This is a genomic window from Microbacterium schleiferi, from assembly GCF_038150145.1.
Classification (GTDB): Bacteria; Actinomycetota; Actinomycetes; order Actinomycetales; family Microbacteriaceae; genus Microbacterium; species Microbacterium schleiferi_B.
The window spans coordinates 1-115,343 of sequence record NZ_JBBWSA010000001.1 but is presented as its reverse complement, the minus strand read 5'-3'; the positions used below and the strand labels follow the sequence as shown (position 1 = coordinate 115,343).

At 68.1% G+C, this 115,343-nt stretch carries 98 protein-coding genes and 1 tRNA gene (1 of these 99 running past the window's edge); 36 read left to right on the top strand and 63 right to left on the bottom strand.

Going from position 1 to position 115,343, the window contains the following annotated elements; all coding sequences use genetic code 11:
* Positions 1-97, top strand: the final stretch of a protein-coding gene (locus AADH62_RS00495) for an NAD(P)/FAD-dependent oxidoreductase (RefSeq protein ID WP_341577789.1). The gene continues 1,322 nt to the left of window position 1, outside the view; only the last 97 of its 1,419 coding nucleotides appear in the window; its start codon lies off the left edge, out of view; it ends in the stop codon at positions 95-97.
* Here the strand turns inward: AADH62_RS00495 and AADH62_RS00490 are convergent.
* Both AADH62_RS00490 and AADH62_RS00485 read right to left on the bottom strand, forming a co-directional pair.
* Positions 82-1,251 carry a GDSL-type esterase/lipase family protein gene (locus AADH62_RS00490; protein ID WP_341577788.1) on the bottom strand — a complete coding sequence of 390 codons (1,170 nt, stop codon included), beginning with the start codon at positions 1,249-1,251 and terminating at the stop codon, positions 82-84. The two genes, AADH62_RS00495 and AADH62_RS00490, sit on opposite strands and share 16 nt — an antisense overlap.
* On the bottom strand, positions 1,248-2,327 hold the full coding sequence (locus AADH62_RS00485) for a LacI family DNA-binding transcriptional regulator (protein ID WP_341577787.1): 1,080 nt from the start codon (positions 2,325-2,327) through the stop codon (positions 1,248-1,250). The genes AADH62_RS00490 and AADH62_RS00485 overlap by 4 nt, the downstream gene beginning before the upstream one ends.
* 99 nt (positions 2,328-2,426) lie before the next feature.
* Between AADH62_RS00485 and AADH62_RS00480 the strand changes: the two genes are divergently transcribed.
* Positions 2,427-3,617: a serine hydrolase domain-containing protein gene (locus AADH62_RS00480; protein ID WP_341577786.1), complete on the top strand. Its 1,191-nt coding sequence runs from the start codon at positions 2,427-2,429 to the stop codon at positions 3,615-3,617.
* A gap of 12 nt (positions 3,618-3,629) precedes the next feature.
* Here the strand turns inward: AADH62_RS00480 and AADH62_RS00475 are convergent, their stop codons facing one another.
* Both AADH62_RS00475 and AADH62_RS00470 read right to left on the bottom strand, forming a co-directional pair.
* Complete coding sequence (locus tag AADH62_RS00475; RefSeq protein WP_341577785.1) at positions 3,630-6,593, bottom strand: GH92 family glycosyl hydrolase; 2,964 nt, start codon at positions 6,591-6,593, stop codon at positions 3,630-3,632.
* A gap of 139 nt (positions 6,594-6,732) precedes the next feature.
* Entirely contained in the window at positions 6,733-9,231 is a 2,499-nt protein-coding gene (locus AADH62_RS00470; protein WP_341577784.1) for a glycoside hydrolase family 2 protein, read from the bottom strand.
* A gap of 156 nt (positions 9,232-9,387) precedes the next feature.
* On the opposite strand from AADH62_RS00470, the gene AADH62_RS00465 reads away from it, so the two are divergent.
* The 5 genes from AADH62_RS00465 to AADH62_RS00445 all read left to right on the top strand — a co-directional run bounded on the left by AADH62_RS00465 (position 9,388) and on the right by AADH62_RS00445 (position 16,995).
* Positions 9,388-10,752 (top strand): ABC transporter substrate-binding protein, encoded by a 1,365-nt coding sequence (locus tag AADH62_RS00465; protein WP_341577783.1) that lies wholly within the window; start codon positions 9,388-9,390, stop codon positions 10,750-10,752.
* Between the two features lie 76 nt (positions 10,753-10,828).
* A complete protein-coding gene (locus AADH62_RS00460) occupies positions 10,829-11,716 on the top strand; it encodes a sugar ABC transporter permease (RefSeq protein ID WP_341577782.1) in 888 nt (295 codons plus the stop codon).
* On the top strand, positions 11,713-12,591 hold the full coding sequence (locus AADH62_RS00455) for a carbohydrate ABC transporter permease (RefSeq protein WP_341577781.1): 879 nt from the start codon (positions 11,713-11,715) through the stop codon (positions 12,589-12,591). Before AADH62_RS00460 ends, AADH62_RS00455 begins: the two co-directional genes overlap by 4 nt.
* Positions 12,592-12,637: 46 nt before the next feature.
* Positions 12,638-14,692, top strand: coding sequence for a right-handed parallel beta-helix repeat-containing protein (locus AADH62_RS00450; RefSeq protein ID WP_341577780.1), 2,055 nt, complete (start codon positions 12,638-12,640; stop codon positions 14,690-14,692).
* 65 nt (positions 14,693-14,757) lie between these two features.
* Entirely contained in the window at positions 14,758-16,995 is a 2,238-nt protein-coding gene (locus AADH62_RS00445) for a family 78 glycoside hydrolase catalytic domain (protein ID WP_341577779.1), read from the top strand.
* Positions 16,996-17,004: 9 nt separating this feature from the next.
* On the opposite strand, the gene AADH62_RS00440 is transcribed toward AADH62_RS00445, so the two are convergent.
* Positions 17,005-17,400 carry an ester cyclase gene (locus AADH62_RS00440; RefSeq protein ID WP_331790586.1) on the bottom strand — a complete coding sequence of 132 codons (396 nt, stop codon included), beginning with the start codon at positions 17,398-17,400 and terminating at the stop codon, positions 17,005-17,007.
* A gap of 17 nt (positions 17,401-17,417) precedes the next feature.
* Positions 17,418-18,206 (bottom strand): SDR family oxidoreductase, encoded by a 789-nt coding sequence (locus AADH62_RS00435; protein WP_331790587.1) that lies wholly within the window; start codon positions 18,204-18,206, stop codon positions 17,418-17,420.
* 56 nt (positions 18,207-18,262) lie between these two features.
* On the opposite strand from AADH62_RS00435, the gene AADH62_RS00430 reads away from it, so the two are divergent.
* Positions 18,263-18,919 (top strand): TetR/AcrR family transcriptional regulator, encoded by a 657-nt coding sequence (locus AADH62_RS00430; protein ID WP_341577778.1) that lies wholly within the window; start codon positions 18,263-18,265, stop codon positions 18,917-18,919.
* Positions 18,920-19,117: 198 nt separating this feature from the next.
* Here the strand turns inward: AADH62_RS00430 and purH are convergent, their stop codons facing one another.
* From purH to sucC, 8 genes are all read right to left on the bottom strand, one after another.
* Positions 19,118-20,725 carry a bifunctional phosphoribosylaminoimidazolecarboxamide formyltransferase/IMP cyclohydrolase gene (purH, locus tag AADH62_RS00425; RefSeq protein ID WP_331790589.1) on the bottom strand — a complete coding sequence of 536 codons (1,608 nt, stop codon included), beginning with the start codon at positions 20,723-20,725 and terminating at the stop codon, positions 19,118-19,120.
* Between the two features lie 85 nt (positions 20,726-20,810).
* Positions 20,811-21,395, bottom strand: a complete 585-nt coding sequence (purN, locus tag AADH62_RS00420) for a phosphoribosylglycinamide formyltransferase (RefSeq protein ID WP_331790590.1) — start codon at positions 21,393-21,395, stop codon at positions 20,811-20,813.
* A 4-nt stretch (positions 21,396-21,399) separates the two neighbouring features.
* Positions 21,400-22,656, bottom strand: coding sequence for a DUF6350 family protein (locus AADH62_RS00415; protein ID WP_341577776.1), 1,257 nt, complete (start codon positions 22,654-22,656; stop codon positions 21,400-21,402).
* A 43-nt stretch (positions 22,657-22,699) separates the two neighbouring features.
* Positions 22,700-24,289: a polysaccharide deacetylase family protein gene (locus AADH62_RS00410; protein WP_341577775.1), complete on the bottom strand. Its 1,590-nt coding sequence runs from the start codon at positions 24,287-24,289 to the stop codon at positions 22,700-22,702.
* On the bottom strand, positions 24,286-24,855 hold the full coding sequence (locus AADH62_RS00405) for a hypothetical protein (RefSeq protein ID WP_341577774.1): 570 nt from the start codon (positions 24,853-24,855) through the stop codon (positions 24,286-24,288). Before AADH62_RS00405 ends, AADH62_RS00410 begins: the two co-directional genes overlap by 4 nt.
* A gap of 131 nt (positions 24,856-24,986) precedes the next feature.
* Positions 24,987-25,421 carry a nitroreductase family deazaflavin-dependent oxidoreductase gene (locus AADH62_RS00400; protein ID WP_341577773.1) on the bottom strand — a complete coding sequence of 145 codons (435 nt, stop codon included), beginning with the start codon at positions 25,419-25,421 and terminating at the stop codon, positions 24,987-24,989.
* 120 nt (positions 25,422-25,541) lie between these two features.
* The gene (gene sucD / locus AADH62_RS00395; RefSeq protein WP_341577772.1) at positions 25,542-26,444 is read right to left on the bottom strand and encodes a succinate--CoA ligase subunit alpha; all 903 of its coding nucleotides are present in this window, start codon (positions 26,442-26,444) and stop codon (positions 25,542-25,544) included.
* 27 nt (positions 26,445-26,471) lie between these two features.
* Positions 26,472-27,638 (bottom strand): ADP-forming succinate--CoA ligase subunit beta, encoded by a 1,167-nt coding sequence (gene sucC, locus AADH62_RS00390; RefSeq protein WP_341577771.1) that lies wholly within the window; start codon positions 27,636-27,638, stop codon positions 26,472-26,474.
* A 234-nt stretch (positions 27,639-27,872) separates the two neighbouring features.
* On the opposite strand from sucC, the gene AADH62_RS00385 reads away from it, so the two are divergent.
* The 4 genes from AADH62_RS00385 to AADH62_RS00370 all read left to right on the top strand — a co-directional run bounded on the left by AADH62_RS00385 (position 27,873) and on the right by AADH62_RS00370 (position 32,394).
* Complete coding sequence (locus AADH62_RS00385; protein WP_341577770.1) at positions 27,873-28,550, top strand: TetR family transcriptional regulator; 678 nt, start codon at positions 27,873-27,875, stop codon at positions 28,548-28,550.
* A 40-nt stretch (positions 28,551-28,590) separates the two neighbouring features.
* Positions 28,591-30,054: an NAD(P)/FAD-dependent oxidoreductase gene (locus tag AADH62_RS00380; protein ID WP_341577769.1), complete on the top strand. Its 1,464-nt coding sequence runs from the start codon at positions 28,591-28,593 to the stop codon at positions 30,052-30,054.
* 90 nt (positions 30,055-30,144) lie between these two features.
* The gene (locus tag AADH62_RS00375; protein WP_341577768.1) at positions 30,145-31,302 is read left to right on the top strand and encodes an AI-2E family transporter; all 1,158 of its coding nucleotides are present in this window, start codon (positions 30,145-30,147) and stop codon (positions 31,300-31,302) included.
* A 45-nt stretch (positions 31,303-31,347) separates the two neighbouring features.
* On the top strand, positions 31,348-32,394 hold the full coding sequence (locus tag AADH62_RS00370; RefSeq protein WP_228179119.1) for an ATP-dependent DNA ligase: 1,047 nt from the start codon (positions 31,348-31,350) through the stop codon (positions 32,392-32,394).
* A gap of 41 nt (positions 32,395-32,435) precedes the next feature.
* Here the strand turns inward: AADH62_RS00370 and AADH62_RS00365 are convergent, their stop codons facing one another.
* The 10 genes from AADH62_RS00365 to AADH62_RS00320 all read right to left on the bottom strand — a co-directional run bounded on the left by AADH62_RS00365 (position 32,436) and on the right by AADH62_RS00320 (position 46,600).
* Positions 32,436-32,945: a nitroreductase family deazaflavin-dependent oxidoreductase gene (locus AADH62_RS00365; RefSeq protein ID WP_228179118.1), complete on the bottom strand. Its 510-nt coding sequence runs from the start codon at positions 32,943-32,945 to the stop codon at positions 32,436-32,438.
* Positions 32,942-33,994, bottom strand: a complete 1,053-nt coding sequence (ligD, locus tag AADH62_RS00360; protein ID WP_341577767.1) for a non-homologous end-joining DNA ligase — start codon at positions 33,992-33,994, stop codon at positions 32,942-32,944. The genes AADH62_RS00365 and ligD overlap by 4 nt, the downstream gene beginning before the upstream one ends.
* Positions 33,984-35,048, bottom strand: coding sequence for an SseB family protein (locus tag AADH62_RS00355; RefSeq protein ID WP_292726165.1), 1,065 nt, complete (start codon positions 35,046-35,048; stop codon positions 33,984-33,986). Before AADH62_RS00355 ends, ligD begins: the two co-directional genes overlap by 11 nt.
* Positions 35,049-35,140: 92 nt before the next feature.
* Positions 35,141-36,724, bottom strand: a complete 1,584-nt coding sequence (locus AADH62_RS00350) for an aspartate:alanine exchanger family transporter (protein ID WP_341577766.1) — start codon at positions 36,722-36,724, stop codon at positions 35,141-35,143.
* Between the two features lie 144 nt (positions 36,725-36,868).
* The gene (locus AADH62_RS00345) at positions 36,869-39,259 is read right to left on the bottom strand and encodes an ATP-dependent helicase (RefSeq protein WP_341577765.1); all 2,391 of its coding nucleotides are present in this window, start codon (positions 39,257-39,259) and stop codon (positions 36,869-36,871) included.
* Between the two features lie 147 nt (positions 39,260-39,406).
* A complete protein-coding gene (locus tag AADH62_RS00340; RefSeq protein ID WP_341577764.1) occupies positions 39,407-40,495 on the bottom strand; it encodes a peptidase C39 family protein in 1,089 nt (362 codons plus the stop codon).
* Between the two features lies 1 nt (position 40,496).
* Positions 40,497-42,065 carry an ABC transporter ATP-binding protein gene (locus AADH62_RS00335; protein WP_341577763.1) on the bottom strand — a complete coding sequence of 523 codons (1,569 nt, stop codon included), beginning with the start codon at positions 42,063-42,065 and terminating at the stop codon, positions 40,497-40,499.
* Positions 42,062-42,919, bottom strand: coding sequence for an ABC transporter permease (locus AADH62_RS00330; RefSeq protein ID WP_341577762.1), 858 nt, complete (start codon positions 42,917-42,919; stop codon positions 42,062-42,064). Before AADH62_RS00330 ends, AADH62_RS00335 begins: the two co-directional genes overlap by 4 nt.
* A complete protein-coding gene (locus AADH62_RS00325; RefSeq protein ID WP_341577761.1) occupies positions 42,916-43,854 on the bottom strand; it encodes an ABC transporter permease in 939 nt (312 codons plus the stop codon). Before AADH62_RS00325 ends, AADH62_RS00330 begins: the two co-directional genes overlap by 4 nt.
* 76 nt (positions 43,855-43,930) lie before the next feature.
* Positions 43,931-46,600, bottom strand: coding sequence for an ABC transporter substrate-binding protein (locus tag AADH62_RS00320; RefSeq protein ID WP_341577760.1), 2,670 nt, complete (start codon positions 46,598-46,600; stop codon positions 43,931-43,933).
* Positions 46,601-46,710: 110 nt separating this feature from the next.
* Between AADH62_RS00320 and AADH62_RS00315 the strand changes: the two genes are divergently transcribed.
* Together AADH62_RS00315 and AADH62_RS00310 are read left to right on the top strand one after the other, a co-directional pair.
* Positions 46,711-47,418, top strand: coding sequence for a DUF1684 domain-containing protein (locus AADH62_RS00315; protein ID WP_341577759.1), 708 nt, complete (start codon positions 46,711-46,713; stop codon positions 47,416-47,418).
* A 218-nt stretch (positions 47,419-47,636) separates the two neighbouring features.
* Entirely contained in the window at positions 47,637-48,053 is a 417-nt protein-coding gene (locus AADH62_RS00310) for a YccF domain-containing protein (protein WP_228179107.1), read from the top strand.
* A gap of 10 nt (positions 48,054-48,063) precedes the next feature.
* Here the strand turns inward: AADH62_RS00310 and AADH62_RS00305 are convergent, their stop codons facing one another.
* On the bottom strand, positions 48,064-48,480 hold the full coding sequence (locus tag AADH62_RS00305) for a hypothetical protein (RefSeq protein ID WP_228179106.1): 417 nt from the start codon (positions 48,478-48,480) through the stop codon (positions 48,064-48,066).
* 94 nt (positions 48,481-48,574) lie between these two features.
* Here AADH62_RS00305 and AADH62_RS00300 point away from each other — a divergent pair, with 94 nt between their 5' ends.
* The 4 genes from AADH62_RS00300 (at position 48,575) to AADH62_RS00285 (ending at position 50,828) form a co-directional block, all read left to right on the top strand.
* A complete protein-coding gene (locus AADH62_RS00300) occupies positions 48,575-49,186 on the top strand; it encodes a MerR family transcriptional regulator (RefSeq protein ID WP_341577758.1) in 612 nt (203 codons plus the stop codon).
* 60 nt (positions 49,187-49,246) lie between these two features.
* Positions 49,247-49,319, top strand: a tRNA-Met gene (locus AADH62_RS00295).
* 33 nt (positions 49,320-49,352) lie between these two features.
* Positions 49,353-50,138, top strand: coding sequence for a nucleotidyltransferase domain-containing protein (locus AADH62_RS00290; RefSeq protein ID WP_341577757.1), 786 nt, complete (start codon positions 49,353-49,355; stop codon positions 50,136-50,138).
* 84 nt (positions 50,139-50,222) lie between these two features.
* Positions 50,223-50,828 carry an RNA polymerase sigma factor gene (locus AADH62_RS00285; protein ID WP_341577756.1) on the top strand — a complete coding sequence of 202 codons (606 nt, stop codon included), beginning with the start codon at positions 50,223-50,225 and terminating at the stop codon, positions 50,826-50,828.
* 21 nt (positions 50,829-50,849) lie between these two features.
* Here the strand turns inward: AADH62_RS00285 and AADH62_RS00280 are convergent, their stop codons facing one another.
* Positions 50,850-51,434: a hypothetical protein gene (locus tag AADH62_RS00280; RefSeq protein ID WP_341577755.1), complete on the bottom strand. Its 585-nt coding sequence runs from the start codon at positions 51,432-51,434 to the stop codon at positions 50,850-50,852.
* 416 nt (positions 51,435-51,850) lie between these two features.
* Here AADH62_RS00280 and AADH62_RS00275 point away from each other — a divergent pair, with 416 nt between their 5' ends.
* Positions 51,851-53,521 carry an HNH endonuclease gene (locus AADH62_RS00275; protein ID WP_341577754.1) on the top strand — a complete coding sequence of 557 codons (1,671 nt, stop codon included), beginning with the start codon at positions 51,851-51,853 and terminating at the stop codon, positions 53,519-53,521.
* A 23-nt stretch (positions 53,522-53,544) separates the two neighbouring features.
* Here AADH62_RS00275 and AADH62_RS00270 read toward each other — a convergent pair whose 3' ends face one another.
* From AADH62_RS00270 to AADH62_RS00250, 5 genes are all read right to left on the bottom strand, one after another.
* A complete protein-coding gene (locus AADH62_RS00270) occupies positions 53,545-56,544 on the bottom strand; it encodes a hypothetical protein (protein WP_341577753.1) in 3,000 nt (999 codons plus the stop codon).
* Positions 56,545-56,569: 25 nt separating this feature from the next.
* Positions 56,570-57,622 (bottom strand): ABC transporter permease, encoded by a 1,053-nt coding sequence (locus tag AADH62_RS00265; RefSeq protein ID WP_341577752.1) that lies wholly within the window; start codon positions 57,620-57,622, stop codon positions 56,570-56,572.
* The gene (locus AADH62_RS00260; RefSeq protein ID WP_292709911.1) at positions 57,619-58,575 is read right to left on the bottom strand and encodes an ABC transporter ATP-binding protein; all 957 of its coding nucleotides are present in this window, start codon (positions 58,573-58,575) and stop codon (positions 57,619-57,621) included. Before AADH62_RS00260 ends, AADH62_RS00265 begins: the two co-directional genes overlap by 4 nt.
* A 54-nt stretch (positions 58,576-58,629) precedes the next feature.
* The gene (locus tag AADH62_RS00255) at positions 58,630-60,279 is read right to left on the bottom strand and encodes a sensor histidine kinase (RefSeq protein ID WP_341577751.1); all 1,650 of its coding nucleotides are present in this window, start codon (positions 60,277-60,279) and stop codon (positions 58,630-58,632) included.
* A gap of 280 nt (positions 60,280-60,559) precedes the next feature.
* Positions 60,560-61,546 (bottom strand): glycerophosphodiester phosphodiesterase family protein, encoded by a 987-nt coding sequence (locus tag AADH62_RS00250; RefSeq protein ID WP_341577750.1) that lies wholly within the window; start codon positions 61,544-61,546, stop codon positions 60,560-60,562.
* A 120-nt stretch (positions 61,547-61,666) separates the two neighbouring features.
* On the opposite strand from AADH62_RS00250, the gene AADH62_RS00245 reads away from it, so the two are divergent.
* Positions 61,667-62,581: a Bax inhibitor-1/YccA family protein gene (locus tag AADH62_RS00245; RefSeq protein WP_341577749.1), complete on the top strand. Its 915-nt coding sequence runs from the start codon at positions 61,667-61,669 to the stop codon at positions 62,579-62,581.
* A gap of 231 nt (positions 62,582-62,812) precedes the next feature.
* Here the strand turns inward: AADH62_RS00245 and AADH62_RS00240 are convergent, their stop codons facing one another.
* From AADH62_RS00240 to AADH62_RS00215, 6 genes are all read right to left on the bottom strand, one after another.
* Positions 62,813-64,216 (bottom strand): glycosyltransferase family 4 protein, encoded by a 1,404-nt coding sequence (locus AADH62_RS00240; RefSeq protein ID WP_341577748.1) that lies wholly within the window; start codon positions 64,214-64,216, stop codon positions 62,813-62,815.
* A 124-nt stretch (positions 64,217-64,340) separates the two neighbouring features.
* Positions 64,341-65,924 carry a glutamine-hydrolyzing GMP synthase gene (guaA, locus tag AADH62_RS00235; RefSeq protein WP_341577747.1) on the bottom strand — a complete coding sequence of 528 codons (1,584 nt, stop codon included), beginning with the start codon at positions 65,922-65,924 and terminating at the stop codon, positions 64,341-64,343.
* 43 nt (positions 65,925-65,967) lie between these two features.
* The gene (locus tag AADH62_RS00230; RefSeq protein ID WP_300590559.1) at positions 65,968-66,504 is read right to left on the bottom strand and encodes a DUF3817 domain-containing protein; all 537 of its coding nucleotides are present in this window, start codon (positions 66,502-66,504) and stop codon (positions 65,968-65,970) included.
* 9 nt (positions 66,505-66,513) lie between these two features.
* Positions 66,514-67,356, bottom strand: a complete 843-nt coding sequence (locus AADH62_RS00225; RefSeq protein WP_341577746.1) for an SURF1 family protein — start codon at positions 67,354-67,356, stop codon at positions 66,514-66,516.
* Positions 67,353-68,471 carry a GuaB3 family IMP dehydrogenase-related protein gene (locus AADH62_RS00220; RefSeq protein ID WP_300590561.1) on the bottom strand — a complete coding sequence of 373 codons (1,119 nt, stop codon included), beginning with the start codon at positions 68,469-68,471 and terminating at the stop codon, positions 67,353-67,355. Before AADH62_RS00220 ends, AADH62_RS00225 begins: the two co-directional genes overlap by 4 nt.
* A gap of 63 nt (positions 68,472-68,534) precedes the next feature.
* A complete protein-coding gene (locus AADH62_RS00215) occupies positions 68,535-69,146 on the bottom strand; it encodes a TetR/AcrR family transcriptional regulator (protein WP_341577745.1) in 612 nt (203 codons plus the stop codon).
* Between the two features lie 68 nt (positions 69,147-69,214).
* Here AADH62_RS00215 and AADH62_RS00210 point away from each other — a divergent pair, with 68 nt between their 5' ends.
* On the top strand, positions 69,215-70,717 hold the full coding sequence (locus AADH62_RS00210) for a DHA2 family efflux MFS transporter permease subunit (RefSeq protein WP_341577744.1): 1,503 nt from the start codon (positions 69,215-69,217) through the stop codon (positions 70,715-70,717).
* Here AADH62_RS00210 and fdhD read toward each other — a convergent pair.
* Complete coding sequence (gene fdhD, locus AADH62_RS00205) at positions 70,660-71,538, bottom strand: formate dehydrogenase accessory sulfurtransferase FdhD (protein ID WP_341577743.1); 879 nt, start codon at positions 71,536-71,538, stop codon at positions 70,660-70,662. The genes AADH62_RS00210 and fdhD overlap by 58 nt on opposite strands.
* 157 nt (positions 71,539-71,695) lie before the next feature.
* Between fdhD and AADH62_RS00200 the strand changes: the two genes are divergently transcribed.
* From AADH62_RS00200 to moaA, 4 genes are read left to right on the top strand one after another with little or no spacing between them, the layout of a single operon-like run.
* On the top strand, positions 71,696-74,035 hold the full coding sequence (locus AADH62_RS00200; protein ID WP_341577742.1) for an FdhF/YdeP family oxidoreductase: 2,340 nt from the start codon (positions 71,696-71,698) through the stop codon (positions 74,033-74,035).
* Positions 74,032-74,559, top strand: a complete 528-nt coding sequence (locus AADH62_RS00195; RefSeq protein WP_341577741.1) for a MogA/MoaB family molybdenum cofactor biosynthesis protein — start codon at positions 74,032-74,034, stop codon at positions 74,557-74,559. The genes AADH62_RS00200 and AADH62_RS00195 overlap by 4 nt, the downstream gene beginning before the upstream one ends.
* Positions 74,559-74,999 carry a molybdenum cofactor biosynthesis protein MoaE gene (locus tag AADH62_RS00190; protein WP_341577740.1) on the top strand — a complete coding sequence of 147 codons (441 nt, stop codon included), beginning with the start codon at positions 74,559-74,561 and terminating at the stop codon, positions 74,997-74,999. Before AADH62_RS00195 ends, AADH62_RS00190 begins: the two co-directional genes overlap by 1 nt.
* Entirely contained in the window at positions 74,996-76,096 is a 1,101-nt protein-coding gene (gene moaA, locus AADH62_RS00185; protein ID WP_341577739.1) for a GTP 3',8-cyclase MoaA, read from the top strand. The genes AADH62_RS00190 and moaA overlap by 4 nt, the downstream gene beginning before the upstream one ends.
* A 118-nt stretch (positions 76,097-76,214) precedes the next feature.
* Here the strand turns inward: moaA and AADH62_RS00180 are convergent, their stop codons facing one another.
* The 8 genes from AADH62_RS00180 to guaB all read right to left on the bottom strand — a co-directional run bounded on the left by AADH62_RS00180 (position 76,215) and on the right by guaB (position 83,167).
* A complete protein-coding gene (locus AADH62_RS00180; RefSeq protein ID WP_341577738.1) occupies positions 76,215-76,448 on the bottom strand; it encodes a MoaD/ThiS family protein in 234 nt (77 codons plus the stop codon).
* Positions 76,448-77,464 (bottom strand): DUF6457 domain-containing protein, encoded by a 1,017-nt coding sequence (locus AADH62_RS00175; RefSeq protein ID WP_341577737.1) that lies wholly within the window; start codon positions 77,462-77,464, stop codon positions 76,448-76,450. Before AADH62_RS00175 ends, AADH62_RS00180 begins: the two co-directional genes overlap by 1 nt.
* A complete protein-coding gene (gene moaC, locus AADH62_RS00170) occupies positions 77,464-77,934 on the bottom strand; it encodes a cyclic pyranopterin monophosphate synthase MoaC (protein ID WP_341577736.1) in 471 nt (156 codons plus the stop codon). Before moaC ends, AADH62_RS00175 begins: the two co-directional genes overlap by 1 nt.
* Positions 77,931-79,151 (bottom strand): gephyrin-like molybdotransferase Glp, encoded by a 1,221-nt coding sequence (gene glp, locus AADH62_RS00165; RefSeq protein ID WP_341577735.1) that lies wholly within the window; start codon positions 79,149-79,151, stop codon positions 77,931-77,933. The genes moaC and glp overlap by 4 nt, the downstream gene beginning before the upstream one ends.
* Entirely contained in the window at positions 79,148-79,942 is a 795-nt protein-coding gene (locus AADH62_RS00160) for a HesA/MoeB/ThiF family protein (RefSeq protein ID WP_341577734.1), read from the bottom strand. Before AADH62_RS00160 ends, glp begins: the two co-directional genes overlap by 4 nt.
* A gap of 169 nt (positions 79,943-80,111) precedes the next feature.
* On the bottom strand, positions 80,112-80,390 hold the full coding sequence (locus tag AADH62_RS00155; RefSeq protein WP_195693077.1) for a DUF2277 domain-containing protein: 279 nt from the start codon (positions 80,388-80,390) through the stop codon (positions 80,112-80,114).
* A gap of 198 nt (positions 80,391-80,588) precedes the next feature.
* The gene (locus tag AADH62_RS00150; RefSeq protein WP_341577733.1) at positions 80,589-81,074 is read right to left on the bottom strand and encodes an endonuclease domain-containing protein; all 486 of its coding nucleotides are present in this window, start codon (positions 81,072-81,074) and stop codon (positions 80,589-80,591) included.
* A 590-nt stretch (positions 81,075-81,664) separates the two neighbouring features.
* Positions 81,665-83,167, bottom strand: coding sequence for an IMP dehydrogenase (guaB, locus tag AADH62_RS00145; protein ID WP_341577732.1), 1,503 nt, complete (start codon positions 83,165-83,167; stop codon positions 81,665-81,667).
* 283 nt (positions 83,168-83,450) lie between these two features.
* On the opposite strand from guaB, the gene AADH62_RS00140 reads away from it, so the two are divergent.
* The 4 genes from AADH62_RS00140 to AADH62_RS00125 are packed head-to-tail and all read left to right on the top strand — an operon-like array spanning position 83,451 to position 87,465.
* The gene (locus AADH62_RS00140) at positions 83,451-84,695 is read left to right on the top strand and encodes a branched-chain amino acid ABC transporter permease (protein ID WP_341577731.1); all 1,245 of its coding nucleotides are present in this window, start codon (positions 83,451-83,453) and stop codon (positions 84,693-84,695) included.
* 13 nt (positions 84,696-84,708) lie between these two features.
* Positions 84,709-85,689 (top strand): branched-chain amino acid ABC transporter permease, encoded by a 981-nt coding sequence (locus AADH62_RS00135; protein WP_292709866.1) that lies wholly within the window; start codon positions 84,709-84,711, stop codon positions 85,687-85,689.
* A complete protein-coding gene (locus AADH62_RS00130) occupies positions 85,679-86,704 on the top strand; it encodes an ABC transporter ATP-binding protein (RefSeq protein WP_341577730.1) in 1,026 nt (341 codons plus the stop codon). The genes AADH62_RS00135 and AADH62_RS00130 overlap by 11 nt, the downstream gene beginning before the upstream one ends.
* A complete protein-coding gene (locus AADH62_RS00125; RefSeq protein ID WP_341577729.1) occupies positions 86,701-87,465 on the top strand; it encodes an ABC transporter ATP-binding protein in 765 nt (254 codons plus the stop codon). The genes AADH62_RS00130 and AADH62_RS00125 overlap by 4 nt, the downstream gene beginning before the upstream one ends.
* 198 nt (positions 87,466-87,663) lie before the next feature.
* Here AADH62_RS00125 and AADH62_RS00120 read toward each other — a convergent pair whose 3' ends face one another.
* Positions 87,664-88,932 (bottom strand): ABC transporter substrate-binding protein, encoded by a 1,269-nt coding sequence (locus AADH62_RS00120; protein ID WP_341577728.1) that lies wholly within the window; start codon positions 88,930-88,932, stop codon positions 87,664-87,666.
* Positions 88,933-89,173: 241 nt separating this feature from the next.
* On the opposite strand from AADH62_RS00120, the gene AADH62_RS00115 reads away from it, so the two are divergent.
* The 3 genes from AADH62_RS00115 to AADH62_RS00105 are packed head-to-tail and all read left to right on the top strand — an operon-like array spanning position 89,174 to position 92,054.
* A complete protein-coding gene (locus tag AADH62_RS00115) occupies positions 89,174-89,380 on the top strand; it encodes a heavy-metal-associated domain-containing protein (protein WP_292726827.1) in 207 nt (68 codons plus the stop codon).
* Positions 89,377-91,701 (top strand): heavy metal translocating P-type ATPase, encoded by a 2,325-nt coding sequence (locus AADH62_RS00110; RefSeq protein ID WP_341577727.1) that lies wholly within the window; start codon positions 89,377-89,379, stop codon positions 91,699-91,701. Before AADH62_RS00115 ends, AADH62_RS00110 begins: the two co-directional genes overlap by 4 nt.
* Entirely contained in the window at positions 91,698-92,054 is a 357-nt protein-coding gene (locus AADH62_RS00105) for a metal-sensitive transcriptional regulator (RefSeq protein ID WP_341577725.1), read from the top strand. Before AADH62_RS00110 ends, AADH62_RS00105 begins: the two co-directional genes overlap by 4 nt.
* Before the next feature lie 21 nt (positions 92,055-92,075).
* Here the strand turns inward: AADH62_RS00105 and rarD are convergent, their stop codons facing one another.
* Together rarD and groES are read right to left on the bottom strand one after the other, a co-directional pair.
* The gene (gene rarD / locus AADH62_RS00100) at positions 92,076-93,041 is read right to left on the bottom strand and encodes an EamA family transporter RarD (RefSeq protein ID WP_425355632.1); all 966 of its coding nucleotides are present in this window, start codon (positions 93,039-93,041) and stop codon (positions 92,076-92,078) included.
* Positions 93,042-93,300: 259 nt separating this feature from the next.
* Complete coding sequence (gene groES, locus AADH62_RS00095; RefSeq protein ID WP_341577724.1) at positions 93,301-93,597, bottom strand: co-chaperone GroES; 297 nt, start codon at positions 93,595-93,597, stop codon at positions 93,301-93,303.
* 353 nt (positions 93,598-93,950) lie between these two features.
* On the opposite strand from groES, the gene AADH62_RS00090 reads away from it, so the two are divergent.
* Positions 93,951-95,300 carry an extracellular catalytic domain type 1 short-chain-length polyhydroxyalkanoate depolymerase gene (locus AADH62_RS00090; RefSeq protein WP_341577720.1) on the top strand — a complete coding sequence of 450 codons (1,350 nt, stop codon included), beginning with the start codon at positions 93,951-93,953 and terminating at the stop codon, positions 95,298-95,300.
* Positions 95,301-95,340: 40 nt separating this feature from the next.
* The gene (locus tag AADH62_RS00085) at positions 95,341-96,534 is read left to right on the top strand and encodes a THUMP-like domain-containing protein (protein WP_341577718.1); all 1,194 of its coding nucleotides are present in this window, start codon (positions 95,341-95,343) and stop codon (positions 96,532-96,534) included.
* 200 nt (positions 96,535-96,734) lie between these two features.
* On the opposite strand, the gene AADH62_RS00080 is transcribed toward AADH62_RS00085, so the two are convergent.
* The 13 genes from AADH62_RS00080 to coaA all read right to left on the bottom strand — a co-directional run bounded on the left by AADH62_RS00080 (position 96,735) and on the right by coaA (position 112,548).
* A complete protein-coding gene (locus AADH62_RS00080) occupies positions 96,735-97,103 on the bottom strand; it encodes a hypothetical protein (RefSeq protein WP_341577716.1) in 369 nt (122 codons plus the stop codon).
* On the bottom strand, positions 97,100-98,200 hold the full coding sequence (gene tsaD / locus AADH62_RS00075; RefSeq protein ID WP_341577714.1) for a tRNA (adenosine(37)-N6)-threonylcarbamoyltransferase complex transferase subunit TsaD: 1,101 nt from the start codon (positions 98,198-98,200) through the stop codon (positions 97,100-97,102). Before tsaD ends, AADH62_RS00080 begins: the two co-directional genes overlap by 4 nt.
* Positions 98,197-98,715 carry a ribosomal protein S18-alanine N-acetyltransferase gene (gene rimI / locus AADH62_RS00070; RefSeq protein WP_341577712.1) on the bottom strand — a complete coding sequence of 173 codons (519 nt, stop codon included), beginning with the start codon at positions 98,713-98,715 and terminating at the stop codon, positions 98,197-98,199. Before rimI ends, tsaD begins: the two co-directional genes overlap by 4 nt.
* Complete coding sequence (tsaB, locus tag AADH62_RS00065; RefSeq protein ID WP_341577710.1) at positions 98,712-99,407, bottom strand: tRNA (adenosine(37)-N6)-threonylcarbamoyltransferase complex dimerization subunit type 1 TsaB; 696 nt, start codon at positions 99,405-99,407, stop codon at positions 98,712-98,714. Before tsaB ends, rimI begins: the two co-directional genes overlap by 4 nt.
* A gap of 157 nt (positions 99,408-99,564) precedes the next feature.
* Positions 99,565-100,071: a tRNA (adenosine(37)-N6)-threonylcarbamoyltransferase complex ATPase subunit type 1 TsaE gene (gene tsaE, locus AADH62_RS00060; protein WP_341577708.1), complete on the bottom strand. Its 507-nt coding sequence runs from the start codon at positions 100,069-100,071 to the stop codon at positions 99,565-99,567.
* Positions 100,068-101,207 carry an alanine racemase gene (alr, locus tag AADH62_RS00055; RefSeq protein WP_341577706.1) on the bottom strand — a complete coding sequence of 380 codons (1,140 nt, stop codon included), beginning with the start codon at positions 101,205-101,207 and terminating at the stop codon, positions 100,068-100,070. Before alr ends, tsaE begins: the two co-directional genes overlap by 4 nt.
* A complete protein-coding gene (locus AADH62_RS00050; protein ID WP_341577705.1) occupies positions 101,204-101,590 on the bottom strand; it encodes a holo-ACP synthase in 387 nt (128 codons plus the stop codon). The genes alr and AADH62_RS00050 overlap by 4 nt, the downstream gene beginning before the upstream one ends.
* Positions 101,591-101,673: 83 nt before the next feature.
* Positions 101,674-106,920 (bottom strand): lamin tail domain-containing protein, encoded by a 5,247-nt coding sequence (locus AADH62_RS00045; protein WP_341577703.1) that lies wholly within the window; start codon positions 106,918-106,920, stop codon positions 101,674-101,676.
* Between the two features lie 147 nt (positions 106,921-107,067).
* Positions 107,068-107,574, bottom strand: coding sequence for an SRPBCC domain-containing protein (locus AADH62_RS00040; RefSeq protein WP_341577702.1), 507 nt, complete (start codon positions 107,572-107,574; stop codon positions 107,068-107,070).
* The gene (locus AADH62_RS00035) at positions 107,571-107,972 is read right to left on the bottom strand and encodes a metalloregulator ArsR/SmtB family transcription factor (protein ID WP_341577700.1); all 402 of its coding nucleotides are present in this window, start codon (positions 107,970-107,972) and stop codon (positions 107,571-107,573) included. Before AADH62_RS00035 ends, AADH62_RS00040 begins: the two co-directional genes overlap by 4 nt.
* 148 nt (positions 107,973-108,120) lie before the next feature.
* A complete protein-coding gene (glmS, locus tag AADH62_RS00030; protein ID WP_341577698.1) occupies positions 108,121-109,974 on the bottom strand; it encodes a glutamine--fructose-6-phosphate transaminase (isomerizing) in 1,854 nt (617 codons plus the stop codon).
* Between the two features lie 132 nt (positions 109,975-110,106).
* The gene (locus tag AADH62_RS00025) at positions 110,107-111,345 is read right to left on the bottom strand and encodes an esterase/lipase family protein (RefSeq protein ID WP_341577697.1); all 1,239 of its coding nucleotides are present in this window, start codon (positions 111,343-111,345) and stop codon (positions 110,107-110,109) included.
* 240 nt (positions 111,346-111,585) lie between these two features.
* Positions 111,586-112,548, bottom strand: coding sequence for a type I pantothenate kinase (gene coaA, locus AADH62_RS00020; RefSeq protein ID WP_341577695.1), 963 nt, complete (start codon positions 112,546-112,548; stop codon positions 111,586-111,588).
* Between the two features lie 51 nt (positions 112,549-112,599).
* Here coaA and AADH62_RS00015 point away from each other — a divergent pair, with 51 nt between their 5' ends.
* Positions 112,600-113,250, top strand: a complete 651-nt coding sequence (locus tag AADH62_RS00015; protein ID WP_341577693.1) for a YdcF family protein — start codon at positions 112,600-112,602, stop codon at positions 113,248-113,250.
* A gap of 157 nt (positions 113,251-113,407) precedes the next feature.
* Positions 113,408-114,340: a Ppx/GppA phosphatase family protein gene (locus AADH62_RS00010; protein ID WP_341577691.1), complete on the top strand. Its 933-nt coding sequence runs from the start codon at positions 113,408-113,410 to the stop codon at positions 114,338-114,340.
* Between the two features lie 121 nt (positions 114,341-114,461).
* Here AADH62_RS00010 and AADH62_RS00005 read toward each other — a convergent pair.
* The coding region (locus AADH62_RS00005; protein ID WP_341577689.1) for an intradiol ring-cleavage dioxygenase at positions 114,462-115,343 on the bottom strand (882 nt) is incomplete at its 5' end.

The following is a 115,343-nucleotide window of genomic DNA, read 5'->3' as shown; positions in this document are numbered from 1 at the left end:
CGAGGTTCCGCTGAGCCGGCTCTGGCACGCAGTGCCGTCGTACCCGACTGTCAGCGAGGTCTGGTTGCGCTGGCTGGAGGCCTACCGGCGTCCCTGAGCGAGAGCCTCTCGCCGCGGGTCGAGAGCAGCGCCGGGCGCGAATGCGGCTGCGGCGAACCGATGTCCCATCCGCACGTAGGCATCGGCACTCGGATGCAGCCCGTCGGGGAGATCTCCGGCCTCGGACTCGGCGAGCAGCGCGCGCCCATCGAGGTAGTGCAGGTTCGGGTCTTCGTCCCGCGAACGGAGGACGCTGGCGATCGCCTCACGCACGACCGTGAGGCTCATCGCCCCGCGCTCGAGTTCGCCCGGATGCCCCGCGCTCGCGCACTGACCCGTGAGCGGATCGATCACCGTCGGTCCGGGCAGATGTTCGTGCGCGGGGCACGGAATCGGTCCGAGGAAAAGTACCGGAGTCTCCGGATGCCCCTCCCGCACGCTATCGAGGAACCCGTGGAGCACGGGTTCGAACATCCGTCTGCGCATGAGGTCGCCGTTGACGACATTGATGCCGATTTCGACGCTGATGAGGTCGGCCGGAAGGTCGCGGATCGTGCGCGCCACAAACGGATCACCCACCGCGTTGCCGCTAAAGCCGAGGCTGCGCAGGCTCACTCTCCCGGCCGCCGCAGCCACGGCCGGCCACGTGAGAGTCGGGGCGAGAGCTTCACCGCACTGGCTGATCGATGAGCCATGGTGGACCCACACGGGGCGGTCATCGACCGGCGGATGCAGCGGGGCATCGGAGCGGAGGCCGACGAGCTCCATGGCCGTCGAGTGGGGAAGCCACAGCTCCACGCTCTTCATCCGGTGAGAGAGTCCGTCAAACCGCGCGTGCACAGCGCCCCGCTGCTGAGTCACGGCGCCGTTCGCATCGATGAGTGTCTGGACGTCGACTCCGAAGACCCGGGTCGCGACGACCTCACCGTCGATGACAAGCTGCACGGTGGCCGGGATCGTCGCACCGACCGACGGGTCGATACCGATCACCACGAACTCGAGGTCGAGCAGGGTGGCCTCGGTCGCGGTGGCGATCCGCAGGCCAGAGCCCATTCCGACGACGAAGTCGAACACCCGGTCGGGGATCTGTCGGCGCGTCCACGCCGGAAGCCGCCGCGGACGTACGCCGAGCTCGCCAGGATCGAGGTCGAGCGCTCCGACGATCGGCGCCTCGTCCGCCGGGAATCTGTACTGGTGGATCGCGGCGCTCATGCGCCCGCCGGCGGCAGATAGGTCACGGGCGGTGCGGTCGCCGAACGCAGTAGCGCCTCGACCAGGTCGAGCCGCCGGTCATCGCCCTCGCCGCGCGTCGATGCCCCCGGAGCGATGTCGGGCGCGACCGGCGCCCGATCGCCCTCATCCCCCTCGAGGGCTGCGAGCAGGTAGGCGCCGGCCCGCTCACCGACCAGTTCGAGGTGCGGGTCAACGGAGGTGAGGTAGGGCTTGGTGTCTTCGCCGTACCCTGCCACGTTGTCATAGCCGACGATCGCGACATCGGCGGGTACGCGCCTGCCGCGCGCCTCGAGCGCCGCAGCGAGGCCGACGGCGATGCCATCGTTGCCCGCGAACACGCCGTCCACATCCGGCAGTGCGGCAAGCAAGCGCTCCGCCGATGCCTGGCCCCACGCGCGCGTGAACTCGCCGTGCAAGACGACTTCGCAACTGATGCCCGCCTCATCCAGGGCAGAGCGGAAGCCCGCTTCGCGCTCCCGCACCGACGGGAGGTCAGCACCCGCGGTGACGTGCGCGATACGCTTCCGGCCCTGCGCCAGCAGTTCGCGCGCGGCGAGCGCCCCGCCGGCGAACTCATCGGGGTAGACGCCGACAGCGTGCGGCGGATCGTGTGGGCCGAAGGCGTGGACGATCGGCCCGTCGAACTGCTCCTCGAGCGCTGCGATGGCGACATCCGGCCCCTCGCCGATGACGACGATGCCATCGACCTGCCGGTCGAGCATGTGCCGGATGTGATCGCGCCGCGTGGCCGGATCGTGTCGGGCATCGAAGAGCAGGCTCGCGAGATCCTGCGAGCTGAGCGCTCTGTTGACGCCGATGAGTACCGGCATGCAGAACGCACCAGCGGCGTTCTCGGCGAGCACCCCGATCGTGCGGCTGCGGCCCAGCGCGACGCTTCGCGCAAGTGCGTTGGGCCGGTAGTCGAGCTCTTTCGCGACATCCAGCACCCGCTTTCGCGTCTCGTCGGCAACGCGACCGGTGCCGTTCATCACCTGAGAAGCGGTGGGAACCGAGACCCCCGCCGCGCGGGCGACATCGGCGAGTCGGACTGCCATCGTCACCACCTTCGGTCGAATCCTGCGTGCAGAAGTGCGCGCCGGGAGCTTATCGTGGAGAGTATATGCCAAAGCGCTTAGTCACCCGAAGGAGGGCCGATGATGCCCCGTCCCACAGTGCATGGTGAGGTGGCTCCCGGATGGGAACCCCTCGCCGATGCGGTAGCCGACGTCCTCGACACGGATGCCGCAGGCGCCGCGGTCGCCATCGTCCACGAGGGTGACCTCGTCGTGGACCTGTGGGGCGGCACTGATCCCCTCAGCTCTCGCGCGTGGGAGCGCGACAGCGTCGTGCTCACCTTCTCGGCGGCCAAGGGGATGGTGGCCCTCCTGGTCGCCCAGCAGGTGCAGGCAGGCACCCTCGACCCTGCCGCACCGGTCGCGCGGTACTGGCCCGAGTTCGCGGCGGCGGGCAAGGCAGAGATCACCGTGGGCGACATCCTCACCCATGTCGCGGGGGTCCCCGTGCTGCCACTGCACGGGCTCACGGATCTGCTCGATCCCGTCGACCTCTCGGCTCGGCTGGCAGCGGAGCCGCCCGCTTACCCGCCGCGGTCGGCGCGGATCTACCACATCCTCAGCTACGGGACGATCCTCGGCGAGGTGCTGCGCCGCATCACGGGCCGAGGTCTCGGTGACCTTCTGCGGGCCGACGTGGCGTCGCCGCTGGGCGCCTCGATGTGGTTCGGCACGCCCGAATCGGCCGAGTCCCGGGTGCTGCTGTCGCTCATGGGACCCGTCGAGCCGGCGCCGCTTCCCGAGGTGACCACCGGGCCGAGCGCGCCAGCCTGCGATGCCGCGTACCGCTCGACGGCGCAGATCATCCCGATTTTCGAACGTGTCGACGACCAGATCGGCACGGAGATGATGAACACGGCATCCTTCCGGGCAGCGCAGATCGGCGGCGGCGGTCTCGTCTCGGATGCCCGCTCGCTCGCCCGTGCCTATGGAGCGTGCGTGGCTCCGGTTGACGGCGTGCGTCTGCTCGATGACGAGACAGTCGCTGTCGTTTCGGCCGATCACCTCGGGGGGATCACCGAGCCGGTGTGTCTGGCGGGTGCGGGCACGACGACCCGCTGGGGACTCGGCTTCGAGATCTCTCACCCCGCCAACCCGATGCTCGGGCCCGGATCGTTCGGGCACGCCGGCATGGGTGGGCGACTGGCCTTCGCTCACGCGCCGAGCCGGCTGGGTTTCGCGTTCGTCGGCCAACGGATGTCGTTCCCGCCGCCGGGCGACGATCCCCGGTGGCACCGGCTACTGGCAGCGACGGCCGCGGTGATCGGCTGATCCCGCGCGCCCTCAACCGATCCGTACTGCCAGGATCTGGACCAGCGAGAGGGTTGCGGGCTGTTCGCCCCAGACAATCTCGAGCTGCCGCGTCCCAGCGGGGATGGGCACGGCGAAGGGCCGAGCCTGCTGCGGCCAGGGCCACCTCTCGTCATCGAAAACCGCGACGAGTGACCCGTCCGCGAGGAGCCGGAAGGCGTACGACCCGGCCTCGTGCAAGCCGAGGACAAGCAGCGGATCATCCGCGAACGCACCCGCGGACATGAGGTCGAGCATCCGACTCTCCCCCAGCCCGATCAGCCCGAGCTGGACAGGACCGTCGATGAGATCCTGCAGCGCAAGCTGCTCGACGCCGTCCGGCGCGAAGAAGGGGCGCGATGCGGGCGCATCAGCCCACCGCACCGGCTCGGACCCGAGCTCGATCACCCACTCCCCTCCGGCGCGGATCTCGCGCAGCGAGACATCCGGGCGCGTCCACTCGGCACCGTCGCGCCGCACGGAACGGATGTAGCGATCGGATGCCGAACGCCGCGTCGCGCGCAGCACGAGCTCCTCTCCGCCGACCGGCCGCAGCCGCGCCTTCGGCACCTGCGGTGCGGTCAGCAGCAGCATCCCCGAGCCGGGTTGGTAGGGCGCGAGTCCGAGGGTCGTGAACAGGTGCCATGCCGACATCTCCCCGTTGTCTTCGTCACCGGGATAGCCCTGCCCGAGACGGATGCCGCGAAACAGGCGCGTGGCAGCGTCGGCCAGCACCTCATCGGTGCGCCACGGACGGTCGCTGTGCGCGTACATCCACGGGATGTGATGGGCTGGCTGATTCGACAGCGCCCACATGCCGCGGCGGATGTCGCGAGCCTCGACCATCTCGTGGATGACGTGCCCGTAGCTTCCCGCGAACCTCGCCCTGCCGGTCTCGGGCTCGGTGAACGCGGCATCCAGCGCCTCACCGAGCCCCCGTGGACCGCCGAACAGCCGGGCTAGACCCGCGCCGTCGTGCGGAGCCGAGAACCGCTGCCCCCACGCATTGGTCTCGGTGTGCGCACCGCCCCACACCCGAGGATCGAAAGGCTCGTCGGCCCATGCGCCGTCAGTCTCGCGGGGACGGAAGAACCTCGTGACCGAATCCCACACCGACGCGTACGCGAGCGCGCGGTGGGCGAGGTAGCGCGCTTCGGCCTGGTACCGCGGTGCGTGCGCAGGGTCGGCCCGCGCCGCAGCCCGGGCGAGGACTGCGGCTCCGGCATCCGCAATCGCACCTTCGAGGGTCCACGAGACCGACTCGTCGGTGGCGGCGCTGACCCAGCCGCGGCGGAGGGACGCGGTGAGTTCGCGGCGACCGAAGCGCGGATCGCTCGACGCACACGTTGCATTGCGCAGCGCCGCGGCGTAGGCGGTGTCGAGGTCGATGCCTTCCAGACCGGCGCTGACGAGGTCGGCGGCGATGACATCCAGGCTCGTGCCGACCATGGCATCCAGTGGGGTTCCGGCGGTCCACCGGGGCGACCACCCCCCGTCACGGACGTGTTCGAGCATCCCGTCGAGAAGCTCCACCGCCCGGCGGGGCGCAAGCAGCGCGTACGCGGGCCACGCGGTGCGATAGGTGTCCCAGAAGCCGTTGTTGGTCAGCATCCGCCCCGCCCGCACGGCACGACCCGTCCGCACCGCAGCATCGGGGCTCTCGCGTCTCGTGGGGCTGGGGTAGCTGGGTCCGGCATCGGCGTCTTCGTCGTGCCGCGAGGGGAAGAGGAAGAGTCGGTACAGGTCGCTGGCCACTAAGGCACGCTGCTCGTCGGTGCCGGTGACTTCGACGGCGCCGACCACGGCGTCCCACTGGTCCTGGGCTTCGCTCGCAAGCTCGGCGACGCTGCGGCCTGCGACCGCCGCCGCGGCAGAGCGCGCAACCTCGAGCGAGATCTGCGAGGAACCGACAGTGATCGAGAGGGTCCCCGCAGCAGCGTCGAAGGACATCCCGCCGGTGCCGGTCCGCACCCGAACACCGGGACCGCGGAGGGTGACCGCATGAAAGCCGCGGAGCGGATCGGCCTCGTGGGGGCTCGGAAGCACGCTCGCGACGTCGACCTCGACGATGCCCTGCGCTCCGTCACGAACCTCGAGGATCTCCACCGGTGCCCCGGGAGCGCACAGCGCGATGCGGCCGGCGGCAGGAAAGGTCACATCGACGCGCGCGGCGTGATCGGTAGCCGCCGCGTCAATCCGGATGCCCTCGACAGTGTCGAGGCTGTACCGGTGTGGCTGGGCCCGCTCGGCGCTGTGGTCGAAGACGGCGGACGGAGGATCGTCACCGCCGGCGAGACCGAGCCGGAGGGCGAGCGCGCCGCGGTCTCCGATCCAGATGCTCGGCGACCGGGAGATCAGCAGCCCCTGCAGAACGGGAAGTGGCCCCGGGCCGTGGGCATTCCACGAGTACGTCCAGTGCGGGTTGTCGAGGCTGGTGGCGGGTGTGAGCTGGATGCCGCCGTGCGGTACCGCCACGGCGGGCTGGGTGAGTCCGCGGGAGCGGTCGGGTGAGGAGTGACTGCCGCGGGTGGTCACCACCCACTCGCTCGGAGATTCGGATGCCGCGAGCGCCCGCGTCTTCTCCACGCGCGGCCCCGAGATCCACCCCTCCAGCCGCTTCCCGACCGGGCCCGTGGTGCCAGGCGGATCGATGACGAGCTCTACCCCGGACACCACAGCTCCCGCGAGCGGTGCTAGGGAGATCCGGCGCTGGTTCCACTGGTCGGGGAAGTCCAGGTCGGCGCGCCCGCGTGCGGCGCTGCCCGTGCCGTCGGACTCGAGCCGCTGCTTCTCGAGCAGTCGCCGCCCGTCAGCGGTGTGCAGGTCAAGGGCCACGGATGCCGCCCGGAACCCGTCACCGATCTGTGCCGCATCCTCGTCGAAGCGCGGGTAGAGCTCCCAGACGAGCTCGTCATCGGCTTCGATGGGTCGGTCGGGGAGATCGACGACGATCGGCATCCGCACCGCACCACCGGGCTGCGCCGGGAAGCGATAGCGGACGCAGCGGCCCGGTAGAGGCCCTGCCCCAGGCGCCGAGGCAGGAGAGGCCGGCGGCCCGGGGTGGGGTTCACACTCTGCGCGGGTCACGCCGCCCTCGTCATGCCGCGCTCGCCCGGCGCGCTGCCTTCTCGGCCTCAAGCTGCGCGAGACCGCGATAGGACTCGTCGCGGGCTGTCGCGGCGTGCGCGGTCTGGACGATGGCGCGAACCGTATCCGCTGTGAAGGCCTCAGGATGGGCGGTGCGAATCGTCCACGTCGCGGATTCTCCGGGCAACAGCGTCAGGAGGTTCTGTTCGGCGTGCGCGTCCACGGCTAGCGCGTCAACCGGCAGGAAGGTGTCCCGCATCAGACTCTGGGCGGTGATCACCACCGACACGCTAGTCGCACCCGGGGTGACCTCGACAGCGAAGTCGGGGGCGGCATCCGGGTACTCACGGTCGACGCCGCCGAGCAGCACGCTCCGGCGGGCTCCGGCCGTTGCCACGAGCAGCTCGTCGACGCCGAGATCTTCGCCGAGCCCGGCAAGCTCCAGCCGGATCGCCGTGTGCGCGGGAGCCGACGCGCGAAGGACCTCGCGCCCGACCAGCCTGCCGCGCTGCCAGCGCTGCACCTCGATCTCGGTGTCCCACGCTGCGGCGGTGCTGTTGCAGGCGAACAGCGCGGGGCCGTCATCCTCGTGGCGCAGCACGACGATCTGATCGCCGAATGCCTCGCGCACGGCGTATGCCACGGGCTTCCACCGGTCGGCGACATCGATCACCGACCACGAGAGCGAGGGCCAGCAATCGTTGAGCTGCCAGATCACGGTTCCGGCGCAGTACGGTTCGAGCGTGCGGAACCGCTCGACGCCAAATCGCACGGCCCGCGCCTGATTGAGCTGGGCGAGCCAGTACCACTCGTCGAAGTTAGTCGGCACACCGAAATGGATGTCGAGCACGTCGTTGATCCGCTCGGTGCCACCCTCGGCTTTCTGCCGCTGGATCGTGCCGGGGCTGAACGGCGCGTGGCTGTCTTCGTGCACGGCAGCCTCGAAGGTCGCGCGGGCCGGCGGACCCTGGAAGCCGAACTCCGATACGAAGCGGGGACGTGTCTGGTCGTACTCGCGATAGTCGCCCGGAACCCAGAGGTGCACGACGCCGCGGGTCGGGTCGTTCGGGTCCTCCCAGCGGCCACCGGACGACGGGCTGCCGAACAGGTAGGTTCGCGCCGGATCGAGGTCTGCAACCACGCGAGGCAGGATGTCGAAGTAAAACCTGTCGCCCCAGGTCTTGCCCTCGAGCACCGTCTCCCAGTCTTGGACGAACCAGAACCACAGGTTCTCATTGTTGGCGTTCCACAGCACCAGACTCGGGTGCGGCATAAGCCGAGACACGTTGTCACGTGCCTCAGCCTCGATCTCGGTCGCGAACGGCTCCTCTTCGGGGTACGCGGCGCACGCGAACAGGAAGTCCTGCCACACCAGCATTCCTGCCTCATCGCAGGCGCGGTAGAACTCGTCGTCTTCGAACACTCCCCCGCCCCACACGCGGATGAGGTTCGCTCCAAGCGCCTGCGCTTCGGCGATCCGACGGCGGTAGTCGGCGGGGGTCACGGTGGCGATGGAGGTGTCGTCGGGGATCCAGTTGAACCCGCGGATGAACATGGGCTCGCCGTCGACGACGACGCGGAATCCGACGCCCTCGGCATCCGGCCGCTGCTCCACGACGATGTCGCGGAAGCCGATCCGCTCCGTTCGCTCATCGAGGACCTCGTCGCCCCGGCGAAGGGTGACGGTGAGATCGTGAAGGGCTTGCTCGCCGAGGCCGGCGGGCCACCAGCGTGCGGGGTTCGGGACGGGAAGCCTGCCACGAACCCGCTCCACGCCGGGATCGACGGCGATCTCGACCACCGATGCTCCGACGCACGCCTCCACGACGAGGGCTTCCCCGCGGCCCTGGGCGGTGCGAACGAGGTCGATGTCGAGCTCCACCACACCGTCGTCACCGCGAAGCGATGCCGTCGGACGGACGGCGTCGAGCCGCGCGGTGGACCACGCCTGGATCTCGACGGTGCGCCAGATGCCGGCGCCGGGAAGGGCTGGACCCCAGTCCCAGCCGAAGTCGCAGGCCTTCTTGCGCAGGAACGGAGCAACCGGGCTGAAAGCGCTGGGGCGGGCGCCGAGCCGGTCACGCTCCCGTTCACCAGCGGGGACGGGAGCCTGCAGAGTCAGTCGCAGGTCGGCGCGGCCGCGGCGCAGCTCAGGAACGTCGACGCGCCACGTGCGGTGCATGTTGCGGCTGCTCCCGCGTGGGATCTCGTCGATGAAGACTTCGGCGAGGGTATCGACGCCGAAGAAAACAAGCTCGACACGTTCGGCATCCGCTCGTGGGACCGCGGGAAGCGTCGTTGAGTACTCCCAATCGGTGCGCCCGATCCACGAGACGACGCGCTCGTTGTCATCGACGACGGGATCTGGGATCGCCCCGGCGTTGCGAAGTGCGGTGTGGACATCGCCGGGTACCGGCGCGGGGAACTCGTGTCCGACGACATCGTCGGGCACCGGGCCAGCCAGCGGGCGCAGTCGCCACGTCTGGTCGACGGAGTGTCGAGTGAGCATCATTGACTTTCTCGGCCGCGATCACGGACGGAATCGGGATGGTCTTGCATTGCGGCGACCATCGAGCTATCGTGCAAAAGCGCTTTGGCATCTGGCGATGTCCAAAGTACAACACGCACCGAGTGTCGGCAATCCGACACGAGAAAGAGAGTTTCGATGAGGAAACACCGCGCACGCCGCATCATCCTCGGCGTCACAGCAATCACCGCAGTCACCATTGGCGCACTGACCGGTTGCTCGAGCGAGCCCACCCCCGAAGGGCCGGTCGAGCTGGTCATCGGCAACAAGCCGGCAGCCACCGAAACAGCGCGCCTGGCACTGTTCGAGGACAACCTCGCCGCGTTCCAGGAAGAGCACCCGAACTACGAGATCACCGCCGTCGAAGACGGTTGGGACGCGCAGACCTTCGCAGCCCGTCTCGCCTCGGGCGACCTCCCCACGGTCGTCGGCGTCCCGTTCACCGAGATCCGCGGACTGATCGAACGCGGTCAGGTCGCCGACATCACGGATGCCGTGAACCAGACCGGCGTCGTCGACATCCTGAATCCGCAGCTGGTCGACATGGTCACCGCGGATGGGAAGTACTACGGCGTCCCCACGATGGCATACGCCATGGGGCTCATCTACAACCGCGACCTGTTCACGCAGGCAGGCCTTGACCCCGACACACCGCCAACCACGTGGGACGAGGTGCGCGAGGCAGCCAAGACCATCAAGGACACGACCGGCGTGTACGGCTTCGCCCAGGTCACGACCGACAACCAGGGTGGGTGGGTACTCGGCGCTCAGATCGACTCGCGCGGCGGATCGCTCGTGAACGAGACCGGTGACACGATCACCTTCGATGCCCCTCCCGCCGAGGACTCGCTCCAGCTCCTGCACGATATGCGCTGGGTAGATGACAGCCTCTCGCCGAATGGCCTCATGACCGCCATGGACCTCGCACAGAGCTTCGGTGGCGGACAGACCGCGATGTTCGTGCTGCAGTCGGATGCCTACCAGCCCCTCACCGAGCTGCTCGGCTTCCCCGCAGCGAACTTCGGGTTTGCGGCGATGCCCACCCAGGAAGCCGGAGAGAACCCGATCACCCTGTCGGGCGGCAACATCGACATCGTCAGCCCCAACGCTGACGCCGCGCAGGTCCAGGCTGCCGTCGAGTGGATCCAGTTCAACCAGCTGGGCAAGTACGCCTCGGAAGAGGCTGCGCGAGCCAACGCCGAGGCCCTTGCCGCCGGTGGCGGTGCCGTTGCTATCCCCGGTCTTCCGGTCGTGACCCCCGATATGTACACGCAGTACCTGGAGTGGATCGCCGACCTCAACAACGTGCCGCTGGAGAACTTTGCACCCTACCTCAGCCGCTTCGCCGACCAGACGGTCGTCGGAGAGCCTCCGGTGAAGGGTCAAGACATCTACGCGACACTGGATCCGGTCGTTCAGGCAGTCATCACCGACCAGAACGCCGACATCGAGGCCCTGCTCAGCGGCGCCGCAACCGCCGCGCAGGACGCTCTGGACCGCTAGGCCCCGAGTACCAACTCCCCGACGGGTGGTGCGGCGCGCCCGAGCGCCGCACCACCCCACTTCAACCGAGGACCCCATGCCCGTGACACGCGCGCGCCGCAACCGGAACCTGACGGCACTGCTGCTGGCCCTGCCCACGCTCGTCATCTTCGCCGTGTTCTCGTGGTGGCCGATCATCCTCGGCGCCACGATGAGCGTGCAGAAGACGAACTTCGTGGGCCCCGCCGAGTGGGTGGGCCTGAGCAACTTCGAGTATGTCCTCAGTGACCCGCAGCTCGGGCAAGCGGTGCTGAACACTCTGTGGTTCGTCACCCTCGCCATCCTCTTCGGCTTCCCGCTCCCGCTCGCCCTCGCCGTCATCATCTCGACCGTGCGCACTCGGTGGCGGGGCGTCTATGCCGCCCTCGCGTACTTTCCCGTGATCGTTCCCCCGGTCGTTGCCATCCTGCTCTGGAAGTACGCGTACGACCCGTCCGCGCACGGCCTGTTCAACTCACTCCTGGCGCCGCTCGGGATCGGGCCGCTCCCCTGGCTGAACTCCCCGGGCCTTGCCATGCCCTCCATCGTGCTGCAGGCGACGTGGGCTGCGGCCGGCACGAGCGTGCTGGTCTACCTTGCAGCCCTCACCGCCGTTCGTCCCGAGCTGTACGAGGCGGCGATCCTCGATGGCGCCGGCATCTGGGCGCGGGTGTGGCACGTCACCCTGCCGCAGATCCGGACGATGCTGCTCATCCTGCTCCTGCTGCAGCTGGTGGGAGCCTCCCAGGTTTTCACCGAGCCCTTCCTCATGACCTCGGGCGGCCCCCAGAACGCGACACTCACGGTGCTGCTCCTGATGTACCGATACGCCTTCGGCGGCTCGGCCGACTACGGCGCGGCCACGGCACTCGGACTCCTCCTCGCGATCGTTTTGGCGATCCTGTCCGCGATCTACCTGCGCGTCACCCGGAGGTGGCAGTCATGAGCGACTCCGGCCTGATCACCGCCTCAGAGCTGCGACAAACCCATCGCCGGGTCATCCTGCGGGTCGTCCACATCCTCGTGCTCGTCGGCATCGCGATCGCGGGCGTCGGCCCGCTGCTGTGGCTGGTCGCGGCATCCCTGAACACCACCGGCGAAGTGCTCAGCGATCCGATCGGGGTCTTCGCGCGGATGACGCAATGGCACAACTACGTGGACGCCTTCCAGAACGTCGATACCGCGCGCCTGCTGCTCAATACGCTCGCCGTTGCCGCCGGGACCGCCCTGCTGACAGTCATCGTCGCACTCAGCGCCGGTTACGTCATCGCGATCCTGCGGCCGCGGTGGGCACCGCTTCTTGCCGCGGGCGTGCTCGCGACGATCTTCCTTCCCGCGGTCGTCTCCCTGGTGCCGCTGTATCTCACGACCGTCGACATGTTCGGCACCGGGCTCTCTCTCCAGAACACGTTCTGGGCGGTGTGGCTGCCCGCGGGCGCGAACGCCTTCGCGGTGCTCCTGGTCACCGGATACCTGCGGAGCCTTCCCCGGGAGCTCGTCGAGGCGGCATCCATTGACGGGGCCGGGCCGCTGCGCACACTCTGGTCGATCGTGCTGCCGCTGTCGCGTCCCATCCTCGGGGTCGTCGCCCTGCTCGCGGCGATCGGCGCGTGGAAGGACTACCTGTGGCCCTCCCTGGTGCTGACCAACCCGTCGATGCGGCCGATCTCGGTAGCCCTCCCCATCATCGAACGCTCGACCGACCTTGCGACCTTCTTCGCCGTGCTCGTGGTCGCCTCGATCGTTCCCATCGTGCTGTTCCTCATCTTCCAGAAGCCGCTGCTGGCCAGCGCCGGAGCGACGGCGGGGTTGAAGGACTGACAGACCCCGCGCGCAACGAGGCGCGCGGTTCAGGAAAGGAAACACTGTGTCCTCATCCACCTTCGCGCATCCCGCGCGTCGGCTCATCGCGGTGGCAGCCGCAGCAGTCCTCGCGACTGCGGGGCTGCTCGCCATCGCCCCGCCCGCTCACGCGGTCGGCACCACGTATTACGTCAACTCCGCAACCGGCAGCGACAGCGCCGCCGGTACCTCCACCTCGACGGCCTGGCAGACACTCTCCGCTGTCAACTCCCGCACCTTCGCCGCCGGTGACCGCATCCTGTTCGCTCGCGGCGGCACCTGGACCGGCCAGCTCGCCCCGAAGGGGTCGGGCACGGCATCCGCTCCCATCACGATCTCGGACTACGGCTCGGGAGCCGCCCCCCGCATCGACGGTGCGCCGGTTGCCACCGGCGGGGCCGTACAGCTGGTCAACCAGAGCTACTGGACGATCGAGCACCTTGCCGTCACGAGCAACTCCGGCGTCGACAACTTCGGCACGCTGAGCACGGATGGCACGCCCCGCGCCGGCATCCAGGTGCGCAACACCGCCGGCAACAGCACCGTTCGGGGAATCGTCATCCGTGAGAACCACGTCTCCGACGTGAACGGATGCTTCCACTGCACCGGGATCGACGCGCACATCAACGGCGGCATCGTCGTGGACACGACGGTGCTCGGCGCGAACCTCGACGGTGTGCTCATCGCCGACAACGTCGTCGAGAACGTCGGACGCACCGGCATCGTGGTGTGGGACGCGAGCTACTTCACGACCAACATCACCCAGATCGTGCAGTCGGCACTGTCGACGAATGTGCGCATCCGCGGCAACACGGTCATCGACCCCGACAGTGACGGCATCCTCGCCCTCGGCACCGACGGTGCGGTCATGGAGTACAACGTCGTGCGGGGCGCGGGCCAGCGCACCATCGAGGGCTCGACCATGCCGGCATCCGCGGGCCTGTGGCCCACGCGCGGCATGAACACCCTCGTGCAGTTCAACGAGGTGTCTGACACGCAGCTGCACGGCACCGACGGGCAGGGTTTCGACGTCGACCTCGGCAGCACCAACACCCGCGTGCAGTACAACTACTCACACGACAACGAGGGCGGGTTCTTGCTCATGATGGGCGGCTACTCCAGCGACGTCGTGGTGCGCTACAACCTGTCGGTCAACGACGCCTGGGGCGGCGAGAAGGGGATCTTCACGTTCTCGTGGGGAGTTCCCGCGCCCGTGAAGATCTACAACAACACGATCGTCATCCCCGAAGGTTCGCCCGCAAAGCCGATCTACTGCGATGGGGATGCCGGAGCCTGCGCACCCTCCACGCCGGGTGCGTGGTCGTTCACGAACAACATCATCGACAACCGCGGCACGGGCGAGTACTCCTACCCGGGCCTCGGGACCAACGCGAGCTTCGCGTCGAACGTCTTCGCCGGGAACCACCCCGCGAGCGAGCCGGCCGACGCGACCAAGATCACGGCTGATCCCGGGTTCGTCTCGCCCGGAACGACGGGTAGTGGCTTCGCTGTCGCGAATGCCTACACGCTCACCAGCGGCTCGCCGGCGATCGGTTCGGGGCAGGTCATCTCCCCGAACGGCTTGCGCGACTTCTTCGGCGCCCCGCTCTCGACCACCGCGCAGCCCTCGCGCGGCTTCCACGAGGCTGCCCCGCCGAGTTCGGCACCGCACCTGGTCGATCCCGCCGCCGACTGGGCGCTCGCGACCGCACGCTCGGCGAACGTCGTCGTCGACACGTCCGGGCCGCTGTCCAACATGGCCGGCGACGCTTACCGGTTCAAGCGCAGCAACAGCGCGGCAGGGTTCGTCCGCTGGGATGCAGCCCCCGGCCAGGTCGTCACGCTGACGACATACCTGTTCAATCAGGCGCCATCGGCGATCACGTTCGTCGCGCTGGATGCAGTCGGCGGCGAAACCGTTGTCTCGTCGACCGCGACGGCGGCAACGCCCACCACAAACGGCTGGGCGCAGCGCACGATCACCAGCTCGGCGATGCCGGCCGGCACCCGCTCGGTGGAGATCCGCATCGGTGCGGTGACCTCCTGGGCCGTGCAGCTCGGCACCATCGACATCGGCTGATCCACGATGACAACCGGTGCCCGGCGGTGAGCTGTCCCCGCCGGGCACCGGCACGAAAGGCGGAAATGAACGTTCTTCACGGCGCCCACCTGATCGAGGCCGACGGGAGTGTTTCCGGCGCGCCGCTGTTCGTGCGCGCCTTCGCTGTTCCCGCAGCGCGTGGCGCTCTCGAGTCGGCGACTCTTGCCGTGACAGCCGAGGGCCTGGTCGAGCCGGCGATCGACGGCGTGGTGGTGGGGGATGCCGTGCTCAGCCCCGGATGGACGGCATATCACTCGCGCCTGCGGGTGATCGAGCACGATGTCACCTCCCGACTGGTACCGGGCAGCCAGCACGAGCTCACGCTCCTGGCGGGAAACGGCTGGTACTGCGGGCGCCTCGGCTGGATGGGAGCGCGCGGCGTCTACGGCGATCGGCCCCGGGTCGCGGCACGGCTGACGATGCGCTTCGCCGACGGCAGCGTGGTCGACCTCGTCACCGATGACGCCTGGCGGGCCGTGGCATCCTGCGTCCTGGCCGACGATCTCTATGACGGTGAAGACCTCGATCTGACGCGGGAGCGCGGTGCGGAGCATCCGGTCATCGCGTCTGCGCTGGAGACGGGGCGCCTGGTCGGCGCTCACGGACCGGCGATCGTGCGGCACGAGAGCGTGGCACCTGCCACCGTGACCGCTACCCCCACGGGGGCCCTGTTCGACTTCGGGCAGAACCTCGTGGGCTGGCTGCGGCTGCGTGTGCGCGGCCCGCGCGGGCACCGTCTCGTGCTCACCCATGCCGAGGTACTCGATGGTGCCGAGCTCGCCCGCCGCCCACTGAGGTCTGCGCGCGCCGAAGACACTGTCATCCTCAGCGGCGGAGGTGACGAGATCGAACCCACCCTGACGTTCCACGGCTTCCGGTACGCCCACATCGAGGGGTGGGCGGAGGTCACCGGCAGCGTCGAGGCCGTCGTGGTGGGCAGCGACCTTCCCCGCACCGGAACCTTCGCGTGCTCGGATGCCGACCTCACCCGCTTTCACCGCAACGTCGTCTGGAGCTTACGCGGCAACACGGTCGGCATCCCGACCGACTGCCCGCAGCGCGACGAGCGTCTGGGATGGACGGGCGATATCGCCGTGTTCGCACCCACCGCCTGCTTCCTCTTCGAGATGACCGGGTTCCTGCGGGATTGGCTCGCTGACCTGCGCGCCGAACAGCACGCGAACGACGGGCGCGTTCCGTACGTCGTGCCGGATGCGTTGCCCGGCTGGGCGGTCATCCCCGGCGAAGAGCCCGAGTCGGTGGCGATCTGGAGCGATGCGGCGGTGTGGGTGCCGTGGGCGGTGTGGGAGGCCAGCGGCGACCGGGCTGTGCTCGCAGAGAGCTATCCGAGCATGTGCGCCCATCTCGACCGCGTGCGCTCACGGCTCTCGGCGCGCGGAGTCTGGGAGGGGGACTTCCAGTTCGGCGACTGGCTCGATCCCACGGCTCCCCCCGACAACCCGATCCAGGCCGTGTCCGATCCCGGCGTCATCGCCACCGAGGCGCTGCACCGCAGCATCCTTCTCACTGCCCGAGCCGCTGCGGTGCTGGGCCTGAGCGAGGAAGCCGAGGCTTGGCGCGCCGAGGCTGCGCGGTTACGCCGGGCATTCGAGGATGCCTACCTCGACGCTGACTGTCGCATCCTCTCCGACGCCCCTGCCGTGTACGCTCTGGGCATCGTCAGCGGCATCCTCGAAGGCCCGGCCTTGCAGGCCGCGGGCGACCGGCTCGCCGAGCTCGTGCGGGCTGCGGGGCATCGCGTGATCGCAGGCTTCGCGGGGGCGCCGTACCTGTGCGAAGCGCTCACCCGCACAGGTCACCTCGACGATGCCTACGCGCTGCTGCTGGGCCGGGAGGAGCCGTCGTGGCTCAGCCCACTCGCCCGCGGGGCGACCACGGTATGGGAGCGATGGGACTCCCTGCGTGCCGATGGCACGGTGAACCCCGGTGAGATGACGAGCTTCAACCACTACGCCCTCGGCGCCGTCGCCGACTGGATGCATCGGACGGTCGCGGGCATCTCCCCGGCAGCGCCGGGGTATGACCGCGTGCGCATCGATCCCCGGCCCGGCGGCGGGCTCACGTGGGCACGCGGCTCGATCGTGACACGCCACGGCCTGGTCGCGGTGCAGTGGCACAAGGATGCCGCGGGCAGGGTCAGCGTCACCTACTGCGCACCCGATGAGGTCGAGGTCGAGCTCGGTCCCGCCGCTACCGCGGCAGAGCGGGTCGATGCGGCGGAGTTCGCTGACACCCTCGCTCGTGATGCGGCACTCGCGTAGCTCGCGGCGTCAGGTCAGCTGAGCAACGACAGAACCGGCATCCAGGAACACGCGCTCACCCACGACCCTGCCGGCATCGTCGAAACTCACAACCGCGACCATCTCGAGCGCCATGGCGCGGCCGCTGGGCGCGAACCCCGCGTACTCACCGTCGTGGGTCCCGTCGAAGCGCACGAGGATGGCGCCGGTGTCGCCATCCTGCCCGAGCGGTGTGATCTCGGCGCGCAGGTCGCTGAACCCCGCGAACAGGGCCTGTTCGCGGGCACGAAGAGCTGCAAGTCCGTGCTGTGGACCCGTGAGGACAGAGTCGTAGTGCGCGGGCTCGGCCCACAACGCGACGACCGCGTCCGGGTCGTGAGTGTTGACAGCGTGGGCTGCTCGGACGGCGAAGTCGTGGATGTACATCGGGATCTCCTTCGATCTCATTCGGTGGTGGGACGGACAGAACGTTCGGCGAGGTTGATCGCCACGCGCTCGGGAAGGCGGGGAGCAAGCCAAGACACCAGCGCATTGCCGCGCCCATCGACGACCGACGGGCGTCCTGCCCGCAGAGCACGCAGGGCGGAGTCGACGACCTGCTCGGGCGTGCGGCGGCTGCCGACGGATGCCGCCTCGCCGGCGGTGTCGAAGAAGGCGGTATCGGTGGCGCCGGGGCACACCGCCAGCACGTCGACTCCGGTGCCGCGGACCTCGCGCCACAGTGCCCGCGTGAAGGTGAGCACGTAGGACTTGGATGCCGAGTAGACGGCCATGTGCGGCACAGCCTGGAAGCCCGCCGTGCTCGCGACGTTGATGATCGCGCCCCGCCCGCGGGTGACCATCGGCGGCAGGAGCAGCGCCGTGAGCGTCGTGAGTGCCGTGACATTCACAGCGATCTGCGTCGTCGCGGAGGCAAGGGGCGCCATCGCGAGATCGCCATGGACACCCAAGCCCGCATTGTTGATGAGCGCGTCCACCGGGATGCGCGTGTCCCGCACCTTGTCGGCGAGGGCACGACCAGCGTCAGGTCCATCCAGATCGTGGGCGATGACGCGCACGCGTACGCCGTGGAGCCGTTCGAGATCATCCGCCAACGCCAAGAGCACGTCTTCACGACGTGCGACAAGCACGAGGTCTCCGCCCGCAGCGGCAATGCGCTGGGCAAAGGCACGACCGATACCCGACGAGGCACCGGTGATCAGTGTCGTGGATCCCGTCTCGAGAGTACGCATCATTCTCCTTATTAAACCGACCGCCCGGTCTATTATGATGCGACTATAGTGCAGGAGTGACAACGCGTCCAGCAGAAGGCGAGAAGGATCCGGCGCCACGGCGCGCCGGACGACCCCCCGGTCCGACAGCTCAGGGTGAGGCATCCCGCGCTCAGGTGATCGATGCGGCTGCGGCGGTGTTCGCCCGACTCGGCTACGACCGGGCGCGCATGTCCGACATCGTGCAGGCGAGCGGCCTGTCCAAGGGTGCGGTGTACTTCTACTTCGACAGCAAGGAGTCACTCGCCGTCGCTGTGCTCGCCTCTCGTCAGGAGCAGTGGATCACCGGCGTCGCGCAGCTTCTGGCAGCAGCGGAACCCGGCCTCCCACGACTTCGCGCACTCCTCCCGGCGATGCTGACGCTGCATCGGCGCGATCCCGACGCCTGGGTCATCGCCCGCCTGAGCCAGACCCTTGCCCAAACCGAGGCCACCCGTGACGTGGCAGCAGCGAGCATGCGGCGGTGGATCGATCTGGTCGCCGAGGTGATCTCGAGCGCTGACCCGCCGGAGGGGACGGATCCGCGGGACCTTGCCCGCGTCGTCGTCGGCGCGTTCGACGGCCTGAAGACCCTCATCGACATCGTCGGGGAGGACCCGGCATCCGTTCAGCACGAGCTCGCCCGTGCAGGCGCGCTCCTGGAGCGCATGCTGATCGCGACGATCTCACGCTGAGCTTCGCCGGAGGGTTTCGCGCAGCAGCGGACCGAACGCAGGATGATCGGCGCCTCAGGCCGCGCGGCGACCGGGTCGACCGTCGCTGATCCTGCAATCGGTCCGCCCGCGCGGGACGGCTCAGTGGAAAGCGCCCGCGGCCGGTATCAGTGGAAAGCGCCCGTGGCCCGTATCAGTGGAAAACGCCCGCGGCCCGTATCAATGGAAGAAGTGGCGCTCGCGTGTGAAGAACATCGTGACGCCCGCGTCGCGCGCCGCCTTCACGACCTCCTCGTCGCGGACGGAACCTCCCGGCTGCACGATCGCGGCCACCCCGGCATCGATGAGCACCTGCGGCCCGTCGGCGAACGGGAAGAACGCGTCGGATGCGGCGACCGCACCCTGCACGCGATCCCCGGCGCGCTCGACCGCGAGGCGGCACGAGTCGACCCGGTTCACCTGGCCCATGCCGATACCGACGGTGGCCGAGTCCTTCGCGAGGACGATCGCGTTGGACTTCACGGCACGGCAGGTCTTCCACGCGAAGATGAGGTTGGTCATCGCGTCGGCATCGGGACGCTCACCCGAGACGAGCTCCCAGTCGGTGGCGACGGACTCGATGTCGTCGGGAAAACGGTCGGCATCCTGCAGAAGGAGGCCACCCGAGATGAGCCGCACATCCATCGGCTCCTGCTTCCAGTCGTCGGGCAGCTTCAGCACGCGCAGGTTGTTCTTGAGTCGGAAGACCTCCAGAGCCTCCGGTTCGAAGTCCGGTGCGACGATCACCTCGGTGAAGATGTCGCGCAGGTTCTCGGCCATCTTCAGCGTCACCTTGCGGTTGGCTGCGATAACGCCACCGAAGGCCGAGACCGGGTCGCAGGCGTGGGCGCGCAGGTGCGCGCTGGCGATCGGGTCGAGCGCGTTCGGCGCCGATACCGCGATGCCGCAGGGGTTCGCATGCTTGATGATCGCCACGGCGGGCTTGACCAGGTCGAATGCCGCGCGCAGGGCAGCGTCAGCATCGACGTAGTTGTTGTACGACATCTCCTTGCCCTGCAACTGGGTGGCCTGGGCGATGCCGTGGCCGCCCGTGCGCGTATAGATCGCGGCGCGCTGGTGCATGTTCTCGCCGTAGCGCAGGGTCGACAGACGCTCGGCGCGAATCGTCAGGTGCGAGGGAAGGTCGACATCCTCCCCCAGCGTCTCGTCAGCGAACCAGGTGGCGACTGCCCGGTCGTACTCCGCGGTGTGCGCGAACGCCCGCGCGGCAAGCTCGCGCCGCTGCGCGAGAGAGGTGCCGCCCGCTCGGATTGCTTCGATGACCGACCCGTAGGATTCCGGCGAGACCACGATGGCGACGTTCGCGTAGTTCTTCGCTGACGCCCGGACCATGGCGGGACCGCCGATGTCGATCTGCTCGACGACATCGTCGCCCTGCGCACCGGAGGCAACGGTCTCGACGAAGGGGTAGAGGTTCACGACCACCAGCTCGAAGGGCTGGATGCCGAGATCGCTGAGCTGATCCTCGTGGTGTGCGAGGCGAAGGTCGGCAAGAAGGCCGGCGTGCACGGCGGGGTGCAGAGTCTTGACCCGCCCGTCGAGCGACTCGGGGAACCCGGTCACGGCGGCGACATCGGTCACGGCGAAGCCTGCATCCCGGATCGTTGCTGCCGTCGACCCCGTGGAGACGATCTCGACGCCAGCCTCAGCAAGGGCCTCGGCAAGGCTCAAGAGATCGGTCTTGTCGCTGACCGACACCAGTGCCCGCCGGACGGGCACGACGTCGCGGTCGCGGTACAGGGACGGGTCGTGACTCGGGCCTGCCATCAGGTCTCCTTGCTGTTGGGCTCTGGGCTGTCGGGTGGTCATCGGCCGCGCAAGCTGCGTCGTCGCGGCCCTGGCCAGGGAATTGTCAGGGGGTTGAGAGGTCGATCTCGCCGGTTGCGATGCGCCTCACGACGTCGATCAGGAGTCGGCGTTCGACCGGCTTGATCCTCTTATGAAGGCTCGCCTCGTCGTCGCCGGGAAGCACCGCGATGCGCTCCTGCGCGAGGATGGGTCCGGTATCGACTCCGGCGTCGACGACGATGACACTCGCACCGGTCTGACCGACACCGGCAGCGAGCGCGTCTCGGACGCCGTGGGCACCGGGGAACTCGGGAAGGTACGCCGGGTGGGTGTTGATGATCCGCGGCACCCAGGGTTCGAGCACGGATGCCGGAAGCAGGCGCATCAGGCCGCTGAGAACGATCAGGTCGGGCTGCCACACGGCGAGCTGGTCGCGAAGCGCATCACCCCAGGCATCCCGGCTCGCATACTCGGCGTAGGGCACGAAGAACCACGGGATGCCGAAGGCTTCGGCGTGCGCGAGGCCCTCGGCTTCGCGGTCGGCACCGACGACAACGATCCGCGCCGGATAGTCGGGCTCGTTCGCCGCCTCGAGCAGCGCCCGAAGGTTGGATCCGGCGCCGGAGATGAGAACGGCGACGGTGAGCACCGACTCAGTCTACCGAGGGCTCCAGGAGCGCCGTGGGCACGGCCTCGATGGCGCCATCCTCACGGGCTCGGCGTCGGGGCGAAAGCAACAGGATGCCGGCGCCGACGCCGACCTCGATGCCGATGGCCAGCGCAACAGGGCCCGGCTCGGGTCCCAGCTGCGCGAGCGTGCCCGGCCCGAGCGATCCGGAGGCGAGCGCGGCCAGCAGCGCCGCCGAACCGGCCGCGACAACCGCGATCCCGAGCGTCACGACGATACGGGCGGGAACGCGCTCGGCATCCGCGGCGAAGAACGACCGGGCAACCCAGCCGGCGAAGGCGCCGACCGCGACGGGCAGGAGTGCGAGCAGCAGCAGCCACGGCGAGGTCGACTCGGGGATGGCGCCCATCAGCGGCAGGACGGGCAGGACGCCGGTCGTGGTTCCGGATGCCGCGACCGTCGCCCCTGCTCCGAGGGACACACCGGGACCGGCAACGAAGGCGAGCGCCCACACGACGAGGGTGGGAAGGTAGAGAAGCTGGCCGAGCGTCAGGAGCACTGCGCCCAGGACATCGACGTGGGACGCCTCGTAGAGGCCGACGATCTGGGAGCCGCGCGCGAAGATCGCGACAGCGGTGACCAGTGCCGCGACCCCGAGGAGTCCGACTGCCGCGATCGCCCCCGCGCGCGCGATGACCGTCGGGGTGAGGGCCCAGTCCTCGGGCAGGTCTTCAGTCCATTCGCGTAGCGCCGCGATGACGCCGCTGTCGGCATCCTGCCACTCCCCGACGAGCGCGCCGAGCAGCGCCGGGATGCCGAAGATGAGGGCCGGGAAGAGGATCGCTTCCGTGAGCGAGGTGTGTGCAATGGGGTTTCCCGCGGTCAACGCGATGCCGGCGGCTGCAGCGGCGAAGACCACGGTCCCCGCGAGTGCGCCCGTGAACGCCGCTCCCGAGCGTGAGGCCCGCCGACCCGAGCGCGTCGCCGAGATGGCGGTGAATCCCACGAAGGCCAGCGGGGCGAGCGAGAGCACGAAGGATGCGGCGGCTGGATCGATGCCGGCAGTTGCCAGGTAGTCGGCGGGAAGCGTGATCGCCAGCGGGACAGCGTGCCCCAGCTGCCAGACGCTTGCGGCGGTGGGCCAGAGCGCTTCCCACGGGGCAAGGCCACCGAGCTCGACGACCCACAGCAGCGTCGCTGGTGCGAGCACGACGACGAGGCCCGCAGCGACGGTGACGAGAGCGTCGAAGGCCGCGAGAAGGAAAACGATGACCCGGTTCATGCGGGTTCGACCTTACCCATCCCTGAGCCGCTCGCCAGCCGACTCACCGGGCGCTGCGCCACGCTCCCGATTTCGGGACCGAACCGCGGAACAGTTCGGTGATCGTTGCCATCGTGAAACCCCGGTCGAGGAGCCCGTCGCAAATGGCTCCGACGGTGCGCGCGGTGTTCCCGTGGATGTCGTGCTGCAGCACGATCGAGCCGGGTCGAGGCTGATTCACTGCACGCTGAATCAGCACGTCGTCGTCGATGCCCTTCCAGTCCTCCGTGTCGACGTCCCAGAGCATCGCCGGCATCCGCGCGATCGAAAGCACCCGCGCGTTGTATTCGCCGTACGGCGGCCGGAACATCGTGATCGGCTGTCCGGATGCCGACTCCAGCGCGGCTGACGTATCGCCCAGTTGTGCAGCGACCTGCGCATCGGTCAGCTTCGTGAGCGACGGATGGTTCCAACTGTGGTTCCCGACGAGGTGCCCCTCGGCCACCATCCGCTGCAGCGTCGCGGCGTAAGCCCGAGCCTTCGACCCCAGCGCGAAGAAGGTGGCACTCGCGCGATGCGTGGCGAGCGTGTCGAGGATACCCGGCGTGAGATCGCTCGGACCATCGTCGTAGGTCAGTGCAACGCAGGGCGTCAGCGAACAGTCGACCGGGACGTCCCCAGGCGTTGACACGCTCGGCCCCGAATAGGGCTTGCCCACTGAAGCGAGCAGGCGCCTTCCGAAGTCGGTGAGCAGGGGCTCGGCAACGGCTGCGGGCACGAGAATGGTGCGCGCTGTGTCAGTCGGCGGGATCCCCAGCGCTGCGAGCGCATCGGTGGTGAACCCGGCAGGGATCGTGAACTGCATGCCGCCCGCAGCCGCGGGTATCGTCGTCGCGAAGGCTGACGTCAGACGTTCCACTGCTGCGGGGTCTGCCAGCGGCGCAAGCGAGAGCGAGCCTGCCGCGCGGCGCAGCCCCTCGAACACATCTGCAGCGAGCGCCGTGGCGGCATCAGGGGTCCACACCTGCGCCGCCGTCGCGACCTCACCGGTTGCCGTGTCGGTGAAGAACGTCTCGAGGCTGTCGCTGGTCTGTCCATCCGCGCTCGAGAGGATCGTGCGAAGGCGCTGTCCGAACACACTCGCGGCGGCCCACACCACATCGCACACCACGGTCGCGGAACCGCCGCTGACGGCGGGCCCGGCAAGCGTGGCGTCAGCGAGCACCTCGGCCGCCGGAACCTCGGTCGAACCGACACGACAAGATCGGTCGGCAAGGCCCGCACCGACAGCTCCGGCTTGCGGAGTGTAGGTTGCCCCGGTCGCGTCCTGGCGGACGGCGATCGCGGCTCGGACGTAGCCGCGCACAGCATCGTTGAAAGCCTCGACACCGGGCAGCAGCGCATACCGCGCCTGGATGCCGACACCGTCTTGACGGATCCGCTCGGGCGACACGCTGGCAGCCAGCGGCTGGCCGGGTTGAGCGCTGAGCGGCTGAGGCTGGGCATCGATGACCTGCAACGTCGTCGCGGGCCACGCCGGCGGAGTCCAGCTCGGGTCGATCGCCGGCGCACAGCCCGCGGCAACAACGGCTGCGCACGCGATCACAGCGATCGTCGCGGCAGGCCGGATGACGCTGCGCCGCGCGGGCCTCATGGCTTCACTCCCTCGAGAAGGCTTGCCAGGGCTGGTCGGTACCGGTCGAGGTCGTCGCTCGACACCGAGAAGACGATCGACCCGCCTGCGACAGGCCCGACAGCGGCAATGAGGACCGGGATCGTGGCGGGGTCCTGGTCGGCTGCTGCAACCGGCGCCCCGTGGGCGACGGTGAGCCCCGATGCGAGGGTCTCCACCAGTGGTGAGGCGACGCCGGCTGCGGATGCCGCCGCAGCCGGTTCATCCGCGCTGAGCTCGACAGCGACGGTCATCCCGCGATCGGGGCTCGTTATGACCGCGTGCGCGTCATCCTGTCGGGTGATGAGCCATCCGTCTGGAACCGCGACGGTCACGGACTCCCCCTCTGATCCGACCACCATCGGGGTCTGAGCGCTCGCGACCTCCGTCCGCAGATTCGCGAGCGCGGGCGGGATCACGACGACTCCAACCATCACGAGAAATAGCGCAACTCCGACTGCCCCGGCAGCTACCAGCGTCCACACCCACCAGGGGGCGTGTCGCTGTGACGCGGAGTCTGCAGCGGCGGCTCGTGCGGTCTCATTCATGGTGGCTCCGGGGCGCACGGGCGGCGCCGTGTGTATTGTGGCGCGTCAGTGCGCTCGGAACCGGATGGCGGGCCGCGAAAACCCGTGAACTGCGAGCAGACTCTCAGCCGGCTCGCCTCGGAGCGGCAGACTCAGGCGGGGTCGAGCACGAAGACAGCGATAAGCCGATCGGTCTTCTTCTGGTACTCGGCGTAGTCGGGCCAGACCTCGACAGCACGTGCCCACCACTGGTCGCGCTCTTCACCCTCGACTTCGCGCGCGAGGTAATCACGCTTGGTCGCGCCATCCTGCAACTCGACTGTCGCGTTCTTGCGCATGTTGCCCGCCCACTTGGGTTCGTCGGGCGCGCCGCCCTTCGAGGCAATCACGGCATAGCTTCCGCCGTGTTCGACGCGCATGAGGGCGGTCTTTCGAAGCCCACCGGTCTTGGCGCCGAGCGTCGTCAGGACGATGACGGGCTTGCCTCGCAGCACCGATCCCTCGGCGCCGCCGGTGGCTTCGTAGGTCTCGGCCTGGGTGCGGGCCCACTCCGACGTGGACGGCTTGTACTCTCCGGTCAGCGGCATGCCCTCAGGCTACCGCCCACCCGCGAGACCGCGCGCTGACAGCGAAACACCCTCCGCGCAGCGAGACACCCTCTGTCGCGCGGTGTCTCGCGCGACAGAGGGTGTCTCGGTGAGTGAGCGTCAGAGCTGCTCGATGATCTCGCGCATGAGGGCGGCGGTCTCGGACGGCGTCTTGCCGACCTTCACACCCGCAGCCTCGAGGGCTTCCTTCTTGGCCTGGGCCGTGCCCGCAGAGCCCGACACGATCGCGCCGGCGTGACCCATGGTCTTACCCTCGGGCGCCGTGAAGCCCGCGACATAGCCGACGACCGGCTTGGTCACGTTGGCCTGGATGAAGGCTGCCGCGCGCTCTTCCGCGTCGCCACCGATCTCGCCGATCATGACGATCGCCTTGGTCTCGGGGTCGGCTTCGAACGCGGCGAGGGCGTCGATGTGGGTCGTCCCGATGATGGGGTCGCCACCGATGCCGATCGCGGTCGAGAAGCCGAGGTCGCGCAGCTCGAACATCATCTGGTACGTGAGAGTTCCCGACTTCGAGACGAGGCCGATGGGGCCCTTGCCGGTGATGTTGGCGGGGGTGATCCCCACAAGCGACTCACCGGGGGTGATGATGCCGGGGCAGTTCGGGCCGATGATGCGCGTCTTGTTGCCCTTGGACTGGGTGTAGGCCCAGGCCTCGGCAGTGTCGCCCACGGGCACGCCCTCCGTGATGACCACGAGCAGCGGGATCTCGGCATCGATGGCCTCGATCATGGCATCCTTCGTGAAGGCGGGAGGCACGAAGGCGATCGAGACGTCAGCGCCGGTCTTCTCCATTGCTTCGGCGACGGATGCGAAAACAGGCAGCTCGACGGCGTTGCCGTCTTTGTCGGTGTGCGAGACGGTCGTCCCGGCCTTGCGGGCGTTCACCCCGCCGACGACCTGGGTGCCGGCCTTGAGCATGAGAGCGGTGTGCTTCGTGCCCTCACCGCCGGTGATGCCCTGGACGATGACCTTGGAGTCCTTGTTGAGGTAGATCGACATGTCAGAAGTCCTTATCCGGTTTCGCGATCAGGCGGCGGCCAGCTCGGCTGCCTTGTCAGCGCCCTCGTCCATACCGGCGGCGAGGGTGACCAGCGGGTGGTTCGCGGCGGCGAGGATCGCGCGACCCTCTTCCACCTGGTTGCCGTCGAGGCGAACCACGAGCGGCTTGGTCGCGGTGTCGCCGAGGATCTCGAGAGCCTTCACGATGCCGTCGGCAACCGCAACGCACGAGGTGATGCCACCGAAGACGTTGACGAACACGCTCTTGACCTGCGGGTCGCCGAGGATGACATCCAGGCCCGCCGCCATCACTGTCGCCGAGGCACCGCCGCCGATGTCGAGGAAGTTCGCGGGCTTGACCCCGCCGTGGTTCTCGCCGGCGTAGGCGACGACGTCGAGAGTCGACATGACCAGGCCCGCGCCGTTGCCGATGATGCCCACTTCGCCGTCAAGCTTGACGTAGTTCAGGCCCGACTCCTTCGCCTTGGCCTCGAGCGGGTCGGCAGCACCCTTGTCTTCGAGCTCTTCGTGCTCGGGGTGGCGCACCTCGCTCGCGTTGTCGTCGAGCGTGACCTTGCCGTCGAGAGCAATGATGTTGCCGTTGCCATCGAGGATCAGCGGGTTGACCTCGACGAGGGTTGCGCCCTCGCCGGTGTAGACGTCGTAAAGCTTGACGAAGGCATCCGCGACCTTGTCGACCAGCTCAGCTGGGAACTTCGCAGCGGTAGCGATCTCGACAGCCTTGTCCTTGTCGATACCGGTCAGCGGGTTCACCTCGACGCGGGCCAGTGCCTCGGGCTTCTCGACGGCGAGCTGCTCGATCTCCATGCCGCCTTCGACGGAGCACAGCGACAGGTACGAACGGTTGGAGCGGTCAAGCAGCACGGAGAAGTAGAACTCCTGCTCGATGGATGCGCCGGCCGCGACCATCACACGCTGCACAACATGACCCTTGATATCGAGGCCCAGGATGGCCTTCGCAGCCTCGTACGCCTCGTCGGCGTTCTTCGCGACCTTCACGCCGCCGGCCTTGCCGCGGCCTCCAGTCTTGACCTGAGCCTTGACGACGACGACACCGCCGATCTTCTCCGCAGCCGCCTTCGCCTCCTCAGGAGTGTCGGCGATGATGCCGGGGAGCACCGGCACCCCGTATTTCTCGAATAGGTCTCGTGCCTGGTACTCGTACAGATCCACGCTGGTGTCCTCCGCTGCGGCGTCGGGTGGGTGAGGGAATGTCTCGATGTCGAGATAGTTCGACCAAGTAGCCAGCCTACTACCCGGCACTGAACGGTTCCGAACGCGTATACCCCGCTGGGCCCAGAGGGACGTCCGGCTGTGATACTTCGGCGCAGGCCCTCCGTCGTCTCGACTGGTGCTCTCCAGCGGCGACCGGGGAGGTTGAGGTTCTTGCGGCGGTAGGCTCACGGCATGTCCGACACCACCGCCGCCACGTCGTCGTCGCGGACCGCGGTCGTCGCCGTCGCGCTCGACCTGTTCGATCGGAACGGCTTCGACGCGACATCCGTTGAGCAGATCGCCCAGGCTGCCGGCAGCTCCCGATCAACCTTCTTCCGTCAGTTCGGCGGTAAGGACGACGTCGTGTTCGCCGATCACGAGCTCCTGCTCGCCCAGCTGCGTGAAGACCTGTCGCAGCCTCACGAGAACCCCTGGGTCGCGGTGTGCGATGCGGCAGTCACCGTGTTCGAGCACTTCGCCGCCGACCCCGAGCTCGCACGGCGGCGCTACTCCGTGGTGCGGAAGGTTCCTGCGCTGCGCGAGCGCGAGATCGTCACGGTGTTCCGCTACGAGCGACTCTTCGACGAGTACCTGCGCGGCGCACTCCCGGGACTTGATCCGATCGATGCGGTCGGCTTCGCGGCATCCGTCGCTGCCGTCCACAACCACGTGCTGCGCCAACTACTGCGCGACCGGGAACCCGTGCCCGTGTCCGTACTGCGCACCGCCCTCGATGACCTCATGCGCAAGTTCGGCGTGCACCCCGAGCCCCAACATCCGGACCCCGACGACGTCGTGGTGGCTGTCTTCCCCAAACGGATGCCGCTGGCCGAGGTCACGCGCCGCCTGCGCTCCTCACTCGACCTCTGACCCGGGCCGCCCCGGATGCCGAGGGTGGCAGACTGACGGCATGGCGGCACACGCGACGGTCGTGGGCAGCGGACCGAACGGACTGACCGCCGCTGCGACACTCGCGCGGGCGGGACTGCGGGTGCGGGTCCTCGAGGCAGCCGACACGATCGGCGGCGGTGTACGCACCGGGGCACTGACCCTCCCCGGATTCCATCACGACGTCTGCTCGGCCGTGCACCCCGCTGCGCTGACCTCTCCGGTGTTCCGGGCGCTCGGGCTCGATCGCGACATCTCATGGCTGATTCCGGATGCCTCGTTTGCACACCCGCTCGATCGGGTGCCCGCAGCCATCGCCTGGCGCGACATCGACCGCACGGCACACGACCTCGGCCCGGACGGACGCGCCTGGCTCGCGACGATGCGGCCGCTTGCACGCCACATCGACGAGCTCGTGTCATTCACGGGCGACCAGCTGATACGGATGCCGCGGCATCCGGTCACGGCAGTGCGCTACGGCTTCCGTGTGCTCGAGCAGGGCACACGTCTCGGCGCTCGGAGTTTCCGCACACCGCGAGCTGGCGCGTTACTAGCAGGAGCCATGGCTCACGCGAACACCTGGATGCCGTCCCTGGCGTCAGCAGCGGCGGGTCTGTTGCTCACGGCGCAGGCCCACGCCGGCGGGTGGCCCATTCCGCGCGGAGGCGCCCAGACGATCGCCGAGGCCCTCGCCGCCGACATCCGCGCACACGGCGGCGTGATCGAGACCGGAACGCGCGTGACCTCCCTCGACGACCTCGACTGGGGTGATCCGGCAGCGGGCGACCTGCTCGTCCTCGACACCTCTCCCCGGCTGCTTCTAACGGCATCCGCGTTGCCGACCGCGTACGCGAGGCCGGTCCGTCACTACCGGTACGGACCCGGCGTCATGAAGGTGGATGTCGCACTGGCGGGGCCCGTCCCCTGGCGCGACCCGGACGTGGGCCGTGCGCCGACGGTGCACCTGGGCGGGACTCGGGAGGAGATCATCGCCGCCGAGCGGGATGTCGCGCGGGGCCGGATCCCCGCGAACCCGTACGTGCTCGCGGTGCAGCCGTCGGTGGTCGACCCGACCCGCGCTCCCACGGGCAAGGCGGTGCTGTGGGCGTACACGCACGTTCCGCTCGGATCGACAACGGATGCCACGGGTGCCGTTCTCGCACAGGTCGAGCGCTTCGCGCCGGGCGTGCGGGATCTGATCCTCGCGGTGCACTCGACGACAGCCGCGGCCCGCGTGCGAACCAACCCGGCCGAGATCGGGGGCGACATCTCCGGGGGCGCGTTCACGATGACGCAGGCAATCCGCAGACCCGTCCTGTCGCGGCATCCGTGGCGAACACCGTTGCCGGGTGTGTATCTCGCGTCGGCATCGACCCCGCCGGGCCCAGGTGTGCACGGGATGAGCGGCTGGCACGCTGCCCGCACGGCGCTCGGCGACGCGGCAGGGCTGCCGGTGACGCTGGATGACGTGTTCGGCGACGACTGACGGCGAAAGGGCGGCCCGAGGCCCCTGCGCGATTCTCGCCGCCGCGTCAAGACCGTGCATCCGGACCCGTGCGACAGCTACGGTCGAGCCATGGGATTGTTCGGCATCGGCTCCTCCAAAGACAGCAACAGCGCCCTGGCGGTTCCCGACGACGGCATCGTTCCGCCCAGCAAGCTCTGGGGCGACAAGTTCGGGATGCTGGCAACGCGGGGACTGCAGATCATCGTCGTCGTCGCCCTCGCGGCCGGCATCATCTGGGGACTCCGACAGATCACGCTGGTGGTCATCCCGGTGCTGCTCGCGCTGATCTTCGCGTCGGCGTTCGCGCCGGTGATGAGTTGGATGCGCCGTCGCGGCGTGCCCTCGATCCTCGCGACCCTCATCGCGCTGCTCACGATCGTGCTGCTGCTCGGCGGCGTCGGCTGGCTCATCGTCTGGGCGGTTCGCGATCAGTGGGATTCGCTCTATAGCCAGGCGGAGGCCGGTGCCCAGAAGCTCTGGGAATGGGTGCAGACGCTGCCGTTCGGGATCGATCAGCAGCAGATCGACGAGTGGATCTCGTCGATTCAGGCCTTCATCACGAGTGCCCAGTTCGGCACTGGGGCCATCGCCGGCGTCAGCGTCGTGGCTAACTTCGCGACCGGTTTCGTCCTGCTGGTCGTCGTGCTCTTCTTCTTCTTGAAGGACGGCCCGCGGATGTGGGAGTTTCTGCTCCGCCCGTTCCGCGGTTCCGCCGAAGCGCGGGCTCGCCGCATCGGCGACAAGACGGTGTCGACGCTCGGCGCCTACGTCCGCGGCACGGCATCGGTAGCCTTCGTCGACGCGGTCGGGATCGGCATCGGCCTGTGGATCCTCGGCGTCCCGCTCGCCCTCCCCCTGGCGGTCTTGGTCTTCCTCCTCGCCTTCATCCCGATCGTCGGGGCGACCCTCGCAGGGATCCTGGCAGCGCTCGTCGCGCTCGTCGCCAACGGCTGGGTCAACGCGCTGTTCGTCGTCGGTCTGATCGTGCTCGTCAACCAGCTGGAAGGAAACTTCCTGCAACCGGTGCTGATGGGGCGCTCGATGAAGCTGCATTCGTTCGTCATCCTGATCGCCCTGACGGTCGGTACCGTGCTCGGCGGAATCGTCGGCGCAGTCCTCGCCGTGCCGATCACGGCAGTGGCGTGGGGAATCGTGCAGGTGTGGGACGGCCCGAACACCCCCGCCCGGTGGGCACGACGCAAGAGCACCGAACCGGCGCCGTCCTGACGCCCGGGCTGGACAGCTACCCCCGACAGACAGGATGCTGACCGCATGCGCTATGCGATTCCCGAGCCGATGCTCGCGAAGTCCGTCGACCGCATCCCCGCGCCTGATGCGGTCGCCGGCGGTCTGAGCTTCGAACCGAAGTGGGACGGCTTCCGCGCGCTCGTGTCGTGGGACGGGACAGATGTCGAGATCGGCAGCCGCGGTGCGAAGCCGCTCACGCGCTACTTTCCCGAGCTCGTCGAGGCGTTTGCGCGGCTCCTTCCCGAACCGTGCCTGCTCGACGGCGAGATCGTGATCGCGCTGGGCGAGCCGGGCTCTCAGCGCCTGGACTGGGACGCGCTGACGCAGCGCATCCACCCCGCCGACTCGCGGGTGCGGATGCTGAGCGAGCAGACCCCCGCGATGTTCATCGCATTCGACATCCTGGCGCGCGGGAAGCGCGATCTGGCGAGCGAGCCGTTCCAGGCCCGGCGGGCTGAGCTCCTCGACCTGCTGCGCGACGTGCCGCATCCGGTGCACGTCACGCGCACGACTGACGACCCCGACCGGGCTGCTCGGTGGCTCGATGAATTCGAGGGGGCGGGCCTTGACGGCGTGGTCGCCAAGCCCCTCGCCCAGCCCTATGCGCCGGGCAAGCGGACGATGTTCAAGATCAAGCACGCGCGCACGGCGGATGTCGTCGCGCTCGGCTACCGGGTGCACAAGAGCGGGAGCGGGGTCGGCTCACTGCTTGTCGGTCTCTATACCGACGAGGGTCAGCTCGTCCAGGTCGGCGGGGTGGCAGCGTGGTCGGACAAGCGCAGACGGGAGCTCGTCGACGAGCTCGAACCGTTCGTCGAGCGCGACGAGGCCGGCGCCGCAGTGACCGGCGAGGGCGAGCGGTCTCGCTTTGCCTCGGGCAAGGATGTGTCGTTCGTGCAGCTGCGCCCCGAACTGGTGCTCGAGGTGCGCTACGACCAGCTCGAGAAGTGGCGTTTTCGCCACACCGTGCAGTTCGTGCGGTGGCGCGAGGATCGTGACCCGCGCTCGTGCACGTACGACCAACTCGAGACTGTCAGCGCGTACGACGTGGGCGCGGTGCTCGAAAGCTGACGGTCAGCGGCGCGGTTCGGCGCGCGGACTCAGCGGCGCGATCAGCGCGAAGGCGGGGTGAACTCGACCACGGGTATGGTCGTCTCTCCCCCGTTCAGCTCGTCCATCGCCCCCTTGAGGTGGTCCCAGGCATCCGGGTGCACCCGGGCATAGCGGGCAAGCACCGCCGCTGCGTCGCTCTCAGGCAGGATGCGGGCAGTAGCCGCCACGCCCTTCGAGCGACCGACCCAGAGCCGGGCAGCGGGGTTGGCCTGGAGGTTCTTGAGCCACTGTGCGCGCGAGCCGTGGCCGGAAGCGACGCGGAGCGCGTTCGTCTCGCGTTCGATCACCTCAAGCACGACGTAGCGCGGCTGGCCGCTCTTGCGGCCGATGTGCTCGACCATCACGAACCTGCCGCCGAACAACCAGCCAAGCCCCGCGCGAAACAGCGGAATCGGGGCGCGGACGATCCAGCGCGTGCGAAGCAGGCGCGCGGCCCACTGATCGATCGTCGACGTCGTCTCGGTGCCCGTCGTGTCGGTGCCCGTCGCGTCGGCAGTCTTGTCGGTCACTCGATTTCCTCCGTTTCGGGGTCGCTCGGGTCGGGTTTGCGTGCGCGGCTCGGCTGGACCCGCGGGGGTTCGCCGGGCATCTTCGGGAACTCGGGCGGGAAAGGCAGCTCACCGAGTCCGTCGGAAAGGTCTCTCTCCCACCACTCCAGCAGCGTGTCGATCCTGCCGCGTACCTCGCCGAACCGGGCCCAGGGGTCGCCCACCTCGGCCAGGCGCTCCGGCACGGTGCGCACAGTGAACGATGCCGGATCGACGGATGCCAGCTCCTCCCAGGTGATCGGGGTGGCAACAGTCGCGGCCGGCAGGGCTCGCGGACTGTAGGCCCCCGCCATCGTTCGGTCGCGATTTGCCTGGTTGAAGTCGATGAACACGCGCTGGCCGCGCTCTTCTTTCCACCACTTCGTGGTGACACGGTCCGGCATCCGTCGCTCCAGTTCGCGACCGGCGGCGATGACCGCGTGCCTGACGTCGAGGAACTCCCACTCCGGTTCGATCGGGCAGAACAGGTGGATGCCGCGGTTGCCGCTTGTTTTGATCCATGCCTCGAGCCCCGCCTCCGCGAGCACCTCACGGAGCGCGGGGGCGACGGCCGCGGCATCCGCGAAGTCGGTTCCGGGCTGCGGGTCGAGGTCGATGCGCAGTTCGACAGGGTTGTCGGTGTTCTCGGTGCGCGATGCCCAGGGATGGAAGACGACGGTGTTCATCTGTGCCGCCCAGACGACGGCGGCGGGCTCGGTGAGCACGATCTGCGGATGCCGACGCCCGCTGTTGTAGGTCACGGTGACGGTCTCGATGAACGACGGCGCGCCCTTGGGCGGGTTCTTCGAGAAGAACATCTCACCCTCGATCGAGTCGGGGTAGCGCTCAAGCGAGACGGGACGGTGGCCGTTGGCGGCGAGGAAGGGGCCTGCGACGGCGAGCAGGTACTCGGCCAGCTCGCGCTTGGTTATGCCGACCGCTGGCCACAGCACACGGTCAGGACTGGACAGCCCGACCTCCCGATCGCCGTCGGGGCCGGGGATGGTGAGGGTGATCCGGTCAGTCGCCATCGTCCGGGGCCTCGACCATCAGCGGGGCGAGGTGGTCTCGGTTCAGTCGAATCCAGGGACCGGCGGGGTCGATGAGGATGCCGGCGAGCTCGGGGTCTGCGCGAAGCGCCGCGCCCAGTTGCGCACCGGTGACGGGGGCGGGGCGGTCACCGCGCCCGAGTGCTGCGATCTCGATGGGGTGCGTAAACACTTCGATGAGGCGGTCGCCGTCGGCGGTACGGGCTTCGGCGACTCCGACCTGATCGGACCCTTCGGGCTTGTTCACCGCGATCCACAGGCGTGAGGAAGGGATGGCTGCCACCACCTCGTCGGGCGTGGACTCGGTGCGGCGGGCAGCGAGCAGCTTCTTGACGCTGAACTCGGGGTCGGCCTGCTCCATCATCTGAGCGATGAGGTCCCGAGAGAGCAGCGCCCTGGCAGGGGCGGATGCCGGGTCAATGATCAGTCCGGCGTAGGTGCCCGACAGCAGGAACCGCAGCACCGCCTGCGCGGGCTGCGCCATCGCCGAGGTGTCGGTCGCGCCGTCTGCGGCAAGGCTGGCACGCAAGGCCGCGACACCGCTGTAGGCAAGGACGTACTGCTTGTCACCGATCGTGGTGATCGCCAGCGGAATGTTCTCACCCTCGGCGAGCATTCGCTTGGCATCTCCCTTGACGCGCAGGAAGAGGTGTCCCTGCAGCAGCTGACGGGCAACCTGCAGGAGTTCCGCCGGCTCGGGTCGTTCGGGGAGCTTTGACAGCGCCGTCACCAGCGGGCCGTTGTCTTGGACGCTGGGCCGGGGCGGCGCTTCTGCGTCGTCATCGGCCGCCGTTTCTGCCGCGGCGTTCGCCGCGGGCGCGGGGGCCCCGAGGCCCTGGAACGACGACATCGAGATCCCGACCACCGCGTCGAAGTCTGGTTCGTCGTCAGCGACCGCCGAGGGCTGCGAGGCTGCCGGGTCGGCGTCGGATGCGGCGTTGGCGACTCCCGTGTCGTCAACGGATGTCGTGTCGTCGGAGGCGCCCTCGGGCGTCTCGGCAGGCGTTGCTGCGGGGCGTCGAGAGAACAGAGCCATGCTTCGAGGCTACCGACGTCGCGCGTGGATCAGGACCAGGGTTGTCACAGTTCGGGAAACGCGGTAAGCGTGGATGCCGTCTTCGGCCGGGACTACAGCAGCGTGAGCAGCTGGGCGAGCAGGATCTTCACGACCAGCGCCGTGGGATAGACGAGGCTGTAACCAAGGGCGACGCGGACGTCGTGGCCAGTGCGTTCCTGGGCGAAGGCGAGGATCGCACTGTTCGTCTGCGCGCCGGCGATGACACCCGACAGCTTCGTACCCCCCAGGTGCAGGATGTGCCGCACCAGCAGGTAGGTGCCGAACATCGCGAAGGATGTCACGACCAATCCGATCCCGACGAGCGCGACGATCTCTCCCGACGCGATCGCCTGCAGGATCTGCGATCCCGCCTTCGACCCGGCGTAGGCGAGGAAGATCAACAGGCCCAACTCGCCCAGCGCGGTGGCAGCGGCGTTGGGGATCGTCGTCACAAAGCGGCCGATCCGCCCGATCCTGCCCATCACGAGGCCGACAATCAGCGCTCCGGCTGCGGCTCCCAGCGACAGGTGCGATCCGCCCGGCAGCGGCACTTCGATGAGGCCGAGCAGCATGCCCGCGGCGATACCGAGGCCGAGAGCCACGGGGTTCAGGTCGGCCATGCCGCGTTCAGAGTCGCCGAGAAAGGCCGTGACCGCGGGCAGCTGGTCGCGGGGAGCGACAACACGAAGCCGGTCGCCCTGGTGCAGCACGAAGTCGGGGGTCCCGAGGAACTCGACATCCCCGCGCCGCACCCGCACGATCGTCGCACCGAAGCGCTCGGCGACACCGAGCTGCGCGATCGTGCGTCCCGACCAGCGCGAGTCCGACAGGATGATCCGCCGGTAGTCCAGTCGGCTGCGGTCGTGCGTGATGTTGAGCGTCGACGGATGCCCCAGTTCCTCGGTGACGGCTGCCACGACCCGCTCCGGGCCGACCACATTGATGATTGCGCCCTTCTCGAGCACCGTGTCGGGACCCACGACGACGACCTCTCCGTCGGGGCGACGCAGGCGCGAGACCAGCACCCGGCCGCCGTGCCGCCGCGTGAGGTCGGTCATCGTGGGGGTGCTGTCGGTGTCGATGCGGATGACGAGGTCGACGATCCGTGGTGGTGCGTCAGCGTCTGTGCGACTGTGGCGAAGCGCGAGTACGACGGCTCCCATCGCCCCGATGACGCCGAAGATGTAGGTGCTCGCGTACCCGACTGTCGCTGCTGGGCTGCCCCCGGTAGCAGCGAGGGCGGGTGTGCTCGTGACCGAGCCGGCGTACGCACCGGCGATCGTTTCCGGCGACAGGTCCAGCATCGTCCCCAGGCCCAGCGTCAGGGCTGCCGCAGCGATCATGATGGCTGAGACGAGCAGCAGCATCCAATACGAGGTGCGAAGCGCGTTCACGAACCCCGGCCCTGCGATGACGCCGATACTGAAGGCGAAGAGCACCAGACCGAAGTCGCCGACGTACGAGGGCACCTCAATCGTGACGCCCTGGGAGACGCCCCAGGCGGTGAGCGCGATCATCGTGAAGAGCACGGCTACGGCGCCGAGCGACATCCCCCACAACCGGATGCGGCCGATCGCCGCGCCGATACCCGTGACCAGGAACAGCACGAGCACCGGGTGATCGGCGAGCACAGTGAGGACTGACGCGAGGGTCATGGGCCTCCTTCTGCCAGCGGGCCTGACCTTCTGTGGGCCCTGGGCGCCGGTGCACCCTCGCTCACGCCGTCATCGCGATCGTACGCGCGCCCACGGGTGGCGCTCAGGGGCGAAAGTCCTGGCGCCCCCTCCCAGACGCGACCCTCAGAGCTTTTCGATCGGGGCGATCTTGATCAGGAGCTTCTTGGCGCCCGCGCTATCGAAACGAACATGCGCGACGCGCTTCGCGCCCTCGCCGGTGACAGCATCCACTCGACCCTCGCCGAAGTCGTCGTGACGGATGCGATCTCCTGGCGCGAGCTCCATGTCGCCGTTGTCGCGCACCTTGGCCGGGATGCGGTTGGCGAACTTGTCGATCGATGTCGACTTCGGCACGAGCGCGTCTCCGTAGCGGCCCGAGCCCCCGAAACCACCGCCGCCCGAGCCGCCCCGCCCTGGCCGCGCATTGAGGGCGCGGGACTGGGAACCCCCACGGGAGTTCACATCACCCGGGGACTGGCGCCAATCGATGAGCGTCGCAGGGATCTCTTGCAGGAACCGGCTGGGCATCGCTACCGACACTTCGCCGAACTGCGCTCGGGTCATCGCGAGCGTGAGATAGAGCCGCGCTCGAGCACGCGTGACGCCGACGTAGAACAAGCGCCGCTCTTCCTGCGGTCCGCCCGGTTCCCCGGCCGAGATGCGGTGCGGGATGAGATCCTCTTCGACGCCCGTGATGAACACGGTGTCGTACTCCAGCCCCTTCGCCGTGTGCATCGTCATGAGAGACACGGACCCGCTCGCATCGTCGAGGTCGTCGGCATCCGCGACGAGGGCGACCTCGGTGAGGAAGTCGATGATCGTGCCGTCGGGGTTGTTGCGGGCGAACTCGCGTGTGACGGCGACGAGTTCGTCGAGGTTCTCGACGCGCGCTTCATCCTGCGGATCGCGGGAGGCGCGCAGCGCGTCGAGGTAACCCGACTTGTTCAGAAGCAGCTGAAGCCCTTCGGCCACCGTGGTGGGCGGCGGGAGCTCACCGGAGGACGGGAGCATCAGGGCGCTCGCCTCAGCGAGAACGGAATCCAACTGCGCGATCGCGGCTTGGATCTTGGGGCCGACGCCGAGGGCCGACGCGTTGGCGAGCGCATCGCGGAACGTGATCTGCTGGTCCGCCGCGTAGCGGGCGATGGCCGTCTCGGTGACGTCGCCGATGCCGCGCCGCGGCTTGTTCAGGATGCGGCGCACCGCCATCTCGTCGGCGGGGTTTGCGACGGCGACGAGGTACGCGAGGGCATCCTTGATCTCGGCTCGTTCGTAGAACTTCGTGCCACCCATGATCTTGTAGGGCACCGCCGAACGGATGAAGATCTCTTCCAGTGCACGGGACTGCGAGTTCGTGCGGTAGAAGACCGCCATCTGGCCGTACTCGACGCCGCGATGGTGGAGAGCTTCGATCTCGTCGGCGACGAACTGGGCCTCGTCGTGCTGAGAGTAGCCGGTGAAGCCCACGATGGGATCGCCGGCGCCGACATCGGTCCAGAGCTTTTTCTCTTTGCGGTCGAAGTTGTTGCCGATGACGGCATTCGCTGCCGAGAGGATGTTCTGCGTCGATCGGTAGTTCTGCTCCAGCAGCACCACCTTCGCACCCGGGAAGTCGCGCTCAAACTCACTGATATTGCGGATGTCGGCGCCGCGGAAAGCGTAGATCGACTGGTCGGAGTCGCCGACGACGGTGAGCGAGGCACCCTCGAGCTCGGGAGCTTCGTCGGGTTCGAAAATCATCATTCCGCCAACGGAATACGGCTCGGCCGCGGCCCCGGTGACGGGGCGGGTGAGTTCGTGGATGAGCGCGTACTGGGCGTGGTTGGTGTCCTGGTACTCGTCGACCAGGACGTGGCGGAAGCGCCGGCGGTAGACATCCGCCACCCGGGGGAACGCGCGGAACAGATAGACGGTCTGGGCGATCAGGTCGTCGAAATCGAACGCATTGGCACGCTGCAGAGCTCGCTGATAGTCGCCGAAGATCTCCACGAACAACCGCTCGGCGGGGTCGTTCATGTTGGCCTGTCGGGCAAAGGACTCGGCATCCGCGAGTTCGTTCTTGAGCTTGGAGATCCGCCCCTGCACACCGGCGGGGGTCAGCCCGAGTGCGTCGGCTTCGTACTCTTTGACGAGGCGCTTGATGAGCGCGCGGGAGTCGCCCGAGTCGTAGATCGTGAAGGCCTTCGTGAAGCCGAACTGCTCGGCCTCGCGCCGCAGGATCCGCACACACGCCGAGTGGAACGTCGAGATCCACATGCCGCGTCCGCGTTCCCCGACGAGCTGCTCGACGCGCTCGCGCATCTCACCGGCCGCTTTGTTGGTGAACGTGATCGCGAGAATCTGGCTGGGGTAGGCCTCGCCGCTGCGCAGCAGCGACGCGATCCGGTGGGTGAGCACGCGAGTTTTTCCCGACCCCGCGCCCGCGACGATCAACAGCGCCGGGCCACGGTATAGCACCGCCTCACGCTGCGGCGGATTCAGGCCGGTCAGAAGCTCGTCATCCACCACATCCATAACCCCGCAAGTCTATTCGCGACCCCGGACATCCGCCCCGGCTCCGCGCAGCCCCGCGGGTGACGGTCTCGATTGCAGGATCAGATGGCTTTCGACGCCGCTCGCGGCAGCCAAAGCCGCCATTCCTCCTGCAATCGGGCCGTCGACTCAGCGCGGCGACAGGAAGATGACGCCGCGATAGCCGTCGGGACCCCAGGCGACGAGTCGCTCCAGGTCATCGACGTGGATCGGAAGGTCATGCGTATCGACCCAGGTCTCCCCCGTCGCCGTGTTCACCCACGGGTCCTCGACGATCACGTAGGGCCCGGCCGCAGCGTGGGCAACGATCCAGTGAGGGCCGGGGTCGGCGTGCATCGGCGCCTCGTCGATGAGAAGCAGGGCCTGCTCGCCCGCGGCCACCCGCGCCGCAACCTCGGTCATCGCAATGCGTGCGGTGCCGATCGGGATGCCGAGATCTGCCGCGCGCTTGCGCGACTCCTGCTGCAACTCCGCACGGAAGTCGTAGTCGAAGCCGGCGAACTCCTCGAGCAGAACGGGGCCTGGGTGGTCCAGTGTCACCTCAACCGCGCCGCGAGGGCCGACATGCTCCTGCACCGTGACGGCCAGCCCGATCGGTTCGCACGCCGGATAGTTGCTGGCACGACGCCAGAAGTCGATCTCGAGATCACGATCGGACACACTCTGGCCCGCGAACCCGGGGCTGCCGAAGCGCTCGGCGGCGATGAGGCCAGCCACCGCCCCACAGGTGAAGAGCGTCGTCTGCCCGTAGTACCCGGGCTCCGCGTGCTCGATCGGAACCAGCCACCGCACGAGGCCGTTGGCACCCTCGGTCCCCACGGCTCCCCACGGGGCGCGCAGGGGCGTGAAGCCGTGTGCCGAAGCTGACTCGGGAGCGGCAGCGCCCTCAGAAACCTCCCACTTCACGGCGGCATCGCCGCGCTCTGCCGCAGCGGTGATCACGCGCGTGATGAGGCGATCGGCGGCGTCATCCGGGGCGTCCGGCGAGGTCCAGAGGTCGATGATCTTCGTCGCGGCCGTTGCGGGACGACCCGAGGTGAGGGCGGCAGCCAGGATGCCGGAACCGTGCCCGAGCGTGTGCACAGTCGGGCGGTACCCGGCGCGCTCGATGCGCCAGTGCGCGGCGCGCTCATCACCCAGAGCGTCAGCGAGGCCGGCATCCAGAACCGCGGTGACAGCGTCTGCGCCGTCCGCGAGCACCGGTTCGATCGATTGCACGTCAGTCTTCTCTCTCGCCGGTACGCACCGACGTGTTTTCGCGGTGCGCGGCAGCAACCAGCATCCGGGTGTATTCGTGGCGAGGCTCGGTGAGCACCTGTTCGCACGGTCCGCTCTCGATCACGCGGCCGTCCCAGAGCACAGTGACCGAGTCGGCGAGCAGTCGCACGACTGCCAGGTCGTGCGAGATGAACAGCAGCGAAATGCCGAGGTCGTCGCGGAGCGCCGTCAACAGCGTCAGGATCTGGGCTTGCACCGAGACATCGAGCGCTGAGACCGACTCGTCGCAAATGAGCAGCCTCGGCCTCGGCGCCAGGGCGCGCGCGATGGCGACGCGTTGCCGCTGGCCGCCCGACAGCTCGGCCGGTCGCTTGCCGGCGAAGTCGGTGGGAAGCCCGACGGTCTCGAGCAGCACGGCGACATCGGATGCCGGGCGGTGTGCGACCGCGAGCGCCTCTCGAAGGATCGACCCGATCGACATCATGGGGTTCAGCGACGAGTACGGGTCTTGGAACACGATCTGCATCTGCGCGGGTGTGCGCGAGCGGCGTCCTGGGGTTAGGTCTGTGCCGCCAAAGGAGATGACTCCGCCGTCTTCGCGCTCGAGCCCCGCGATGCAGCGAGCGAGCGTCGACTTGCCCGACCCGGACTCTCCGACCACGCCGACGATTTCGCCTTCGCCGATGCGCAGGTCGACACCATCCAGCACGGTGCGCTGCCCGAAGTGCTTCGTCACGCCCGTTGCCTGCACGAGGGTCGGAGTCTCCTCGACGGCAGGTGCCGGAGCTTCACGCGGCGGGGCGAGGACGGGGTCCGCGTCGATGAGCGCGCGAGTGTACGGATGCTTCGGAGCAGACAGCACGTCACCGGTCGCGCCACGCTCGACGATGACGCCATGCTGCATCACGAGCACATCGTCGGTGCGGCCGCGCACGAGACCGAGGTCGTGCGAGATGAGAATCACCGACAGGTCTCGACGTGCCTGGACCGCACGCAGGAGGTCGAGGATCTCCGCTTGGTTCGAGGCGTCGAGGGCCGTGGTCGGCTCATCGGCGATGAGGAGTTTCGGATCGGCGGCGAGCGCTGCCGCGATAGCGACCCGCTGCCGCATCCCACCCGAGAGCTGATGCGGGAAGGCCCGCGCGACGCGTTCGGGAAGCTTCACCTCAGCCAGCCGCGCGGCGACCTCGCGGGTGAGTTCGGATGCCGCGATCCGCCGGTCGGATGCGGCCCGCAGCGTCCACGCGATCTGATCGCCGCACCGGTGCACCGGTGAGAGGCTCGTGAACGGGTCCTGCAACAGCAGCGCGACGGTGGAGCCGCGCACCGACGTCCATGCGGCGGGTGCGGCATCCAGGGCTAGCGTGGTGTCACCGACGACGGCCGTTCCCGCGGCGCGGAAGCCACGGGGCAGGAGGCCGATGAGACTCTTCGCGCTGAGGGTCTTGCCCGATCCGGACTCTCCGATGATGGCCAGGGTCCGGCCCGCAGCGATGGTCGCGTCGAACGGTTCGACCATGACGCCCTGTGGTCCGCGCACCGTGAGCCCCAGAATCTGCACGCCGGTCATGCCTCTTCTCCTACCTGCGAGAGGCGCTGCCCGACCCAGTCACCGACGAGGTTCACGGCGCACGCGACGAGGATGATCAACGCCGCAGGCACGAGGACGGCCGCGGGATTGTCGAACATGATCGCCCGGTTGTCGGTGAGCTGCCGGCCCCAGTCGGCCGTCCCGGGCGGGACGCCGACGCCGAGGAACGACAGCGACGAGAACGCGACGATCGCGAAGGCGACGTTGAGCATCGCGTTCGTGATCACCAGGGTCGACACGTTCGGCAGGATGTGGCGGAACATCACGCGCCACCGTGAGAGTGAGAGCATCTGGGCCGCTTCGATGTAGGGCCGGGCCGACTGCTCGAGCACGCCGGCACGCACGATCCGGATGTCGGAGGGCGAGAACAGCGCGATCAGCAACACCACCGTGACCCAGTACCCGCCCCCGAACACACCGGCGACGACGATCGCGGCCAGCAGCACCGGAAGTGCCAGCAGCAGGTCGGTCCAGCGGCTGATGAAGAAGTCGAGCCAGCCGCGTTCGTAACCCGCGAGCGTGCCGAGCAGGATGCCCAGCAACATCGATCCGAGCGCGACACACACCGGTCCGACCAGGGCCGACGCGGTGCCCGCGACCGTCATGGCGAACACGTCGCGGCCGAGCTCGTCGGTGCCGAGGAGATGCCCGTCCTGGCCCGGCGCCAGGAGCGCGGAGAGGATGTCTTGACGCATCGCATCGGGGAACAGCAGCGGGCCGAGGACGGCCGCCAGCACGACGAGAGCAATGAGGCCCACCGACAGGATGATGAGAATCGGCATCCGCCTGCGCCGGCGGGTCGGCGATGTCATGAGTTCGATGGCCGCGGTCATGCGGACGCCCCCCGTTCGCGTACCCGCGGGTCGAGCAGGATGTAGGCGATGTCGGCCAGGAGCGCGATCACCGCGATGACGATCGCGACCAGGAGTGTGAGCGACTGTACGACGGCGATGTCCTTGAACAGCACGGAGTCCTGCAGCAGGGTGCCCAGGCCCGGCAGCGCGAAGGTTGTCTCGGCCAGCACCGTTCCGCCGACCAGGAAGGTCAGCACCAGGCTCGCGCCGGTCACGATCGGGATCGCCGCGTTGCGCAGCGCGATGCGCTGGACGCTGCGCTCCGACAGGCCGCGAGCGCGCGCTGAGGTGACATAGTCGGCCTCGAGTTCTCGGAGCATCGCGGTGCGCGTCAGTTTCAGGATGATGGCGCCGAGGCCCAGGGCGAGGGTGATCGCGGGGAGCACGAGGTGCCAGAGTGTGTCGAGCCCGCCCGAGCCTGCCCCGTAGACCGGGAAGACCGGAAGGTAGTAAGCGAAGACGTAGAGGAGCAGCAGACCGACGGCGAACGTGGGTGCGCTGAGTCCGACGACCGCGAGGGCGCTGGCTGTGCGGTCGGATGCCCCGCCTGCCCGCACGGCGCTGCGCACCCCGAGCGGGATGGCCACCACGAGCGCGATGACGAACGCGATCCCGCAGAGTGCCGCGGTGAGCCCGACGCGGGAGGAGATCGCGTCGGCAACGGACGTCTGCAACCGGATCGACTCGCCGAGGTCCCCGGTGACGAAACCGCCGAGCCAGCGCACGTACTGCACGAGGAACGGGTCATCGAGGTGGTACTGGGCGCGGATGGCTGCCACCGCATCCGGTGAGGACGGCCGGTTGCCGAGCAGGTTCTTCACGATGTCGCCCGGCGCCAAATACATCAGCGAGAAGACGATGAAGGAGAGAACCAGCAGCACGCCGAGCATGCCGAGCACGCGCACCGCGAGCATGCGGCCAAGCGGCCGTGATCGCGGGGCGCGTGCCCGGAGGGGTGAACCTGTTGTCACAGTGGTGGTTCGGTCGGTGTTACTGCGCCGCGCGGTAGAGCTGCGTCGGCCACGACGAGATGAACGCAAACGAGCTGTAGTCGTTCATCCCGAGGTCGTTGGCGAACGCGGTGGCGGACTGACCCCACCAGAGCGGGATGTTCACGGCATCCTCGGCCTGCAGCGTTTCGGCCTCGATGAGCAGGTCAATGCGGGCGCTGCGGTCGGATTCTGCGCCCACCTCCGACAGGAGCGACATGATCTCGGGGTTGTCGTACGCGGCGGGGTTGCCGGCGCCCAGCAGGTAGCTGGGGATCTCGGCGGGGTCGCCGAGCGTCGAGAAGTACCACATCATGTTCAGGCCGTAGTCGCTGGAGGCATCCAGGCTCGCAAGCCACTCCTCGATCGGCACTTCGCGAACGTTCAGCGTGATGCCGATCTCGGCGAGGTTCTGCGACAGCGCCTGCGCCGCAGTGCCAAGCTGCGGGCCGGTGTTCGGGGTGAGGATCTCGGTCTCAAACCCGTCGGGGTAGCCCGACTCTGCGAGTGCCGCCTTGGCAGCATCCAGGTCGTAGTCCCACTGCGGGATCTCGGCGAGCTTCTCGCGGGCGACATCCGGGGAGTACACGGCAGCGAGCGACTCGGGGGTCATGATCGCGGTGGCAGCTTCACCGTGCCCGCGCAGCAGCTTGTCGACGTAGGCGTCGCGGTCGACGGCGTGTGCGATGGCCTCGCGCACCTTGGGGTCATCGAACGGGGCGACCGACGTGTTGAAGTAGAGCCCGACGTACGACAGGTCATTGATGTAGTCGACGCGCATCGTGTCGAGGTTCTCCCACTGCGTGGACTGGGCCAGCGGCACGTTGAACGCTACGTCGATGTCACCAGACTGCGCCGCGAGGAGCCTTGTCGACTCGTCAGGAATGAAGTTGACCGTGATGCTCTTGACCTTGGGCTCTTCGCCCCACCACGTGTCGGTGCGCTCGAAGGTGACGTGAGAGTCGGGTGCGAACTCGGTGACCTTGTACGGGCCGGTTCCCATCAGCAGCGAGGATGCCGTCCCGACGTTTCCGTCGTTTGCCTCCCAGAACGCCTTCGACGTGATGAAAGCGGCGCCACCGGTGCTCATGTTCTTGGCGAACGCGGCATCCGGCTCGGTGAGGGTGACAGTCACCTCGCTGTCGCCGGTCTTCTCGACCGACTCGACGTTGGTCATGTAATAGGCGAGGCCGGGCGAGGTGGTCTCGTCGCGAGCCTCGTTGAGGCTGAAGACGACGTCGTCGGCGGTGACCGGGGTGCCGTCCTGGAACATCGCGTCATCGCGAAGCTCGTAGACGTAGGTGACGTCGTCCGGCTGCGACCACGATTCGGCGAGGGCCGGCTGGATGGCACCGTCAGCGTCGATCGCGACGAGACCTTCCTGCGCGATCGAGGCGATGTAGTAGTTCAGGATGCCGGACTCCTGCCCGACGTAGAGGTTGGAGAGCGAACCGGGCAGGGCCACGGTGATGCTGTCGATCTGCTCGCCACTGTCGGCCAGGGCAGTGCTCGCCGACGGCGCCGGGTCGCCGCTGCACGCGGTGAGCAGAAGTGCTCCCGCAGCGACGACGGCGCCCGCCTGGGCGAGACGGGCGGTGGACGGGAAGGGCATGGGACTCTCCTCTGTGGGTGCGGTTCGGGTGGGGTAGGTCGTGCGTGACGAACTGAATCGGGCACGATGGCTTGCGCTGCGGCGCCTCGCATCGAGAATGACCTCGACATCGACGGGCGACGGGCGAAGCGAGGCGAGCACACGAAGCGCGGCCTCGACGGCGGGGATCGTCGCAGCCTCGACGAGGACCGTCGCGGCTGCGCGGCGGGTGACTGCCGGAGCCAGCCCCCACACCCGCACGCCATCGGGAAGATCGATGCCCGCCAGCGCACTTTCGGCAACGAAGGTCGTGCCGACGCGGTGGCGGGCGAGAGCGACAGCTGCCGCAGCATTCGAGACCTGCATGTCGTCTCCGGCCCGCGGACGCTCGAGTCGCCCGCCGAGCAGGTCACCCGGCGATCCGTCGCCGCGAATCCACATCTCGTCGGCCAGCAGCGCGGGATCGATGCGCCCACCGACGGGAGCCAGGTCCGCGGTGCTCACCGCGACGATCTCTTCGGCGAACAGGAACGTCGAGCGCATACCGCTGCGCCTGGTGATCGCGTGGCGCTCGCCGCTGACGGCAAGAGTGAGGGTCACCGCGATGTCAGCGCGGCCGTCCTGCACCAGAGCGAGGGCAGCCGCATTATCGGATGCCTCCACGAACGAAGCATCGATCTCGGGCTGCTGCGCGGCGAGGCGTCCGAGGGCCGGCGCGACGACCGTGGCTACCGCGTCGGCGGAGGCTGCGATCCGGACGAGATCAGCTCGACGCCCCAGCATCCTCGCCAGCTCCGTAGCTGCCGCCGTCAGGCTCGCGTCGATCCGGGGCGCGTGCTGAGCAAGCAGCGCACCGGTCGGGGTCAGGCGCGCAGCGCGCGCGGTGCGGACAACGAGTGCGACCCCGAGGCGAGCCTCGAGCCGCTGCACGTGCTGCGTGATCGTCGGCTGCGAATAGCCGAGGGATCGTGCCGCTGCACTGATCGAACCCGTCTGATCGATCGCGACGAGGATGCGCAGGGAGTGGACATCGAGCGCACGGGTGAGCGCGTCGATGTCGATGTCACCTCGTTGATCCATAGCGAGATGCTATCTATCACTACGTTTCGATGGTGTAACAATATGTTTCTTACGGCTTATGCCCGCCACGATGGTGCTGTGGTGAACTCCCCCGAGACGGAAGGCAGACCATGACAACAACCGAGCACTGGCGTGCGCACCGCGACGCCGTGGTCTGGTCGCCCGGCGGAATCGCGACCCTCTCTGCCACACACTGGCTCGACCCGACTCCTCGCTCCTTCGATAGCGTTCCCGGCACCTGGCACGCAGCGGACGGACGGGCCATCGGCTCACTCCCGTCAGGACTGGTCAGCCTCGCCCCCGGCGAGCGCTGGGAATCCGGAGGCCTCGAGCTTCGCGGCTTCGAACGTGACGGCGCGGTTGCCGTGCGCGTGTACGACCCGGCTGCACCCGCGACGCGAGGGATCTCACGAATCGAACGTTGGCCGGTCGATGACCTGATGCGAGTCGTCGCCCGACTGGAACCCACACCCCACCGCGACGTGCCCACCGAGGCCGTCGACGGATATCGAAGTACCGATGATTTCGAGGGTGTCATCGAGCTGGTGCTTCCGGAAGGAGATGTTTCGCTGTGCGTGCAGCTGCTCGATGACGGCTCCCTGTTCGCTGCGTTCTCCGACGCCACGAGCGGGAACGACAGCTACCGATTCCGGTTCCTCCGAATGCCGGCACCGGAGCCGGACGGATCGGTCACCGTTGACCTGAACCGCGCCTACCTGCCGCCATGCGCGTTCTCAGATGCCTACGTGTGCGTCTTTCCACCGCCCACCAACCGCTGGACCGTACCGGTTCGCGCCGGCGAGCGCCTCGTGCGCTGACCCGGTGGCGTCATCGATCGATAATCCGATCCAGCGCCGAGAATCCGAACGGGAGCCGTGCGATTCGGCGCCCGATCGGATTCTCGAGGAACGGTTGCAGCCTCAGAGCAGGCGGCGGGCGGACGCCCAGGCCGTCAACTCGTAGCGCCCCCGCTCCAGGTCGGACCCCTCTGCCGGGTCCCACCTCATGCACAGGAGCACCGCCCAGAATGGATGCCATGCGAACCCTCCTGAACATCATCTGGCTCGTCCTGTCGGGGTTCTGGCTGTTCCTCGGCTACATGCTGGCGGGCGTCATCCTGTGCGTCCTCATCGTCACGATCCCGTGGGGTATCGCGTCATTCCGGATCGGGGTGTACACGCTCTGGCCCTTCGGGCGCGAGGTCGTCGATCACCCGCGTTCGGGAGTGTTCTCGTTCCTCGGAAACGTCGTGTGGGTCATCCTCGCCGGCTGGTGGCTCGCGATCGGGCACATCCTCTCGGGCCTCGCGCTGTGCATCACGATCATCGGCATCCCGCTCGGGATCGCGAACTTCAAGCTCGTTCCTGTCTCGCTCATGCCGCTGGGCAAAGAGATCGTCGAGAAGCGGCGCGGCGGTCAGTTCGACCGGGCCGCCGACTCCGTGGCCCGCTGACCTCGGGAGTTCAGCCGAGCGCCGCGACACCGGCAGCGATGACGGATGCTCCGACCACCGCGAGCGAGAATGCGAGCACGACGACGCCGGTCCACAGCAGCGCCATCGCCCGCCCGGGCTTCTGCGGATCGCGACCGATCACCGACAGGAAGAACCCCGCCGGAACCAGGATCGCCGAGGCGAGAACGCCGACCGCTCCCCACTCCCACCCTCCCGCAACTCCTGCGGATGCCTGTGCGAGCGCACACACGATCCCGAGGATGACGAGCACCCCGGCGTGCGCGTGACCTGCCCGGAAGAACGTCTTCTGTAGTCCGTTGAACGGGTAGCCTCCGGTCGTGGCGCGCAGCACGAACGTGCCGCCATAGGCGATGGTGATGACCGTCAGCAGGGTGGCGCCGACGACGATAGACAGGATCGGGGACATGGATGCTCCGCTTCGACTCTCCGCGCCGCCGGCGCGTATTGGATAGTGCCGCTACCCAATATAAGATAGTGTCACTATCCAAGCAAGGAGCATCGTGCGCATCTCCGAACTCTCCGAGCGAAGCGGCATCCCCGTCGCCTCGATCAAGTTCTACATCCGCGAAGGGATGCTGCCGCGCGGCGCCGCGACGTCGGCAACCCGTGCCGAGTATGGCGACGAGCACCTGGCCCGCCTGCGCGTCATCCAGGCACTCAGTGACGTTCGGGCGCTGCCGCTCGCGCGGGTGAAGGAGATTCTGGCCCTCATCGATGAGCCCGACGAGACGCCGTACGCGACGCTCGGAAGGGCCGTGAGTGCCTTGCCGCCGTACGCCGACGAGACGAGCACCGACCGTGCCCGCGAGACCATCGCACTGCTGGGTCTGACGTACGACGAGCGTTTCGCCGCCGTTGCACAGCTCGAGGCGGCGATCCGCGGCATCGAGGCTGCGGGCCTTGCCTGGGATGCCGAGACCGCCGCCCGCTACGCCGGACCGCTGCTGCAGATCGCGGCGGCCGAGCTCGCGCCGCTGGCAGAGCTCAGCGAGAGCGAGCAGGTCTCGTACGCCGTGCTCGGCACCGCGATGTACGAACCCGCCATCCTGGCCCTGCGCCGGCTCGCACACCAGCATCTGCTCGCCACCCGCGAGACGGATGACGACATGTGACGTCACGGTCAGAAACAGAGCAGCCGCACGTCAGGGGTCGCGGCTAGCGTTGAGCCCTATCGCGGCGGACCGGATGGTTCCGGGCACCGGTTCATACCCGGTCGCGCAGCGGGTTCGACTCCCGTCGTCGCGTCAAGGCAGGCTCACTGACACGTAGGGTCGAGCCGTGCGCGCAATCCCGCCGAGCCTCGATCCGACCGTCGTCTCCGAGATCGACGATCGCCTGACAGCCGTCGCATCCGATCACGGTGTGCGCATCCCGTGGGCGATCGAGAGCGGCAGCCGCGCGTGGGGCTTCCCGTCGCCCGATAGCGACTACGACTGTCGCTTCATTTTCGTGCGGTCCCGGGACCGCTACCTCTCGCTGTGGCCCGAGCGGGATGTCATCGAGACGCCTCTGGATGCGGTTTTCGACGTGAACGGCTGGGATCTGGCGAAGACCGTGCGGCTGATCACGAAGGGCAATGCCACCGCGATCGAGTGGCTGCGGTCTCCGATCATCTACTCCGGCGATCCCGGCTTCCGCGATCGACTGTTGACACTGGCCCTGGCAACCGCCGAACGCTCCAGCATCAGACGCCACTATCGCCACGTCGCGCTTCAGCAGCGCTCGGGCGAGCCATCGCTGAAGCGCTTCTTCTACGTTCTCCGCCCCGCGGCAGCGTTGCGGTGGCTCGCCGTCCACCCCGACGAGGCGGCGCCACCCATGGATCTGCCCACACTGCTCTCGGAGGGCGACGTCAATGCCGGCATCCGGGATGCTGCGAGAGATCTCATCGCACTGAAGGCGCAAACGCGGGAGCTGGGCTCGGGTGACCCACCGGAGATCCTGCAGCGGTTCGTCACGGAGCAGCTCGACGAATCTGAGCGATTCGAGACGATGACACCGACCCGCGACGTTGCGGAGTCACGGGCGATCGCCGACGAATTCTTCCGGGCAGAAGTCGGCTGAGTCGCGGCATCCGTCACAGAGCTGATCTGCACGCGGCACCGGATGCAACGATGGACGCACTCGCGGACATTCCATGATGTGACTGTGGAGCCGACCGACCAGACGCTGTGGAGACGCGTGATCGTCGGTGACGGCGACTCATTCGGCGTCATCTTTGATCGACACCGCTCACGCGTGCGTCGCCACGCGCACGGGCTCGTTCCCAATCCCGAGGATGCCGAGGATGTTGTTGCCGTCGTCTTTCTCGAGGCGTGGCGACGGCGGTCGCGGGTGCGTTTCGTCGACGGCTCCGTACTGCCCTGGTTACTGAGGACGGCGACGAGCATCGCGTACAACCACACGCGGTCAGCTCGGCGAAAGACCGGAAGGCGCGACACAACTTGCCCTCGCCCTACGGTGCGAGACTCCCGTGCGGCCGCCTGGTTCACTCCGACGGTCTCGCCGGTATCGACAGAACAGAGCCAAGCACTTGCCGACGGTGTCGTGACCGAAGATGAGTACCGAGAAGGATTCGCGAGGTTTGAAGCATGTCTCGCTGAAGCCGGGTTCGCGCTCTACGCGGTAGATGACACGGCGGCGATCATCGAGTACTCGGTGCCCGGTGAGGCAGTGTGGTCGGGTGACGACGAACGCTGCTACTCATCGGAGTTTGTCGGACTGGATATCGAGTGGCAGGTCTCACACGAGTAGGCAGCCGCTCGACCTCCCGCTCTAGCCGCCGAACTCGCCCCGCAGAATGGGCGGTGTCTGGTTCGCGTCGCAAGCGTTACTGATCGCCGAAATGGACGCCTGTATCTCGGGGGCGAGGATCTCTCCGACCTGGTCGGTGCGGGCTGAGACGAGCGGGGCGAGCTGTTCGAAGTTCTCGCGAAGCTCCGACTGAGCCGAGCCGGCGAGGGCTTCGAGTTCGGCGGACGCCTCGTCGATGCGGGCAGCCCACTGGTCGGCATCCAGTTCACCGTAGAACGTGTACCCGTAATCCGCGTTCGTGAAGGCGCTGTAGATCACCGAGAACTGCTCGCAGTCCGCAGCGAGGGCGGTGTCCGCCCCGAACTGCTCGTCGGAGAACGTCGGAGTCGCGGTCCAGTCGACGCCCTCGTCGACGATGACGCTCAGGGTTTCGGTGGTTCGGTCAGTGATCGGCCGGGTCAGCGTTACAGGACTTTCTGCGCACTCCCCCGACAGCGGCGCTTGCCCGAGCATCATCGAGTCCGAAAGCTCAACGGTGTAGCGCCCACCGCCGCACGTGAACTCAACTGAGACCGAGCGAGAACCGGCCTCGAGAGCGAACTCCACCCCGGGAAAGCCCGTCGGGCCGGTGCCCGAGAGTCCCGCGGGCGGCGTCGATGGAGACTCTGAGGTCGAAACAGTCGGCGTAGGTGGCCCGCCGCCTGCCCCGCGCATCCGGTGAGCGCGATGGATGCCGCGACGAAGGAGCCGTTCAGAATCCCCGCGCGCGTCAGTTGTCCGTCGTCCATGAGCCCCCGCGTCGATCGAACGTCAGTCGATCCATCGTCGCACGGTGAAGATCCTCTTCGGCCCCGTCATTCAGGACGCGCGGACCGACGGATGCCGGCCCGTAGCCTCTCGCACGGCATCCGATTCGCCTGTCGCTTCCTCCCCAGATCCGCGAAACAAACGCCTGTCCACAGGCATTTTCGCGCGAGGGAGACTGACCCGCCAATGTCGGAGGTTGGTGATGTAGTGAAGACATGAACATCCTCACGGCTATGCGCGAGCGGCTCGATCAGCTCGCTGTGTTCGCCGAGCTGGATGTCGAGCCGACGGGTCTGCCTGCTGGCGCAGCGGCGCTGTCCGACGCGTCAGTGCTGGAGGTGCTCCGTCACGTCACGGCGATCGCCAATGATGCCGAGCGCCTGCAGTCGGTGATCGCCGGCGTCGCCGCCACGAGGTCCCGGCGCGAACAGGGGCACTCGGGGCTGGCCGCGGGCCAGGGGCACGCGTCGCCTGCCGCCCTGATCCAGTCGATCACCGGCGGAAGCCGCGCTGACGCCCTGCGCCAACTGCGTGTCGGGGCGGCCCTCCTCGATAACGGATCGGTCGAGCCGACGGATGCTGACACCACCCAACCGGCTGGCAGCGGCGACGATTCCCAGTCACCCGGCACCGACCCGGCCACTGCGAAATCATCGGGGCGCGAACCATGGCACGCGCCTCTCCGACTGGCTCTGCTCCGAGGGCGGCTAACACCGTCTCAGCACGATGCGATCCGCGGCGGACTCGGGGAGCCCGAAGCCGAGGGTGTCGACCCGGCCTCGACCGCTCTCGCGTGGGCGGTTGCGGCGGAAACACTCGTCGACGAGGCAGTCGAGGGCGCATCGGTCGAGGAACTGCGAAGCCGGGCACGGCAGATGCGCGACATCCTCGACCCGACCGGCGCGGCGTGCCGATTCCAGAACCGGTACGAGAAGCGCTCCATTCGGATGTGGATCGACCAGCACGGCCAGCATCATGGCCACATCGCGTTCGACGACGAGATGGCGCTGTTCGTGCGGTCGATGTTCGCGGCAGCACTTCGACCCCGGCGCGGCGGACCCCGCTTCGTCACGGATGCCGAACGTGCCGCCGCTGCGAACCTCATCGATGACCCGCGCACCAACGAACAGCTCGAGTACGACCTCCTCGTCGATGTCCTGCGAGCAGGAGCGGTCGCCGAGGCCGCAGACGTCTTTGGTGTCCGCCAGCCCGGGGTGCGGATGGTCATCGTCAAGGACCAGTCAGGACCGCGCGACCCGCTCGGCCGCCTCATCGCCACAGGTCACGCCGAGGACGGCGGAGACCCCCTCCCGGGAGCGATCATCGACCGCGCCCTGTGCCAGCACGGCTCGATCGACGTGACGGTCGACGGTCGCGGAAACCCCCTCGATCTCGGACGCGAGCAGCGCCTCTTCAGCGCGAAGCAGAAACTCGCGCTCGCCATCCGCGACGGCGGCTGCGCTGGAATCGGGTGCCCAGTGCCCGCCGCGTACTGCGAATCACATCACATCGACCACGTCGCAGCTGGCGGTCGCACTGACATCGATCGCGGCATCCTGCTGTGTCGGTTCCACCACATGCAGCTTCACAACAACGGCTGGCGCATCGTTCGCGACGGACTCGGCCCGTTCATCCTCATTCCGCCGCCCGGCCACCGATCACCAGACGGCGCCGAGACACCGCCTCGCCAGTTCCGAACGAAAGCTCCGTGGGCCTGGGCGTGGGACCCGCCGCCACCGCCTGAACGTCCACCCTGGCGAACCCCGCCCGCACCGCCTGCAAAGCACGCCGCGGAACCGCCCCCACTTGCCGCGCCGGCCATGCCATCGCCGTCAAGATCGAACACGCCTGCAACGCCGGAGTCGCGCTACAGCGCTGTCCCGTGAGCAATCGCACCGGCCACCGGCCGTCAGCGTGTCACGTCATCGCGCCGCCAGGTCAGTGCCAGGAACACGCCGACCAGCGCGACCACAGCGCCGAAGCCCGCCGCGAACCACGGCGTATCGGGCGGGATGTCGAGATAGGTCGTGATGCCGAGGATCCGCGCGAGACCCCACGGCAGCAGGCCCATCTCGTCGTTCCACAGGGTCAGCGCCGATTCGAGCCCGACGAACCCGATCACCGCAGCGGGAATCGCCAGCCCAGCCCCGACACCGGCGAGCACGATCCCCGTCGCGCGCCGGGCCCCGAACTGGCTCGACAGAGCCCACCCGGCCGCGACGAACAACCACACGAACAGCGCGAACGCGATCGTGATGTAGATCGAACGGCGAAGCGGATCGGTCCAGAAAACGAACCAGTATCCGCCTGGACCCGTGAACGAAAGCGCGAGGAGTGTCAGGATGCTGCGCAACACCAGCACACCACCGACGGCCGCGATCACCGGCCACGGCGAGCGCTCGCGCACGAAGAGGCGCACGACGATGAGGAATACCAGCCATGCACCGAGCACGACGGCCAGGTGGGTCCACGACAGGAACGAGGTCTGCACGGCGCGAGTCGCCACGAGCAGACCGCCCGGCACGATGATCAGCAACCACCGGTCAAGCGGCAGCATCCCGAGCGTCGATTCTCGTGCCCGCCACGGCCTTGTCGCTGCAAGCCACGCAGCCCGCGCCGCCGCCGCACCGGGCCGGCCGACAAGTCGCGTCCGCGCCGCCAGCATCCCGATGACGACCCACGCCACCGCGAGCACCAGCAGGATGCGGGCAAGCCACGCCATCGCCAGGTCACGGTCCGCGCGCTCGACACCGAGCTGGGCGGCGGTGAGGTTATATGCCGGGTAGTCGACATCGCCGGTGTAGGTGGCTGTGTGCTCGGCCGCGAGCGCAACGAACGCATCCCTGTCGCTCTGCCACGCGGCATACGCGTCGGCCGCGAGAGTGTCGTGCCACTGCGCCTGATGCAGGATCATCGCCCGGTACGACGAGAGCAGGTGCAGCACATCCGCCTCGTACGCGAGAGTGCCGACAAACGCCTCGCGCATCGCGGGGTCACGCCAGGGGGAAGCATCCGTCCCCGAAACCAACGCCTGCATCTCATCAACAGCGGCCGCTGCCCGCTCACCGCCCGCGATCGCCGCGTCGATCTGGTCGCGCGAGACCTCGTAGATGACATCGAGAACAGCAGAATCACCGGTGAGGATGTCCCACTCGAAGATCCACATCATCGGCGGCGGCTCGAGCCCGATCGCGAAGACCCGCTGCTCGGCGAACGGCTCGATATACAGACCCTGGGTGATCGCCTCGCGAGACAGCGCCATCGCTTCCGTGATCGCCGACACCGTAGCGGGGTCGTCGCTGAACCACTCGCGCGCCCATCCGGCGGTGACCGCCGCGACATCGGCATCCGGATCCCGCGCCAACACTCCCGCGAGCTGCGTGTTCAGCTCATACAACTGCCAGAAGCCGGTCTTCAGGTTCAGGGTCATCGGGCCGGCCCGCCACGGTCCGCCATCCTGCGTCCAGACCCAGACGCCCTCGATGTGCGGGTTCTCGGCGAGCAGGGTCTGCAGCGCGTATTGATACTCGGGGCCGAGATCATTCGGAAAAGCCCCGAAGTTCTCGAACTCCCGCCTGCTCTGAAACTCGATGATCCGGCGCTGATCCCCCTGCGCGAGGGTGTCGTTGAGAGGCAACCAGCTATAGAAATCCCCGAGCGTGTACTTCGTCGACACGATCAGCGTCGGCGAGTCGATCCCGGCCAGCACCTCGTCGTAGGACTCGACGTTCGTGTGCATGTCGCCGACAGCACCGACCCCGACACTCCACGACCGGAAGATCACCTCACGATCGGATGCCTCGGCCTGCTCCGTGAACGCCGAGAGCATCGCCTGCACCTGGGGCGCCTCGGTCACGGCCAGCTTCGAAGACACGTCCCAGCCGTCGACGTCGTAAACCTCGCCAGCTTCACCGATGCGGATCAGGATGCCGTCCAGCGCCGGAGCCGCGGCGTAGAGCTCGTCGAGCCCCGTCGTGTAGACGTCCCAGAGTTCCGGGTTGGCAGTGTCGAGCGATCCGAATCGGCCCACCAGGTACTGCTCGAGCGGAGTCGTCAGCGCGAGCATGTCGGTACGCAGGAACACGTCCATGCCGAGCTCCTCGGCCCGGTCCCAGAACGGCGTGAACGCCTCCCGCAGGGCAAGCACCCGCCCAGTGTGTTCGTCACCTTCTTCGTAGGCACCATCGACGCCGTCGAAGGTGACGTATTCGACGAATCCCGGAAAGGCCACGGCCGTGTATCCGTCGGCGAGCACGTGCCGCAGGAACGCGTCGAACTCGTCGTACGCTTCGGCGAGCGCCGGCTCGTCGATGTACGGAGCCTCGGGCAGGATCACATCTTCGAAGGCCCGGGATGCGTGGAAGTAGTCGGTCCCGTCGGCCCAGGCGTCGGCATCCGGAACAACGCCGACAGCCCCGAGGTCGACCATCCGGAACGGCAGGCGAGAGGTCACCTCGACGCCCAGGTTCGCGGCTGCCGGCTCTCCGGCACGGATGCGGGCCGCGATGTCGTAGATGCCCCGAACCGCACCGGCCTCCCCCGCCGCCACGATCGTGAGCGCTGCCGCGTCCCCTTCGAGGCGATAGGACTCGTCGTCAGGGTCATCGCCCGCGCTGACCGTCAGGTTTGCATCAGCACCCCTGCTCGGTGCATCGGCCACGGCATCGAACAGCTCGTCGAGCGCAGCCTCGTAGCGGGGCCCGGTCGGCGCGTCGACGCTCGTGAACTGTGGCGGCGCCACGACCTCCACCGCGGGGGCAACGGTCGGCGGCTGCGGCTGCATCTGCGCGGCGGCTTCGGTCCGGATGCCGAGGGCGTCGGTCACGACCACGGCAACGCCAGCACCGAGGGCAAGCAGAACGACGACCGTGGCACCAGCGAGGATGCTGCGCCGCACCGCCGAACTCATTCCCTCACGCTACTGGGAATTCGGGTCAGGCGATGCGCGTGCCCGGCGGCAGCGTGCGCGACGGCGTCCTGGTGCGCGCCCCGCCCCACCACAGCAGCGCCCCCGCGAGCACGAGCTGCACGGCGAGGCCCACGAACCAACTGGGCGTCGTCTGGTTGTAGATGACCTCGGGCGTCTTCTGGAACTGCTGCGTGCGGGCGCAGTCGTCCCACGAGACCGCATTCTGCTCCGGCGGGATCTGGGCGCTGCGGACAAGGTACGAGAAGTTCCCGAACAGGTCTTCCGGGTACCCGCTCGCGTCGAAGCGCGCCGGCGTGGCATCAGCGAGGATGACGAACGGGTTCGCCGACAGGATCCACCACACGGTGTCGAACCTCGGCACCTCGTACGTGGTGCTCTCCCACGGGCCGCACTCGGGCGGGTTGGAGGTCATGCCTGTCTCGTCGTCGTAGATGTAGCTGCGGTACGACTGCGTGACCTCGGTGCGGAATGCCGCGCCACCGAGCGTGAACGCTATCGGGGTACCGATGACGAGGGCCGCCACCACCAGGTAGGTCACGGCGACCGAGAACAACGGTCGGGCGACGATGCCACTGAGGCCCACACCGATGGCTGCGATGATCGCGATTTCCACGATCAGCACCACGAGAGAGACCAGCACGACGAGCGGGTCGACTCCGCCACTGACGGCGGCGACGAGCATGAACGGCACGGCGATCACGGCGAACGAGAGTCCCGTGAGCCACGCGGCCAGGAACTTGGCGAGCACGATCTCAGCCGTGGTCGCGAGCGTCACCTGTACAGGCGCGAGGTTTGCGGCATCCCGGTCGCCGTTGATCGCGTTACCCGACAGGGTCGGCGAGACCAGCACTGCCAACAGCAGCACCACGAACACGACCACGGAGTAGACACCGGCGCCGGCGCCAGCGCCTCCGGCGTACGAGAACGAGAGCAGTGACAGGGCCGTCACCACGACGAGGATCGCAGCGAACACGCCGAGCATCACGTACCAGGCGACACTGCGCACCCGCTGGGTCAGATCGAGACGCACGAGCGTCCACAGGCGCATCCCGCTCATGCTCCCTCACCCCCGCGCAGGTCGAGGAACGTCTGTTCCAAATCACCGACGGCGGGGGCGAACTCCGTCAGCGGGATGCCGCGCTCGACGAGTCGGCGCAGCGCCCCGGCGGCATCCTCGTCTGTCGCGAGCGGGATCAGCACGTCGGAACGGTCGACTCGAACTGCCTCGATCGGCCACTCAAGCGCTGCGGCAACGGATGCTGCGGCATCCGTCGGCTGCCCCAGCAGTCGGATGCGCCAGTCGCGCGTGCGTCGTGCCGCGATCGCTGCGCCCGAATCGACGGAACTCCCCTCGAGAAGGAACACCGCATCGTCGATGACCTCCTCGAGTTCGGCGAGCACGTGGCTGGACACCAGCACGGTGCGTCCCTCGGCGGCGAATCGGCGCAGCAGGTGTCGAAGCTCGACGCGGGCAGCCGGGTCGAGCCCTGATGCGGGCTCGTCGAGCAGCAGCACGCGGGGGTCGTGCACCAGCGCGCGGGCAAGTCCCAGACGCTGCTTCTGTCCACGCGAGAGCACGCGAGCAGGAGCTTTGGCGAGCGCGGTCAGGTCGACGAGTTCGAGAAGCTCGTCGGCGCGGGCTCTCGCGGCATCCTTCGGAAGATCGTGCAGCCGACCGGTGACGATGAGTGTCTCTCGAGCAGAGAGCGCCCCCCACGTGCCGAGCGAGTCCGGCATCCATCCCAGCAGGGCACGGGCCGCGTGCGGCCTTTCGATCGGATCGACGTCACCGATGCGGATCGTTCCGGCATCCGGGGTGAGCAGCGAGGCGAGCATGAGAAAGAGCGTCGTCTTGCCCGACCCGTTGGGGCCGACAAGCCCCGTGACCGCGCCGGCGCGCGCATGCAGTGAGACATCGCGAACCGCCTCGACCTTGCCGAACGAGCGACGCAGACCGGTCGCGACAATGCCCGTTGCAGCGGCGCCGGGTGGATCAGAGGCGGCATCCATGGTGCCACCCTATGCGAGGACGTCGGCTTCTCGCGGCTCCTCCGGGGGAGGTCGTCACGCAGTCGCATCCACGAGGGCAATCGCTGGCGGCAGGGTGAGCCGCGCGCACGTTCCGCCCGTCGAGGCGGGTTCGAGTTCGATCGAGACGCCGTTCGCGTCTGCCAGATTGCGGGCAATCGACAGGCCGAGGCCGACACCCGGTAGCGCCTGCTGGCGGGCGAAGTCCGTGCGATAGAACCGATCAAAGGCACGGCGACGCTCTGTCTCGCTCATCCCCACGCCAGAGTCCGTGAGTTCGATCGTCGGGCAGTCCCCCTCACGTCGTGTCTCCACGGAAACGGTTGCGCCTCGGGGGGAACAAAGCACCGCGTTGCGCAGGAGTTCCTCGACGATGCCCCCGAGGCTTCGGGCGTCTACACTCGTCGTTTCGGCGCCGTGATCGGTGAAGACCACGCTCACCCCGGATTCTTGGGCAAGGCCTGACTGGCGCTCGATCGCATCCCCGACGGCCAGGGCCACGCTTGTCGTGTGCGAGAGCGCCCGCACCGAGTGCCGATAAGCCGAGAGCAAGTGTTCGACGGTCGCGAACAGACGCTGCGCGGCCGAGTCGACCCGTTCGAGACGGGCGGCCACCCGGGGAGTGACCTCCTCATCCCGCGCCAGTTCCGTCTCGCCCATGAGCACGGTCAGCGGCGTACGCAGTTCGTGGTTCACAGCATCCAGAAAGCGATCGCGCACCTCGATCGCCTCGACGAGGTCGGTGACGTCATGTGCGATCAAGACCGTACCGAGCGGCTCTCCAGCATGAAAAATCGGTCGTGCCGAGTAGCTCACCGCGACCTGGTCTGCCTCGCCGAGCCAGGCGATGCGGCCCCGCACCTCGCCGCTGCGAGCGAGTGCCGATATGGCTTCCGACGATGGGAGAAGCGGCGTGCGCCGGTCTGCGGAGAAGATTTTTCGGCCCCCCGGCGCGGCATGTCCCGTGAGATCCGTTCCGGCAAGATGGGCAAGGCGCTGAGCAGAGTCATTCGCTGTCAGCACACGCCCGTCCGGACCGAACACCAAGACGGCGTCTTCGGTGGCCTCCGATACGGCCCGCAGGATCGCCGAGAGGCGCTCCTGCGCCTCGGACGCAGCCCGAGACGCGGCCAGGGCCGCCTCCCGACTGGCCACTTCCCGTCGAAGTTGATGACCGGTGGCAAAGGCCGACAGCGCGATGAGGGCAGCGAAGGTGAGAAACACACCGAACGCAATCCACTCGGGCGCAGAATCGGGCACCCGGCCCGCACCGATCGCCGGCACCAGGGGAATGGCCGCCGCAAGCACGATACCGACCACGACCGCCGGCAGCGAGAACGCGGCGCCGAGCCAGACGAGGGGGAAGACCATCATGAAGCCGATGCCGTCGACCACATCGACGGCATCGTTCCGAATCAGGGGGATCCCCACGAGCGCCGCGAGCGGAACCAACGCAATCCACGCCGTATGGGTGCGGGGCCGCAACCGGGCCAGGATGCCGATGGCGATAGCGCCGGCGAGGATGAAGCCGAACCCGGCGAAGGCCACCGGGGTGAGCGCACCGTCCCCGTAGATCTGGGCGGTGACCATGACCCCGACCGTGGCGGCAAGCAAGGCGAGCTGTGCCCACGGCTGGATTTGGAGAGATAGCAGAATGCGCTCCGCAGACGCAGATTCCGTGCGCACGCCGGGATCTGCGGGTTGCAGACCCCGTTCACCGCGCTGCACAGGTCCATCCACCTCAGGTCACCCCTGCAACAAAGATTCGCTTCCCCGGCGCCGTCTGTCAAGCATTGGACAGAGGGTCGTTGGCTTCGAGCAGACCCGCGGGAGTCCTGGAGCGAGCACGCCGGGCCAGCTTGGGATTGCCCTCGCACGCGCCAGAGCGAGCGGCGCCGCGATCACGGCCATAGCGGGGCCGAGGCCCCCGCGCATCGCTCGTGGCGTCTACACCCTCACCGACGGCCTAGACGCCGAAGACCTCGACGCCAAGGTCGGCGTGGTCGACGAAAACGCCGTCGAGACCGGCCCTCTGCAGCACCGCCCACTCGCCTCGCCAATCGCCGTACTCCGCGAGAGTGCCCGTCTGATACTCGGGAAGAAGAAACGCGTTCTCGGGCCGACACGTCCACGTGAAGACGGCGAGCCCCCGTGCATGCGCCCGGTCGACCAGCGGCGCCGGACCGGTTGCGCGGCCCTCGGCATCCGGGGCAAGGATGATCATCTTGTCGGGGCTGATCCCGTCGACCTCGGTGGCGAGGACATCCAGTCCGTCGGGCGTCATCCAGTCGGCGTAGGTTCGCGCGGTCGGGTCAGAGAGTTGATCGGCAGGGATGCTGTCGGCGTCGATCAAGAACACCAGCTCAGCGCTCGTGCCGCGCTCGCGCAGGTGGCGAAGGATGGCCAGTTCGAACGACTCGATGACCACGCGGCGTTCGTTCCACCCGCTCGCTGCCAGCTCGGACTCGACAAGGCGCGCCATATCGTGACCGAGCGACGCGAAGTAGGCGGCGTGCTTGATCTCGATGACGGGGATGACCTCACGCCCACCCGCGCGATGGTCATCCAGCAGCGCGAGCAGGTCCCGAAGCCGCAGCGGCGGTTCCTGGTCGTCGAAGGCAGCACTCCCCGGGCGGATGCCCGGAATCCGCTCCCGGCAGCGGAGGGTCGCGAGCTCATCCCAGGTGAAGTCCTCGGCAAACCACCCCGAGTGGTCGAGCCCGTCGATCCGTTTGATCGTGCGCCGGCCGGCGAACTCGGGACGGTCTGCGACATCCGTCGTGGTTGACAGTTCGTTCTCATGACGGATGACGAGAACCCCGTCCCGGGAGACGACGAGGTCGGGCTCGACGGCGTCCACCCCCATCTGGATCGCGAGCTCGTAGGAGCTGCGCGTGTGTTCGGGACGGTAGCCGGGCGCACCGCGGTGGCCGATGATGAGGGGCCTGCTCACGCGCTCAGGCTAGCCGTTCATGGCGGCTTCACAGCGGCCACGGGTCATTCAGGTGCCCCCGTCCGATAGCCTTGATCAACAGCAGACGGCTGTTTTTCACGAACTTTGGAGTGTGAACTCGTGGCGGCTGGAAACAACCCCGCATTCAACAACCCCGCGTTCCAGGAGCAGGGCGCGGGCCGCGCTTTCCCGACGAGCGGCCAGACCGGCTCCGGGGCGCAGACGAAGTACGCGCCCCCGGCTGCAGCAACGGACGCCGCGGTCAACGCCCAGCTGGAGGGTGCCTACGCAGCGCCGTCGGCCGGCGCGATCGAGACCGGGCGGATGACTGTCGAAGACACCGTCATCAAGACGATCGGCCTGTTCGCGATCCTGCTGGTGACCGCTGTCGCAGGGTGGCTGTGGACGATGGCGCCGGTTACCGCGGCAAACCCGAACCCGACCATGGCGCCGTGGATCATTGGTGCACTCGGCGGATTCGTGCTCGCGATGGTCGTGATCTTCACGTCACGTAAGAAGATCCGCCCGGCTCTCATCTGGGGCTACGCGGCCTTCGAGGGCCTGTTCATCGGCGCGATCTCGGCCTTCTTCGAGTTCATCTGGCCCGGCATCGTCATCCAGGCGACCCTCGCGACCGTCGCTGTCGTCGGCGTCACCCTGGCCTTGTTCGCAAGCGGCAAGGTGCGCGCCTCCAAGAAGGCGACGAAGGTCTTCATGATCGCGATGATCGGTTACCTCGTCTTCTCGCTCATCAACGTCATGCTGATGATCTTCAATGTCCCGATCGCCGGTGGCGCATTCGGTCTGCTGAGTCAGCAGGTCTTCGGAATCCCGCTCGGACTGATCATCGGCGTCTTCGTGGTCATCATGGCGGCGTACTCGCTGGTGCTCGACTTCGACTCGATCCAGCAGGGTGTGCGTAACGGCGCCCCCCGCCAGTACGCCTGGCTCGGCGCCTTCGGCATCATGGTCACTGTCGTGTGGCTGTACGTGGAGATCCTGCGAATCCTCGCGATCCTGCGCGGCAGCAACTGACGCGCTGATCTACAGAAGGGCCGCCCACTCCTCGGAGCCGGGTGGCCCTTCTGCATTCGTCGCACCGCCCGCGCCCGGCATCCGTCTCGCCCCTGACCCTTCACCCCTGTCGCAACGGCGCATCCTTTACCCGACACGCCGTGCGCACACCCAAGACGCCCGGCGCGTCGGTCATCCTGTGCGCCGTTGCGACTGGCGAGCGGAGAGCCGGGCTGTACGCGAGGACGAGCGTCAGCGACTGACGGGGTCGGCCAGGGCAGCGCGAACCGCCGTACCGAGGGCGCGCATGGATGCCGCGGCGTCCATCGCCGCCGCCGCGGCTCGTGCCGAGGCCGAAAGCTTTGCGCGACGATTCCGATCCGAGAGGACGTCGATGAGTGCCGCGGCGAGGGCGTCGATGTCGCCATCGGAGACGAGCACGCCGCCCCCGTGCGCGAGGGTGTCGCGGGGCCCGTAGGGCATGTCGTATGCGACGACGGGAACGCCGGCCGTCAGCGCCTCCAGGATGACGAGAGGCTGCCCCTCGTTCGTGCTGGCGAGCACGAGGACGTCGGCGGATGCCCAGGCCTGCGTCGCCGGATCGGCGACGTGACCGATCCACTCGACAGCATCCGCGACGCCTAGCTCTGCCGCCAGAGCTCGTAGCTCCGCGCCAGAGGCACCGTCGCCGTACACACACAGGTGAGCGGCGGGCACCGCGGCACGAACCACAGGAAGCGCGCGCAGCACGTGATCGACGCGTTTGCGAGGAATGAGCGAGTTCAGGATGACGATGCGGCCGGCAACGGGATCGCTCGGCGCCGACACGACCGGCGCAGGATGCGGCACGACGAACGACCGCAGTCGGCCGCCGAACCGACGCTCGACGTCGTCGCGCTGCGAGGGCGTGAGCCACAACACGCCGTCAAACCGGTCGGCGATTTCAAACCACCGCTGCCACGCAGCATCCATCGGCGAGTCCCACTGGAACGGGGAAACAACATGACAGGCGTGCGTCGTGTGCAGAACACGGATGCCGGCATCCAGCGCCGGCGCCCCCTCGGCTACCAGCGTCTCGCCGATCTGCCGCGCCTCGCACAGCACGACAACCGGCACCCGCTCTTCGCCTGGCGCGGCTCCTTCGGCGGCGACAGCGTTCAGCCAGGCGCGGTAGAGACCACCGAACCCCGGAAGCCACCCGATCACGGCTCCGTCGTCGCCGTCGTAGACCCGAACCGGTGCGTCAGTCAGGTGCCACGCGGCATCACCGCTCACGACCGGCAGATCGAGCACGGTCGCGCCCGAGTCATCACTGATCGCCCGTGTCGGCCACGGGGATGATGGCGCCGACCCCGGAATCGCCGCGCGCCGCAGCCAGGATGGATCCGAGCGTGCGTCATCGAACAGATTCCGAAGGCTCTCCTCGCCGCCAAGGAGCCCCCGCCGCACCCACTCGGCTCGGTGGGCGTCGTGATCGGCGGTCTCCCCCGGATCGACGGTCAGGAGCGTGACATCCGCACCGGCGGCTGCCATGTCGGCCGCTCGTCGAAGCACCGAAATCGTGAAGCCGCCGTCGAGGTCCGGGACCAGCCGCGAAGCAAGCACGAAATGGCGCGCCGCCGGCAACACACGTCCGCCCGTGGGAGCTACTCCCACTCGCCCACTCCCGCGGTCGAGTGCCACACAGCGCCCATCGCTCGTGGTCGTTTCACTCCCACTCGACCGCTACGCGGTCGAGTGCCACACAGCGCCACCATTCGAGTGTGAGCGCCGCTCCGCGTCACTCCCACTCGATAGTCCCCGGGGGCTTGGAGGTGACATCGAGCACGACACGGTTGACCTCACGCACCTCGTTCGTGATGCGGTTCGAGATCCGCGAGAGCACGTCGTACGGCAGCCGAGTCCAGTCGGCGGTCATCGCGTCTTCACTCGAGACGGGGCGCAGCACGATCGGATGCCCGTACGTGCGCCCATCGCCCTGAACGCCGACCGACCGCACGTCGGCGAGGAGCACGACCGGACACTGCCAGATCTCGCCGTCCAGCCCCGCCTTGGTCAACTCTTCGCGGGCGATGGCGTCGGCATCACGCAGGATCTCGAGGCGGTCAGCGGTGACCTCACCCACGATGCGGATGCCAAGACCGGGCCCCGGAAAGGGCTGGCGACCCACGATGACCTCGGGAAGCCCCAGCTCACGCCCGATGGCGCGCACCTCGTCCTTGAAGAGCGTCCGCAACGGCTCGACGAGCTCGAACTGCAGATCCTCGGGAAGCCCGCCGACATTGTGGTGGCTCTTGATGTTCGCGGTTCCCGCGCCGCCGCCGGATTCGACGACATCGGGGTACAGGGTCCCCTGCACGAGGAAGCGGATGGGTTCGCCGTCGGCCTTGGCCTCGTCGACGAGTTCGCGCTGGACCCGCTCGAAGGCGCGGATGAACTCGCGTCCGATGATCTTGCGCTTCTGCTCGGGATCGCTGACCCCGGCGAGGGCCTCGAGGAACGTCTCCCGGGCGTCGACGGTCACCAGTCGCACGCCGGTCGAGGCGACGTAGTCCTGCTCGACCTGTTCACGCTCGCCCTTGCGCAGCAGCCCGTGGTCGACGAAGACCGCGACGAGCTGGTCGCCGACGGCCTTGTGCACGAGGGCTGTCGACACGGCAGAGTCCACACCGCCCGACAGTGCCGAAAGCACGCGTCCCGAGCCGACCTGCGCGCGGATCCGATCGACCTGCTCAGCGATGACGTTGCCGCTGTTCCAGTCGGCGGGAAGACCCGCGGCCTTGTGCAGGAAGTTCTCGATGATCCGCTGGCCGTGATCGGAGTGCTTGACCTCGGGATGCCACTGCACGCCGTACATGCGACGCGCGTCGTTTCCGAACGCGGCGACCGGGGTGGCTCCGGTGCGAGCGAGCACCTCGAACCCCGCGGGAGGCTCCGAGACCTGATCGCCGTGACTCATCCACACGTTCTGGTCGGCGGGCTGACCGTCGAACAGCACGCTCTCGTCGCGGATGATGCTGGCATCCGTCGCGCCGTACTCGCGCAGGCCCGTGTTGGCCACGACGCCGCCGAGAGCCTGAGCCATTACCTGGAATCCGTAGCAGATGCCCAGGGTCGGCACGCCCAGATCGAACACGCCCGGGTCAAGCGTCGGCGCGCCGGGTTCGTACACGGACGAGGGCCCGCCCGACAGGATGATGCCGATCGGGTTCTTCGCGGCGATCTCGGCGGCCGTCGCGGTGTGCGGCACGAGCTCGCTGTAGACGCCCGCCTCTCGCACGCGACGGGCAATGAGCTGGGCGTACTGCGCGCCGAAGTCGACGACGAGGACGGGTCGCTGCGAGGTCTCGGTCTGTTCTGTCACCGGATGCTTTCGGTCGGCGCCCCTGGAACCCAGGAGCGTTGGGTCAGGAGACTGTGGGGTTCTGGCGGGTCAGGCTGGATTGCTCAGCGAGATCGTGACTCTCGGACTCGCGCGCAGCGAGGTAGGCCTTGACCTCACGGGCGACGCGAGCCTCCATGAAGAAGGAGAGGAAGGGGACGATCCCGCCGAGCGCAAGCGCGATGAAGCGACCGAACCGCCACCGCATGAGGCTCCAGATGCGGAAGCAGGCGAAGAGATACACGACGTAGAACCAGCCGTGGCCGACGAGGATCGACAGCGACACGTTGACACCATCGCCCGCCGACTCGAGATCGCAGCCGAGCCCGCCCGGAACGAAGAGCGAATACCACTCGCATCCGGGGCCGACCAGCACCGGCGCAAACCAGAGGAGGCCTCCGGAGCCGCCGGCGAACAGCTCGACGTGCAGCGGCGAGTACTTGAGGATCATCTCGGCCAGCAGCAGAAGCAGCATGACACCGGTGATGATCGAAGCGACCTGGTAGAAGGTCAGCGCTCCGCGAATAGCCGGGAAAGACGACGGTTTCGGCTCGCGGGGCATGGGCCCATTCTAGCCGCCGGTCGCGCCGGCGCTTCCCGAGCCGGATGCCGCAGCGGCGGCATCCTCGAACTCTTCGACTTCCTTCTCCCACGCGTCCTTGGCGAGGCGGTACCAGAAGTAGAACGCGAACCCGGCGAAGACCACCCACTCGGCCGCGTAGAAGATGTTGAGCCAGTTCACCGTGGACCCGGCATCCGGCGCGGGTGAAGCGATGTCCACGAGTCCCGCCGGCGCAGACTGCGAGGCGATGTAACTGCGATAGACGTCAAGGCCCACGGTGTCATGCCACTGAGCGAGCAGGGCCGCGGGCGACATCCGGGTCATCGTGAAGGGAAGCTCCCCCCGCGGCGGCGGCAGCGGCCCCTCGTCCGAGATCAACCGGCCGACGATCGTGACCGGCTCCCCCGCGGCGGCGGTCGCTTCCAGCGCCTCGGCGGCGGATTCGGCGTCGGCGAGCGTCGGCGCCCAGCCGGCGGCGACGGCAACGGATGTCGGGGCCGCCGCATCAGCAAGGCGCAGCTGGCCTGTGACCCAGTACCCTTCGACGCCGTCGTTGAAGCGCGACGAGACGATGAGGAAGTCCTCGGGCACCCACGTGCCCGTCACCTCAACACGCTGGCCGACGAGTGGCTCGGGAAGGTACTCGCCCGGTCCCGCAACCTCCGCGAGCGGCCGAACTTCTTCGGTGACCCCGGGTGGGAGCGGGTCGGTGTCGATCGCCCGCGCGAGCTGCCACTGGCCGAGCCACGCGAACACCCCCGCGACAACGAGCGCGAGCAGCAGGACCCCGATCCAGCGGGGTCGGAGCATGACCTCCCGCAGGGTCGGGGGAAACACTGTCTGGTCTGTCATCCGCCCGTATACGGCGCGACGACCACCTCGACGCGCTGGAACTCCTTGAGATCGGAGTAGCCGGTCGTGGCCATCGACTTCTTCAGCGCCCCGATGAGGTTCGCGGTGCCGTCAGCGACAGGCGCCGGCCCGTAGAGCACGGACTCGAGGTTTGTCACCTGGTCGACCTTCACGCGGCGCCCGCGCGGGAGCTTCGGATGGTTGGCCTCCGGGCCCCAGTGGTAACCGCGGCCCGGGGCATCGGTCGCGCGTGAGAGCGCGACACCGAGCATGACGGCATCGGCTCCCATCGCGAGCGCCTTGACGATGTCGCCGGAGGTTCCGACGCCACCGTCGGCGATCACGTGGACATAGCGCCCGCCCGACTCGTCCAGGTAGTCGCGGCGAGCACCAGCGACGTCGGCGACGGCCGTGGCCATCGGTGCGTGGATGCCGAGCACACCGCGCGTCGTCGACGCTGCCCCGCCGCCGAAGCCGACGAGCACGCCCGCGGCGCCGGTGCGCATGAGGTGGAGGGCTGCCGTGTAGGTCGCGGCACCGCCGACGATGACGGGAACGTCGAGGTCGTAGATGAACTTCTTGAGGTTCAGCGGCTCGTCGACGCTCGAGACGTGCTCGGCCGAGACCGTCGTGCCACGGATGACGAACAGATCCACGCCGGCGGCGACGACGGTCTCGTACAACTGCTGCGTGCGCTGCGGAGTCAGGGCGCCGGCCACCGTGACGCCGGCGTCACGGATCTGCTGGAGTCGCTCACGGATGAGCTCGGGTTTGATCGGCTCGGAGTAGAGCTCCTGCATCCGGCATGTCGCCGTTGCCTCATCGAGCGATGCGATCTCGGCCAGCAGCGGCTCGGGGTCGTCGTACCGCGTCCACAGCCCCTCGAGATCGAGCACACCGAGCCCGCCGAGCTGACCGAGCATGATCGCGGTCCGGGGGCTCACGACCGAGTCCATCGGAGCGCCGAGCACGGGGATGTCGAACTGGAACGCATCGATCGACCAGGCCGTCGAGACATCCTCGGGGTTGCGGGTGCGGCGCGAAGGAACGACGGCGATGTCGTCGAACGAGTACGCGCGGCGAGCGCGCTTGGCACGGCCGATCTCGATCTCCATGGTCACGCGCCCCAGCCTACCGGTGGCGCGGACTCATGCATCCGGGACCCCTGCCTCACGCGCTCACCAGGGCTCGTTGCCGCGGGGGACGACATCGCGGACGGCGCGCATCGTGGTCGGGAAGCACGTTTCGAAGAGCTCGTGGATGCCTTCATCCTCGTCGACCTCGTCAATGAGGCGCAGCCCGATCATGGTGTTGATCAGCATTCCTTCGGCGAGGAACGCCTGGGCGGTGTCGGCGTCGAATCCGACGTCGTCCCGCAGGAACCGCCACACCCTGACGAAACCCTCGCGGGCTGCGGGCCCGATCACCGGGTGGCCGCCGAGAAGGAAGGCGTGCGAGAGCGTCTGGTGAAGCCCCCGCACCTGGAGAAGGTCGAGGTACGCCGTACCCATGCGGTCCTGGACGGATCTCTCATCATCGGCCGAGGTCAGTTCGGCACGGAATCCGTCGAGCAACTGGTCGACCGCGTCATGCAACACGGCCAGGAACAGCGATTCCTTCGTGCCGAACAACCTGACCACGTAGGGCTGACTGACGCCAGCGGCGCGAGCTACCTCGTCCGTCGTCGCTCCCTCGTACCCGCGCGCACCGAAGACAGCGTGAGCCGCCAGCAGGATTTCGGCACGGCGCTCGTCAGAACTCATGCGTCGTTGCGTGCCGTTATGAGCCATGCTTGACATGTTATCAGTCGATTACTACAGTCCATGTAATCATTCGATTACTTCAATGGAGGCATCCCGTGAGCACCACGCTCGACCCGGCTCCCGTGCAGCCCTCGCAACGCGCCGCGCCGCGGCAGCGCGCTTTCGGCCTGGTGGTCGCGGCAGCGTCCGTACCGATGTTCATGGCAACCCTCGACAACCTCGTGATGACCAACGCGCTCCCGGTGCTCCACCGCGACCTCGGCGCGAGTGTCGAGGAACTGCAGTGGTTCGTGAACGCCTACACGCTGGCCTTCGCCGGTGCGATCCTGTTGGCATCCGCCCTGGGCGACCGCTTCGGGCGTCGCACGGTCTTCGCGATCGGAATCGCCGTCTTCGGGATCGGTTCGGTACTCGCCGCTGTCAGCACCGATCCCTCGCAGCTGATCGTCGCCCGCGCCGTTCAGGGACTCGGCGGAGCCGGCATCTTCCCCCTGTCGCTCGCGCTGCTCTCGGGCGGTGTCGCCCCCGAGCGCCGTCCGCTCGCCATCGGGATCTGGGGTGGCGTCTCGGGCCTCGGGGTCGCCGTCGGTCCGCTCGTGGGCGGCGCGATCATGGAGGGGTGGAACTGGCAGGCGATCTTCTGGCTGAACGTTCCGATCGCGATCCTCGCCATCCCCTTCGCCCTGTGGGCCCTGCGTAACGACCGCGGAGCGCGTGTGCGTCTCGACCTCATCGGCGCGGTCATGATCGCCCCGAGCGTTATCCTGCTGGTCCACGCGATCGTTCGCGGAAACGACGACGGCTGGGGATCATTCGGGGTCATCGCGGAGCTCGTGGCGGGCTTGGCACTCCTGGCGGGATTCGTCGCGTGGCAGGCCCGCGCGTCAGCGCCCCTCATGCCCTTGCGCCTGTTCCGCGACCGCAGTTTCACGGTCACCAACATCGCCGGCTTCGGTTTCAGCTTCGGCACGTTCGGCGCGATCTTCCTGCTTATCCAGTACATGCAGGTTGTGCAGGGCGCCTCGCCGTGGGAGGCGGCAGTGCGCACCACGCCGTGGACGCTGGCGCCGATGGTGATCGCGCCGCTCGCGGGTCTGCTCGCCCCCCGCGTCGGCACCCGCCTCCTGATGGTCGTTGGGCTCGTGATGCAGGCGACGGCGCTGATCTGGCTCGCCGCGATCCTGGGTCTTGACACTCCGTACGCGGCGATGGTCGCGCCTTTTGTCATCGCCGGTGTCGGGATGGGGCTCGTGTTCGCACCGTCGGCGACAGCACTCTTGGCAACTCTGGGGATCGTGGATCACGCGAAAGCATCCGGCGTCAACTCGACGGTGCGCGAGATCGGACTGGCCCTCGGCACTGCCGTGCTCACGGCGATCTTCCTCGGCGCCGGCGGGGAGCTGGTTCCCGACCTGTACGTCGAGGCGGCGCGGCCCGCGGTATTCGTCGGAGGCATCGTGCTGGTGATCAGCGCGATCGCTGCCCTCTGGCTGCCTGCAGGACGTTCCGCGCCTGAGTCGCGCGCGAGGGGTGGAGAGGCTCAGCCCGTCGCGACCTCGGCTGCCGCCGGCACGAGCACCCGCTCGGGGCAGGTGTAGATCGCGAGGCTCGCACCGCGGCTGAAGCCGACAAGGGTCATCCCGGATGCCGCTGCCAGATCCACCGCCAGCGACGAGGGTGCACTGACGGCGGCGAGCACCGGGATGCCGGCGAGCCGCGCCTTCTGCACAAGCTCGAACGACGCACGCCCCGACACCTGCAGCACTGTTCCCGAGAGCGGCAGTCGGTCTTCGCGCACCGCCCACCCGACGATCTTGTCGACGGCATTGTGGCGCCCGACGTCCTCACGCAGGCACAACAACTCCCCCTCAGCGGTGAAGAGGCCCGCCGCGTGGACGCCGCCGGTCCGATCGAACAGGGCCTGGCTCTGCCGCAGCACGTCGGGAAGACGCGCCAGGATGCCGGCATCGACCCGGATGCCGTCGCCGGCCACGTCGAAACGGGATTGCTTGCTGACAGCCTCAATCGAGGTGGTGCCGCAGATACCGCAGGCTGAGGTCGTCGTGGAATGGCGCGCGTGGGCATCCGTCGGGGGAACCGCGCCCCGGCCCAGCACTGCGTCGATGACGTTGTAGGTGTTCTCTTCGCGGCGACCGAACTCGTCGAATCCGGCGCAGTAACGCAACGAGGCGAGCTCATCGCGCGCAGCGATCACGCCCTCCGAGACCAGGAACCCGGCCACCAGGTCGAAGTCGTCGCCGGGTGTGCGCATCGTGACCGACCAGGACGTGCCGTCGATCCGGATCTCCAGCGGCTCTTCGCGGGCCACGACGTCTTCCCGCGTCGAGGTCGTCGCGGCATCCGCGCCGTCGTTCCACCGCACGCGGGTCACGCGGTGCCGCGTCATCCCTGTCGCCATCTCGACCCCTTCGTTCAGCTCCCATTGTGCCCCGCACCTGCGCGACGGGGCCGGATGCCGAGGATCGGCGTTAGTCTCGGGAGAACAGGTCGACGTCGACCGGCGGCGTGGAGAGGATGAGCCGCTCCCGCCGGAGAGTCCACCCGGAGAATCCACCATGGCAAAGTCCGCCCCCACCGCAGATATCGACGAGTCGAAGCTCCGTGTCTCGGCGCCCGCGACCGAAGCTGTCGGCGTTCCCGCCGTGATGCACGCCCTTGAGATGTCGATCGAGCAGATGGGCCTCGTGCGCAGTGCCCGGACGCTGCTGCGCGTGAATCAGAAGGACGGGTTCGACTGCCCCGGCTGCGCGTGGCCCGAGGAAGACAAGCGTCACATCGCCGAGTTCTGCGAGAACGGCGCGAAGGCCGTGGCCGAGGAGGCCACCGTGCGCCGTGTCTCTGCTGATTTCTTCGCGAAGCACTCGATCGCCGATCTTCTCGAGCACGACGACTATTGGCTCGGACAGCAGGGGCGCCTGGTCGAACCGATGATTCTCGACGAGGGGGCCACGCATTACCGTCCTGCCAGCTGGGACGAAGCGCTCGACCTGATCGCCGACGAATTGCGCGGGCTCGACAGCCCCGATGAGGCGATCTTCTACACCTCCGGCCGAACCTCGAACGAGGCCGCCTTCCTCTACCAACTGCTGGTGAGGGGCCTGGGCACCAACAACCTCCCCGACTGCTCGAACATGTGCCACGAGTCAAGCGGCGTCGCGCTGTCGCAGACGCTCGGCATCGGCAAGGGCACGGTGTCGATCGAAGACATCCACAACGCCAGCCTCATCATCGTCGCGGGCCAAAACCCCGGCACCAACCACCCGCGCATGCTGAGCGCCCTCGAGAAGGCGAAGATGAAGGGCGCGACGATCGTCGCCGTGAACCCTCTTCCCGAGGCCGGCCTCATGCGGTTCAAGAACCCGCAGATCCCGCGTGGTGTGATCGGTGACGGCACCCCGATCGCCGATGAGTTCGTACAGATCCGGATGGGCGGCGATCAGGCCCTCTTCCAGGCGCTCGCCAAGCACCTGCTCGAGCAGCACGAGCGTCGCGTCGACGCGGGAGAGCCCGGCATCCTGGATGCCGACTTCCTGACGCAGCACACGAGCGACTTCGCCGCCTACGCGGACCTCATTCAGGCGGCATCCTGGAGCGAGTTCGAAACGGCGACGGGCCTCAGCGAAGCACGGATGCGGGAAATCGGCGACCGCGTGATCGCCTCCCCCGCGACGATCGTGTGCTGGGCGATGGGCCTGACCCAGCACAAGCACTCGGTCGCGACGCTGCGCGATGTCGTCAACCTGCTGCTGCTGCAGGGAAACGTCGGTCGCCCGGGCGCCGGCGTCTGTCCCGTGCGCGGTCACTCGAACGTGCAGGGCGATCGAACCATGGGCATTTACGAGAAGATGCCCGAGCCGTTCCTGAAGGCGCTCGATGCGGAGTTCTCGTTCGCCGCTCCGCGCAAGCACGGCTACGACACCGTCGACGCGATCCGGGCGATGCGCGATGGCAAAGCGCGCTTCTTCATGGGGATGGGCGGCAACTTCGTCTCCGCCACCCCCGACACCGCCGTGACCGAAGCCGCCATGCGAAACCTGCGCCTCACGGTCGAGGTATCGACCAAGCTCAACCGCTCCCACCTCGTGACCGGCACACGCGCCGTCATCCTGCCGACCCTCGGCCGCACCGATCGCGACCACCGGGGCGGGATCGACCAGCGCGTCACGGTCGAGGACTCGATGGGCGCCGTCCACGCCTCGCGCGGGCGGCTGAAGCCCCCCGCAGACGACATGCTGTCGGAGGTAGCGATCGTCGCTCGGATCGCCGAGCGCTTGTTCGCAGGGCCCAACGCCCTGCCGAACGCTCCGCAGGCCGACTGGAAGGCCATCGAAGCCGACTACGCGACAGTGCGCGCGCACATCCAAGCCGTCGTTCCGGGATTTGATGACTACGAGGCGCGGATCGCCAAGGGACGCACCTTCTTCCTCCCGAACGGCCCTCGCGACGAGCGCCGATTCACAACCGTCACCGGCAAGGCCCTCTTCACCGCCAATGAGCTGGAGTACCCCAGGATCCCCGAGGGCCACCTGCTGCTGCAGACTCTGCGCAGCCACGACCAGTACAACACCACGATCTACGGCAAGGATGACCGGTACCGCGGCATCCGTGACGGGCGGCGCGTCGTGCTCGTGAACAGCACGGATGCCGACGCCGCGGGCGTCGCCGACGGTGAGATCGTCGACCTCGTGTCGGTGTGGACCGACGGATCCGAGCGACGAGCCGAGGAGTTCCGGGTGGTGCACTACGACACGCCCGTTGGAAACGCTGCTGCCTACTACCCCGAGACAAATGTGCTCGTTCCGTTGGATTCGACGGCAGACGGATCGGGAACGCCGACCTCGAAGTCCGTCATCATCCGGCTCGAGCGCCGGGGTTCGGAACAGCCGAGCTCGTGACAGCCGCCCCGGATGCCGCCACTGCTGCGCCCCCGGGCGGGGCAGGGGTCCGCGCTGCCGTCGTGACGGCATCTGACCGCGCGGCATCCGGGGAGCGTCCGGATGCGACGGGGCCGGCGCTCGTGCGGCGACTCGTCGAGGCGGGGTATGCCTGTGATGCCGCGATCGTTGTGGCCGACGGGCAGGCATCGGTTGCTGACGGCATCCGTCGCGCGCTGGACACCGGGGCGCGACTGGTCATCACGACCGGTGGCACGGGAGTCGGACCGCGCGATCGCACCCCCGAAGCTACCCGGACCGTGATCGACAAGGAGGTCCCGGGCCTTGCCGAGCTGCTGCGACGCGAGGGCGCGGCATCCACGCCGATGGCTGCGCTCTCGCGCGGCATCGTCGGCGTCGTCGACGGCCCCGGTTCGGTGATCGCGAATCTACCCGGCTCGACCCGCGGTGCCACCGAGGGCCTCGAGACGCTGCTGCCGCTGCTGCCGCACGTGCTCGATCAGCTCACGGGCGGTGATCACTGATGACAGAGGATGCCGTGCGGATCGCACGGATCAGCGAGGTGCCCGTCGACCTCGCGGCGCACCTCGCCGCGGTGTCGGACCCGACCGTCGGCGGGATCGCGACCTTCATCGGCACGGTCCGCGACCACGATCCGGGCGCGCACGGTGAGGTGACGCTTCTCGAGTACTCGTCGCACCCGGACGCCGAGCGGATCCTGGGCGAGATCGCGGCGTCCTGTCTCGCTGAGACTGACGCCGAGTGCGCCATCGCCGTCACGCACCGCATCGGAAAGCTCACTGTCGGCGACCTCGCCGTGGTCGTCGCAGTCTCGAGCGCCCACCGCGCTCCCGCGTTCGAGGTGTGCCGGGCGCTGATCGAGCGCATCAAGACCGACCTACCGATCTGGAAGCGTCAGCACGAGAACGATGGCACCGCGAGCTGGGTAGGGCTTGACGCATGAGCGCCGTTCCTCTGCCCCTGCCGACGACGCTCGCACGCCCCGGCGGCGTCGATGTAGCGCCCAGCGAGCGTGCGGCACCCGGTTCGCGCGGGCAGTTGGTCGACCGGTTCGGTCGCGTGCACCGGGATCTTCGCATCTCGCTGACCGACCGGTGCTCCCTGCGCTGCACCTATTGCATGCCTGAGCAAGGTGTCGAATGGCTCGCCAAGAGCACCATCCTCACGACCGACGAGATCGTGCGGGTCGCGGGGGTTCTCGCAAGCCTCGGGATCGTCGAGGTGCGGTTGACCGGGGGCGAGCCTCTGCTGCGCCGCGACATCGTGGATGTCGTCCGTCGCGTCGCCGCGATCGAGGGAGTCTCAGGACCCCTCGAGGTGTCGATGACGACCAATGGAATCAAGCTCCCCGAACTCGCCGAGCCGCTGCGCGAGGCCGGGCTTGCGCGGGTGAATGTCTCGATCGACACGCTGCGCCGCGACCGCTTCGCCGAGCTGACGCGCCGCGATCGCCTGGACGACGTCTTGCGCGGCATCCGTGCCGCCCGCCACGCCGGGTTCTCGCCCCTCAAGCTCAACGCTGTACCGATGCGCGGCGTCAACGACGACGAGATCGTCGACCTCGTGCAGTTCGCGGTCGACAACGGCGCGCAGATGCGGTTCATCGAACAGATGCCGCTGGATGCCGGACACACGTGGTCGCGCACCGAGATGGTCGATGCTGGCGAGATTCTCGACAAGCTCACGCAGCGCTTCACGCTCACGCCGATCGGCGAGCGCGGCTCATCGCCCTCGCAGGACTACCTCGTGGACGGCGGACCGACGACCGTGGGGCTGATCGCCTCGGTGACAGCGCCCTTCTGTGGCGCGTGCGACAGGGTGCGGCTCACCGCTGATGGGCAGATCCGCAACTGCCTTTTCGCGCGCGAAGAGTCGGATCTACTGCCACTGCTTCGCGGAGCCGACGGTGTGGGGCCAGCGGACGATGACGCGATCGCTGACCTCCTGCGTCGCTCGATCGCCGGCAAGCGCGCCGGTCACGGAATCGACGACCCCGGATTCCTCCAGCCACAGCGCCCGATGAGCGCCATCGGCGGCTAACCCCGGCATCCGCGGCGTGGGCGGAATGCCCGCACGAGATCCGCAGAATCGCGCGGACGTCGCACCGCCGTGGCCGAATCCTGCGAACCTCGTGCGATTCTGCGGATCTCGGGCCCGCTCAGCCGCCGGCAAAGGGCGGCAGGATGTCGACGACATCGGATGCCGACAGCGGCATATCGGCATCCGTGCGCTCCCCGTTGACGAGCACTGCGCAGCGCGGCAGCACGAATCCGAGTCGCTCGTGGTCCGCCACGACAGCGGCACGCAAGGCATCGAGGGTCGCCTCGCCGCGGATCTCCTCTTCGGCACCGGCCGCGTCAGCGGCTCCGGCGAAGTAGCGAACCGTCGCCATCAGACCCCGCTCCCGCCGCTGCCGGGGGGGCGCCCTTCGGCCCACGCCCCGGCGAGCGCGACGATCTCGGAGAGGGCAGCCGCCGTATCCTCGGCGCCGCCACCCGCGCGGCCTGCAACGAGACCGGCGATGAAAGCACTCAGCGGTGCAGCCGGGCGTGCGACGTCATGCGCGACATCGCGCGCAAGGTCGAGCACGAGCGCGATCGGCACCTGCTCGGCATCCAACCCGAAGCGATCACGCAAAACCGAGGACCACTCATCGAGCGCCTCCGGTGGAAGGGTGCGGTCGTTCATGCTGGCTCCTGACTCTCGGGACCGGGCACGAGACAGATCCTGCCACGTGTCGACATCGGCCGTCACCCCGGTTGTATCCGGCAGATACCGACATCGCAGGGCGGCGAACAGGTCGCTCATCCGCGCACCCACCGGCTCTGTCAGTCGCGCGGCGGCGTCGACGAGCGCCTGCGTCCGAATCCGTGCACAGAGCCACTGGCGGCGACCGGCGGCATCCACGAGCACGACTCCGTCCACGCCTGCGGAGTCGTCGGGACCCGCCGCGACGAGAGCCGCCACGGCGCGATCGCCCGCGGCGAGGTCGCCGGCCAACAGCAGCACCTCGTCGGCATCCACGCGGCCGAGCGCGGCGGTGATCGCGGCGACCGGCCCTCCTCCCGCCGGCTCCTCGCGCATCACAACGAGGCGCGAAGTGGCCGAGCGTCCCGAACGCAGGATGGATGGCGCATCCGCGCCCGTCGGCGCTGCTCCGAACGGCGGTGATCCTGCATTCGGCCCGGCTTCGGCGGGCGGTGTGCCGACGACGATGACCGTGCCGTCACAGGCGGCGAGCGCAGCAGCCGTCGTGCGTTGCAGCATCGACTGACCTGCGACCTCCAAGGCGGTCTTGTCGATACCACCCATCCGCGATGCCCGGCCTCCCGACAGGATGATCGCACCGATCCGGGCGCGTGCGCCGGCGGCGCGGATGCCCGAGTCTGAAGCCGGGCCGTCAGGCATCACTCCTCGCGCGTCCACGACCCCGAGCGACCGCCCTCCTTGGCGGTGATGCAGGCATCCATGATCGTGACGGTGCGGTCGATGCCCTTGACCATGTCCACCACCGAGAGTGCGGCGACGGTCACGGCCGTGAGTGCCTCCATCTCGACCCCGGTCCGGTCGGCAGTGCGCACGGTCGCGGTGATGCTCACCCCAGCATCCTCGACCCGCAGGTCCACGACGACCCCGTGCACCCCGATGACGTGCGCCAGCGGCAGCAGCTCGGGGGTGCGCTTGGCGGCCTGGATGCCAGCGATCCGAGCGACGGCGAGCACATCGCCCTTGGGAACGGCGCCGTCCCGCAGCGCCGCGACGGTGCCAGGCGCCATTGTCACGAAGGCCCGGGCGGATGCCGCACGCACTGTCGGCTGCTTGCCGGTGACATCCACCATGCGGGCGTGACCGGACTCGTCGAGGTGCGTGAAACTCATGTCACCAGCATGACATCGACGCGATCGCCCGCGGCTACCTCCTCGACGGATGCCGGAATCACCGCCCACGCCTCGGCGAGCGCGAGCGCGCCAGCCCGGTGCGAGCCGGCTCCTCCGGCGGTAGCGGGGCGGACGGTCCATGCCGCAGGGTCGGACCGATCGATCGCGACGGGCATGAACTGCTCACGGGCGGGCGGCGTGCGCCATCCGTTCGATACCCGGAGGCGCAGGACTGGGCGCAGCAGGTCACGTCTCCCCTGCATCCGCAGCAGCGCCGGGCGCACGAATGCCTCGAACGACACGGCGACGCTCACGGGGTTCCCGGGCAGACAGAACACCGGGATGCCGCCGATAGCGCCGTGCCCCTGCGGCTTGCCGGGCTGCATCGCGACGGTGAGAAACTGCACGCCCGTCGGTTCGAGCACCTCCCGCACCACCTCGTAGGCGCCGACGCTCGCGCCGCCGGTCAGCACGATCGCGTCCGGGGCGTCGGCTTTGACGCGGGCGAGCACCCGCCGCAGCACCGCGGGATCATCGCCGACGCGGATGAGCTCGCTGACGACGGCGTCAGCGCCCCGCACCAGGCCGTCCAGGAGCAGACCGTTCGACTCGGTAATCTGCCCCGGCCCGACGGGCTCGCCGGGTGCCACCAGCTCGTCGCCGCTTGCGATCACGACAACGCGCGGGGCCGGGCTAACGAGAACGGATGCCGCGCCCGCCGCAGCCGCGGCCGATCGCTGCAACGCACCCAGTCGCTCCCCCGCGGCGACCACGACATCACCGACCGAGACATCGTCGCCTCGACGACGGATATGCACGCCGGGCGTCGGCTGCGCGTCGAGGTGAACGAGCGACCCGGGGGCGACATCGCGGAACAGCTCCGCGGTCTGTTCGTGCGGGACGATGGCGTCGGCTCCGGCCGGAACCGGCGCTCCCGTCATGATCCGGGCCGCTTCCCCGGGCCCGATGCTGGCACCGGGGACAACGCCTGCCGGGATGTCGATGACGACCGTGCGCGGGACGGCTCCGTCGTCCGCCCGGACGGCGTAGCCATCCATCGCGGAATTGTCGAAGGCGGGGATCTCAAGGGTAGCGACGACAGGTTCCGCGGTCGTGCGACCCCAGGCATCCGTGATCGAGACCCGCACCGGCGTCAGGGGCGTGGTCGCCGCGAGGATCGCGTCGCGATGCTCGGCGACAGTGCGTGTGAAGCTCATGCGTGCGAGGGTGCGGGAACGGCGGATGCCGACCGGACCGGGAGTTCTCGCATCGTTCCGGCAAGGGCGTCGATGACGGCGATCCGTCCGAGCAGCGGGCGCCCCTCGCCGACGATGAGCTTGATCGCCTCGGATGCCATGAGCGAGCCGGTCTGCATGCAGACGGAGGCGAGCACACCGACCTGCTCGCACGTGACGACCTGGCCGGTCGAGCCGGCGGGGAACAGGTCGCTCAGGCGCACCGGCTGGGCCCCGGCGGGCGGTGCTGACCAGAAGACTGTCACCTGCGACCAGAACTCCAGCACGCTCCCCCACACGACCGGTAATCCGAGCTCTGCGGCCGCGGCATCCACGACGTCGCGGGTCTCGAAAGTGTCGGATCCGTCGAGCACGAGGTCGTAGCCGGACAGGATCTCGAGCGCGTTCGCCGCGGTCAGGCGCACCGGATGCTCGATCACCCGCACGTCGGGTGCGAGGCCGCGCGCACGAGTCGCGGCGCTCTCGGTCTTCGGCTCGCCGACTGTGTCAACGGAGTGGATGATCTGCCGGTGCAGGTTGGTCAGGTCCACGACGTCGTCGTCGATGATGCCGATCGTTCCGACGCCGGCAGCGGCAAGCGCAAGGATGACGGTTGACCCAAGTCCGCCGGCTCCCACGACCGCGACGCGAGCTGCGGCAAGGCGGCGCTGCCCAACGTCACCGATCGCGAAGAGTTTGCGGTGACGCGCCGTGCGGTCGCGTTCGGCATCCGTCAGGGCCTCGACGGGCTCGACGAGCGGGGGAAGTGACATGTCCCTACGCTAGCCCCGCACCTGCGGCGTGCGGACCGGCGTCGCTCAACTCCGCGGGATCGCACCAACTCCGCACCCGTGGGGCAGAATCCTGTGAACTTCGCGTGGTTCTGCGAGGTTCGGGGACGCCAGCAAGCGGCCAGTCGGCAAACGGATGCCGCGAGCTGCCCTACGCGACCGAGTAGCGCCCCGACGCGATGGCCCGCGCGCGAGCCTTGGCCGCTTCTTCTTCGCGGTTCTTCGGTGGCGTCACGGCGACAAGGTCGTCGAGCAGGTGCTGCGTAGCGTGGGCGATCTCGTGGACGGCGCGGTCGAAGGCATCCTGGTTCGCCTTGGACGGCTTGGTCGTCCCGGCGATCTTGCGCACGTACTGCAGAGCCGCCGCGTGCACCTCATCCGAGGTCGCCGCGGGCTCGAAGTTATGAAGTGTGTGGATGTTCCGGCACATGCCCCGACGATACGCCCGCCCCCGCGGCTGGACCACCCCGCACCCGGGCCGAGCTTGGCACTACGAAGCTCGCAGAATCACGCCAACTCCGCACGATTGCGGCCGCATCCTGCGAACTTCGCGCGATTCTGGGGACATGCGCGGAACGGGGCAGGCCGCGCGCGCGAGCACAGGCGCGGCGGGCAGTGGCAGGCGGGCTCAGGATGCCAGGTGGAGACGTGCCGCGAGGGCGCGACGGATGCTGCGCTCGACTGCCGGCCAGTCGTGAACGATCTGCGCGTAGCTCAGGCGTATAACGGTGTATCCGCGAAGCGCAAGCTCGGCGTCGTGCGCGATGTCCTTCGTGCGCTGCGCGCTTGAGGAGTGATGGGCGAACCCGTCGATCTGCAGCACGAGCCGCTCGCCGACCAGGAGGTCGACGAACCGTCCGGCGATCCTCGCCTGCTGCGCCACCGGAACGCCCCAGCGGCGCAGCGGCAGGACGACGAGGGTCTCCAGCCCTGAATCGGAGAGCCCAGTAACTTCCCCAGCCAGCTCTCGCGCGGCCCGCGAGGTCCACGGGATGCGCCTGAGCGCCTCCGGCGCAAGCCCCTCCACACGAACCGCGGACTCCCACACGGCCAGAGCATCGTCGTGGGGGACGCATCCAGCGACGTGAGCCAGCGCATCCTCGACGGTCGCCATGAGGCCCCGTCCTGGCGGGGAGAGAGGGATCGTCCAGTGGAGCCGTCCTGGCCATCCGTCAGGCAGGCGCGCGGAACCGGAGCCGGGAACCATATGCAGATGAGGATGCGGATCCAGGTCTGGCGGCATCCACCACCCTCTCCTGCGTGCGAGGGACAGGCATGAAATCCGGCCGCCCGCGGTGGCCGCGGTGACGAGATCGGGCGCGGCATCCGCAAGGGTCACCCACGCACGACGGATGACGCGCGCCTTCCCGTCCCGTACGAACCCCCGCAAGGCCGCGACCCTGTACCCAGCACGCAGGATGTCGCTCCTGTGCGCCACTCCACCCCGATCCCGCAACCACTCTTCGAGCTCTGGCCTCACCTCGCCAGTGTGCGCTGCCAGATACCGCAACGACCGCGGACGGCATCCGTCTGTCCGCTCGTCTCGGCCGGGTGCCCCTGGGGAGGAATCCCTCCCCACCTCACAAACCCTCGCAGAATCGCGCCGACTCCACAGGATTCGGAGCAAAAAGTGCGAGGTTCGCGTGATTCTGCGAGCTCGGCGCGCGTGAGAAGTGAGCAGACGAACCAGACGGATGCTACGCGTCAGCGCTTGTAGTTCGGGGCCTCGACCACAATCTGCACGTCGTGCGGGTGCGATTCCTTGAGGCCGGCAGAGGTGATGCGCACGAACTTGCCCTTGGCCTTGAGCTCCTCAACAGTGCGCGCACCCACATAGAACATGGACTGCCGGAGGCCCCCGACCAGCTGATACGCGACTGCCGCGAGCGGACCGCGGTAAGCGACCTGCCCCTCGATCCCCTCGGGGATGAGCTTGTCGTCGGTGGGGACGTCGGCCTGGAAGTACCGGTCCTTCGAGTACGAGGTCTTCTTGCCGCGCGTCTGCAGCGCACCGAGCGACCCCATGCCCCGGTACTGCTTGAACTGCTTACCGCCCTGGAAGACGATCTCACCCGGAGCCTCGTCGGTGCCCGCGAACAGCGACCCGATCATGACCGAGTCCGCGCCAGCGACAAGCGCCTTCGCGATGTCACCCGAGTACTGCAGGCCCCCGTCGGCGATAACCGGAACTCCGGCCTGGCGCGCAGCCTGGAACGCCTCGTAGATCGCAGTCACCTGCGGCACACCGACGCCGGCGACGATGCGCGTCGTGCAGATGGAGCCCGGGCCGACGCCGACCTTCACGGCATCCACCCCGGCGTCGATAAGCGCCTGCGCACCCTCGCGGGTCGCGACATTGCCGCCGATGATATCGATGTTCGCGAACGACGGGTCGGCCTTCAGCCTGCGTACGATGTCGATGACTCCCGCCGACTGACCGTTGGCGGTGTCGACGACGAGCACGTCGACCCCGGCATCCCGCAGCGCCTCGGCACGCTCCCACGCGTCGCCGAAGAATCCGATAGCAGCGCCGACGCGCAATCGCCCATGCTCATCCTTGGTCGCGAGCGGGTACTTCTCGCTCTTGTCGAAGTCTTTGATGGTGATGAGGCCCGCGAGCTTGCCGTTGTCGTCGATCAGCGGAAGCTTCTCGACGCGGTGCTTGGCGAAAGTCGCGATGACCTCGTTCGCGCCGATCCCGACCGGAGCGGTGATGAGACCTTCGCTGGTCATGACGTCTTTGACGAGGGTGGTCTTGCGCTCGAAGCCCGATACGAAGCGCATGTCGCGGTTGGTGACGATGCCGACGAGCGTTCCCTCGTCGTCGATGACAGGAAGGCCCGAGATGCGGTAGGTCGCGCACATCGCGTCGACCTCTTCGATCGTGGCGTCGGGAGTCGTGGTCACAGGGTCAGAGATCATGCCCGACTCGCTGCGCTTGACCCGGTCGACCTGAGCCGCCTGCTCCTCGATCGAGAGGTTTCGGTGCAGGATGCCGAGTCCCCCCTCTCGGGCGACGGCGATCGCCATCCGCGCCTCGGTCACAGTGTCCATTGCGCTCGAAATGAGCGGGATTGCGACTGTGATACGTCGCGTTACCCGGGACGACGTGTCGGCCTCGCTCGGGATGACGTCGGTATGACCCGGCAGCAGAAGCACGTCGTCATAAGTGAGTCCGACGAATCCGAACGGGTCGTGAGTGTCCATGCTTCTCCTGCGGTCGCGAGCCTTATAGAGAATTCTACGTTCGCGGGCCCGCCAGCATTCCCGCGTTGCTCTCGCGCCCAGCCCCGCAACGGATTGGGATCGTTCTCAGCCGAATATGCCCCGGAAACACCGCGGACACATTACGCTCGTACGGTCGTCTATCACGGTCGAAGCGACTTCCTCGGCCGTTGCCGTCCGGGAGGTCTGAGTGCCACATCCGAATGCCCGAGCCAGGACGACGCGGAATCGCCTCGGCGCGTTTCTCGCGTTGGCGCTGACCATCATGGGCCTTCTCGCCCTGCCGACCGCGGCACACGCGGCCGAGGACGATCCCTACCGCATCAGCGGCAACGTGCAGCTCGAGGGTGAGCCGCTCGAGGGCGTCGAGCTGACGGTAGACGGCCCCGGTGGCGAACAGACCGTCGAAACCGACGCCAGCGGGCAGTGGTCGGTCGGGGTACCCGAACGCAACGCCGATTACACCGTCACACTCAACGAGGAGACGCTCCCCGAGGGCATCGCCGTCATCGACGAGACCGGCGAAGACACCTCACCCAATGTCCGCGAGGTCACGGTCGGACCGGGTGGCCGTGTCACCACGAACTTCTTCATCGGCGAAGGCGAACGGAACACGACGAGCTTCATCGACCAGTTGGTGGAGCGCCTGGTCAACGGCGTGAACTTCGGGTTGATGCTCGCGCTGGCGGCCATCGGCCTGTCGCTCGTCTACGGCACGACCGGGATCTCGAACTTTGCCCACGGCGAGATGGTCACCTTCGGCGCACTCATGGCGTTGCTGTTCGCCACGGGCTTGAGTCTGCCGTTGCTCGTGGCAGTCCCGCTGGCGGTGATCGTGTCAGGAGCATTCGGATACGCGATGGATGCCGGGCTCTGGCGCCCCCTGCGCCGAAAGGGCCTCGGCGTCGTGCAGCTCATGATCGTGTCGATCGGGCTCTCGCTGGCCCTGCGCTACATCTTCCAGATGTTCGTCGGCGGCGGCACCCTGCAGCTCCCCAATCCGCTATCCGGAGTCATCCCGCTGCCGGGGTCGATCGTGCTGACCTGGATGGACCTGCTCAGCATGGTCATCTCAGTCGTCGTGATCATCCTCTTCGCCCTGTGGCTCACGCGCAGCCGGATCGGGCGCGCGACGCGCGCGGTGTCCGACAACCCGTCGCTGGCGGCGGCATCCGGAATCGACGTGGACGCGATCGTGCGGATCGTCTGGATCCTGGCTGCCTCTCTCGCCGGGCTCTCCGGCGTCCTCTGGGCCTACTTCCGCCCCGGCATCAAGTGGGACATGGGCTCGAGCATCCTGCTGCTGCTGTTCGCCGCGGTTGTCCTCGGCGGCCTCGGCACCGCACTCGGCGCCCTGGTCGGATCCCTCATCGTCGGCATCCTCGTCGAGACAACGAGCCTGTTCGGGGTCCCCGACGATCTCAAGTACGTGGGGGCGCTCGTCGTCCTGATTCTGATCCTCCTCTTCCGGCCACAGGGCATCCTGGGTCGAAAAGAGCGAGTGGGCTGAAGGGGGTACGACGATGGACTTCGGTCAAATTCTGAGCAACACGCTGAGCCAGATCCTCAGCCCAACCACCCTCGGCTTCGCACTGGCGGCTATTGGCCTGTCGATCCACTTCGGGTTCGCGGGCCTGCTGAACATGGGCGTCGCCGGCTTCATGGCTGTCGGAGCCTACGGCTTCGCGATCTCGATCCTCACGTTCGGGCTGCCATGGTGGGCGGCAGCGCTCGTCGGCTTCGTGCTCGCAGCCGTGTTCGCACTGATTCTCGGCATCCCGACGCTGCGGCTTCGCGGCGACTACCTCGCGATCGTGACGATCGCCGCAGCTGAGGTCGTGCGACTGCTGTTCCTTTCGACCGCCTACAAGGACGTCACCGGTTCCGCCGACGGCCTGTTCGGCTTCCAGGCCGAGTTCCGCGCGGCAAACCCCCTGCCGCAGGGCACCTACGGCTTCGGCCCGTGGACCTACACGAGCGACCAGTGGTGGGTCATCATCATCGGCCTGGCATTGACCGCGGTAGCCGTCCTGTTCACCTGGTCGCTGATGCGCAGCCCCTGGGGACGCGTCATCAAGGGCATCCGTGAAGACGAGGATGCCGTGCGGTCGCTCGGCAAGAACGTGTTCTCGTTCAAGATGCAGGCACTCGTCATCGGTGGCGTCATCATCGCCGCCGGCGGCATCGTCACCGCAATGGGGACGAACGTCAACCCCAATGTCTACGTGACCTCGCAGACGTTCTTCATCTGGACAGCGCTGCTGCTGGGTGGGGCCGCGACCATCTTCGGCCCGGTGCTCGGCGCCGTGCTGTTCTGGGTCGTGCGAGCGTTCCTCTCCAACCTCCTTCCCGCGCTGGTGGATGCCGGGCTGTTGCCCTTCCTGTCGCGCGAGCAGGCACAGCAGTCGGTCTTCGTCCTGATCGGGGTCGCGCTCATGCTGCTGATCATCTTCCGCCCGCAGGGGATCCTCGGGAACAAGAAGGAGTTGAGCTTTGTCCGATGAGCCGCTCGCGCCGGTAGCGCGTCCCAAGACGACAGGCCTTCATGAGGGCGAGATCCGCCCGGGTGTCGCGAAGGTCGACCCGATCATCGTCGCCGATGGCGTGAAGCGCACGTTCGGCGGCCTGACTGCCGTGGATGTCGAGCACCTCGAGATCCCGCGAAATGCGATCACCGCCCTCATCGGCCCGAACGGCGCCGGCAAGACGACGTTCTTCAACCTGCTCACCGGCTTCGACAAGCCCGACGAGGGGTCGTGGACCTTCGACGGCACCGCGCTCGCGGGAGTGCCGGCGTTCAAGGTGTCGCGGATGGGCGCGGTGCGCACGTTCCAGCTGACCAAGGCCCTGGGCCTTCTGACGGTGCTTGAGAACATGAAGCTTGGCGCAACGCAGCAGCGGGGCGAGAGCTTCTTTGCGTCGCTGTTCCCGTTCCTGTGGCGAAAGCAGGATGCCGAGATCGAAGAGCGCGCCCGCGTGCTCCTGAAGAAGTTCAAGCTCGATGCGAAGGAGTCCGACTTCGCGGCGAGCCTCTCGGGTGGCCAGCGCAAGCTCCTCGAGATGGCGCGCGCGCTCATGAGCTCGCCGCAGTTCGTGATGCTCGATGAGCCGATGGCAGGCGTCAACCCGGCCCTCACCCAGTCGCTGCTTGACCACATCCTCGATCTGAAGGATGAGGGTATGACGGTGCTGTTCGTCGAGCACGACATGCACATGGTGCGCCACATCGCCGACTGGGTCGTTGTGATGGCCGAGGGCAAGATCGTCGCCGAGGGGCCGCCCGACACAGTCATGCAGAACCCGGCGGTGATCGATGCCTACCTCGGGTCGCACCAGGATGTCGACCTGGGAGTTGTCACGGGCCGCGTACCCGGTGAGCTGAACACCGCGGCTATCGAACTGCAGCAGGAGGTGCAGGAGTTCGACGAGGTGATCGAGAAGACCCTCCACCACGAGTCGGATGCCAGCCCCACCAAGACACCTGAGTCGGGCGAGAGCACCGGGACGGAGAATTCATGACCGACGCAGCAGCCACCGACGAGCGTCCCCCCGTCCGCGAGGGCACCCCGGTCGTTCTGGTCGACGAGGTTCACGCCGGGTACCTGCCCGGAGTCAACATCCTCAACGGCGCGACCCTGACCGCCTGGGACGGTGAGCTCATCGGCATCATCGGCCCCAACGGCGCCGGCAAGTCGACGCTGCTCAAGGCGATCTTCGGCCAGGTGAAGGTGCGCCAGGGTGACATCTCGCTCAACGGCGAGAAGATCACGGGACTCAAGGCGAACAAGCTCGTCGCGAAGGGCGTCGGATTCGTTCCGCAGACCAACAACGTCTTCCCGAGCCTCACCATCGCCGAGAACCTGCAGATGGGCCTCTTCCAGCGCCCCAAGCTCTACAGCGAGCGACTGGAGTTCGTGACGGGCATCTTCGCCGAGCTCGGCAAGCGCCTGAACCAGCGCGCCGGATCGCTCTCGGGCGGTGAGCGCCAGATGGTCGCGATGAGCCGTGCGCTCATGATGGATCCCGCCGTCATCCTGCTCGACGAGCCGTCGGCGGGCCTGTCCCCCGCGCGCCAGGACGACGCGTTCCTGCGCGTGAGCGAGATCAACAAGGCTGGCGTGACGACGATCATGGTCGAGCAGAACGCCCGCCGGTGCCTGCAGATCTGCGATCGGGGCTATGTGCTCGATCAGGGTAAGGACGCCTACACCGGCACCGGCCGTGAGCTGCTGAACGACCCCAAGGTCATCGGCCTCTACCTCGGCACCCTCGGCGCCTGACCCGCGCCGCGGCGCGAACCACACCTTCGTAGGCGACCCCACACCTTCTGACCCACGAAACCTGTGGGTTCGGCACGGATGCTGTGGGTTCGGCGCGCTTCTCGCCAGGTCGCACGGATGCTGACCGCGGCGAATGCCGCACACACGGAAGCGGGGCCCCGACCCGAAGGTCGGAGCCCCGCTCGCTAGCCGTGAGGCTTACTGGTAGGCGACGTAGTCGTTGTCTGCCGTGTACTGGTAGATGCCGATCGACGCCTCGGTCGGGTCGCCCACGTCGTCGAACGTGATCGGACCGGAGATACCGTCGTAGTCAGCGACACCGCCGCCGTTGATGATCTCGGCGCACTCGGCGAACGTGGTGCACTTCGTGCCGTCGCCAGACCCACCCGAGACCTCGATGAGCTTCTCGGCGATCGCTGCACCATCGGTCGAGCCGGCGGCAAGCGAAGCGAGCGCGAGCAGGATGACGGCGTCGTACGACTCAGCGGCGTAGCTGAACTCGGTCAGCTCCTCGTTGCCCTCGTCGACCCAGAACGTGTTCAGCGAGTCGGTGAAGTCGGTGATCGTATCGATCGAGAGGCCGGGAAGCGTTCCCTTGGCGCCCTCGAGCGAACCGCCCACATCGATGCCGTTGCTGCCGAACTGCGAGAGGTTGCCGTCGACGAAGTACAGCTTGTCGGCGGGCACGCCTGCGGCGAACAGCTCGGGGAGGATCGTCTTGACCTCTTCGAACGTGATCAGGGCGATCGCGTCGGGGTTGGCGGCGACGACCTCCGAGACCTGGGCCGAGAAGTTCGTGTCACCCGTGTTGTAGGTGGGCTCCGCGACGACCGTGCCGCCTGCGGCCTCGAACGCGTCCTTGACGAAGCTCGCAAGTCCCGTGCCGTACGAGTCGTTGAGGACGATCATGCCGAGCGTCTGCGCGCCCGACTCGGCGATCAGGTTTCCGAGCACCTCACCCTGCAGGGTGTCAGAGGGTGCGGTGCGGAAGTAGAGGCCGTTGTCGTCGTAGGTCGTGAACGCCGCCGACGTGTTGGCTGGCGAGAACTGGATGACGCCGGCGCCGACGACCTGGTCGATGAACTGCAGCGAGGTACCCGACGAGGCTGCACCGATGATCGCGGAGACACCCTCGCCAAGCAGACGCGGAATCTCGGTCTCGTAGGCCTTGTTGTCGGTGTCACCCGAGTCGCCCTGAATCATCTCGATGGTCACGCCGGCGTTCGCGGCGTTGACCTCGGATGCGGCGTACTCGGTACCTGCGATCTCCGGCGGGCCGAGGAAGGCCAGGTTACCGGTGACAGGCAGTGCCGTGCCGACCTTGAGGTCGAGGGATTCGCTCGGCTCGGTGGTACCGCTCCCGCCACCGGAGTCGCCGGCGCAACCCGCCAGGAAGACCGCGCTGACACCGACCACGGCGATACCGCCGAGGATCGAGCCGGCGCGGGATCGTGTGAAGACGCCCATGATGCTCCTTGCTGTGAATGGATGCGGGCCGTCAAGAGCCCGCACAGTGCCAATAACCTATCCGCGGACTGGTCTCGCGTGTGTTGCGGTGCGTTAACGATGTGTAACGCCGTCAAATCGTTACCTGGCGCCGGTATCCGTCGCGATCGACGGCGCGGGAATGCCGGGGATGGGCGTATCGTTGAGATGCATACCCCTCAGGGGTATCGAGATAGCCGTACTCTCACGGGAGGAACCCGCCATGACAAACCACGAATACGTCGTCACCGGAATGACCTGCGGCCACTGCGAGCACGCCGTGCGCGACGAGGTCTCGCGAATCCCGGGCGTATCCGCGGTCGAGGTCAGCGCTGCAACCGGCCTCCTGACGGTCACCGCCGAGACCCTCGACGACACTGCAGTGCTGACCGCCGTCGACGAGGCCGGCTACCAGGCCGCGCGACGGTGACGACAGCCGCACCTGCCGGCGGGGGCAGCTCAGCACCGATCGAGCTTCAGATCGGTGGGATGACGTGCGCCTCGTGCGCCGCGCGTATCGAGAAGCGACTGAACCGGATGCCGGGGGTGTCGGCATCCGTCAACTACGCCACCGAGAATGCCGTCGTCCGAATCGATGACGTCCCGGCGAACGCGAACGAGTCGCGCGCCGATGCTGCAGCCCTCATCGCCGAGGTCGAACGCACCGGGTACACGGCCACAGTGCCCGCGCCGCCGGTGCCCGAGACCGACGAGCCGGCGACCGATCCCGAGCTCGCCTCGCTGCGCCAGCGCCTGATCGGGGCGGCGGTGCTGTCGGTGCCGGTGATCCTGCTCGCAATGATCCCCGCGCTGCAGTTCACCTACTGGCAGTGGGCATCGCTGGCGCTTGCCTCACCCGTCGTCGTGTGGGCTGCGTGGCCGTTCCACCGCGCCACGGCGATCAATCTGCGCCACGGCGCTGTCACGATGGACACCCTCATCTCGATGGGAGTCTCGGCCGCCTACCTGTGGTCGCTGTACGCCCTGTTCTTCGGCGGCGCCGGGATGCCGGGCATGACCCACGGCTTCACGTGGATCGCGCAGCCCGGCGAGGCCGGAAACACGATCTACCTCGAGGTCGCCGCGGGAGTGACGACGTTCCTGCTGCTCGGCCGCTACCTCGAGGTGCGAGCGAAGCGGCGCGCAAGCCAGGCGGTTCGCGCGCTGCTCGAGGTCGGCGCGAAGGATGCCGCGCTGCTGCGCGGTGGCGCGGAGGTGCGGGTTCCCGTCGCTCAGCTTCGTGTCGGCGATGAGTTCGTCGTGCGTCCCGGCGAGCGCATCGCGACAGACGGGGTGGTCGTGTCGGGGACCTCGGCCGTGGACACCTCGACGATCACGGGCGAGTCGGTTCCGGTTGAGGTCAGCGAGGGCGACATCGTCGTGGGCGCGACGGTCAACGTCGGAGGGCGTCTCGTGGTGCGCGCCACACGTGTGGGCGAGCAGACTCAGCTGGCGCAGATGGCGCGCCTGGTCGAACAGGCGCAGGCGGGCAAGGCCGAGGTGCAACGGCTCGCCGACCGCGTCGCCGGGGTGTTCGTGCCCATCGTGATCGTGATCGCCATCGGAACCCTCATTGCCTGGCTTCTCCTTGGCGGCGGCACCGCGATGGCGCTGACGGCGGCGATCGCTGTGCTGATCATCGCCTGCCCGTGCGCGCTGGGGCTCGCGACACCGACAGCGCTCCTCGTCGGGAGTGGTCGGGGCGCGCAGCTCGGCATCCTGATCAAGGGTCCCCAGATTCTGGAGTCCAGTCGGCGCGTCGACACCATCGTGCTCGACAAGACAGGAACCGTCACAGAGGGGCAGATGACGCTCATCGAGGTCGTGCCGTCTCCGGGCGAGGATGCCGCCGAGGTGCTGCGCCTGGCTGGAGCGGTGGAGTCGGCATCCGAGCACCCCATCGCCCAGGCGATCGCGGCGGCTGCCCGTGCCGGAGGGGATCCGCTTCCCGAGGTGGAGTCGTTTTCGTCGGTTCCGGGGCGGGGAGCGACGGGGGTGGTCGAAGCCCACGCCGTCGCGGTCGGATCGCTGGGCTTGCTGGCCGAGTGGTCGGTGTACCCGGATGCCGAGATCACGGCATCCGTCGAGCGCGCCGGAGCAACCGGGATGACGGCAGTCGTCGTCGCGTGGGATGGAAAAGCTCGCGGCATCCTGACCGTCGCTGATTCGGTGAAGCCCTCGAGCGCTGAGGCAGTCGCCCAGCTTGGCGCGCTCGGACTCGAGCCGATCCTGCTGACCGGCGACCACGAGGCCGTGGCGCGTCGGGTGGGCGACGAGGTCGGCATCCGCGAGGTGATCGCCGGTGTGCTGCCTGCTGAGAAAGCCGCACAGATCGAGGCCCTTCAGGCAAGCGGCCGGGTCGTGGCGATGGTCGGCGATGGCGTCAATGACGCCGCAGCGCTCGCGCAGGCCGACCTCGGCATCGCGATGGGCACGGGAACTGACGCCGCCATCGAGGCGTCCGACCTGACGCTCGTGCGCGGTGACCTCCTCGGCGCCGTCGACGCCATCCGGCTGTCGCGGGCGACGCTGCGCACGATCCGTGGGAACCTCTTCTGGGCGTTCGCCTACAACGTCGCGGCGATCCCACTGGCCGCCCTGGGGCTCCTGAATCCGATGATCGCCGGGGCGGCAATGGCGGCATCCAGCGTCTTCGTCGTCGGCAACAGCCTGCGACTGCGTCGCTTCCAGAGCATCGATCCGGCTGTCGTCGGATCCCGCACGAGAACGACCGAACGGAGCCCGCGATGAGCGACACTCTCGAGACCACCCCGTACGAGGGCAAGGCGACGGATGCCGAGCACAGTGCTCACGAGCCGGCGGGCCATCACGGGTACATCGGTGACAAGCAGCGATACCTGAACCGGCTGAAGCGCATCGAAGGGCAGGCCCGCGGCATCCGTTCGATGGTGGAGGACGAGAAGTACTGCATCGACATCCTCACGCAGATCAGCGCGACCACGGCTGCGCTGGAGTCTGTCGCGCTCGGGCTTCTCGAGGACCACTTGCGTCACTGCGTTGTGGATGCCGCACGGCAGGGCGACGAGCAGGCCGAGGCGAAGATCCGCGAGGCCTCGGCAGCAATCGCCCGCTTCGTGCGCTGACGCTCGCTGGCGCCGGTCGGGTCAGCTGTATTCAGCGACGTCGCTGACCCCGCGGGCGCGTTGCGCGAACACGACCGAGTCGACGGTCAGCACGGCGAGCGCTACCCAGACGAGGCCGAAGCCGATCCATCGCTCGGGCGGCATCGGCTCACCCAGGATCCACGCCCCGGTGATGAACTGCATGATCGGCGCGATGAACTGCAGCAGTCCGACGACAGTGAGCGGCACCCGCCGAGCTCCGGCAGCGAACAGCAGTAGCGGCACGGCCGTCGCGGCGCCCGCGAGGCTCACCAGCACGACATGCCAGACCCCGTACGCGCCGGCGGTGAGACCGCTCGTGAGAGACGTGACAACCAGCAGCACGATCGCGAGCGGTGTGAGCCACGCTGACTCGAGGGTGAGGCCGCTCACGGCATCCACCGACGGTCCGATGCGCTTCTTGATGAGGCCGTAGATGCTGAAGGATGCCGCGAGCGTCAGCGCTACCCACGGCACCGAGTTGTAGCCGACGATCGTGACGATCACAGCGACACCGGCGATCGCGATCGCAATCCACTGGGTCAGACGCAACCGCTCGCGCAGCACGATGACACCGAGCAGCACCGTGGCGATCGGGTTGATGAAGTAGCCGAGGCTCGTCTCGATGACGTGACCCGAGAGGGTCGCGAGGATGAACACCTGCCAGTTGACGTAAATGACGGCCCCCGCCAGCGCCGTCCAACCGAGCAGGCGCGGCTGACGCACGATCGCGATGAACGGCCGCCACGCACGCATGACGGTGAGCAGGAAGATACAGAAGACGAGGGAGAGCAGGATCCGCCATCCCACCAGCTCCCAGCCCGTGATCGGGGCCAGCAGGATGAAGTAGAGCGGGAGGAAGCCCCAGAGGAAGTAGGCCGAGAACGCGAAGACGCCGCCGATGAGCCGCTCGCGCGCGGCCTCTGCTGGCGCTTCCTGGGCCAGGTGCGCGGCATCCGACCCGGCGATCTCGGCGGCACCGGACGCCGGGAAGTCACCGGTCGCGGGCACGGAACTCCCATCCCCCGGAACCGATTCGCGCGTCACTCACTCAGCCTAGGGCGCCCCGGCGACACCACGGCGCGCGCCCGCCGAGCGGGGACAGAGCTCGACGGCCGAATCCCGACACATTCCTGCCATGCCCCGCGACGCGTGGGAGCGTCCCCGTCGCAACAAGAGACGGGGCCCGGATGCCGCAGCATCCGAGCCCCGTCGAAGAGTTGTCGACTCAGCGGACGACGACCGCCAGCACGTCGCGGGCCGAGAGCACCAGGTACTCGTCAGCGCCGAACTTCACTTCGGTCCCGCCGTACTTGCTGTAGATGACGCGGTCACCGACGGCGACGTCGAGCGGAACGCGGTTGCCGTTGTCATCGATACGGCCGGGACCGACCGCGATGACCTCGCCCTCCTGGGGCTTCTCCTTCGCGGTGTCGGGGATGACCAGACCGCTGGACGTGGTCTGCTCAGCCTCGACCTGCTTGATGACAATGCGGTCCTCGAGCGGCTTGATGGAAACCGACACGGGTCTACCTCTGCTTTCCTTGAGATACCAAGACTCGTTAGCAACCTCACACCGAGAGTGCTAACGCAAGTGTATTGAAGCTCTGGCACTCACGCAACGCGAGTGCCAATGCGGATGCCGCGAGTTCGATCCATCCGGGCCCGGCCGCTCGCACCCACATACCCCGAGCGATGAGAGTCCTGTCATGCGCGCCGACTTAACCTGGTATATGAATCATCTTTCAGTTACCGTGAGTCCCGTGCGATGACGCACCTCGGCATCCGCTCGCTGACGAGGGATGCCCGTGCTCCGACCGGGACGACCGTGCGATGGCGCCCGGGGCGATGGCCGGGGCGCCGACGAAGGGATGACGCATGATCTCTCGTGTCCGAAAGCGCGCAATCGGCGCGCTCCTGGCGGCCGGTTTGGCGGTGGCGGGCCTGGCCGCAGCAGCCCCCGCCGCCCAGGCAATCACCTGTCCTCCGGGCTTCGAGACCCTGCCGGGATGCACAAACAGCGGTGGCGGCTCCGGCGGCGGATCCACGGGCGGCACTGGCTCCTGGACAACCGAGACAATCGCCGGGATGTCGGTGCGCCTCTACACGCCGACGACGGCTGCCGCCCTGCCGGCCGGTCGCGCGCTGATGATCTCGCTCCACGGATGCGTACAGAAGGCATCCGATCTGCAGTCTGTAGGGAACTGGGCGCAGACTGCTGACGAGTACGGCATGGTCGTCGCGCTGCCGGATGCCCCGAACGGAGGGGTCATCCTCGGCTGCTGGGATTACTACGACGCGAACCACTCGCGCACCGCCCCGTCGCGCCACGACGACAACCTGCTGTCACTAGCCTCGACGCTCGCCGCTCGCACGAGCCTCGGTATCGACGCCGACCAGGTGTATGTGTCGGGGCTCTCGTCGGGCGGCGGGCAGACGATGGTCATGGGATGCCTCGCGCCTGACGTCTTCGCCGGGATCGGCATCAACGCCGGCCCGACGGTGGGAACCAGCTCCGGTCAGATCTCCTCGGTCGCGGTCTCGAAGAGCCAGGGAGTAGCGACCTGCACGGGCTTCGCCGGCTCGGCATCCGGCGCTTTCGACACGCAGCTGACCTCGGTCGTCTACGGCAGCAATGACTCGACTGTCGCGCCCGGGTACAACACGCTCAACGGTCAGATCATGGCCGACATCTACGACGCCGACCAGACCTCGAGCTTCGGCCTGTCGGGCCTTGCCGGCACCAACACGTCGGGCTCGGGCACGCTGTACTCGGATGCCGAAGGGCCTCGCGTCTCCGTCATTCAGAACACCGGACTCGGCCACAACTGGCCGGCCGGCGCGGGATCTGGCGGCTCGTACATCAGCGCGAACAGCATCGACTACCCGGCGTACGTGACGGAGTTCTTCTTCGACAACAACCGCCGCGCCGATCGGTCAGGCGAGCCGACGCCCATACCGACGCCCACGGTAACGCCGACGTCCACGCCGACTCCGGAACCGTCAGTCACGCCGACGCCGACGCCGACGGTCCCGCCGAGCGACTGCGTCACCACCACCAACGCCGCCCACAAGGCCGCGGGGCGGGCCACCTCCTATGGGGTCAACCCCTACAACCCGTACTACGCGATCGGAACCCAGGACTACCTCGGTCTCGGCGACGCCACCGTGACGAGTCTGCAGCGCGTATCGGCATCCTCGTGGGATCTCGTGAGTAGCTGCAGCTGACACGGATGCCGCGCGCAGCGCCCGCGCCTAGGGTGGATGGATGGACATCGCCGAGGTGCGGGCGCTGCTGACGCCGGCGGGACTCGACCTGCTGAACAGCCTCGGCCCGGTCTCCTCCAGCGACGAGGTAGCGCGCACCGTCTCGCGGCTGCGCGGCGCCGGTCACTCGCCCGACCTGGTGTCGGCTGTCGTCACGCAGGCTCGACTGCGCGAGCGGGCACGGTCGAAGTTCGGCGACTTCGCGGCACGGATGCTGTTCACCCGCGCCGGTCTCGAGCAGGCGACGCGCCTGTCGGTGGCAGCCCATCACGCCGGGCGGTTCCGTCGCGCGGGAATCGAGCACGTCGCCGACCTCGGCTGCGGCATCGGCGGTGATGCGCTGGCGCTGGCAAGTCTCGGCATCCGTGTGGACGCGGTCGATGCCGACGAGGTGGCCGCTGCCCTGGCCACTGTGAATCTCGCCCCATTCGGTGCTGACGTCACCGTGCGCCACGGCCTCGCCCAGGACCAGGACCTCAGCGGGGTTGGGGCTGTCTGGCTTGACCCCGCGCGACGCGAGGCTGGCGAGACGGGACGCGCACGCACCGACGACTGGTCGCCGCCGCTCGAGTGGGTGTTCGCGCTCACCAACCGGATGCCGGGTGGCGTGAAACTCGGCCCCGGACTCGACCGTGACCGCATCCCCGACGGATATGAGGCGCAGTGGGTCAGCGCCGACGGCTCGACGATCGAGCTCGTGCTGTGGTCGGGGGAGCTCGCGCGCGAGGGCGTAACGCGGTCGGCCCTTATCCTGCGCGGCCAGCACGCTGTCGAGCTGACGGCGCCGGCAGACAGCGAGGACGAGCCGGTGCGTGAGCTCGGGCAGTTCATCCATGAACCCGACGGGGCAGTCATCCGTGCCCGCCTGATCGGGCAGGTTGCACGGTCGCTGCGGGCGGGGATGCTGGCGGAGAAGATCGCGTACCTCACCGGTGATGAGGCGGTCACGAGTCAGTTCGTGCAGACCTTCCGGGTGCGCGAGGTGCTGCCGGCCGACACGAAGAAGCTTGCGCGGGCGCTAAGGGAGCGCGGTATCGGCATCCTCGAGATCAAGAAACGGGGAGTGGATGTTGACCCCGCGGCGCTCCGGCAGAGTCTGAAGCTGAAGGGCGAGGAGTCGGCGACCCTCATCGTGACCCGCATCGCGGGTTCCCGCGTCGCGATCCTCGCCGACCGCGTCCCACCCGCGGCCTGACCTGGCCTCTCGGCGGGCGACCCCTTCCGTTCAGTCGCGCCATCCTGCGGCCTCCAGCCCACCCGACCCGCAACACGGCGCGACCCAAGAACCACCTCCAGCCATCAGTCGCGCCAATCTGCGAGTGCGACACCCCCGAACCCGCAACACGGCGCGACCGAAGAGTCGGCGCACGCCGGACCGCAGCCCACGACGTGCGGTCAGGTCAGCACGGTCCAGGCGTAGAGGAGCCAGCCGGCGCTGTAGAGGATGGATACGCCGCCGAGCACGATCGCCCACACAGCGACCGGGCGGCTGTCCCGCGGATGCCGCAGCGCCATGATGCCCGCCACGATCGCGACGATCCCGATGACAAAGCCCCACCCGACGAATAGCGAGACGGCAAGGCCCACGATCGCGAACCCGAGGGCCCACCCGGCGAACCCGCGGTCGAAGCTCGTTGCTTCAACCGGTCCGGCATCCGGTTCCCACCCGGGACGACCCGGCGACAGGTCGGGGCCGCTGAGGGTCGTCGGCACCTCGACCGGGGCAGTCGGAAACCGCGAGAACCCCCGAGAACGATCAGTCATCCCGCCTCCCCCGCGACCTGGATGTCGGTGATCGGCAGCGTCGAGTCGGCACCGAAAGCCATCGTCGACGGGGCACGCCCGGCCATGATCAGTTCCGAGGCGAGCGCCGCGATCATTGCCCCATTATCGGTGCACAGCGACAGCGGCGGAATCCGCACTGTCACACCAGCGGCCTCCGCCCGCTCGAGGGCGACCTCGCGCAGACGCCGGTTCGCGATGACACCGCCGCCCAGTAGCAGCCGCGGCACGCCGTAGTCAGCGCAGGCGGCCAGCGCCTTGGTGACGAGCACATCGACGACGGCTTCACGGAAGGATGCCGCGACATCGGCTGTCGAGACGGGCTGGCCTGCGGCATCCTGCTGCTCGACCCAGCGAGCGACGGCGGTCTTCAGACCCGAGAACGAGAAGTCGTAGCGGTGCTCTGCCATATCGCTCGCGCGCGACAGTCCCCGCGGGAAGCGGATCGCGTTCGGGTCCCCCGGTCGCGTCCCGCCGTTCCCGTCAGATCCGGATGCCGCGGCCCGGTCGATCTCGGGTCCCCCCGGGTAGGGCAGACCGAGGATGCGGGCGATCTTGTCGAAGGCCTCGCCGGCGGCGTCATCCACGGTCTCGCCGAGCAACTCAACGTCGCTCGTGAGATCGCGCACGAGCAGGAGCGACGTGTGGCCACCCGAGACCAGCAGCGCGATCGTCGGGTACTCCAGGGGCCGCGCATCAGCGTCGAGAAGGTCGGCGGCGATGTGGCCCACGAGGTGGTTGACGGCATAGAGCGGCTTGTCGAGCGCAACGGCGAGCGCCTTCGCGGCACCCACCCCGACCATGAGCGCCCCCGCGAGCCCGGGGCCCGACGTGACGGCGACAGCGTCGATATCGGCGAGCTGAACCTGCGCCTCGGCTAGTGCGGCCTCGATCGCGGGCTGCAGCGCCTCGAGGTGCGCACGCGCGGCGACCTCGGGAACCACCCCGCCGTATCGGGCGTGTTCGTCCATGCTCGAGGCGATCATGTTCGAGAGCAGCGTGCGTCCTCGCACAATCCCGATGCCGGTCTCATCGCAACTGGTCTCGATCCCGAGGACGAGCGGTTCGGCGGCGCTCACGTGCACACTCCCCCGGATGCGACGGCGGCGGGTTCATGTCCGGCGGCCTCGCGACGCGCCGCATCCCACCCCACGAGGTCGAGCTGCATGATGATCGCGTCCACGTCGTCGGGCTGGTAATACCGCGGCCGCCGCCCCGTCTCAATGAACCCCTCGCGCAGGTACAGGCCCTGGGCTACCGGGTTGTCGTCGCGCACTTCGAGGAACACGGTCCGCGCACCGGCGTCGCGGGCGCGCTCGAGCAGCGAGGCGAGCAGCATCCGCCCTCGCCCGGCGCCACGCGCGGTTGCATCGAGCGCGATGGTCTGGATGTCGGCATCCGCTGCCCCGCGCACCGCGCGCACACCGCCATAGCCGATGATGCGGCCGGCCTCTTCCACCACGAGGTACGAGCCGTGCGGCGACGCGAGTTCGCCGGCCATCATCGCCTCCGACCACGCGTCTGTCGGAAACGAGGCCCGCTCGATAGCCATGATCGCGGCGAGGTCGTCGGCGGTTGCGAGACGGATGCTCATACGCCCACCTTCTTGGGTCCGGCGGGGAGGGTGACATCCGGCGAGCGCAGGTACAGGGCGTCACGGGGCCCGACCTCGCGCCCGGCGGCCAGCGCGCGCGCGGCGACCAGTGCCACCATCGCGGCCGAAACCGCCGTCGTGTCGCGCCGCTCCGCGCCGAGGCCCGCGAGCACGACATCGATCTCGTCGCGCTGGGTCAGCGCTGGTTCGGTGACCCGGATCGGCAATCCGTCGTCATCCATCCCCTCGTAGACCGTGTAGGCGAACTCGCGGCGGCGGGCGTCAGTGACGATCGCGAAGCGGCCGGCTTCGGCATCCAACCCACCGACAAGGGCATCCTCGAGCAGGATGCCGAGGGCTGCGGCGTCGTGGCTGACCACCGGAACCACGGGAACGCCACGCCCGAGCGCGAACGTGCGCGCGGCCGCGATGCCGACGCGCAGACCGGTGAAGGGTCCAGGGCCCATGCCCGCGGCTACCGCCGTGATCTCGGGGCGCTCGCCGGGTGTGCCGGCTCCGGCGTGGCCGAGGGGTGCGTCAGGGCGTGCCGCACCGAGCACGGTCTGCAGCAGATCGCCGATGACTTCGGCGTGCCCGAGGGGGTTCGCACTCGAGGCTTCAGCGAGCACCACACCATCGGCCTCGACGACCGCGACTGCGGTGCCGACCGAGGTATCGATGCCGAGAATCACCCCTCCAGGGTATCCGCGCCCGAGCACCCAGCAGCTGTGTGCCGTTTGCAGGCTCATCTGCCGGTGCCGCCGTATTCGATGCGCCTAACACCTGATTCATCCTGCATTCGGCCCGGGCGGACCGGGTGCGAGCCGATCCGCTCGGCAGCGTCGCGGATCAGGAGGGTTCGCGACGGATGCTGACCAGGCGCGGTGCGTCGGCGGCGAGGTCTTCCGTGGCCCGCGAATACGTGCCGCAGGCGGTGTCGACGCCGGTGCCGTGCCATTCGCGCTGCATCTCGACGTCCCACCAGTGATCGCGCAGGCCCGCCACCATCCCGCGCCCCCACTCAACGACGACGACCGATCCGTCGTAGTCGATGTCGAGGTCATCGAGTTCGGCGGCTGAGCCGAGGCGGTAGGCATCCACGTGCACCAGCGGCGCGCCGCCGACGAGAGAGGGGTGCGTCCGGGCAAGCACGAAGGTCGGGCTCTGGATAGGGCCGCGCACGCCGAGTCCCTCGCCGATCCCGCGCGTGAGGGTCGTCTTGCCGGCACCGAGGACCCCGGTGAGCACGACGAGGTCGCCGGGATGCAGCATCCGCCCCATCTGCACCCCGAGCGCGTGCATATCGGCGGGGCTCGTGATCTCGCGCTCGCCGATCAGGGGATCGAGGCCGCTCACGACGACACCTGCCGCCGGGGAACGCGCGGCCCGATGCGGGTGACAATCTCGTAGTTGATCGTGTCGGCGGCGCGCGCCCAGTCGTCAGCCGACGCAACACCGAGAGTGGGGTCGCCGAACAGCACTGCCTCGTCGCCCACCGCGACCGGGTGGTCGCCGACATCGACGACGAACTGGTCCATGGCGATGCGGCCGGCTACCGCGAACGGCTTGCCGCCGATCCACACCGGACCGCGCCCGGAGGCGTTTCGCGGCACCCCGTCGGCGTACCCGATCGGGATGAGCGCGAGCGTGCTCTCGCGTTCGGTGCGGTGCTGATACCCGTACGAGACGCCGTGCCCGGCATCCACGCGGCGCACCGCGGCAACCGCTGCCCGCAGCGTCATTGCGGGCCGCAGACCCAGGTCTGCCGAGGTGCGGTCTGCGAACGGCGAGAGGCCGTAGATCCCGATGCCCAGCCGCACGCATCCGAGGCGCGTCTCGGGCAGGGCGATAGCGGCGTGGGTGGCGGCGAGGTGACGAAGCGGAGGCGCCAGACCGAGCGCGGCAGCCGAGCCCACGGCATCCAGGAACACCCGTAGCGCCGCCCGGTCGTCGTCGTCGCTCGTGTTCGAGAGGTGGCTGAACAGGCCGATCACCCGCAGCTTGCCGATGCGTTCGAGCCGCGCGGCTTCGGCGAACACGACGCCGTAGTCCGCCGGCGCGACGCCGTTGCGACCGAGTCCGGTCTCGAGCTTGAGGTGCACGCCGACGGGCCGGTCGACGGATGCCGCGGCGGCGGCCTGCTGCAGCTGGTCGAAGCTCGAGATGCCCAGCTCGATGCCGGCCGCGGCAGCTTCGCGGAACGAAGCTCCCGGCGCGTGCAGCCAGGCGAGGATTGGGGCGGTGATGCCCGCGCGGCGCAGGGCGAGCGCCTCGGTGATGTCCGAGACGCCGATCCGGGTTGCACCGCCCGCGAGCGCCGCGACAGCCGACCTCGTCGCCCCATGGCCATACCCATCGGCCTTCACGACCGCGATGACCTCGGAGTTCGTCATCCGTCGCAGGTGCTGCACATTCGCCGCGATCGCGGCGACGTCGACGGATGCCTCGCGCAGCATCCCCTCGGGCAATCTCGACCCCGGCATGACGCTCATGCCACTCCCTCCTCAGCGATGCGGCGTTTCTGGGCTGATTCTGCAATCACGTAGGCGGTGGCCAGGTGCGCGTCATGAGACATCGACAGGTGCAGGGTCGTGATCGATCGGGCGGCGACGACCTCGGCCGTCGAGCCCGTGAGCGTGAACCACGGCCGACCGGATGGCTCGGGAGTGACTTCGATCTCGGTCCAGTGCACCCCGTCCGACCCGCCGAGCGCCTTGATGAGCGCTTCCTTCGCGGCGTACCGGGCCGCCAGCGACCGGGGTTTCAGCATCCGTTCGGCGGGCGAGAACAGCCGCACCAGCAGCTTCGGGGTGCGCGCTATCGTCCGTTCGAAGCGTTCGATGTCGACAAGGTCGACGCCGATCCCGACGATCATGGACTCTCCTCAGCCGGCGGCGGTGACGGATGCCGCAGCACCCGCCACCCTACCGCTGGCTGGTATCAGGCGTCCCGCTCGTATCAGGAGGCGACGCGACGCCGGACCAGGATCCCGGCGCCGACAAGGATCGCGACGAGTGCGAGAGCACCGGCGATACCGAGCGGCAGCCCGTCCGCGCCCGTCTGGGCCATGACGTCGTCGCTGATCACGGCCTGACCGGTCGCTCCCGCGACGGTGACCGTCGCCCACCCGATCACGCCGCTGCTGTTCTGCACGACGAGCGTGTGGGTGCCGGCGGGCACGGATGCCGGGACGGTCGCCATCACCGTGCCGCCTGCCACCTGCGTCCAGCCCGAGATCAGGGTCGGCGTGGAGTGCAGCCACACCTGCACCCACTCGCCGTCGTGTCCGGGCACCGAGATGGTGACGGGGTCACCGACCCGAAGCGTTCCCGCCGGAGTGATCGCGCCTTCGAGCGACGGATCGAGGTCTGCGACGCTCACCGGAACCGTGTTCTCCGTCGGCATACCGGAGCCGTTACCACCGCCAGGGTTCTCGCCACCACCAGGGTTGTCCCCACCGCCAGGGTTCTCGCCACCGCCGAGGTTCTCACCGCCACCCGGGTCCGAGGGTGCGAGCACCGTGAGGGTTCGGACCTCCGAGTCAGCCGCAGCACCGTAGGGGTCGACCGAAGACGCATACCAGCCGTACTCACCGGGCGTGGCATCCCACGCCACCGACGAGGTCGAGCCGCTCTCAACGTCGCTCACGGCACCGATCTCGTGCGAGGTCAGGATGTCGACCCGAACGCCGTCGGTGCGCAGCACCTTCTGAGCGGGCTGGATGCCGAGAGCGGCATACGGCATCGTGAACTCCTGGTGCTCGGCCGCGAGCGAGGGGTCATCGGCGTCGTAGTCGTCGAGCGAGGGCGAGTACGTCCGGGCGATGACCTTCTGGCTCTCGTTGTCGAAGTGCAGCAGGCGCAGGTACCCGAGTCCTCCCTCGGCGAGGCCCTGGTAGTCGAACAGCACCTGATACACCTGGCGGTCATCCACCCCGTCACCGTCGTCGTCGAAGCCGTCGATGCGCGTGTAGGCGTCGTGGTAGTGACCCGAGAACACCATCCGCACGTTGGGGTTGGTGGCGATGACCTCGTCGTAGATCTGCTGCGGGATCGGACCGAGGCCTCCCGTGGTCAGCATGTACTCGTGCAGGTTCAGCACCACGATGCGCTCCGGGTACTGCGCGAGAACCTCGTTCATCCATGCGATCTCGTCGTCACCGGGGCCCCAGCCCATGTAGAGCATGAGGAAGTCGATCCCTCCGGCGGTGATGAGGTCGTAATGGCCACGGTTGTTCTCGTAGTCGCCACCCCACCAGGGGTTGGCCTGGTAGCGATCAGCCCCGAAGTACGTGCCGTAGTTGGTGTAGTCGACCTCCTTGTGGCCGACGTCGTGGTTACCCGCGAGCACACCGTAGGGCAGCGCCGCATCATCGAGCTTCTGGTACTCGGGGTCGGCGTAGTTCCACTGCCACAGCTGGTCGTAGTCGTCGACGATGTCGCCGGTGTGGAACAGGTACTGGAGGTTGAGGTCCGACCGCTCGCCCAGCAGATAGTCGTGGATCGCGGTCTGGTGCTGGTGGAACTCCTCGTTGTAGTACTGCGTGTCCGACTCGACCGCGAGGGTGAAGTCGTACTCCGAGCGCGGCGTGTCTTCGGGGTTGCGTGGCTCGACGTCGCTCTCGCGCGACGACAGGTTCTCGCCCGCGAACCCTTCGGAGTGCTGCACGAGCAGTCGCACCGAGCCATCGACGGCGTAGTCGGCGACCGGCAGGACGGCGTCGAGACTCACCGTGCTGACGTCATCCGTCGTGACTCCATCCGTCGTCACAACGCGATCGACCTCATCCCACGCGCCGTCGACGCCCAGGGCATAGAGCAGCAGCTTGGCATCGGCGTTGGCCGAGCCCTCCCAATGCACCCGGATGCGGGCGTCGGCCCCGGCGTCGGCGGGCACTGCAGCGTCGAACAGGTGGTAGGGGAACGCGGTGTCGGATGCCTCGACCAGCGACTCGCCGTCGAAGGTGCCGAGCTGGGCTGCTTCGTCGGCGGTGACGTTTCGCGCCCCGGAGCGGTCGGTCGTGTCGGCGATGCCGACGGTGCCGGTCGCCGCCGTGACACCGTCACCCACACTCAGCGCGTGCCCCTCGGCGAAGGTCACGTCCAGGAGGTCACCGGTGGGGTCGACGGCCCGTGCCTCGAGCGTCACCGAACCCTGCTGGAGGCTCGCGCCGTCAGCAGGAGACACCAGCGTGACGGCAGGGTGTTCGACGGGAGTGCGGAATTCGATGACCCGTTCGGTGACGTTGCCGGCGGCATCCGTCGCGGTGATGACGACCTCGTGGTCACCCTCGGGCAGCGTCAACGACGAGGTCTCGTACGGCAGCGCGATGACGCGGCCGTCGAGGGTCGTCGCCAGCGAGACGAGGCCGGAGCCGAGGTCGCTGGCCTGCGCGTCGATCGTGAACGCCCCCTGGTAGAGCTTGTCGGCCTCGAGATCGGTCGTGACGTCAGGCAGCGTGTTGTCGACCCGAACCTGCGCGTCGACCTCGGTACCGCCGCCGGATGCCGACACGAGGTGCTCACCGTCTGTCACCGCGGTGGTGTCCCAGGCGTAGCTGACGGCCGTGGCGGCGTCGGAAGGGATCGTGAACGTCGCGTCGTAGTAGTCGTACTTGCCGGCGCTGTCGCCCATCGCGAGCACGGCGGTCGGGTCGTCGTAGCCCGCCGGCGTCAGCGTGCGCCCGTCGGGCAGGATGAGCCGCAAGCCCTTGATGGAGAAGTCGTCGTTGTTCTCGTCGAGGTTGATCTCGGGCGCGGCCTTGGTGCCGGCCCACACGCTGACGGTCACGCTCTGGCCCGCGGTGACGTAGCCGAGTGGAACCGCAGTCGAGATGGTGTCCCACCCCGAGTAGATCCCGTCGTCGAAGATGTGCAGGACGTCATCACCGACCTTGACGCCGTTGCGGAAGAATGTGTCGACGCCGCTGGCCTCGAACGCGAACACCGGTGCAGCCTCCAGCTGAGGCGTCGCCGCGACAGGGGCACCGTCGATGCTGAGCTCGACCTCGGCGGGGTAGGTGTCGCCGCCCGCGATCAGATCGACCTCGCCACGCACCCACTGCTCGTCGGCGACGTTGAGGCGCACCGGCGACGTGTCGACACCGGCGAGCGCGACCCGCACCGGGCCGATGACCGTCTCGGTGGTTCCGTCGCTGGCGACGACGGTGTATTCGAACCAGCGCTTGCCGGTGAGGTCGGCGGCGGCGATGGGCAGAACGTAGCCATCCGCACCATCCGAGACGATCTCGTGGCGGATCGGCTCGGCGTCGAGGTTGCTGCGCACGGCGATCGAGAGGGTCTTGACCTGGATGTCGTCGGTCGCCTGGGCAGCGATCTCGAAGTCGGTGCCCGGGGTGATCTCGGATGCTGTCTGGTCGGTGATCTCGGGAGCCGCGGTGTCAGCGGGCACGATCATCAGCCCGTCATCGACCTGCTCAGGGGCGATGGCCCCCGGTGTGGCGGCCGCGACCCCGAGCTTGGTCTGCAGGGTCAGGTCGTCGTGATTGACGGCGTACTGAATGGGCTGATCGGCGGTCGTGTCGTCGACGCCACCGAGGTTGTAGTAGGCACGGTTGACGGTGAATCCGGTGTTCGTGGTGACCTCGAGTCCGCGGGCGGCGGAGTTCGACATCCCGCCCGAGCGGATCTCGAACAGGCTCTCATCGACGACGAGGGAACTCCCGAAGTGCGCGTTGAAGTCGGCCGCCGTGAGCGCGTCGTTCGCGCCGTTCTTGATCCAGAAGACGATCGCGCCGCCCGCGGGGATGATCGCGTCACGAACCGTCGCGGGCCACAGGGTCGTCGACGAGTTAGTGAGATCGGCCAGCGGGTACAGGTATTTCAGGGTGTAGTCAGAGAAGTCGACGGGCGCGCTCGTGGCGTTGTAGACCTCGATGAACTCATACGCGTCGGATCCGCCGACGTTCGCGGTGTCGGGAGCTACCTCGGTGATCTGCAGCGGCGCCGTCACGAGGTCGGCATCGGGCTTCGGGGCGAAGGGTGCCGCGACGAGCGTGTCGGCCGGGATGACGCCCGGCGTCGGCGCCACCGTTGTCGCAAGGACAGCCATCATCGTGTCGGTGAGGCGTGTGGGCAGGCGATAGTCAACGCTCGTGCCGCTGCCGACCTCGCCGGCTGCGTACCAGGCTTCGGTGATGATGGTCTCGCCCGAGACCAGACGGATGCCGCGGCCACCGCCGTTGGCGAACCCAGACTGGCCGGTGATCGGGATGACGGTGAGATCGGCGTCGGCATCGTAGAACGCGCGGAAGTCCTCGGCGGTATAGCCGTCGGTGTTCGGCGAGTACTGAAGCCACAGCACCGCTGCCTCACCGGCGGGGATGACGCTTCCCGCCGGGAAAGCAAGCGCCTTGGAACTCGACACGTAGTCGTAGACGACAGTCGTGTTGGTGGCAGTGAGGTCAATGTCGTGATCGGTCGTGTTGTAGACCTCTACGTACTCCCAGCGATCAGTGCCCTCGTTATCGGGCGCGAACTCGGTGACGATCAGGTCGCGGGGCGCGATCTCGACGACGGGCGCGGGCTCCTCGGCCACGAGCGCTTCGGGATCAACGACGCCCGGGGTGGGCTCCGCAAGGGTCGACAGGACTGCCGCAGAGGTGCCGGATGCCGAAACTCGGAAGTTCACGCTCAGGTCGGTGCTCGCGGCGCCGACGGGGACGAACGCGCGCGCGACTTCGGCATCCGCGGCGGTCAGACGCACACCGCGGCCGCCGCCGTTGGCCATGCCTGACTGTCCGGTCACGCGGACGACGTCGTAATCGGTCTGCGGCTGGGTCGCGGCGAAGTGGGAACGGAAATCCTCCACGCTCTTGGCGAAGCTGTCGACGGTCGAGGTGGTGTAGCTCAGCCAAAGCACGATCGTCTCGCCCGCGTCGATGACGGTTCCGGGCTCGACGGTCAGCGGCACGTCCGAAGACCTGTCGTTGCTGTCGGCGTAGATGTATGACAGCCCGATACTCGCGGCATCCAGGTCGACCGCTTCGGTGCCAAGGTTGTGGACCTCGATGAACTCGAAATCGTCATAGCCCACGTTGTCGGGCACGATCTCGGTGATCAGGAGGTTCGGTGTCTCCGGTGCCGCAGATGCGGGCGCGGCAACCACAAGAGGTGCGGCAAGAATCGCAGTAGCGGTGAGGAGAGAGAACGGACGGAACCGGCGCACAGGAGTGGAAAGAGACATCAACAGCTTTCGTCTGGAGCAAACCCTGCGAACCTACGAGCCCGATGTGACCAGCGGCGACGCCGAGGTGAACGCACCGTGACGGGCAGGTGAGCACCCGGTGTGCGCGGGATTCGCCGTCCGGCGGTGACGCCTCCAGCTGCGGAGTCAGTCGCGCAACGACGCGAACTTCTCGTCGTAGACGGGTCGCAGCTCGGCGAATCGCGCGTCCCACGCGGCATCATCGATCAGGACAGCATCGGGCGCCACCAACCCTCGGGCGAGGACCTCGAGGTAGGTCTGCCACCCGGCGCCGTAGAAGATCGACTGGATGCCGTGATGCGAGAGCGTCAGGCGGGTTCCGGCGTCGTCGGGCGCGAGCGTCACCGTCAGCTCCGTGGGATCCTCACCGATGGCGTGCCAGGTGGTCGTGAAACCGCGCGGCGGAGTACAGGAGGTGACCACTCCGCGGCACCACACCTCGCCATCTGACCCCAGCACCTCCCACTCGCCACCCTCGCGCAGGTCGCCTCGGTAGATCGCCATCCATCGCGAGAGCCGCTCGGCGGTCGTGACTGCTGACCACAGGTCGTCGATGTCGGTCGCGTAGACCTCGGAGTACTCGAGGTGGTAACGGTCGCCGTCGCGGGTGATCAGCGGAGCGTCGAGGGTCATGATGCCTCCTGTGTGTGGGTCGTGGGGATGTCGGATGCTGCTGCGGGGCCGGTCTTGGCCGCCGCGTCGCCACGTCGGCGCACAGACGTGCCGCGTGCGATTTCGGTGTGCAGCGCGTCGAGGCGCTGCGACATCGGTGAGCGCAGCCGCTCGAGGTAGGCCAAGGCAGCGTCGAGCCCGTCGGCGCGAAGGTGGTAGATCCGCCGGGTGCCGTCGATGTCGGCATCCGCGAAGCCGTTCTCCCGCAGCAGCCGAAGGTGCCTCGAGATGGCTGGCTGACTGATGGCGAACTCTCCACCGACGAGGTCGACCAGCGCGCCTGCCGGTTGCGGCCCGTGGGCAAGCACCTCGACAAGCCGGCGCCGAACCGGATCGCCGAGGATGTCGAGAGCGTGCATGCTCTCTTTATATCAGTCTGAAGTTATATAGTCCAGGGCGGCGACAGGACGCGAGGGCATCCGTCGGATCGGTTGACGTCGGTCGGATGCCTCACGCGGGCGTCTCCGACGGAGGCCGATGCCTCCGACTGAAGCGACTCCCCCGGAGCTACTCGACCGTGACGGACTTGGCGAGGTTGCGGGGCTGGTCGACGTCCAGACCCTTTGCGGTTGCCAGCCCCATGGCGAAGATGTGCAGCGGCACGACAGCGAGCAGCGGCTCGAACAGCGGGTCTGCCAGCGGGATGCGCAGCACCTCGTCGGCGTACGGCAGCACGGCGGCATCCCCCTCTTCGGCCACCGCGATGATGCGGGCACCGCGAGCGCGGATCTCCTGGATGTTGGAGACGACCTTCGAGTGCAGCAGCGGCGAGTGACGCGGCGAGGGCACGATCACGAAGACCGGCTGACCGGGCTCGATGAGGGCGATGGGGCCGTGCTTGAGCTCGCCGGCGGCGAACCCCTCGGCGTGGATGTAGGAGATCTCCTTGAGCTTGAGCGCCCCCTCGAGCGCGATCGGGTAGCCGACGTGACGCCCGAGGAAGAGCACCGACTGGGTGTCGCCCATCCAGCGCGCGAACTGCTCGATGTGCTCCTGCTCACTCTCGAGCACCCGCGCGATCTTCTCGGGCACGGTTTCGAGCTCGAGCACCTGCTGGCGAATCTCGGTGTCGCTGAGTGTCCCGCGCACGTGCGAGATGTGCAGAGCGAGAAGGTAGAGCGCCGTGATCTGCGCGACGAACGCCTTGGTCGAGGCGACCGCGACCTCGGGGCCCGCGTGCGTATAGACGATCGCGTCGGACTCACGCGGGATCGTCGCCCCCTGCGTGTTGCAGATCGACAGCGTCTTGGCGCCGCGTTCGCGCGCGTACTTGACCGCCATGAGCGTGTCCATCGTCTCGCCGGACTGGCTGATCGAGACGACGAGAGTGTCAGATCCGATGACCGGGTCGCGGTAACGGAACTCGTGGGCCAGCTCGACATCGGCCGGAACCCGCGCCCACTGCTCGATCGCGTACTTGCCGACCATCCCCGCATAGGCTGCCGTGCCACAGGCCACCACGATGACGCGGGTGATGCCGGCGAACAGGTCGTCCAGACCGTCGAGTTCGGGGATCGACACGACCCCGTCACGGATGCGGCCCCGCACCGTGTTCGCGACAGCCTCGGGCTCCTCCGACACCTCCTTGGCCATGAACGATGACCATCCACCCTTGTCGGCGGCTGCGGCATCCCACAGCACCTCGAATGGTTCGACACCGACGGGGTTACCGTCGAAGTCCGTCACCTCGACGCCGACGGGGGTGATGGCGACGATCTCGTCCTGGCCGATCGCGAGAGCCTGGCGGGTGTGCTCGACGAAGGCGGCGACGTCGGAGGCAAGGAAGTTCTCACCCTCGCCGAGTCCGATCACAAGTGGCGAGTTGCGGCGAGCGCCGACGACGAGGCCCGGGTTGTCGCGGTGCATCGCGAGAAGAGTGAAGGCGCCGTCGAGGCGGCGCACGACCGAACGGAACGCCGCGACCAGGTCGCCACCGTGCGCGCGATACTCGCGTCCGAGCAGCACCGCCGCGACCTCGGTGTCGGTCTCGCTGCGGAACTCGAAGCCCTCTTCGCGCAACTCGTTCTTGATCGCGGCGAAGTTCTCGATGATGCCGTTGTGGATCAGTGCGAGCTTGTCGTCGTCGGCCAGGTGCGGGTGGGCGTTGGCGTCAGTGGGGCCGCCGTGGGTCGCCCAGCGCGTGTGGCCGATCCCCGTCGTCCCCGCGGCGAGAGGATGCTCGGCCAGATCTTTGCGCAGCACGCTGAGCTTGCCAGCATGCTTTCGCATCCCGAGGTTCCCGTCACCGTCGATGACAGCGATACCGGCCGAGTCGTAGCCGCGGTACTCCAACCGCGACAGTCCGGCGATGAGGATGGGCTGGCTCTCACGGGGCCCGACATAGCCGACGATTCCACACATTCCACACATGGTACGCGGCGCAAACGCCTCCATCCTGCGCCGCCGCCGGGAATACGAGGCGGCACTCCCCGCGGGACACCCCGAGCGTCGCGACAGCACTACCCGCGGGACACCCCGAGCGTCGCGACAGCACTACCCGCGGGACGCCCCCAGCGTTGCGACGATATCCCGCACGACGTCGTCATTCTCGAACAGGCGATCATGTGCGCACGGACCGGCGAGCGGCGGAATGCCGCCGAAGCGCTCCGTAAGATCGCCGAACGTCGCCGACCCTTCCGTAGTCGTGAGGTCGACTGTGACGTCGCAGCGCGCGATGAAGGTCGAGTCGGCATCCGCTGTCGCCGAACTCACCTCGACGATGCCATCGCCCGCCTCGATCTCCTCGTCGACAATGGGCCTCACATCCAGCCCGACGACCCCTGCGGCCTCGCGCAGAGCCGTGAAGAGCTCGGGAGGCACGAGCCCGGCCGTCAGGTGAATGCGGTAATCACCGGCAATCGCGTGAACCTTCAGACTGCTCGGCCACTCCGGCACGCTCGACAGCTCCGCGGAGCCCGCCCGCAGCGCCTGGCCGCCGTCACCCGCGACAGCGAAGACGGTTCGGGCGCTCGGTGGGATGTCGCACCCGACCCGAGCATCCGTCTCCATCTCGCGATTGCAGATTCCGACGATTGCGGGCAAAGCGATCTGTGCGAGGACCGACGCAGACGAGAACAGCGACTGGGCCGCATCCCCGAGGATCGACACCGCCGATGCGACCTGCGAGCCCTCGCTGGGGGTCGCCACGGTGATGACCTGGCCGACGTGCGCCGTCACCCCTTCGTTCGATCCCCCGAGGGCGTAGCGAAGTGCCAGCCCACCCATCGAGTGCGCGACGATGTCGACGGTGTCGCCTGACACCGCAGCGAGACAGTCGATAGCTCCCGCAAGGGCGGGGGCGGTGGCGGTGTGCCCCACCCATAATGCAGCCATGGAGGAGTAGTCGAAGGCAAAGACAGATGTGTCGGGCAACTCGGAGAGTCGTTCTTGCAGGGAGCGCAGATCCACCGCGGGGTCACCGCCCGACGACCACTCGACGGGCCGGGAGAACGGGGAGTTTGCGATACCCGTGCTCGTCGTGACCGGTCGGGGCCCCGCCTCCACCTCGGGCATCGCGGTACTGAGCCACCCGTGCACGAGCAGGACGGGGTTTCGCACGGGGTCTTCATCGGAGCCCGTGAGCCGCACGAGGTGGCGTGACACCTCCGCGAGGCAGGACGCCGCATCCACGCCATCGACGCTCGATGAGCCCGATTGAGCAGTCGCGGCTGGCGAAACGGATGCCGCGGAACCAGCCAGGTCGGCCGGCGCCGCCCAGGCGATGGAAGGCACGCCCATCATCGCCCCTGCCGCAATCGCTGACAGGAACGTCACGCCGAAGAAGCGCCCACGCCGGTTAGGGAGCAGAGCTTTCATACGGCCCCCGATGACCACCCCGCATGAAATATCTCTACCATGACCATCGGCGTGTCGCGATATCGGTGATGCCGCGCGCACTTTTGGATCGCTCCCGCGCCCCGGCGATTCGAGAATGCCGCCGATCAGGGCCGACGGCGGGCGCTGATCGCGCTTCTAGACCTTGCGTAGCAGCACGCGGTCGACCGCGTGATTGGCAGCCTTCTGCAGCACGAGGGTCGCCCGATGTCTGGTCGGAAGGACGTTCTCGATCAGGTTCGGCAGGTTGATCTCGTTCCAGAATCCCAGGGCGGTCTCGACCGCCGTCTCATCGGTGAGATCCGAGAAGACGTTGAAGAACGATCCGGGGTCGGCGAACGCGCCGTGCTTGAGGGCGAGGAACCGATCGACGAACCAGTGTGTGATGTGCTCAGGATCGGCGTCGACATAGATCGAGAAATCGAACAGGTCACTGACTGCCACCTCGTTCGGAGACGGTGGCGGTTGCAGCACGTTCAGTCCCTCGACGATCACGACATCCGGCCGGCGAACCGTGATGACGGCATCCGGGACGATGTCGTACTTCATGTGGGAGTAGAACGGAGCGCGAACCTCGGGTGCTCCGCTCTTGACGTCGGTGAGGAACTGCACGAGCGCGCGACGGTCGTAGGACTCGGGGAAGCCCTTGCGGTGCATGATGCCGCGACGCTCGAGCTCGGCATTGGGATAGAGGAAGCCGTCAGTGGTCACGAGCTCGACGCGCGGGGTGTCGGGCCAGCGGCTCATGAGCTCCCGCAGCAGGCGCGCGATGGTCGACTTACCGACGGCTACCGAACCGGCGACACCGACCACGAACGGGGTCGTCGAGTCAGCCTCATGGAGGAACGCACTGGTGTCGGCTCCGATTCGCCGGGTCGCGCCGGCGTACAGGCTCAGGAGGCGACTAAGCGGGAGATACACCTCGCGCACCTCGTCGAGGTCCAGGCGATCGCCGAGCCCGCGAAGCGACACGATCTCTGTCTCGGTGAGCGGCTGACGCATGTCGGCGGCGAGTCTCGCCCAGTCAGGGCGCAAAATCTCACGGTAGAGCTGCGGGTTCAGTTGCTCGCGGGCGTCGAGGGCTGCGGCATCGCTGGGCACGGGGCCATCGTAGCCCCGCGAGTCCTCCGCCCTGACGCGGAGTTGTCATCGATGGCTCACTACACTGTCGCTCATCAGAGCACGTCGACGCCGTGGTCGCCGCACGACGAGACGGAGGATGCACGCGTGGACGACGAGTCGATCATCACTCGAGCCCGGTGGGCGCGGCGCGCGGGGCTCGGCATCCTGGCGATCATCGCTCTCGTCGCCGTGATCGGGCTCCCCCTGTATGTCTTTCCCGCCGATCCCCCGGCACCCAACGCCGACCTCATCTACGTGATCGGCCCGCCGACCGCAACCCGTATCGCTGATGCCGAGAGCCTTCGCGACCAGGGAATCGCCGATCAGGTCCTCGTGTCAGTACCACCCTCGGGACCCGACTCGGCTGGCGAGCTCGCGTACTGCTGGCGCGCCTACGTGACCTGCCGCACTCCCAACCCCTTTACGACGAGAGGGGAAGCCGCGATGCTGCAGGCCTACGCGAGCGACGGCGACACCGTCATCGTGCTGACCTACACCCCGCACGTCCTGCGCACGCGCTACATCTTCGACACGTGCGCGGATGCCGATGTGACAGTGATCCCCGTTGACGAGCGCCTGAACCTCTCGCGCTGGATCTACAACTACGCCTACCAGAGCGCCGCGTTCGCGAAGGCGTGGATCCTGGGCTGCGCGGATCCCCCTGCCGACGCCCTCCCCTGAGACGCCCCGGCCAGGACTCGCCCGACTCGACGGACCGAACGCAGGCGCAATCAAGCCCTCCGGCCGTGTCTGAGCCACCGACCCGCCGTTCGTCCTGCAATCGGCACGACAAAGCCCGTCACGGAGACCGGACCGCGCCACCGATAGGCTGTGCACCGTGCGTCTGGGCGTCCTCGACATCGGCTCCAACACCGTCCACCTCCTCGTCGCCGACGCTCACCCCGGCGGCCGGCCCCTCGCCTCCACGAGCCACCGCTCGGTGCTGCGCCTCATGAGGTACGTCACGCCCGACGGTGCGATCAGCGAGGAGGGTGTCGCCGCGCTGGTGGATGCCGTCACACAAGCCCGCGTCGTGGCCGAGCGCGAGAACGTCGACGAGTTCCTCGCAACGGCGACCTCCGCGGTGCGCGAAGCGACCAATGGCGCCGAGGTGATCTCACAGATCGAGGCCGCGCTCGGCCAGCAGCTGCAGGTGCTCGGGGGCGTGTCCGAGGCCCGGTTCACGTTTCTCGCGGTGCGGCGGTGGTTCGGCTGGTCAGCCGGTCAGATCCTGCTTTTCGACATCGGTGGCGGGTCGCTGGAGATCGCGGCGGGCGCCGACGAGCTGCCGGATGAAGCGGCATCCGTCCCCCTCGGCGCCGGCCGCATGACGATCGCCTACCTGCCAGAAGACCCGCCCGGCGAGGAGGCCGTGGATCGTCTTCGCGCGCACGCCCGCCAGACGCTCAAGCCCCTGACCAAGACGTTCGCCGCCCTCCCCCGGCCTGATCACACCGTCGGCTCCTCCAAGGCGATCCGGTCGCTTGCCAAACTCGTCGGCTATCCGCTGCCCGGCTGGTCGGGAAGTGAACGGATGATGCTCCCTCGCGCTGCGCTCGGGTCCTGGATCCCGCGGCTGGCGCGCATCCCGGCATCCGCTCGCCAGGAACTTCCCGGCATCACCGCCGACCGCACCTTCCAAATCGTCGCGGGCGCCGTCGTGCTGCACGAGGCGATGCGCGCGATGGATGTCGAGGAGCTCGAGGTGAGCCCGTGGGCCCTGCGCGAGGGCGTGCTATTGCGCTACATCGAGTCGATGGCCTGGGGCTGACCCGGCACCGAGCTACGGCGGCGGCACCGTTTCCGGCGCACAACGGCGAAGATCGTGCTCGACACCCCAGCCTCGGGCCGCGGGCCGCGGCGTGTCGCCGAAACTCTGCGCCGTTACGACTTCAGGGCCGGCCGCCCCCTCCCGAGGGGGCGCTGCCGCTCGTCGGGGCAGTCGTCGTGTCCACTCGCACCACGAGGGATGCCGCATACCCGGCATCCGCCGAGCCCGTGACCGTCGGGATCTGCAGCGCCCCGCCATCCTCACCGAAGACGTTGTCGCTGGCCAAGCTCACCTGCGCGAGGTTGCGGGAGGAGCCGGTGTAGTCGGACGACGCATAAACGGCCGTGGCAACCGACTCGGGAATTGCGAGCTGCGAGGTGGCTATCGCGTTCGTCGAATCGGTGATCGCATCGAGGCTCGGGTAGACCTCGAAGTGGATGTGCGGCCACCGCCCCGAATAACAACCCGGGACGATCGAGGTGAAGGTGACTTGCCCGTTCGCGTCGGCAACCTGCACACCGCGCAGGAACGTGTCGTTCGTCACACCGTCGGAGTACATCGAGTACTGACCGAGCGCATCGCAGTGCCAGGCGTAGACCGCTACGCCCGCAAACGGCGCGTCGCCGTTTGCCATGTCGGTGATCCGCAGCGTGAAGGTCAGGGGCACACCGGCGACCGCCGCCGTCTCGCCCAGGTTCGTGCGGATGTCGCTGCGAACGATGCCGGATTGCTCGAGGATGTCGGGACCGTTCGACCCGTCGCCGGGGTAGGGGCCCGCGGTCTCATCCGGGATCTCTCCGGCCGGGAGCCCCTCCGCAACACTCGTCGACGCGGACGACGAGGGCGCCGCCGACGGCGTTGCGGTGGAGGTCACCGCGGTGGATGCCGAAACCGCAGGCGCACACGCGGCGAGGACGGCAGCCCCTGCTCCAAGTCCAACCAGGCTCAACACTCCCCGGCGCGAGACGAGGGTGCCGAGGTCGAACCGGATGCCTTGATCTAC

What these genes read in the sequence shown, in the direction of transcription:
- AADH62_RS00115 (WP_292726827.1), top strand. Translation starts at nt 89,174, where the DNA reads ATGACAAACCACGAATACGTCGTCACCGGAATGACCTGCGGCCACTGC.
- glmS (WP_341577698.1), bottom strand. Translation starts at nt 109,974, where the DNA reads ATGTGTGGAATCGTCGGCTATGTCGGGCCCCGTGAGAGCCAGCCCATC.
- AADH62_RS00345 (WP_341577765.1), bottom strand. Translation starts at nt 39,259, where the DNA reads ATGGATGTGGTGGATGACGAGCTTCTGACCGGCCTGAATCCGCCGCAG.
- AADH62_RS00475 (WP_341577785.1), bottom strand. Translation starts at nt 6,593, where the DNA reads ATGCCGATCGTCGTCGATCTCCCCGACCGACCCATCGAAGCCGATGAC.
- AADH62_RS00465 (WP_341577783.1), top strand. Translation starts at nt 9,388, where the DNA reads ATGAGGAAACACCGCGCACGCCGCATCATCCTCGGCGTCACAGCAATC.
- AADH62_RS00460 (WP_341577782.1), top strand. Translation starts at nt 10,829, where the DNA reads ATGCCCGTGACACGCGCGCGCCGCAACCGGAACCTGACGGCACTGCTG.
- AADH62_RS00435 (WP_331790587.1), bottom strand. Translation starts at nt 18,206, where the DNA reads ATGCGTACTCTCGAGACGGGATCCACGACACTGATCACCGGTGCCTCG.
- AADH62_RS00310 (WP_228179107.1), top strand. Translation starts at nt 47,637, where the DNA reads ATGCGAACCCTCCTGAACATCATCTGGCTCGTCCTGTCGGGGTTCTGG.
- AADH62_RS00330 (WP_341577762.1), bottom strand. Translation starts at nt 42,919, where the DNA reads ATGACCGCGGCCATCGAACTCATGACATCGCCGACCCGCCGGCGCAGG.
- AADH62_RS00080 (WP_341577716.1), bottom strand. Translation starts at nt 97,103, where the DNA reads ATGACTGATCGTTCTCGGGGGTTCTCGCGGTTTCCGACTGCCCCGGTC.
- AADH62_RS00200 (WP_341577742.1), top strand. Translation starts at nt 71,696, where the DNA reads ATGGCAAAGTCCGCCCCCACCGCAGATATCGACGAGTCGAAGCTCCGT.
- AADH62_RS00275 (WP_341577754.1), top strand. Translation starts at nt 51,851, where the DNA reads ATGAACATCCTCACGGCTATGCGCGAGCGGCTCGATCAGCTCGCTGTG.
- AADH62_RS00120 (WP_341577728.1), bottom strand. Translation starts at nt 88,932, where the DNA reads ATGGGCGTCTTCACACGATCCCGCGCCGGCTCGATCCTCGGCGGTATC.
- AADH62_RS00190 (WP_341577740.1), top strand. Translation starts at nt 74,559, where the DNA reads ATGACAGAGGATGCCGTGCGGATCGCACGGATCAGCGAGGTGCCCGTC.
- AADH62_RS00260 (WP_292709911.1), bottom strand. Translation starts at nt 58,575, where the DNA reads ATGGATGCCGCCTCTGATCCACCCGGCGCCGCTGCAACGGGCATTGTC.
- AADH62_RS00090 (WP_341577720.1), top strand. Translation starts at nt 93,951, where the DNA reads ATGATCTCTCGTGTCCGAAAGCGCGCAATCGGCGCGCTCCTGGCGGCC.
- AADH62_RS00355 (WP_292726165.1), bottom strand. Translation starts at nt 35,048, where the DNA reads ATGGCTCTGTTCTCTCGACGCCCCGCAGCAACGCCTGCCGAGACGCCC.
- AADH62_RS00415 (WP_341577776.1), bottom strand. Translation starts at nt 22,656, where the DNA reads ATGAACCGGGTCATCGTTTTCCTTCTCGCGGCCTTCGACGCTCTCGTC.
- AADH62_RS00160 (WP_341577734.1), bottom strand. Translation starts at nt 79,942, where the DNA reads ATGTCACTTCCCCCGCTCGTCGAGCCCGTCGAGGCCCTGACGGATGCC.
- AADH62_RS00470 (WP_341577784.1), bottom strand. Translation starts at nt 9,231, where the DNA reads ATGCTCACTCGACACTCCGTCGACCAGACGTGGCGACTGCGCCCGCTG.
- AADH62_RS00135 (WP_292709866.1), top strand. Translation starts at nt 84,709, where the DNA reads ATGGACTTCGGTCAAATTCTGAGCAACACGCTGAGCCAGATCCTCAGC.
- AADH62_RS00480 (WP_341577786.1), top strand. Translation starts at nt 2,427, where the DNA reads ATGATGCCCCGTCCCACAGTGCATGGTGAGGTGGCTCCCGGATGGGAA.
- AADH62_RS00230 (WP_300590559.1), bottom strand. Translation starts at nt 66,504, where the DNA reads ATGCCCCGCGAGCCGAAACCGTCGTCTTTCCCGGCTATTCGCGGAGCG.
- glp (WP_341577735.1), bottom strand. Translation starts at nt 79,151, where the DNA reads ATGAGCTTCACACGCACTGTCGCCGAGCATCGCGACGCGATCCTCGCG.
- AADH62_RS00370 (WP_228179119.1), top strand. Translation starts at nt 31,348, where the DNA reads ATGCGCTATGCGATTCCCGAGCCGATGCTCGCGAAGTCCGTCGACCGC.
- AADH62_RS00375 (WP_341577768.1), top strand. Translation starts at nt 30,145, where the DNA reads ATGGGATTGTTCGGCATCGGCTCCTCCAAAGACAGCAACAGCGCCCTG.
- purH (WP_331790589.1), bottom strand. Translation starts at nt 20,725, where the DNA reads ATGGCAGGCCCGAGTCACGACCCGTCCCTGTACCGCGACCGCGACGTC.
- AADH62_RS00015 (WP_341577693.1), top strand. Translation starts at nt 112,600, where the DNA reads ATGGCTCACTACACTGTCGCTCATCAGAGCACGTCGACGCCGTGGTCG.
- AADH62_RS00270 (WP_341577753.1), bottom strand. Translation starts at nt 56,544, where the DNA reads ATGAGTTCGGCGGTGCGGCGCAGCATCCTCGCTGGTGCCACGGTCGTC.
- ligD (WP_341577767.1), bottom strand. Translation starts at nt 33,994, where the DNA reads ATGGCGACTGACCGGATCACCCTCACCATCCCCGGCCCCGACGGCGAT.
- AADH62_RS00335 (WP_341577763.1), bottom strand. Translation starts at nt 42,065, where the DNA reads ATGACCGGCGTGCAGATTCTGGGGCTCACGGTGCGCGGACCACAGGGC.
- AADH62_RS00490 (WP_341577788.1), bottom strand. Translation starts at nt 1,251, where the DNA reads ATGAGCGCCGCGATCCACCAGTACAGATTCCCGGCGGACGAGGCGCCG.
- AADH62_RS00315 (WP_341577759.1), top strand. Translation starts at nt 46,711, where the DNA reads ATGACAACAACCGAGCACTGGCGTGCGCACCGCGACGCCGTGGTCTGG.
- AADH62_RS00485 (WP_341577787.1), bottom strand. Translation starts at nt 2,327, where the DNA reads ATGGCAGTCCGACTCGCCGATGTCGCCCGCGCGGCGGGGGTCTCGGTT.
- AADH62_RS00105 (WP_341577725.1), top strand. Translation starts at nt 91,698, where the DNA reads ATGAGCGACACTCTCGAGACCACCCCGTACGAGGGCAAGGCGACGGAT.
- moaA (WP_341577739.1), top strand. Translation starts at nt 74,996, where the DNA reads ATGAGCGCCGTTCCTCTGCCCCTGCCGACGACGCTCGCACGCCCCGGC.
- AADH62_RS00320 (WP_341577760.1), bottom strand. Translation starts at nt 46,600, where the DNA reads ATGGATCAACGAGGTGACATCGACATCGACGCGCTCACCCGTGCGCTC.
- AADH62_RS00225 (WP_341577746.1), bottom strand. Translation starts at nt 67,356, where the DNA reads ATGACAGACCAGACAGTGTTTCCCCCGACCCTGCGGGAGGTCATGCTC.
- AADH62_RS00405 (WP_341577774.1), bottom strand. Translation starts at nt 24,855, where the DNA reads ATGAATGAGACCGCACGAGCCGCCGCTGCAGACTCCGCGTCACAGCGA.
- AADH62_RS00140 (WP_341577731.1), top strand. Translation starts at nt 83,451, where the DNA reads ATGGGCCTTCTCGCCCTGCCGACCGCGGCACACGCGGCCGAGGACGAT.
- moaC (WP_341577736.1), bottom strand. Translation starts at nt 77,934, where the DNA reads ATGAGTTTCACGCACCTCGACGAGTCCGGTCACGCCCGCATGGTGGAT.
- guaB (WP_341577732.1), bottom strand. Translation starts at nt 83,167, where the DNA reads ATGGACACTCACGACCCGTTCGGATTCGTCGGACTCACTTATGACGAC.
- AADH62_RS00220 (WP_300590561.1), bottom strand. Translation starts at nt 68,471, where the DNA reads ATGGAGATCGAGATCGGCCGTGCCAAGCGCGCTCGCCGCGCGTACTCG.
- AADH62_RS00175 (WP_341577737.1), bottom strand. Translation starts at nt 77,464, where the DNA reads ATGCCTGACGGCCCGGCTTCAGACTCGGGCATCCGCGCCGCCGGCGCA.
- AADH62_RS00455 (WP_341577781.1), top strand. Translation starts at nt 11,713, where the DNA reads ATGAGCGACTCCGGCCTGATCACCGCCTCAGAGCTGCGACAAACCCAT.
- AADH62_RS00035 (WP_341577700.1), bottom strand. Translation starts at nt 107,972, where the DNA reads ATGCACGCTCTCGACATCCTCGGCGATCCGGTTCGGCGCCGGCTTGTC.
- AADH62_RS00350 (WP_341577766.1), bottom strand. Translation starts at nt 36,724, where the DNA reads ATGACCCTCGCGTCAGTCCTCACTGTGCTCGCCGATCACCCGGTGCTC.
- AADH62_RS00325 (WP_341577761.1), bottom strand. Translation starts at nt 43,854, where the DNA reads ATGCTCGCGGTGCGCGTGCTCGGCATGCTCGGCGTGCTGCTGGTTCTC.
- AADH62_RS00445 (WP_341577779.1), top strand. Translation starts at nt 14,758, where the DNA reads ATGAACGTTCTTCACGGCGCCCACCTGATCGAGGCCGACGGGAGTGTT.
- AADH62_RS00050 (WP_341577705.1), bottom strand. Translation starts at nt 101,590, where the DNA reads ATGATCGTCGGGATCGGCGTCGACCTTGTCGACATCGAACGCTTCGAA.
- AADH62_RS00400 (WP_341577773.1), bottom strand. Translation starts at nt 25,421, where the DNA reads ATGCCGCTGACCGGAGAGTACAAGCCGTCCACGTCGGAGTGGGCCCGC.
- AADH62_RS00150 (WP_341577733.1), bottom strand. Translation starts at nt 81,074, where the DNA reads ATGGCGACCGTCGAGGATGCGCTGGCTCACGTCGCTGGATGCGTCCCC.
- AADH62_RS00045 (WP_341577703.1), bottom strand. Translation starts at nt 106,920, where the DNA reads ATGTCTCTTTCCACTCCTGTGCGCCGGTTCCGTCCGTTCTCTCTCCTC.
- AADH62_RS00155 (WP_195693077.1), bottom strand. Translation starts at nt 80,390, where the DNA reads ATGTGCCGGAACATCCACACACTTCATAACTTCGAGCCCGCGGCGACC.
- AADH62_RS00410 (WP_341577775.1), bottom strand. Translation starts at nt 24,289, where the DNA reads ATGAGGCCCGCGCGGCGCAGCGTCATCCGGCCTGCCGCGACGATCGCT.
- AADH62_RS00085 (WP_341577718.1), top strand. Translation starts at nt 95,341, where the DNA reads ATGGACATCGCCGAGGTGCGGGCGCTGCTGACGCCGGCGGGACTCGAC.
- AADH62_RS00440 (WP_331790586.1), bottom strand. Translation starts at nt 17,400, where the DNA reads ATGTACATCCACGACTTCGCCGTCCGAGCAGCCCACGCTGTCAACACT.
- fdhD (WP_341577743.1), bottom strand. Translation starts at nt 71,538, where the DNA reads ATGGCGACAGGGATGACGCGGCACCGCGTGACCCGCGTGCGGTGGAAC.
- AADH62_RS00385 (WP_341577770.1), top strand. Translation starts at nt 27,873, where the DNA reads ATGTCCGACACCACCGCCGCCACGTCGTCGTCGCGGACCGCGGTCGTC.
- sucD (WP_341577772.1), bottom strand. Translation starts at nt 26,444, where the DNA reads ATGTCGATCTACCTCAACAAGGACTCCAAGGTCATCGTCCAGGGCATC.
- rimI (WP_341577712.1), bottom strand. Translation starts at nt 98,715, where the DNA reads ATGAGCATCCGTCTCGCAACCGCCGACGACCTCGCCGCGATCATGGCT.
- AADH62_RS00125 (WP_341577729.1), top strand. Translation starts at nt 86,701, where the DNA reads ATGACCGACGCAGCAGCCACCGACGAGCGTCCCCCCGTCCGCGAGGGC.
- AADH62_RS00180 (WP_341577738.1), bottom strand. Translation starts at nt 76,448, where the DNA reads ATGGCGACGGTTCGCTACTTCGCCGGAGCCGCTGACGCGGCCGGTGCC.
- AADH62_RS00380 (WP_341577769.1), top strand. Translation starts at nt 28,591, where the DNA reads ATGGCGGCACACGCGACGGTCGTGGGCAGCGGACCGAACGGACTGACC.
- AADH62_RS00265 (WP_341577752.1), bottom strand. Translation starts at nt 57,622, where the DNA reads ATGAGCGGGATGCGCCTGTGGACGCTCGTGCGTCTCGATCTGACCCAG.
- AADH62_RS00040 (WP_341577702.1), bottom strand. Translation starts at nt 107,574, where the DNA reads ATGACCCTCGACGCTCCGCTGATCACCCGCGACGGCGACCGTTACCAC.
- AADH62_RS00305 (WP_228179106.1), bottom strand. Translation starts at nt 48,480, where the DNA reads ATGTCCCCGATCCTGTCTATCGTCGTCGGCGCCACCCTGCTGACGGTC.
- alr (WP_341577706.1), bottom strand. Translation starts at nt 101,207, where the DNA reads ATGAGCGTCATGCCGGGGTCGAGATTGCCCGAGGGGATGCTGCGCGAG.
- AADH62_RS00215 (WP_341577745.1), bottom strand. Translation starts at nt 69,146, where the DNA reads ATGGCTCATAACGGCACGCAACGACGCATGAGTTCTGACGAGCGCCGT.